The sequence below is a fragment of the Jeotgalibacillus sp. S-D1 genome, from assembly GCF_004358665.1.
Taxonomy (GTDB): domain Bacteria; phylum Bacillota; class Bacilli; order Bacillales; family Jeotgalibacillaceae; genus Jeotgalibacillus.
In genome coordinates this window covers 57,672-172,613 of sequence record NZ_SMZR01000006.1, presented here as the reverse complement: position 1 = coordinate 172,613, position 114,942 = coordinate 57,672, and the positions used below count along the sequence as shown (strand labels likewise).

The following is a 114,942-nucleotide window of genomic DNA, read 5'->3' as shown; positions in this document are numbered from 1 at the left end:
TGTTGGAGCTATGAAAGGTCCGCTGCATGGCGGTGCTCCAAGTGAGGTAACCAGCATGCTGAACGATATTGGAGCAAAAGAGCATGCAGAAAAATGGATAACAGCAAAGTTAAAAAACAATAAGAAGCTGATGGGGTTTGGCCACAGGGTTTATAAAACAACTGATCCCAGGTCAGAAGCACTGAAAGAAATGGCATTAACACTGTCCGGAGAAGACCCCTGGCTTGATTTAGCCTGCCATGTGGAGGCCGCTGCTCTAACTTTGCTGGGTCAGTTCAAGCCTGGGCGTAAGCTTTATACAAACGTTGAATTTTATGCTGCTGCCATTTTAAAAGCAGTTGAGATTCCACCAGAGCTGTTTACCCCCACGTTTACTGCCAGCAGAATGGTTGGCTGGACAGCAAATATAATGGAGCAATCCAATGACAACCGCATTTACCGTCCACAATCTTTATACACCGGGCACATTCCACCCCTATAAAAAGAGCCAGTTTCTGTTTAAACAGAAACTGGCCTTTTTTATTTGATTTATGATACCGGCTGTTTTTCCGATCTTCTTGCTAAACCAAAATAAGACAGCAAGGCAAGCGTACTGGTTGTAAACATGATGGCTCCCATTGGTACAGCCGTATATTCTCCTGCAATACCGACCAGCGGGGCTGTGATGGAACCAAGTAAAAACGGCAGCAGGCCAAGCAGTGCCGATGCGCTCCCTGCAATATGCCCTTGTGTTTCCATTGCCAAAGAAAAGCTGGAGGTAGAGACCATCCCGATTGACATAACAAAAAAGAATAACGGTATAGCTAAAGAAATAAACGGACCGTCCAACAGCACAGCGATCAGGAGTGCAGTGCTGACAACTCCTGCCTGCAGCAGGCCGATCATTAGAAATTGACGTTCCGGAATGCGGTGCGAAAGCCTCCCTACAATTTGGGTACCAAAAATCAAGCCAAATCCGTTTACGCCAAATAAGAGACTAAATTGCTGTGGAGATACCCCGTAAATGTTCTGATACACAAATGGCGTCCCTGAAACATAAGCAAACACTCCGGCTATCATTAATCCCTGGGCAAGCGCATAACCTGCAAATTGGCGGTTGGTCAGCAGAGATTTAAAGTTTTTCAGCGTTTGCAGGATATTGCTCGGAACCCTTTCACTTGGCGGCAAGGTTTCCTGAAGACGTAATGAAATGATGCCAAACAGCAGAATTCCAATAACTCCGAGAACAATAAAAACCCCATTCCAGTCGGTAAAGAGCAGCACTCCGCTGCCTGCAATCGGCGCTAATATAGGTGCAAGGTTGCTGACAAGCATTAACAGTGCAAAGAACTTTGTAAGCTCAGGACCGCTGTACACATCTCTTACAATCGCACGGGAAATAACGATTCCGGCGGCCGCGGCAAATCCCTGGAGAAAACGTGCGGCAATTAAAAACCCGATTGTCGATGATAAGGAAATTAAAAAAGATGCAAGCAAATAAGCTGCCAGACCAATTAGGAGCGGCTTTTTTCTGCCGTGCACATCACTCATCGGTCCCATGACCAGCTGGCCGAGACCCAGACCAAGCAAGCAGGCAGTTAAGCTGAGCTGAACAGATGACGCGCTGGTTTGAAGGTCTCCAGCAATGGATGGAAAGGCCGGAAGATACATATCAATGGTTAGTGGCCCCAGTGCACCCAGCGTTCCAAGTAACAGCGCGAATTGCAAACGCTTCTTTCCCGTATATGTATTCATTTATTTTAACGACCTTTCTTTTGAGTTTAGGGTTTTTGTTACATGGTTAATTTTAAAAAGGAGAAGGCCGACACCTTAGTGGCATCAGCCTGTTGCGTTTACATCGAACAAAGCTTTCTTTAAAACTTCCATTTTATTAACATTATGTAACTGCTTATCTAAACTATTATGCTCTTCACAAATACAAATTGCACGCTGGATGCTCAACAAATTTTTCCGCCTGCTGACTTCCCCGGAATTGTGATCATATTGCATCTGAACACTTAAAAACTTCCTCCACATTTCCATATATTGTTTGAGAGTATCCATGATATCTTATATAATTTAGCTATTCGAAACATTAGGAGGCAGATGTATGAAAACCGCGGAAGCTGTTTTTTCGTCCAATTTCAAAGTAGGAGCCTATCCTTTTTATGAAACCCTCCGCCAAAATGATCCTGTTTTTTCTATGGGTCAGCAGGCAGAGCAGAACTCTTGGATTATCACAAAATATGATCATGTAAAAGAGCTATTAAAAAAACCCTATTTTATCAAGGATCAAAGCAAACTGTTTACTCAGCCTTCAAATAATGAAGATCATGGAAAGATTATCGCAATATTTCGCAATATGATGCTGGATGTTGATCCGCCAGACCACACTCGTCTCAGAAAACTGGTTCAGCCTTATTTCAATCCGAAAACGATTAGAGAACTGGGTCCGAGAATTAATGAAATTGCTGAAGAGTTAATAAAAGAAATGAAAGAGAAGGACGGACCGGTGGATTTGATTGATGACTATGCGTTCCCCCTTCCTATTATTGTGATAAGCGAACTGCTGGGCGTACCTGCAGAAGACCGAAATAAATTCCGAAAATGGTCCAATACCATCTTAGAAGCTGCTGATGATATGGCGGCTGACTTCCATGAGGATGTTTCAGCTTTTATTGACTATTTATCTCAATTGTTTGAGAAGAGAAAAGCAAATCCCAAGGACGACTTTATCTCCAAACTTTTACTTGCTGAAGAGGAAGGAGATCAATTAAACAGGGATGAACTTTATTCCATGATTGTGCTTCTTATTATCGCAGGACATGAAACAACTGTTAACCTTATATCAAACACCATGTACGCTCTTTTTGAGCACCCGGAACAATTTAAAAAATTGAAAGCCGATTTATCTCTTGTGGAACCGGCAATTGAAGAAGGGCTTCGATTTTACAGCCCGGTTGACTTCTCAACTGCTCGTTGGGCGGAAGATGATACGGATTTTCATGGCAAAACAATCCGCCGCGGCGATTTAGTGCTGGCATCGTTAAGCTCTGCAAATCGTGATGAAGAAAAATTTAAAAATGCCGGCGAATTCGATATTACGAGAGAGCAAAATGCTCATGTGGCATTTGGGTTTGGCATTCATTTTTGTCTTGGTGCACCACTTGCCCGTCTGGAAGGAAAAATTGCTCTCGAAAAACTGCTGACTGCATTCCCTGAAATACGTCCAGCTCAGCAGCCGGGGAGTGAGCCGGACTGGAAGCATGTCTTTTTATTAAGAGGTCTGAAAACACTGGAAGTAAGCCTTTCTTAAATAGACAAACGATCCTGAACAAAGTAAAAATGCTCTCACGAATCTTTTCGTGAGAGCATTCTTATGTAGTTTGTTCCCACAGCGCCGCAGGTCTATGAGTTTTCATCATGAAAAATATTTAACTTTAAATCCTTTGATAGAAGGCGCAGCACTTCTCCTCCAGCCAGACTGTTACCTTTTTTATTAATGGCAGGTCCGATGATGCCGATCCCCATTTTACCGGGCACGGAACCCACAATGCTGCCGGAAACTCCGCTTTTTAAAGGAAATCCCACTTCAACAGCAAATGTTCCTGATTCATTATACATCCCTGATGTCAGCATAATGGCTTTTACTGTACGCACATGCTCGGCATGAATCAGCTGTTTCTTTTTGCCGATTATCCGGCCGTGGTTGGATAGGAAACAACCAATTTTAGCTAATGCTAAAGCATTTATTTCAATGGAGTTTACGCGATGATAAAGATCCAGTGCATCATCCGATTCCTGAGCGGATAAAACACCAGTGCTTTCCATAAAGTAGGCCAAGGCTTTATTTCTTGCTCCGTTTTTAATTTCCGCATCGTAGGTTTCCTCATTCATATAGATTTTGTCATTCTCTGTTATGGTTCGCAGAAAATCCAAAATACGGTTAAATTTTTCTTTAACTGAGCCGCCTTTAATTAAGCTGGCTGTCGCAATGGCGCCGGAATTAATAAAAGGATTGTAAGGACGGTGGCCTTCATAGCTTTCTAAATTGGAGATTGAATTAAAGAAATCATCTGTAGGTTCCATGCCTACTTTTTGGAATACGATATCTTTCCCAAAATCCTCCAATGCTATTAGCAAGATAATGACCTTGGAAATGCTCTGAATGGAAAAATTGTGTTCAGCTTCCCCTGCTGAATACGTTTTGCCATCAAGCGTGACGATCGTTACACCCAGATCGGTCAGATGGGACTGATCAAGTCCGGGAATATGGCCAATGACGCTTCCTTTTGATGCGAAAGGTCTGCACGCCTTAACTACTTCTTCAATATATTCATTTGATAATTCTGTCACAGAAGTTCCTCCTCTATCGATTCCTGGTACCTATTACAATCTTTACCCATTAAATAAGATTTCAGTGCAGCTTGATCGAGATAAGATTGAATACTTCATGACGAATGGAGTTATTGTTGTTTTTTATAGAGCTCAACACGTTCTTTTAGATGTATAAAGCTACTCGGTAAAATGGACTGCAACAGAATCCATAATAGGCTTATATCCAATTTCGATGTAAATTTTGTTTGAGGTCGGGTTATCCAGGTCTGTGTACAGACTGGTTGATCGAAAGCCCTGGTTGAGCATTTTCTGGGATAGAGCTGACACGCAGCTGGATGCAAAACCAAACCCGCGTTCTTCCTTTGGGGTAAAGACTAAAGTGACTGTACAATTGGTTTTCGTAGGTCTGGAGATATTGGCCATTGAAACAAGTTTCGCTTTTGATTCCCATCCGTGAAGGCAGCCCTTCTTAATTACAGCGGCAGCGATTTTCCCAGCTTCTTCCCTATCAATGGGCTGATCAATTTCTTCATGAAAAAGGTAGACCCACTCTTTTACGACTGACAGGTCCTCGTGCCGCAGGATTCGAAGCTTGCCGTCCGGGGCTGCAGCTTTTGTTACATGATCCAGTTTATAAATTCGCTGGTTCATCCCAATTGCGTATTTTTTTTGCAGATGATCGCTCATTGCATCCATAACAGCCAACCCACATTCTTTTTCACCCACAATACCCGGTATATTCAACTTCACCAGAAGGCTGCCAAGTATCTTATAATCCTGCGTCGTTAATCCTGCCGGCTTAGAAAAAATGACCTGAACAGGAATGGTTTGGAGCAGCACCATTGAAAGCTTGTCATTTTTAAGAACAGCCGCCATCAGCAGCGGTTTTTCTCCTCCATCTTCAAGAGAGTTCAAAATGCCTAATGATAAATTATTCTCTGTTTCATTTTGCTGCAAAAATGGAATAACGTCTATTTTAAATAATAAGAGGTCGTTATATTCTAGTACTTCAAGCAACTGCTTCACCCTTTTCCATTAAGTGTTTTGTTTCTGTCGTAAAAAAGAGAGCGTCTTTTCGTTCAGACACTCTCGTTTTTAATTTATAGCTCTGTTAAAATCGGCTGTTGATATTTGACCACCGTTGATTGGAGCTGAAGGTGTGAGACTCCTGCGGGATGTAGCGGGAGCGGAAAGCGAACGCCTTCAATGGAAATCAACAGCCACATTTAACAAAGCCTAATTTATAACCAGGCAGTATTACTCACCTTGTTCATCTAATTCCAGTATATAGCTGCCAAACCCATTGCCTGCCTCACCGGAATATTTAATGCGGTCATCTGCCGGGAGTGAGTCGACAGCATCCATCGAGGACTGGAACGTGACATTCACATTGCTCACAGATGCAAAACGCCAGTTTCCGTCTGCTGATGGATCGATCGTGCCAAGATCACGAATATAATCGATGATTGCCTGGCGGTTTTCATCTGGGTAAAGCTCAACAGCGGTGTTATTCTTCACACCAGGAAACGTTCCGCTTGCCCGGTAGTTGTTTGTAACAACAATAAATTCCTGGTTCAGATCGATTGGCTCATCTTGATATTCTAAGTTTTTAATACGGTTCCCATCAGCATTCTTCAGCTTTCCATCCTTATCATATTTTGCCGGTTCCGTTACATCAATTTCATACGTAACCCCATCAATGACATCATAGTTGTAGGTAGGAAAATCATTATTAATCAATGCCTGTCCATTACTGCCGCCTGGATTAATCTGATTAAATTGACCCGCTGACATTTCAAGCCATTCCTTCACGTCTGCTCCGGTGACTTTTACAGTTGCCACTGTGTTCGGGTATAAATACAAATCCGAGACATTTTTTATGGCAATTTCGCCTTGAGGAATATACGTGTAATAGCTTGCACCACTTCTTCCGCCCGCTTTAAATGGCGCTCCTGCAGAAAGAATTGGTGTATTCTCGTCCTCTGTGCCTGCCAGCTTGTTTTCGATATACCATTTTTGCGCATTCGTTACAATCTGGATTGAAGGATCGTCCTGCACCAATGCAAAGTAGCTGTGAATGTCAGAAGTAGTCGTTCCGACCGCCTGGCGGACATAATTCACCGTTCCGTCATGCGCTTCCTTTACAGCCGCCAATACTTCCGGATCCGGATCCGCAAGGCTTCCTTTATCCTTTGAGAAAATCGGCTTAAGACTGGTTGCTGAATCCTTTACCACCCAGTCTCCTTTTTTCTTGGATATCGTAAGATCCATTACCCCCAAATTATTGCCCCAGCTGCCAGGCATCACAACTGGTACGCCATTAATTGTTCCTTTCTCAGTGTTAACACCCGGGAGGTCTGAATAGGCCCCTGGAAAGTTGGCGTGGCTGTGTCCGGTGATGATGGCATCTATACCCTCGAGCTTAGTAAGATCGTATGTAGCATTTTCTTCTAATTTTGCATACTCTGTATCCCCAATACCTGAATGAGAAAGAACAATAATTAAATCAGCTCCGTCCCTCTTCATCTTCGGGATGTTCATTTTGACTGACTTTACAATATCCTTTGTTTTTACTTTCCCTTCAAGCTGCGCTTTATCCCATTGCGTAATTTGTGGCGTAACAACGCCTATGACCCCTATTTTCAGCGTCTTTTTTCTGCCTTTTTCATCTGTTACTTTTTTCTTGATAATCTGATAAGGTTTGAAATAATTTCGATCATTTAATGGGCTGAGGTCACCATCGTCCTTAACCACGTTAGCATTTACGTATGGGAAAGGCGCATCGTCCAGCACTTCCGCCAGGTAATCCAGCCCGTAGTTAAATTCATGGTTTCCGACTGTAGCTGCATCGTAGTCCAGCAATTCCATGGCCTGAAAAACCGGGTGTACCTCACCATCTTCAAGAATATCCACTCTTGCCTTATAATCGCCCAGCGGGTTTCCCTGAATCAAATCTCCGTTATCAAATAATAAAGTATTGTCCGCTTCTGACCGTGCTTCTTTAATTAAGGTTGCTGTTTTCGCCAATCCAAACTCATTTGTTTCGGCATCTTTATAATAATCGTAGTTGTATAAATGCGTGTGTATGTCAGACGTGCCAAGTATTCTGAGCTCCACATCATGCTTTCCTGCTTTTTTCTTTGATGGGGAATCTGCTGATGTTCCTGCTGCAGGTGTTGCCAGCACAGAAAACACCATCGTCCCGGCTAATACTTTTCTTCCCAGCCTTTGAAAACGTTTGTTCAAGCAAAACAGCTCCTCTATAATTTTATGAATAGGGTTACTATTCTAATTATAAAGAGATTTATTTTGATAGACATAATACATTAGTCCTGTATTTTCCTGTATTTACAAAATATTAACAAACAAAAAAAACAAGCCGGGACACTGATTCTTCAACAAAGGACCGCTTCATTTCCACTGCAGGCTCGCCTCGCCTGCTATTTCACACGGCAGTCCCGTATCTGTTCCAATGAACCTAAGCATTCTAATGGTTATTCACAACAAAAAGAATGTCCTCAATGGACATTCTTTTGTTGTGCAATGTTTTGTTTCGGTTCTTCCCAGTAGAGCCATGATGGAACTAATTATTTTCGTTTTCTTTGTCTTCTCCCCCGACACCGTCCCAAAAGTCATTATTTGCTTCTGTTCCACCATCGTCTGCTTCTATATACGATCCATCATTTCTGTTATCCAGAATTTCACGGTCGCGATCGGTTATGTTCGCACCGCCTTCATCTGTATGGTGAAGGTCCTCAACCTCTGTACTGTTATTTTCATGATTATCATTACATCCGGCAACAATCGATGCCGCTGCCACCAGAATCCCCATTTTCTTTAATGCTTCTTTTCTTCTCAATTGTATCCCTCCGTTTTTTTATCCTTATATCGGCTTTGTTTAAAGTGGATGTTGACTAGCCCACTCAAGCGGGTAAGTATTGTACTTTTCAACGCTTTACGCGGTGTACAAATACCAACAGCCGAGATTAACAGAACTTGTTTATTAAAAGTTTCCCCTCCCGGATGAATACTTATGTACGATGCTTGAAACCAGATAAATACATAAATTCATCTTTTTTGGGTCAATCTAAAACATACGATTGGGAGGTGAAAAAAATGGGATTTATTTTATATTTAATCGTCGGTGGTTTGATTGGCTGGCTCGCTGGGGTTATTCTCGGCAAAGACATTCCGGGAGGCATTCTTGGAAATATTATTGCGGGGATTATAGGCGCGTGGCTGGGTGATATGATTATGGGTGATTTGGGACCTGACATAGCGGATATCGCTATTATTCCAGCACTTATAGGAGCAATCATCCTTATACTAATTGTCAGCTTCATTTTAAAAGCAATGCGTAAAAATTAAACAGCCGCCATGACCTTTAACGGATCATGGCTTTTTTATATAATACACAAATATCTGCACAGCATACTTACCTGTTATTCAGGAAAAAATAAACCAAAGAGTCCAGGAGGTGAAGATCAGTGAGTTCAGAGAAAAAACAGAAAAAAGACGGCGGCACAAAACAAAACAGCAAACAAAAACCAAAAGGTAAAACATCCAGCTCAGCGAATGGACAAAATGGCTATCACTAAATTATAAATGCATTCAAAACATTAAAAAGAAAGAAGCGCATTTTACGCGCTTCTCTTTGCATTTCATATGAAAGGACACTTTTATTTGTCCTCCGGCATTCCGATCGAATCAAAATTATTTACCAGCCTATCAAGACTGGCTGATAACAGCTCACCGTCCATTGGTTTTCCGTGGCCCGTGGCGGCTGCCAAAGGACTTAACGCCTGAAGCTTGCGGATCGAATTAAGCGATGTACCGAAATCCATCGTTAAATACTTTGGCGGTCCGCTGATCTCAAGTTTCTGAACCGTGACCTGGTACAGTGATTCCTGCTTTACCGTTACAAAGGCATCTCCAGCCAGTAAAAAACGATCTTTTTCCCGGAAGAATGAAACGTGTCCCGGCGTGTGCCCTGGTGTATGTATCCATTTCCATTCGGGCAGATAAGGAACACTCCCATCCTCAGGCAAAGTGTGAACATGATTAGCTATGTTTATCGCTTCATTGGGAAATATCATTGGTGCCATTTTCGCAACGAGTCCGCTGTCAACAGAAGGATCGGGTTCAGGATAATCTGACTCTCCTGTTAAGTAGGGAAGTTCCAGCGAATGGGCGTAAACAGGCACACCCCATTCTTCTGCAAGCTCTTTCACCCCGCCTACATGATCGAAATGACCGTGTGTCAGCAAAATAGCGTCAGGTTTTGTGCCTTTTCCATATCTCTCCTCGGCCTCTTTCTTAATCTTTTCGGCTGATTTTGGCATACCTGCATCCACTAAAACCCAGGAGTTAGAAGCAGTATCAGTTGTAATAAAAAACAGGTTCACCACTTGGTTTGTATACATGCATACATGTGGGGCTACATCTTGCTCGTCCCCAGCTTTAACTGAAGTCACAGGAATTAATTTATCCTTCATAATCATCACCCGCTCCCTTATTTTTTACCACACGCTTATCTTTTACCTACTTACAATAAACATGCATTACCCCAGATTCACTTTTACCCTATGAAGAACTGAGTGCCACACTGACCTTTCCTTTATATATTTGTGCTTCCCGATCTCCCAAAACAGAAAACATTAGATGAAGCAAAATTTTGGAATCCTCTGCTTTATTGGTCTATACTCAAATCATTACATAATGAAAGAGGGGAATAATAAATATGGGTAAAATTGACGCATATATCGCTAGCTGGTTAAGCCACAGAGAATCATTAATCGAATTATTGGAAGTTGTTGACGATGATCATTTGAATTTCAAACCATGGGAAGGCGCCATGACTTTGTCAGAGCTGGTGCAGCATATTTCAAATTCTACAAGTATGTTTGTGCAGACAGTAAAAAATGGCGAGTTCACTTCTCCCGCAAAGGACAATAGGATTAATTCAATCACAGAATTGACCGATTATCTGCAGGCTGCGACTGAGCAGACAATATCTGACTTAAAGTCACTTACTCCCGCTCAATTAGAAAAGGAAGTAGAAATTTTTAATCGGACAATGCCCGGAATTGTTCTTCTGGAAAGCGGAAAAGATCACGAAATACACCATAAAGGACAGCTGTTTACATATGCGCGTTTAACGGGTGCAGAAAACCTGCCTTTCTTTGTAAAGCTATAAAAAAACCGTTCCGCTAATAAGCGGAACGGTTTTTTTCTTACTCTTCGATTACTCTTCCTCTTTCCCCTTCTTTTTCAGGTCTTGCTGCACCAGGGTAGTGAAGGGACTGGTCACGGTCAGATTCTACTTTGCCTTCGTTTTTCAGCTTTTTCTCTTGTCTGTCTTTACCCATCATTAATCACCTCTGTTCTTAAATTTTCCCGAAATACAAATTATATGCTTGGCAAGTGATGGGGCTAATAATTCTGAGGGAACCTCACAAACTAAGGATGCGTGAACGTATTACATGACCACGCAAAAAAAGCGCTGGAGGAGATCAATATGCGAAACAAAGCGAAAAACTTTCCTGCAACTTCTATGAAAGGTGAAGCCGGCAAAGGCCGTGCTAAAGCTAAATTCGCATCTAAAAGGGCTGACGGTTCAATTAACACCCATCCTCAAGAACGGATGGCAGCTTCCAGTCATCGAACAATTGGTGAGGATGAGTAAAAAAATCGGGCACCCTATCCAGGGTGCCCGGTATTTTTATAAATTTGATCGCTCTTCTTCAATTTCTCTTCGTGTGTCACCAATACTTTCTTGTCTTTGTGCATTTTTTTCTTTTAATTTCTCAACTTGAGCTGCGCTATCAGCATGTTCAATTGAAACTTCCGTATCGTGTGCATTTGCTAACGTATTATTCAGCATTTCTTCCATTTTTTTCATTTTAGCTCTGTGTTCACCTTTGTTTGGATTGCAGTGGTCGCTCATTGAAATTCCCCCAGTCAGTTTTTTTAGAACCTATCCGTTTATGGCGTCCGGATGCTTTCCTGTTTTATCCAGCATCTTGCCCTTATTTGTTTTCGTTGGATTTTTAGGCTGTGTCCCCAAATGATTCGGTACAAACGCTTTGCTGTTCTTTTTTGGATTACTCATAAGGCTCACCCCCTAAAAGTAATATGCCCCGATCGAAGTGGAAGATGGGTAGAAAATATTTCTGCTGCAATGATAAAAAGCCAAATCCGCGCCTGACAATAAGGCGCGAACTTGACTTAAATGAGGATATCCATCCAAATTTTTATTGCAGTAGCCAGGATGAGTACGGCTAAAATGATCTGCAGTATTTTGGTATTCACCTTTTTACCTGCCATTGCCCCAAGAGGTGAGGCAATCAAGCTTGCAATAATCATAATTAGTGCTGGAAAATAATCCACCTGCCCTGTTGTAAGTTTTCCCACCGTGGCACCAATTGAAGAAATAAATGTGATAGCCAAGGATGATGCAATCGTCATCCGAGTCGGAATTTTTAGTACGACAAGCATTATCGGAACTAATAAAAATGCACCCGCAGCACCGACAATTCCCGCAGCTGTCCCGACGATGAAAGCTAAAACTGCGGCAAGCGGTTTATTAAATGTGACCTGATCAAGCGGTATATCATCGATTCCCTTTTTAGGAATGAACATCATGATAGCAGCAATAACAGCCAATATACCATAAACGATATTAATGGCAGATTCCGGCATGAGCTTTGAACCATATCCTCCTGCAAAGCTGCCGACTAAAATACTGATCCCCATATAGATGATCAGGCTTTTATTCAGGTACCCGCCTTTTCTATATACCCAGACGCCGGCTATTGTTGCGAAAAAAACCTGCACTGCGCTTATGCCAGCCACTTCATGCGCGCTGAAAGCAGCCAAACCAAATAATGGCGGAATATAAAGCAGCATCGGATATTTTATAATCGATCCCCCAACGCCAAGCATTCCGGAAATATAAGAACCAATAAAACCAATAAAAAAGATAATCAAAATAAAATTAACATCCATCGCAAGCTCGCCTCCTCATAACAAAAGGGAACCTTTCTAAGGCTCCCTTTTTAATTAACCCTTTTTGACCCAGAATTTCAGCACATCATTTTCTTCCTTTGAGTCGATTAATTCATGACCACCGGAAGCTGACCATGCAGCCAGATCGCTTTTTGCTCCTTTATCTGTTGCATGTATTTCCAGAACTTCCCCGGAATTAAGTTCAGCCATTGCTTTTTTTGTTTTAACAATCGGCATAGGACAAGCAAGACCTTTCGCATCTAATACTTTTGTTACGTTCATCTGTAAAACCTCCTGTTAATTGATTATCGAATTGCACAGCGATTTGGACCTATCTCCATTTCACGCTGCTCTTCCGAATCTTTTTGGATCTTACCCATATTTAATTCCCTAATTTCCTGATATGCATTTGGCTGAGGGGGCAAATGGGCTGTAACCTTTTTGCGAAATTCCTCTTCATTGTCAATGTTTAATCCATGATTATGTTCAAAAAGGTCTCCAAGTGAAGCAGAAACACTTCCATCATTATTTAGTTCATCCATAATCATAAAATGAGCAGGTAGCACGATGAGTTCGCTCGACAGTGCTTTGTACCGGCTGTAGAGTGTTTCACGCAAATCTCCAACCCAATCCTCAGCAAGCCCGGCTAAATCCGGTCTGCCTATGGAATCAACAAACAAAATGTCACCCGAAAGCAAAAATGACTGATCTACAATAAAGGATGTGGACCCAATGGTATGCCCCGGCGAGTATAACGGCTGAATGGAAATTGTTGTGTTTCCAATGGATAAATTTTTGCCTTCTTCTAAAGGTTCATAAGAAAACGGGACATTTTCAGCATCTTTCGGAGGCAGCCAATACGTTCCACCGGTTGCCTGTGCAATTTTCAGTCCCCCGGAAATGTGATCTGCATGTAAGTGTGTATCAAGTACATGTTTAATTTTCACACCTAAAGCTGCGGCAAAATCAATATACACATCTGTCATTCGTGTTGCATCGATCAATGCAGCTTCATCTTGGGATACGACCATGTAAGATAAGCAGCCTTTCCCTATACGAACAAATTGATAAATTTCCCCGCCATCATTTAAATTGCCAACCTTAATCGGCTCCAAGTGCTCGCTCCATGCCTTCATCCCGCCCTGGAGGTAAGACACATCCTGCCCTTCTTCTGCCAGCATATCGGCAATCATGATGGATGATCCTTCCTTCGCACAAACAACGACTACGGGTACATCTGCGGGAAGCTTTTTAATTACCTCTTCCACTCCGTCAAGCAAATCAAAGTAAGGGATGTTAATTGATGTAACTTTTTCTCCTTCAATTTTCCAATCGGAATACGCATCTTCATTACGCACATCGAGTATAAACAGAGCTTCTTTTTCGATTATTTTTCTTGTTAGTTGTTTCGCTGTTAATGGTGTAACGGACATTCTTTTTACCCCCTACGGTATTTATTCACTTAAAAAAATTTCATTCTTATAAAGAATTAGTGGGTCCATCCCACTCACTCATGCCGGGAACAACGTTGATTACCTTGGTAAATCCTGCTGCTGTAAGTTTTCTGGCGGCTAAATCACTTCTGCTGCCGGTGCGGCACACTATATAGATTTCTTTTTCCTTATCTAAACTCTCCGCTTTACTATCCAACTCACCAAGCGGGACAGATAGGGATTCAGGAATATGATTAAATGCATATTCAGCCTTTTCACGCACATCCAGCACAAGTATTCCTTCTTTACCCAGCTTGTTTTTTAATTCTTCGTTTGATGCAACTGGCTCATGATTTTTTTCCAACGATTCATCGGTGCCTGCTTTACGCAGGTAATGCTTCAGCACTTCGCCTTCTTCAACCGTCCCCAGGTATTGATGGTTTGCGCTTTCTGCCCAGGCTTTTAAGTCCGCTGTTGAGCCCTTATCTGTTGCCTGAACTTCAAGCACTTGTCCCGGCTCCAGCCCATTCATAGCTTTTTTCGTTTTTACAATCGGCATTGGGCATGCTAACCCCTTAGCATCCAAACGTTCATTTGTTTCAATCATTTATAATTCCTCCTTATTACCTTTATTAAGAATGCTTACTCCACAGGTCCTTCCCACGCCATCATCCCGCCTGACATATTTACCACCTTGAAGCCGTGGTTCTCCAGCAGTTTTGTCGCCATGGCGCTTCTTCCTCCAGACCGGCAAACCATTGTGTACTCAGTAGATTTATCTAATTCGTGCATACGAAATTCCAGTAATCCTAAAGGGATATGAATCGCGTCAGGAATTTTACCCTCAGCTACTTCTTCAACTTCACGCACATCAATGATTTTGATGGAACGCTTTTCCCTGATGCAGGTCTCAACTTCACTTGGTGTACTTTGTTTCATCTTGCCTTGCCTCCCCTAGTGCCAGGCGTTCATGCCGCCCTTAACATTTGTAATAAGTGAATAGCCTTTTTTCTGAAGTACTCTTCCTGCTTTAGTGCTCCTCATACCGCTTTGACAAATGATAATGACCTCCTGATCTTTGGATAACTCATTTGACCTTTTATTTAATTCACTTAAAGGAATGTTTTTAAATCCTTTAATACTCCCAGCATTGAATTCCAGCGGCGTTCTGACATCAACCAATTGTGTATTTCCTTGTTTTAATTTTCCCTTTAATTGCTCAGTACTTATCTGGCTGATGCCTTTTGCAGATGCAAAGAATCGGAAAGCAAAAAGCAAGACCACGATAATCAGGACTGTATTTATTGCAATGTTTACATCCACCTTTTTTAAACTCTCCTTTAAATAAACAGATTTACATTTCCTTTTTCAGCATCACCCAGGTAGGCCGCTACCCCTGCGTAATCAAGGCCATGTACAAGCTCATCTTTTTGAAGGCCCAGCAAATCCATCGTCATGGTGCACGCTACAAGTTTCACTTCTTGTTCCTTAGCCATGTCAATCAACTCAGGCAATGTCATGGCATTATGCTTTTTTATCACATGTTTAATCATTTTTGGACCCATTCCTGCAAAATTCATCTTAGAAAGACCCATTTTATCTGCCCCACGCGGCATCATTTTGCCGAACATTGACTCAAGAAATCCTTTTTTCACAGGGACGAGCTCATCTTTTCTTAATGCATTCAATCCCCAAAACGTATGAAAGATCGTTACCTCATGATCGTAAGCCGCTGCACCGTTGGCAATAATATAGGCAGCCATAGCTTTATCATAGTCACCACTGAATAACACGATCGTTGTTTTCTTCTTTTGTTCAGTCATTTTTTGTTCCTCCTATTTTTACCCCTATGGGTATATTTTTAATTAAATTTTTTACCCCCACGGGTATAATTTAATGTAAATAAAAAGGCATATCGACCTTTTTATATTATCTGCTTTTTACAAGAAGATTTACGGCTTCCTGCACTAGTGCATCTGTATCTTCGCCGTCTTCATTTGCTTTGCGCACGCATTCGACCAGGTTTGAACTGACAATTACACCCATTGTGCGGTCAATCGCTGTTCTCGCTGCAGAAAGTTGAACAATGACATCTCTGCAGTCCTGCTCTTCTTCCATCATACGCAGAATTCCTTTCAATTGTCCTTCTATCCGTTTGACTCTATTTTTGACTTTATCATCGTAATTCATTGCATCTTCCTCCTCCAACTAGTTATGATTATATACCCCGGTAGGTATATTGTCAAATCAAAAATCAATCGTAACCAAACCATCTTTATCAGGATCGTTAGAACACGTTAGAAAATGAAACCCTTTCGGCATTATAGCAGCAGCCGAAAGGGTTTTTTTGGTCAGACAGATTTTGTTGTCGTTTGAAATTCGCTGCTTTTTTGCACTGTGGTGTTCGTATCCACACATGTATTATAGAATGAAAATACTTTGGATAATTGATCAACTACGCCGAGAGCAAGAAGCCCGTTTCCTTCAGCCGTTTTCGGATAGCCCAACGGAACCGTTCGCTTGATGAGCTGGCCATACAGCTCTGCTTCCGTCAGCTCGCGTTCAAATCTTTTTTGTGTAATATTTTTAATCAAAGCCATTGCGCCTGACACATGGGGAGTCGCCATGGATGTTCCTGAAAGAGTTGCATACTTTCCTTCAAGAAATGTTGAGTGAATATCAACACCCGGAGCGACGAGGTCAATTTCGTCATTGGTATTACTGAACGCAGCCAGTTCCCGATTAAAGTTTACGGCCCCAATTTGAATAACTTCCGGGTAAGCGCCCGGATAAGCAAATTCATCTGTTTCAGGACGGTTGTCTCCTTCATTACCAGCTGCACAGATAACTGCAATCCCTTCTGAAACAGCTCGTTTTACTGCATCATGAAGATCCTTAAGATCGTTGGGTCCGCCGAGAGACATCGACAATGCACATACTTTTTCTCCATTTGGTCCTGTCCAGTCAATTGCATAATGGATGGAGTCAACAATTCCTTTATAGCTGCCGCTGCCGCTGCCCGTCAAAACCTTTAAGATTAATAAACCTGCCTTTGGAGCAACCCCTGCAAGGCCGGTTTCAGATGCAGATGCTGCGATTGTCCCGGCTACATGGGTTCCATGCCCGTTATTGTCACTGAAATTTTCAGGAGCGCTTTTGTAATCACTGGTAAAATTACGTCCACCGACAATTCGGTCAGCCAGATCCGGATGATCAACCTGGCATCCAGTATCGATAACTGCAATGACTTGCCCTGCCCCCTGATCCGCTTCTTCCCATACCTCTGGAGCTTGAATCATTTTAATACCTTCGGGAATATTATCTTGCGACATCGTGAGAATATCACTCACTTGATAAGGAATTAAACGTATTTCATCCAATGGGAATTCCTCCTTGTATAGATATTTTCCAAACTCATAAGGCTAAAGACAAGAGGATTGGCATTTTTGCTGTGTTTACTTATATATTCTGCAAACAAGCAGGATTTTCCTGCTTCCATATACAAATTTTATTAAAAATGGGTGGTGTTTTTTCAACCATTCTCCGGATATATCTTCAATTTTATCTTGTTGCCTGAAGGATCCTCTGTAGTGAAGCCGTTATTGTCTTCTGATACTTCGCCGCCGAATAATTTTATCTGAGAGATAATCTCATTTCTTTTTTCCTCAGTTGGAAAAACGAGCGAGAACCAGCTCAGCCCTGCTGTATTTTTTTGTGGTTTTGGGGCTCCAACACCGTTCCACGTATTCAATCCAATATGATGATGATAATTCTCAACAGAAAGAAACAGCGCCTGATTGCCAAATCGGCTGACTACATCAAATCCGAGTCCTTTCACATAAAATTCCTCTGTTTTTTGCAGCTCAGATACATGGAGATGAATATGTCCCATTACTGTCTCTTCAGGAAGCCCGTTCCACTCGCCCTTTCGATCCTCAAGAAGAGCTTCAAAATCCAATGGATCCACTGCCATTAACACGTTTCCATTTTCCCAGCTCCATTTGCTGCTCGAACGATCGGTATATACTTCAATACCATTTCCATCCGGATCATTTAAATAAAGAGCTTCACTCACCAGGTGGTCAGAGGAGCCAAACCGTACTCCGTTATCAGCAAAATGCTTTACTAAAGCTGCCAGGTGGGCACGCTCCGGCAATAATAGAGCAAAATGATACAGCCCAGTGGTATTCTGTTCTTTCGGCTTAATTCCATCCGGCTGCTCAATTGTCAGCAGCGGCTTTTTTCCATCTGCAGTGAAACAAACACTTCTTTCTGTTTCAGCCAAAACATTAAAACCAAGAATCTCCTTATAAAATTTAGTCGACCTTTTTAGATCCTGTACACGAATGGCTGCTTCTCCAACAAATATTGCCTGCTCCCCATGAAATGTCATCGTTATCTCCTCCGAAATATCAGTTACTTTATGTAACCGATCATAATTTGGTTCTAAATATTTGTCAACTGAATAGCTTAGTTATAAGGAGATTCTTTTGCCCTTAGGAATCTCAACTATTTAATTTGAAGATAAAGGGTTTATTTAGACTTTTTTCGAGCATTTCTTTTTTATAAAAACAGGAAATAATACCCGTTTTGAAGGTTTTCTAGGAGGGTAAATAACAGTTAAAATCCACTTTAGGAGAAGATTATCATGATTGACTACACTTATTTTCAAACTCAACTAGAGAAAGATTATACTTCACAGGAAACGATTGCTGTAGATCAGCCGGTGATAAAGTGCATCACAATTGCTTCTGCTCAGTTAATTCACCAGCTTAGAGAATGCAAATATTGTTCAGACTATGAATCAAGAAAGATTCAGAGAGCGGTCAACGCCATTGAAAAAGAAATTCTGTCTAAAACCTCCTCCAGCAGAGTATTGGCCCATATGTTAGCACGCACACAGAAGATGATCGATGCAGTAAGAAAGACTCCTGAAATCTTGTTGGCGTACGCACGCTGGAAATCGCTAGTGGATGTTTCAATTAAAAGCTCGTTAAAATAGACGTTTTAATCAGAAGGCAGACTCGATTAGGAGTCTGTCTTTTTAATGTGATTTTGTTCCCACATAACTTTGGGAGTACTATAATTAATAATAAACAGGTGCCTTTAATTGATTTATAATCAACCCCTGTTTAATTTACATAATATGTATTTACAGAACTTTTAGAATTAGAAATCAATAGTTTAAAAGGAGAAGATTATGACAAAAATCGGAATTATTCGTCATGGTACTACGGAATGGAATAAGCTAGGCAGAGCACAGGGAAATTCAAATATCCCTCTTGACCAGGACGGAAGAGTCCAGGCTATGCGGCTGGGTGCTCGCATAAAAGATGAAAATTGGGATGTTATTTATACAAGCCCTCTGGCACGGGCACTTGAAACCGCTCAAATTATTCAAGATTCTGCCGCCCTGCCTGAACTTCATATGGATAACCGGCTGAAGGAAATTGGCGGTGGTAAAATTGAAGGCACAACTCATACGGAACGAATTGAAGCATGGGGTGAAAATTGGGCATCACTGGATTTGGGCATGGAACCAACTGCAGCAGTAATTGAACGAGGTGTTGCATTTTTTGAAGACATTGCCGTTAAACATCCCCGTGAGTCTGTCCTCGTCGTTAGCCACGGCTCATTTATTCGTCATTTATTAATCGAACTGCTGCCGGAATTTGACGGGCAAATTCAACTTTTAAACACCTCTTTATCTATTTTTACAATAGACCCTGTGTGGAAAGCGGAGTTCATTAACTGCGTCCTGCACCTTGAAGAAAAAAATTAATGCAGCAAAAAAACCTCCACTGGTATTCAGCAAGGTTTTTATATTTTTAAATAATATTTACGTTTTATTTAGAAAATAATTCGAGAAGACTCGCTTTCTTTCCGTTGTCTTCAGACAACCATCCAGCAGAACCATGACAATTGGCAGTCAAACTGACTTTATCATGGATAAGAAAGCAAATCGATCTTCTCGACTGTCACTACAAATCGTCAAAATAGCGTTTCATCCTGCGGGACTTCTCAAGCTATTCTACCGTTGTTTTACGTGGTCACCATAGATATTTACCCAGCACTTTTATGCTTAAAACCTTTTTGCAAAATAATTTTTTCTCATAAATCTTCTGGTAAAAAGCAGCCAAAAAGCCTGGCTAATCAGCCTGTACAAATCATAATGACATGTCCGTCCGGATCGATCACATTAAAAAACGAAAAGTCCTCAAAATGGACAGGTTCAGTTTGCAATGCATAGTTAAGATCATTTTTTACAAATTGATAAGCTGATTCTATGCAGTCCGTATGGAAGTTAAAAATGGGATAAGAATCAGGTATTATTCGTTTATTTCCATCCGGTCCGGCATCCAGTGTAAGACCTGTTGATCCTTCTATTTGTATGTTATAAACCGGAAGATGGATTTCATCTTTACTGTAATCCCTTCCAAGTAATTGATTGTACCAGCTGACTGAGGTTTTCAAATCCGTGACATGGATAAAAACAGTGTTCATTTTATTTTGAATGGGACTTGGCATTTTAAACACTCCCTTTAATTTCAGCTCTGTTAACTCTATTGCACCTGTTAACGTAAGGCTTAATTTAACCACTCTAAACTTATTATTCTACCAACTGGGTATTTAATCCTTTTTTAACAAGCAAAATCTTTATCAGCAAACTAATAGATTGTAAATTTTTAAAGTTCCCAATTTTAAAATTTCTCTTTATATGGTATAATATTCAATATATATCCACCCTTTAAACTGTTTACATTAGTAGATTTTTTTATTTTTTGTACAAACTACTTTTTACTAGGAGATGGAGCATGGTCATTGAAAATTTCTTTTTAGCGTTAGCGATTTATGGAAAACCAATGTCGTACAATACCCCCGAGCCCGATAAAGACGCAAAAATTTTTACGAGCGACGATATCATGGAGATTTTGAATGTTCATAGTTCCTTCCACTTTAATAAAGGGGATTCCAGCTTTTTTACTCAGCACGGTCCTACGTCTTATTCCTATTGGGCCCGCACGTTCTCTCTATCAGAGGAGGAAACAGAAGAACTGGATGATGATAATGATGAAGCTGTATCCACATTATTTAAAAAGCTGAAGGATTTTTTCGAGGACAATAATATTACAAAGGCCCAATTCGAAAAAATCAATCACGAGTTTGATCTGGAACGCAAATGCAATATTACATTATTTGTACCTCGTTATATTAATGGGACTATATTTGAAATAAAAACTGAAGATCTGCAATTTATGGCAAATCATAATCTGAATTTCAATTACCTGGAACTTACTGAGGACCAAATTGAGAAGTTAAAAAATGTTTATACAAAAACCACTTAATGACAGAGGAACCTGAACCTTGGGTTTCTCTTTTTTAGAATTCATTGAGCCTATAGAGTTGGAGGATACTATGTTCATTCATGCGATTGATAAGGAGATTACACTAAAGCTAATTGAACCCAAGGATGCTGGCGCCATTTATGAGCTTACTGACAAGTCCAGAGATTATTTGCGAGAATGGCTCCCATGGCTTGATGGAACAACGAAATTGGAAGATACAGAAGACTACATTAAGATGAGCTTATCAGCTTTTGCCAATAATAAAGGACTTACAACCGTCATTCAATACAACGAACATGTTGTTGGTATCGCAGGGTTCAATCAGATCAATTGGGCTAATAAAACAGCTTATATCGGCTATTGGCTGGGTCAGGATTACCAGGGAAAAGGAATTATGATAAAGGTGGCTAAAGCATTAACTGATTATGCGATTAACCATTTGCAGCTGAATAAAGTGGAAATCAGGGCAGCTGCCGAAAATAAAAAAAGCAGAGGAATACCAGAAAAATTGGGATTTGTTAATGAAGGCTGTATCCGGCAGGCCGAGTGGCTTTATGATCATTATGTCGATTCAGTGGTTTACGGGATGCTGGCTGACGAGTGGAGGAACCGTTAGTACCTGTTCACCGTTTCGTTCCTGCCCGGGAAAACGAGCGCGTTCACATAAATTTAACAGCCACGTTAAACAAATTCACAAAAAATTTGGCAGCAGGAAGTGGAAAGATGTTATCAATAACCCAGCTTAAGCAAATCGACAAGTTAAAAAAGTTATGTGAGGAAACTGATCAGATACAATTGAAATTAAATGAAGACTGGATGCAGATGGAGCATTCAGACGGTCTTAAAACCTATTATTCTTATCATGAGGACGAACTGATCGGTTTTCTAGGAGTATATGGATTTGGTTCGACCATTGAAGCTTGCGGCATGGTTCACCCCGCCCACCGACGCAAAGGTGTCTTTAGAGCTTTAACTGCACAGGCTTCACGTGAACTGCAGCAGCTAAACTATGAGAAGCTGCTGTTAAATACTCCTTCAGCTTCTTCTTCAGGCAAAAGCTTTTTAGCAACTCTTCCAAACCATTATTATTTTACCGAGTATCAGATGAAATGGAATTCCAATGCCCAATCTCCTACTAAAATGGCTACAATACGCCCTGCCCGCAAGGAGGACAAGGAACTGGAGATAACGTTGGATATGGAAGCATTCGGTTCAACCCGGGAGGATGCTGAGAAGCATTGGACACAGTTTAGCAGCGAACGCAGGCAATCTTTTTACATTATTGAGCACGAAGGAAAATCTGTTGGGAAAGTCCGCTTGCAGCGTATTGGCAACGAGTTATGGATTTATGGCTTTTCAATCCTTCCCTCCTTCCAGGGAAAAGGTATTGGAAAAAGCGCCCTTCAGCAGGTACTTGTAAATGAGTCAGTTTCTAAGCGGGCCATTCACTTAGAGGTTCAGGCAGATAATCAGCATGCCTTAGAACTGTATACATCATGCGGGTTTGAGGTCTACCATGCTCAGGATTATTATAAATATGATGCATGACATCAGATGCAGTTAAATTCCACAGAGCATACTGTAATCCTTAATGCTTTCAAAAACAAAAAGGAGAAATACGCCTAATTAACCGGCGTATTTCTCCTTTTTACCTATTACTTATTAGCTGTAGACCTTCTCCCGCGCTTTACTAACCGCCTCCACAAAGCCAAGGGCATTGGCAGTAATGCGCTCACTGATAGCTGCTGTTGCTTCTTCAAATGAAGGTACCAGCGTGCTTCCTGCCCCGATCCCAATTGCCCCTGCACGAATATAATCGCCAGCATTGTTCACATCAATTCCGCCGGTAGCCATCATCGGAATATGTGGAAGAGGACCTTTTATATTTTTAATATGGGACGGCCCTCCAGTATTTGCAGGGAACACTTTAATTACATCCGCTCCATGCTCATAGGCATGAAGAATTTCTGTTGGTGTAAAGGCTCCAGGTATACTAAGCATGCCATATCTCTTCGTCATTTTTATTGTTTCTGTATTAACAGTGGGGGAAAAGATAAATTGAGCACCGGACAGGATGGCCGCTCGTGCTGTTTCAGCATCAAGAACAGTTCCTGCACCAATAATCACATCTTCTCCTTGTAATTCTGTTGCCAGCTTTTCGATGATTGTCATCGCCCCCGGGGTTTCAACCGTGATCTCAAGCGTATTCACTCCGCCTTTTTTCAGCGCTCTTGCTATGGATAAAATGTTTTCAGGTTTTGAGCCGCGGATAACTGCCACAACTCCGCTTTCGGTCATTCTCTCGAATAAATTCACCCTTATCCCTCCCTGTCTGAGTTTTTCTGCAAAATTTTTGTTCCTGTTGTGGTACCGATAATTACGATATCAGCCATATCAATGAAAAGTCCTGTCTCTACAACTCCGGTAATTAGTTTTATTTTGTTATGCAGAGTTGCAGGGTCGTCCATAGATGTGAACTGACAATCCAGAACATAATTACCATTGTCTGAAACAAATGGTTTTCCATGATGGGTTCGAATTACAGCTGAGCACCCTAAAGAGGAAATATTGTGGATGGTCGCTTCAAAGCCAAATGGAACGACTTCAACAGGCAGAGGAAACCTGCCCAATGACTGCACTCGTTTTGCTTCATCCGCCACAATGATTAACCTGCGGGAGGCTGCAGCAACGATCTTTTCTCTGACAAGTGATCCGCCCCCGCCTTTCGTGAGACGGAACTTGGTATCAATTTCATCAGCACCGTCAATCGCAAGATCCAGCCTTTGAACTTGTGTGAAGCTGGTTAATGGGATACCACATTCTTTTGCCCAATTTTCAGTTCTCAGGGAAGTTGGAACGCCTTCAATCATTAACCCGTTTTGTACAAGTTCACCCAATTTCCTTATCGTCCAGTACATCGTTGAGCCCGACCCGAGACCAATAACCATTCCATCCTCTGCAAAACAGGCGGCTCTTTCTCCTGCTTTTTGTTTTTTTACATCTGCATCCGTCATCGTATTGGCTCCTTTATCAATAAAATTCAGGCTTTGCCAAGCAGATCAGCGCGCAGCGGAGTGAAAACATCCAGGATAGTGCATGCATCAATTACTTTTACACGATGTGGTTCATTAGAGGGAATATACTGAACATCCCCACTTTCCAGCACCTTCTTTTTTCCGCCTACTTCAAATTCCACTGAACCTTTCAGAATATAACTCAACTGTTCTTCAGCATGCTGATCAACCTCTGAATAAAAATTCTTTTCTAATGCAACTTCCACTAACATTAATGAACCATCAGCGTTTAAAATCGTTCGGTTTGACATGGTACCAAATCCTTTCCTTACTGATCTAGAATAAATCCGGACTAAATAATTTTGGAAGATACAAAACAATCTCCGGGAAGAACGTGACAAATAATAAGACAATCATAATGACCCCGATAAAGGGCAGCACAGAAACAAACGAACGTTCAACTGAGAGATCCCCGATCTTAGCGGCAAGAAGCAAGCATAAACCATACGGAGGAGTAATCAGCCCTATCGCAAGCGTTATGATTGTGATCAGACCAAGCAATAATGGACTGACATCAAATGCTGTGGCAACTGGTAAAATAACCGGGACAAACAAAATCATTGCCGGAATGGCATCCATAAAAGTCCCTATGAATAAAAAGAACAGAATGATGATTAATAGAAATACCCATTTGCTGCTTATATTGGCTGAGAAAAATTCCTGCACCCATGCAGCCAGCTGATAATAACTTAAAAGTTCACCCAATGCACTGGCAGCAGCTAATGCAAATAATGAAAGAGAACTGAGTGTTAAGGTATCTACTAAAATCTTTGGCAGGTCTTTAATTTTCAAAGTCTTATAGAAAAACATACAAACAAATACAGTGTAGAGGGAAGCAAATGCAGCTGCTTCAGTGGCTGTGAATAAGCCTGTTACAATTCCTCCAATTAAGATAACTGGAGTAAGCAGCGCAGGAAGTGATTCAAATAACAGCTTTGAAAACTTCTTTATGGAAGTCCGTTCGTATGTTGGATACCCTCTTTTAATGGAGTAGATATAAATTAACAGCATCATGCCAAGACCAACCAATACACCAGGAATAATCCCTGCAAGAAACAATGCGCCAACAGAAACATTGGTCAGACCGGCAAAAATGATCATCGGTATGCTCGGCGGAATAATGACTCCAATAGTGGAAGACGCTGCTGTAACACTAACGGCAGTTTCTGTGTCATAACCCTGCTTCTTCATATTCGGAATAAGGATTTTCCCTACACCTGCTGTGTCAGCCTGGGCCGCTCCTGAAACCCCGGCGAAAATCATGGAAACCAGTATATTCGCATGTGCTAATCCGCCGCGAATATGACCGACCATGGAGAGTGAAAAGTTAATCAGCTTTTGTGAGATTTGCCCATGATTCATCAAGTTGGCAGCAAGGATAAATAGGGGTACGGCAAGTAAAACAAATGAATCCAGTCCGTTTAACATTTTTACAGGAACGGTCACCTCAGGTACATATGGTATATTCACGATTCCCAGCAGTGCCACAATGACAATCACAAACGCAATCGGCACTCCAATGAGGATTAATGTAATAAAAAGTGCGATTAACAGAATTTCCATTATTCACTCCCCTCCCTTCCCGTTAATAATTTCAGGTCACTGACTGTATGGGCGAGAAGATAGATAACCATCGTACCTGCCATCACCGGCAGTGACAGCCATACATATCCCATTTTCAAACTCGGAAGAGAGACCCAATTGTAGTCCCAGAAGGTAGACATTGCAGTCAGGCTATAGCCGAATAACGCTATGCAAAACACCAGTAAAACCCCGTCCGTCACGAGTGCCAGAATATGCTTGGGTTTACCTTTCAGCTTTTTAGCCAGCAAATCGAAATTAAAATGATCCTTCCGATTGACCATGACAGCGGCTCCCATAAAGATTGCCCATATAAAACAGTAATTTGCGACCTCCTCGGTCCATATCACAGAAACGCCCAAGTACCGGCTGAATACTTGAATCAGGATGGCAACAAAAAAGATGCTTAAAAACAATACGCCAACGAATAATTGAATGTGTTCAAGTTTTTTAATCAACCTTTATTCACCTTCTTGTCTGGAAAGTATGGGAGAGAATTATTGCTTTTTTAAATTCTCTCTCCTTTTATTCATATAACTATCTCAGTTCATTAATTTTCTTTAAGAGCTCTTCTGCACCCATATCTTTGGCAGCTTTTTCATGTAATGGCTGAGCAATATCAATAAATGGCTGACGGTCGATTTCATTTATTTCTGCTCCGTCTTCCAGAGCAATTTCTTTGTATTCATCTTCCTGGGCGTATAGAGCTTCCCGCTCCGTTTGTGTTGATGCTTCAGCTGCATTTAAAAGAATTTCTTTTTGTTCATCCGTCATTTGATCAAATTTATTCCCATTTACCAGAAGCAGTCTTGTTGTGTAGTCATGGCCCGTTTCGGTTGTGTATTTCCCGTTTGGCGTTTGGTGATGGTTTTGCTGTACAAAGTAGGGATAAGAATTTTCGGATGAATCCACAACGTTTTGCTGAAGGGCTTGATACAGTTCACCCCACGCGACTGAGCTCGGAACCGCTCCAACTTGTTTCCAGTAGTCTGCCACTACACCGGATGTTTGTGTACGGATCGACATACCTTTTAAGTCGTCCATGGATTCCAGCGGCTTCTTGCCGTAATAATGTCTAACGCCCGCTGACCAGTACCCGATAATTTTAAAGTCATTATTTGATTTTTCATTGATGATTTGTGCCAGCTCATCTCCAACTTCACCATCCACTACGCTTTCCCAGTGCTCGTAGTCGTCAAATAAGTATGGCATGGCTAACAGATCAACTTCTTTAATTCCTGTTGCTGTCATAAATCCCGGGGAAACCAGGACTACATCAGCACCGCCCAATTTCAGCTTTTCAACAAGCTCAGATTCTTCGGTGCCAATTGTTCCTGCATGAACCTCCACTTCGATTGCTCCGTTTGACTCTTCTTCAGCTACTTCCTTAAACTTTAACAGCCCGTCCTGATATGGATTCTCAGGGGACGTTTGATTATGAGCAGCAACTATTTTGATTTTCTCGTCGCCGCCACCGGCTTCCTCGCTCCCACACCCAGCCAGAACCATGGAAAAAGCAGCGATCGATGCAACTGCAGATAATAATGTTTTTTTCATTTTTCATTCCTCCTTATATTGGCTAAATCGATTAATCATCTTTGTCTACTCCATATTGGCATGGCGTCTAGTCATGGCGCTGTAATCATCATCGCCGGTTTGAAGAGTTCCAATAATAATGGCATCCAGCACCAGGTGAACTGCCTGATCAAACTGGTTCCCGAGAGGCTGGATTGTTTCAGGCTCATCTTCTCGCCGGTATTTTGTTGCAGCAGGAATGACGAGTACTTCATCACTGATGTCTCCCAGTTTTGATTGTTTGTTTGTAGTGACCAGCAGTACTTTGGCACCCGATTCCCTGGCCTTGAAAGCGAATTGGACAATAGCGCCGGTTGAACCAGAGCCTGAAATTGCTACAAGCAGATCTCCTTTTGCAATGCTTGGTGTTATCGTTTCTCCAAGTACATATACTTGAAATCCTCCGTGCATTAATCGCATGGCAAATGCTTTTCCCATTAAGCCGGAACGTCCTTCACCCGTAATAAAAATTCGATTGGCTGCCGCAAGTTCCCGGCTTACCGCCTGCGCTTCAGCTTCTTTCACATTTTTTAACACAGAAGTCACTTCGCCCGAAACCGTTTCAATGATTGATTTCATAGGATTGAATCATTCCTTTCATTTTCTCTGCTGCTTTCCTGCTATCAGCCGACTTGGTGATAGCGCTTCCAATTATAAGGATATTAGGCGATTTTTTTAGCATAGCAGGCAATGATTCCAGATTGAGCCCACCGGCAACTGAAAGCTCTAATGAAGGGATTTCATTTACGAGGTCAAATAAATTCGTCCCCATCTCTCCGTCCTTCTGCATGTCTTTTCCATAGTGCAAGCTCACCAGATTGACTCCTAAACTTACAATCTCTTGAATACGCTGCTGATCAGTTACCCCTAACAAATCAATCATAATTCTTCCATTATGTTTCCGGGCAGCTTCAAGTGCATCGGAAATCGTCCGGTTTGCCGAAAAAGCCATCACGGTCGAAATATCAGCTCCCGCTTCAAAAGCCTGAGCTGCTTCATGCGATCCAGCATCACAGGTTTTCATGTCCGCTACCAGAATAGTATCCGGATACCTTTCTTTGATTTCCCTGATGATCGACATGCCGTATTCTTTTATCACACCCGTTCCGACTTCAATCCAATCCACCGATTCCCTTGTCTCGTCAATTAACTCAAAGCATTGCTCTCTTGTCAGTCGGTCCAGTGCAAGCTGCAGTTTCATGTAAACGCCCCTTTCTACCGCTCTATAAACTCTCTTTCTCCCATTTGGATCAATATATCCTCAAGATATGGCAGTCCTTCATTATCACCGGAGACGCTCACAACCATTGAGCCTATTGTGTTTGCAAAAAGAAGGATTTTATCAAGAGTCCAGCCCTGCAGTACTCCATAGATAAAACCCGCATCAAATCCGTCACCCGCTCCCACAGTATCAACTACTTTTCTCGGTTTGACTGAAGGTGCTGTAATTTTCTCTCCATTAAAGTAGCCAATCGAGCCTTCTTCCCCTTGCTTTATCGCCACATAAGTGATGTCCAGTTTCCTGCACTCAGCTATGATTGCATCCGGGTCCTTTGTTTCAAAGAGAATCTCAGCTTCGTCAATCCCCGTCAGCAAAATATCAACATCAGGCAGAAAGCTCTTCAAAGCTTTTTTTGCTTCCGGTTTACTCCAAAGCTTCAACCGAATATTGGGGTCAAAGGAAATAAGCATACCTTCCTGCTTTGCCAGTCCAATCGCCTGCTTTATAAGATCTACATTTTTTTCTTGATCAACTGCGGGGAAAACACCTGTCAGATGAAATAATTTTGCATCTGCAAATAGTGACTGGTTGATGTCGCTGCCAGTCAACGCCGTGGTGGGAGAATTGGAACGATAATAAAAAGTTCTCCCGCCCCCATCCTCTAAAATTTCTTTAAAATGGACGGATGTTGGATAGCCTTCCACCAGCTCGACATGGGACATATCAAGTCCTTCTCCTCTTGAGAAGTTATAAATATACCTGCCAAACTCGTCGTTTCCGAGCCTGCTTACCCACTTAGTTTTAAGGCCGAGCCTTGAGCATCCGATTGCAACATTCAATTCCGCTCCTCCTACCTTCCGCTCAAACGTATTGACGTATCTAAGCGGTCCCTTAGATTGCGGGTTAAATGAAACCATTGCATCTCCAATTGTAATAACATCCATCTCTTCACTCTCCTATCCTGTTTTCAACATGAATCTCTGTTTTTCAAGACCGGATTATGCCGATAAACATTTACCGGAATATCCTCTTTGGTTTGAATTTTTTCTATAATGATTTCGGCTGCTCTTTTCCCCATGTCAAACGTTGGCTGAGCGATGGTGGTAAGTGCCGGATTATAAACACTGGCGAAGGATACATCATCAATACCGATAATCGCGAGATCATCAGGCACTTTAATAGAATGTGCTTTGATATATTTCAACAGTTCCATGAGGATAAAATCATTGGAAGCGATCAGTGCTTCCGGAGGCTCGTCCAGTGCCATCATTTCCATTAACCCCTGCTGTATATCCTCAACCTCAAGGCTTTTAATGTACTCTTCCTTAACGGGAAGATTTTGCTCTGTCATTGCTTTTTTAAATCCATTAATACGCTCAATTCGCGGAGACACGCCAAGGCTCAACGAGGTTGTAATAATGCCAATCCGTTCATAGCCCTTTTCAATAAAGTGACCTACTGCCAAAGCTGATGCTTTTTGATTGTCCAGCTGAATGACAGGAACTTTTACTTCCTCTACTGTCCGGTCTAAAAAAACAAGCGGATAATTCGATTCGACTAATTGCTGATACAGCTCTACATTGCCCGCAGTGGGAAAAATAATCATTCCATCCACCTGCTTGGCAAGCAGCATTTCAATATATTTTTTTTCCTTAATTGGATCATCATCTGCGTTGCAGACAATGATATGAAAATTATATTCGTTACAATAATCTTCAATCGCTCTAATTACCTGAGTTGAAAACGCATGTAAAATATTTGCAACAATAACACCAATTGATGACGTTGATTTTTGTTTGAGACTGCGCGCTACCGCATTTGGCTGATAGCCCAGCACCCGGATTGATTGCTCTATCCGATCCTTTGTTTGTTCTCCCATAAAGTCAAAACGTTTATTTAAATATTGAGAGACCGTGCTTTTAGATACTTTAGCGTGAGCCGCAACATCGGTAATGGTTATTCTGGTTTTCATAGTTCATACTCCACATTAGTTATTTTGTTTGTACTAAATCGGTTTAGTAAATCGGTTTAGTGAAATTATAAATTAAATGAAAGCGTTTTACAACCCGTTTTTTAAAATATCAGATTTATTATTTTTCGTTGTGCAAGGACTCCCTTAAAAATGGACAAAAAAAAAGCCGAAACATCATAAACGATGTTTCGGCCGTTCCCCTCTATTACTGCATCATATTATTCGAATTGGGCGTTCCGGAAGCAGGTGAGTATGAATTCAACAGCTGCTGCATGTCCTGCTGGGACAGCTGCGGCACCTGATAATAATGATGTTTATTTTGATACAGAAACAGTTCATAGGCCATTTCAATCCAGTTTGGCACACTGTCAGCAACCACTCTTCGCAGAACAGGGTTGGTCATTTCAAGAGCGGTCATTGCTTTAAGCGAAGCTCCTGATTTTACCAGCCCAAGCATATAGCCTGAGATGCCCTGGTCATTAATTTCATTTGCCGACTGTACCGGTTTAACAGGGGGCATTGGAGTTAGCCCATAGACCGTGTCGTTCTCCATAGCCATGTTGTAGCTCACCATGGAATGAGACGGTTTTTTCCCTGTTGTAAATGTTTCAAGCGTTACATTGTATTCTTCCTTTAAAAATTCAAACTGGCGATCAAGAATACCTTTAAGCTGCTGGTCCTTTATTTGCTCCCGGAACATTGTGTATTGATCCAGGACACCTACAGCGAGTGAAAGAACTTCTCTTGCGTCAAATATTTCATGGCCTCCATGATTAAATTGCGGCGCCATATTCCCCGTTTGTGACAGATTTGGATTTGGCTGATCAGAATTGTTTTGCATGTATGTACCTCCTAAGTAGTCTGAAGGTAATATGTGCTTTTCATTGGCTCATTATTCAGTCTGAAAGGTTGTTTTCTGCCACGAAAAAGGGACCGGTTCAAATGATTACAGGCTGAACAAAATAATTAAGGTTAGGATGAAAAAACTAAAAAGAATGTTTTAAAGACAATCCTTCGTGAGAACATTCTTTCTATCTTTGCAGGATTATTTCCTTATACCCATTTAGCTTATTGGAACTTAGGTTCATTGCAGCGGAAGGTGGCGACTCCTGCGGGATGCAGCGGGAGAGGTGAGACACTGAAGGTGCGAAGCATCGAAGTGGCTCACCCCCGCCCCGCGGAAAGCGCCGCCTGCAGCGGAAATGAACCGGTCTTCTCTAGATTCTTCGTTAGGTCCCACGCTCTTTCTTATGTCATTAAATATTATTCAGCAGCATCCTTCTTAAACACTTCTGTTGCAAGCTTTGAAACATAGGTGCTTCCGCCTTTTTCTTCTACGCCTTCAATCATCATTGCGAGGATATAAGCGGGATCTTCTTCATTATAAGCAACAAAAAAGCCATTTTCTTTGCCGGATTCTTCTCCAGCCTGCTTCAGTTCTGCTGTCCCTGTTTTACCGGCGATGCGTACTTCAGGAATGTCAGCCGGTTTGGCAAATCCAACCGTTACTACCTCCCTGAGATCCTTGCGGAGCCGATTTGCATGTTCAGGGGAAAGAAGATCTTCCTTCCACACTTCCTGTTCCTCCTCTTCAAACAGAAGCGGCTTCATTATGACGCCATCATTGACGACGATCTCATACGTCGAGGCAAGGTGAAGAATATTTGTCAGCATCTCGCCTTGTCCGTAGGAAGTATCCGCAAGCTGTCCCTGCGAACTAATGGTGCCATCGTTTGAGATCTGGGAGGTCCTTACAGGATAGGAAAAAGGCATTTCCTCTGAATAACCGAGCTTTTTCAAGCCTTCAATTAATGTTTCTGCTCCCATATCCAGTGCAACCTGTGCAAAATAAATATTGTCAGAATAGACAAGTCCTTTATTCAAATCAATTGGGTTAGGTCCTTCGTGAACTCTTGTTACTTTAAAATCTCCCCAGTCTTCTTTTTGCCACTCCAGACCATTAATCGTCAGGCCTTCAGATGGATCAAGCGTGCCTGCTTCTAATCCAATTGCAGCTGTAAGCGTCTTTTGAGTTGAGCCCGGTGCGTAGGTCACAGCAAAGCGATTCAGCAACGGCTGATCCGGCTGATTTTCCATTTCAGCATAGCGTTCCCCGCTTACACCAAGTGAAAACTCTGCCGGATCAAATCCGGGAGAACTGGTTAGTACCAACGTTTCACCCGTCATTGGATCGACAGCGGCAGAGGTGCCCTGTTCTCCCTTCATTGCTGCATAGGTATTTTTTTGAAGTTCCGCATCAATCGTAAGGGTGACCGTTTCTCCATCCTGCGCCTCACTTTCCGCTACTGTGACCCTTTCATCTGTGCTTTTTTCAATAAAAATATGAGTGCCCGTTTTTGAACGGAGCCGGTCTTCCAGCAACTCTTCCAGCCCCCTCTTCCCAACTAAATCGGTCGAGGTATAGCCTTCCCCTTTTTCTTCTTCAAGCTGTTCAGCTGTAATGGATCCGATATAGCCCGTTAAGTGAGAGGCTGCTTCTCCATAAGGATATTCACGCATGTCCACTGATTGTGAATAAATACCTGGCAGTTCAGTAAGCTCGGTTACCGTTTCCTTCCTATTGCTTGCCATTTTTTTTAATGGAACAAATAAATCTTCCTCGACCCAGGATTGAGAAAGTTCATCTTCAATTTTTTCCACAGTCAACGAAAGCTTATCTGCGAGCTCCTGCTTAGCCTCTTCGGTCAATTCTCCAGGAACAACGCCTACTTGATATCCGGTCCCGTTGACAGCAAGCGGTTTTCCATTACGGTCCAAAATTTCTCCGCGTACTCCCTTTTCAGTTGAAATACGAACCGTATCGTCTGCCTCCAGGTCAGGAAGGATAAAGGACGGATCCCATTCGAGGAACCAGTTTTCTTCTTCTTCCTGCTCTTCATAAATAAGCTTTACTTCTTTTTCATAGGAAACAGGTCCGGCAAGGGTATCAAACGAGACATTGATTGGGATCTCTGCAGGCTCATTTTTTTTCCATTCCGTTTCTTCCGGCAGCTCCTGCACTGTGATATCCAGATTCTCTACTTCCAGATCTTCATAAATTTTTGCGGTTCGGCCTTCAACTGCTTCCTTATTAAAGGTATCTTTTGAACCAGCAGATATGTACCCCTCATACATTTTTTCGAAGTCCTGATCATTCCACATTGAAACATATTCATCCAGCCGCTCGTTTGGCGTAGTTTCATCCCTGCAGCCTGCAAGGAGAGCTGCTGTTAGTAAAACCAAAAAAAAGACTATTTTCTTGTTCATTCCAAGACCTCCCAGAAAATTCTACTACCTTTATGGTAACAAATTAATCCAATATTTGCTGTCAAATTTCCTTGGTCACATGACATGGAATGGAAAGGAATATTGTTTATGTAAGGACATATAATCAAAACAAGCCGTCTCACTTCCAGAAGATAAGTGGACGGCTTGCTTAATTATATAAAGGAGAAACTAAGCTTTGTTAATCTTACACCTGCGGTTCAAATGTTTTGCAATCTGTTTCCTCGCTATTAGAAGCCTTTTTCCCTTTATGACTTACTACGTATATCGAATCAGCAGCACACTTATTACCTTTTTCCCAGTAATTGCAGTTATTAACTTCGCATAATACATCTTGAGCCATTGTATCCACCTCCTAGTGATTATTGTTGGCATATTGAATGAGGATCATACTTTTTAGCCAAGAAAAAAAGCTGGATAATCAACACTTATCAGTATTTTTCGATTATTGGGATTAAAAAAATGGACACATATTTTTTCGGTGGCGGGGGTAATGAATAGAGAACTATTACTTTTGAGAGGAGTTTATTTATATGGGTATTATATTATTTCTAATTGTCGGCGGGTTAATCGGCTGGTTAGCTGGCGTAATTGTTGGTAAGGGTGTTCCTTTCGGCATTATTGGTAACATTGTCGCTGGTATTATCGGTGCATGGATCGGCGGCGAGCTGCTGCCTCAATTCGGTCCTGTATTAGGCGGGATTGCTATTTTCCCTGCACTTATTGGTTCAATCATTTTCATCGTTCTTTTAAGCCTGATTTTAAATGCAACACGAAAAAGATAATTAGATTGCCGTTAAAAAACCTTTCATCATTTACAGATGAAAGGCTTTTTTTTTATTATTTTCCCCTCAATAATTGCATTCGATCATTAAAAAGTGTGGGATATGATAAAAAACCAAGCATGACACTTGTTACAGCCGCTGTAGTCAGAAGCAAAAAGATGATAAGAAGCTGGAATTGAACGGCCTGGATAGGATCCGCTCCAGCTATGATCTGACCGCTCATCATTCCGGGCAATTGCACCAGTCCAACTGTTTTTTGGCTCTCAATTGTTGGAATCATGCTGGCTTTAATCGATTTGATCAGCTGTGAATGGATTGCCTGCTTCGGAGTCCCGCCAAGAGAAAGAATTAATTCCATCTCATCCTGATGATCATCCACTTCCGCGGTAAATCGATTTAAAAATAAAATCGCAAGCACCATTGAATTACCAATAATCATTCCGCTGATGGAAATAACATATTGAGCGGTTGGCGGCGTAATATTAAACCCAATTAGTATCCCTTGCGTCAAAACTTCAACAAATACTAAGGTCACACCCACTTTCCATGTTATCCCTTTAATTGCTGCTCCCTTTTTCTGTGCATTATGTGTTGCGACAACGATCATTAGAGTGACCATTAAAAATATATAAAACAGACTTTCTGAATCAAAAACAAATTTAAGAATATATCCAACGGCCAGAAGCTGAATAATGGACCTGACCGTTGCAATAATTGTGTCTTTTTCCAAACCTAATCGCAACGTTTTAGATAAAAGAATAGGAATAAGTACAAAGATAAGAGTGATGGATAGGGTTAGAAAACTCATTCCGTTTCTCCTTTCACAAATCGCCGCACCTGCTCATTTACTGGTGATTCCAGCAATTCACTTTCTCCTGTTTCAATTACTTTTCCCTTCATCATAACCCACGTATAGTTTCCGATTGTTAACGCCTGCTGTAAGTTATGTGTAATCCAAATAATTGTTGTTCCGTACTTTTGATTGATTTTCACAATGAGTTCTTCAATTTCTTTTAAAGACGTGACGTCCAGGGACGAGGTAATTTCATCCAGCAGCAAAATATCCGGCCGGTTGACCAGCGTTCTTGCAATTGATACCTTCTGCCTTTGCCCTCCCGATAGATCCTTCACCTTTTTGTTCAAAACATCTTCATTAAGACCGACATCATGCAATAAATTTATACCATCTTCTTCTGAAAGTTTCTCGCCTCTAATTTCCAGTGGCAATCCTAAATTATTCATGACTGTTCCAGCCACCATGGGTGCACTTTGCAGCGCCATTCCGACAGATTTTCTTAATTCCACAGGGGCAAACTCGTTGATGTTCTTACCTTGAATATAGATTTCACCTGCCTGAGGCGAAATGAGTCCATTACAAAGTTTAAGAAGTGTGGTTTTCCCTGCTCCGGATGGGCCGACAAGCGTCGTAATTCTTCCTTTTGGAAATGATCCCGTAATTTTACTTAAAATCGAAGCATCTTCAACCCCATAATCAACCTCATGAAAATGAATGGCGGGTTTATAACTTGTATTCATTTATTTCACATCCTTAATTCTGAAGCAGCTAAGTAGTAGCATGTGCTAATTTTACCTTTTATGCTTTATTTTTTGCGGAAGCTTTGTAACAAGTGATTTTTTATTTATAATAATTATTATTTAATAATTATAATACTTTAGTCTGTCATAAACAACTATTTCATTTGAGAATAATCCGCAATTACACCTAAAAGAGTCCGGTAGTAAAAATGATAAAAATATTGTTTAGTCCTACATCTTTCACGAAAATAAAAAACAGGAAATATTGGTAATCTTCAGAAAAGAGTCTTATTTATTATGGAGGAGGGAAATGTTTCGTCATCAGAAGGAGCTTCAGTTCGAAGCAAAGGTAGAACGTCCAGATCCGATGTTTGCACGACATCTTCAGGAGGTTCTGGGGACCAGTTTGGTGAAATGACGGTTATGTTGCAAAATCTTTTTCAGGGATTCAATTGTCACGGAGAAGAAAATATAAAGATCTCTTAATGGATAATGGAACCGAGGAAATCGGACATGTGGAGATTTTCTCCCTCATCTCCCAATTGCTTGACGACTCTTTTCCGGAGGATCAGTCAAAGGCAGCTGATAATCCAATTATAGGCCGAGTTAACCCGCAGCAGCTAATTGTAAGCGGCCTTGGGGAGTTTCCCACCAATTCATACGGTGTACCTTGGAGCGGAGCATATATGGTAGCAAGCGGTAATCTTTTGGTGTGGGCAACTGGTTCCGCTCAGGATGGTACAGGCGACTTTGAATTCGTTGCCCATCCAACAGCAAAAGGACAGGCACCAGATCCAAAAATCCCAGCCGTTGAAGTTCACACTGATTTAATCATGGCGCACTCATACAGTGCGTCTTTTTATATGTCTTTACCGTAATCCCTCCAGCCAATCAAGTGTTACAGCAGCCATCTCATCCTGCTGTTCGATACCTGAAATTGATGCAGCCTGGTCCCCTTTTTGTTCGCCATATAGTCCAAATTGAGCATGGTTTCCACCAATAATCTCATGCAATACTGCCTTATTTGACAGCAGCTGTCTTGTATCTTCAATGTCCTCAAGGGTGGACAACCCATCCTTTTCCGCATAAAGGGAAAGCATAGGCATCTCCGTTGCAGAAAAGTCCGAACCGCTGCTTGGATAAGAAGCAAGAAAAATAACACCCTCAATTTCCTGAAGATGATTATACGCATATGAAGCGGCGGCTACCCCTCCAAGAGAATGTCCTCCTATTACCCAATGCTCAATTGACGGGTGCGCTTCCCTTATTTCATCTGCTTTGCCACTTTCAAAAAGAGCAAAATTAAATAAAACTTCCGGTATGGCGACAAAATAACCTTCACTCATCAGCTTTTTCGCATAATAACCATAGGCCTCAGGCTCCACTTTAGCTCCCGGATACAGCACGATGCCTGTTCCATTTGGTTCATCCGGCACAAATGTTATAATGCCGTCCTCTTTATTAAAGTCATTTTTGTCTACATGCGCATGAAGCTCTTCTGACGGCTGATAGGTTTGCTCTGACCATATATAAAAACCTGCAAAGACCACTGCTATTAAACAAAGAAGACCCGCAATAATTCGTATGCTCCATTTTTTCATTTCAATTCTCCACCATCTAAAATTAGTCATTTACAGCTCTTATTATCAAAAAATGAGGATTTGCATTTAAATACTCAAAACCGGCAGGATCTGTTTTTTTCATTTGGGGTACTGGCTTAGGTTCAATTAATTCTTCTATAGTAAAAAAACGCGTTGTATCATTGATGATGTCCTGAAGCGATCTTCTGTAAAAAGATACATTAAACGTTTCACCCTGCTTGTACCAGGTGTCCTTTAGCAGCTTTTTCTCAAAATAATCCTGAACAGAATATCTCTTAAAGTCCATGAAGGGATGATGTACAGAAAATATAAGTTCTCCGCCTAGTTTCAATACCCGCTGAAATTCACTGAAAGGCGCATGCCAATCTTCAAGATAATGCATCGTTAGCGAACTGATAATCTAATCGAATGAATGGTCTTTAAAAGGAAGCGTTTGTGACAGATCGTGCTGAAAAATATCAGCCTGCCCTTTAAGACTTTTTTTTGCGGCATGTACCATTTTGTCACTCAGATCAATCCCCGTTGCCGAAGCTCCCCGCAAGGTCAGCTCTTCTGTGTACCAGCCAGCAGCACACCCAGCATCAAGTATTTGAACATCTGTTAAATCAACAGGCAGCAACCCCATTATGGCGGGCCGTTCATACAGGGAGTTATACGGACTTTTCAGGTCAACATCTTCTTCATACGCTTTTGATAGCTGGTCAAACGTTTTAGATGTTTTCTTTGACATTTCCACTCCTCCTTGCATGACTAGACACAAAATAAAAAAACATACGGCATCAATTCGGCAGTTAAACCCTCTATGATCCGGTTAAAAATTCAATACATAACTGAAGAACAGATTATCTTCTCGAATAAATTGATTTTTCTCATACAGCCTTTGTGCCTTCGTGTTTGAAGGAGCGGTTTGGAGACTCAGAGAAATGGCACCTGTTTCCTGGCATAAATCAATTGCCCTGTTCATTAATCCCTGAGCCACACCTTGACCCCGTACCTCTTCTGCAACATATAAATCGTTTAATATCCATGTCCTTTTCATTGAAATAGAAGAGAAAGAGGGATACAACTGCATAAAGCCAATATATGAATCATTATGTAGGGCTACAAAAATTACTGAATCCTGTTTTTTAAACCGCTCGATTAGGTATGCCGTGGCACCATCTATATCAGACTTTTGTTCATAAAATATGCGGTATAGATTAAAAAGATCAGATGCTCCCTCTAATTCCTTCATTCCTGCTTGAACTATTTTCATTATAACGTGTCACCTTTCCTTTAAGTATATTTCCAGTTAGCAGGACAGATCGTTTACTACCACATGTTCGGGAGTGAGCGGCAGTTTCGTCAAAGACGTCTTTAAAAATTCAGGATAAATGACCAGATTTTCAAGCTCATTAATGGCTACCCACTTATACACGAGTCTTTCTCCTTCAGCACCAAAAAACTCTCCTTTTTGAAAAGGGAAATCTTCGCTGCTCGAAGATATGCTGTAGTAGAACCCAATTTCATGGAAGTTATTTTGTGCGTATTTGAAAAAGTTTTCTGCAACCCATAAGAGTTTTGTTATTTTCACATCGCAGCCAAGCTCTTCCTGCATCTCCCTTACCAGACTCGTTTTCGAGTCTTCCATCACCTTTACTCGTCCTCCCGGCAGCGCCCAATAAGCATCGTTTGCCTGCCTGTGTAACAGCACATGATTCTTTTCAATCCACACCCCTGCAACTCTGTAGTTAAATACGGCATCAGGCACTTGAAATACAGCATCCATTGAACGTCCCCCCATCTTGAATGATCATATCTATTATAGATGTTTGCTGTGTAAGAAAACCAATGAAAAAGGTAAAAATTAGATAAAATAGCACTTTGTGAAATAGTGAGCAAATGTATTGTTTTTATAGAAGCAGCGTATTATACTTATCTCACATCGACATTGTGATGTTTTTCACAATATAAAAATCAGGAGGGCAACAATATGAAAATCGCAGTTATTGGAAGCACACACGCAGGTACTGCTGCTGTTACAAATATGGCTCAACTCTATCCGGAAGCGGATATTACTGTATATGAGCGAAACGATAACGTATCCTTTTTATCTTGCGGCCTGGCTCTATACGTCGGAGGTGTTGTAGAAGATCCTAAAGGACTATTCTACTCTTCTCCTGAAAAAATCGCTGCACTTGGTGTTGCAGTAAAAATGCAGCATGACGTAAAAAATATTGATACTGTCCGCAAACAGATTGAAGCTGTTAATCTTGTAACGGGAGAAGCTGTTATTGACAGCTACGATAAACTTGTTATCTCTACAGGCTCATGGCCGATTACACCGCCGATTGACGGAATTAATCTGGATAATGTTCTGCTGGCTAAGAACTACAACCAGGCAAATACGATTATTGAACGGGCAAAACAGGCAGAGCACGTCACAGTCGTTGGCGCAGGCTATATCGGGGTTGAAATGGTTGAAGCGTTTGAAAAAGCCGGAAAAAAAGTTACCCTCATCGACGGTGCGGATCGTATTTTAAATAAATATCTTGATAAGGAATTTACAGATCAAGTTGAAAGTACTTTTGTGGAGCGCGGCATTGAGCTTCGTCTTGGAGAAACCGTTTCACGATTTGAAGGGAAGGACCAGGTGGACGCAGTTGTAACCAGTAAAGGCCGCATCAAAACGGATCTGGTTATCATGTCAGTCGGTTTCCGTCCAAATACAGCCCTTCTTAAGGGAAAGGTGGATATGCTGGATAATGGCGCAATCAATGTGAATGAGTACATGCAAACGAGCGATCCGGATATTTTTGCTGCAGGTGACTGCTGTGCGGTGAAATACAATCCGACCGGGCAGCATGCCTACATCCCCCTTGCGACAAATGCAGTGAGAATGGGCACACTCGTTGCGAGAAATATACTGAAGCCTGTAATGAAGAATGTTGGTACTCAGGGAACATCCGGCCTCCACATTTACGATCTGAATATGGCATCCACAGGATTGACGGAAACGTCTGCCTCTTTTGCAGACATTCATGTGAAAAGTATCACAATAAATGAAAAACACCGTCCTGATTTTATGCCTACTTCAGAAAATGTCCAGCTGAAGGTAAGCTTTCTGCCGGACTCTCGTAAAATTATTGGTGCACAGGTCCTTTCCAAAGCGGATGTCACCCAGTCCATCAATACGCTGAGCGTCTGTATCCAGACCGGCATGACAATTGATGAGCTTGGCTTTGTCGATTTCTTCTTCCAGCCTCACTTTAATCAGCCCTGGAACTTCTTAAATAAAGCAGGGCTGGCAGCAGCAAATTAGTTTTCACTGCCTCTGCAGGCATTCATCCCTGCAGGGGTTTTTTCTGTAAAAGGTTATGCTGCGCCTTTGCCACTCTTCTCTTCAAAAATTACCTTTTCCACAGGATGCACCATCATTTTAATTAAGTATAAAACGGCGATCAGGCATAAAAAAGAAAGAGAAATAATCGTAAGCCGAAGGGATAGAAGATCTGCAATGATTCCCATACCAAGCACAAAGATGATCTGAAAAAAAGAGGTAATAACACCATACAGGCTTGTCACCCGGCCCATTAATTCAATCGGTACGTTTTGCTGGTACCAGGTGGTGTATCCGGTATTCGAAAAAGCATTAAAGAAACCGAGTACAACAAAACCTGCTGCAATCATAGCAAACGACTGGCTGAATGCATACAGAACGTAACCGGCAGAAACCAATAAAAACCCTCCGCCGAAAAGCTGTTTAACGGTTAGGTATTTTGCAAAAAAAGCTACTGTAAGTGCGCCTAAAAGAGCACCGGCACCAGTAATACTCAACAGAAGACTGTATTCTACTTCACTGAGCCCGATTACCTGCCTTGTAAACACAACCTCCTGCGCGTCCATTGCAAACGTCGAAATCAAGATCAGCAGGTTTAGCCCAAGCACCATGGTAAACAGCTTATGGTCTTTTCCGAAATCTGCAACGATTTTAAAATCCTGAATAATAGCGTGAAATGATAAAGATTGCAGACCGGATGTTTTCTTTTCGTCAACGTCCGGAAGCCATACCAGGATGAGCGCCGACAGCAAAAAAGAGGCGGCATTTATCCAAATAGCAATATTGACTGAACTCATCATAAACAAGACGCTGGCTATTGCGGGTCCGATGATAAAAGCACCGGATGACGTTAAAGAATAAAATGAATTAAACTGTTTTCTTTTATCTTCCGGTACCAGTACAGTGATGTAGGTTAATGATGCGGGAGCAAAAAATGATTTTGCCATGCTGATCAACCATAATAACAGGTAAATCCCCCATATAGAGGTCATCAACGGGATAAGGGCAACAAGGAGAAAACGAATAATATCTGTCCAGATCATCAGCCTCCGTTTATTTGCCCGATCAACCATACTTCCTGCCCAAAATCTTGTGAAAATGGCTGCGGCAGGTCCCACAATCCAAAGGCCTGCTACCGCAGCAGCAGAATTTGTCATCTCTAAAACCAGCAAGTTGATGGCAACCAAATAGATAAAGTCACCAACTGTTGACAGTCCCATGGCGGCTAATAGCATTGCGGGAAAACGCCAGCCTTTCCACCTCTGTTTTACTACCATATTATCTCCCTTCATCCCTCCATTTCTTATTCCATTCTTTCTTATAAAATCGAATTCCTGCTATTCTGCTGCAAAACGTATGGACATACTGTGAAAATAGCAATAGGCAGGTCGATTGCCATCAAAACTCAACATAAAACGGATGCATGGATTCGTCCAGGCAATGCTCAATTCTTCGCCTGAAATTCTTCCACGTCACCATTTGAAGCGCATCATTAATTGGAAAAAAACCAACCTCCAGACTTTCCGGCGAGGTTGTCAACTCCCCTCCTACAGCTTTACCCAGGAAGAGAGTATTGCATATTGAACCATTTACATTCTGATAAATACCGCAAAACCTCGTAATCTCAATATCCAATCCGCACTCTTCTTTGGTTTCCCTGATTGCAGCATCCCTTATTGACTCTCCTTCTTCCACCTGTCCTCCAGGCATTTCCCAGCCTCTGCGCGGCCCTTTAATCAACACGATCTCATTTTTATCATTTACGATTATGGCTGCTGCTGACACGATATGTTTTGGAGGATACATTCATCATCACCGTCCCTGCTATTTAATCAGTTTCTTAATTTCATCTTTTAACCCTGTCGGATATACCACAAACGAATCTCTCCATACATCCTCGAGATCAATCCATTTGGCTGTTGTTTCTTTTCCTTGTTCACTTACTATAAATAATTCTTTCTCATACAGCCGTTCATCTTTAAATGAGACAGCATATAGCTGAGTGATTTCATGACCTATTTGATCGTCTAATTTGAATATATTTTCTAAACAGGCCAAATATTGATCTATTTCAATATCAGCATTTATTTCTTCTTTAAACTCTCTAACCAATGCTTCACTGGACTTCTCTCCCAGTTCAATCGTACCGCCAATCGGACGGTAATTCGGTCCCGTACCCTGGGAATGCTTCCTGTTCTGTTCTTCTAAAAGGACATACCGGTCCCGCAAAACTATTCCTAATGTATTGGCGCGTGGTCTCATTTCTTTACCCCTTTTCCTACCTATTTGGTCATAAGTATCATCCTATAAAATGGTAGTTCCATAGTATTACCGCTGATACCTTTATTTTTTTAAATTTAACTACATAACATTGTAAAAAGCTGTCCTGACACAAAAAAGCACAGATGCATTACGCACCTGCGCTTTTTCTATTGGGCAACTAATCCACGGTAAAGCTTCGCTGCCTGCTGGATATCCTTGGTTCCATGTACAAGCACTCTTCCGTCCTTAAAGAAAACAAACCGGTGATCAGACTGATGCATGATCAGATAGTCGTTGCGCACGGTTCTGCCTTCTTTTTGTTCGAGCAGTTGCTGAAGCTGATCCAGGTTTCTGGTTTCCTTGTGAACAGGTCGAATCTGCACGGTATCGCGTCCGCAAAGGACGTCTGTCTGAATGGCAGACTCCTGGATATAGGGATAGGTCGGGTTTTCTCCACAGGAGGGGCAGTCGGTCCGTTTTAACTGATCGACCTGAATGGATTGATGCTGGTAATTCCATAAGTCAAAGCTGATCAGCTTCCTGCGAAGCGACTCTTTTCCATCCACTAATAATTTCAGTGCTTCTGCTGTCTGGTGGGCTGTTATCAAATGAACGATCGGACTGATCACACCGGCAGTATCGCAAGTTGGGCCTTGAAGCGGCGCAGACTGCAGCAGGCAGTGAAGACACGGTGTTTCACCTGGAATGATCGTATAACTCATGCCATAACTGCCGACGCATGCCCCGTATATCCAGGGTATTTTGTATTTGTGTGCAACATCATTGATCATTAAGCGGACTTCAAACTGATCGGTTCCGTCAAGGATCACGTCGACATCACGATTGACTAAGGCTGCAAGATCACTTCCTGTAACGTCCATCACATGCGCTTCCACTTCCACCTCATGATTGATCCGATGCAGTTTTTCTTTTGCTGCTATTGCTTTTGGCAAGTGATTGGCTGCGTCATTTTCTTCATACAGCAGCTGCCGGCCGAGATTGCTCCAGTCAACGTAATCCCTGTCAAGAATGGTCAGCTTGCCTATACCGGCGCGTGCCAGCATATCAGCGATCGAAGAACCAAGAGCCCCCATTCCCACGATCACAGCATGCTTACGCCGGATTTTTTTCTGACCTTCATGGCCAATGGGCAAAAATAACTCCTGCCTCGAGTAGCGGTCTCTCATGATTCAATCATTCCCGTAACCGGGCTGCTGGCAAAAGCGTGGCTTTTCTTTGAAATACGCCCAGCTTCAAATCCCAGTCGTCCTGCCTCAATCGCTTTTTTCATGGCAAGTGCCATTTTAACCGGCTCTCCGGCTCCTGAGACGGCTGTATTCAGAAGAACAGCATCAGCTCCAAGCTCCATTGCCAGTGCTGCGTCAGAAGGTGAACCGATTCCGGCATCCACAATGACAGGCACAGAAGACTGCTCAATGATCCACTGGAGATTTAAGGGATTCAGAATTCCCTGCCCGGAGCCGATAGGTGAAGCTCCCGGCATAATCGCGTGGCAGCCGATTTCTTCTAATCGTCTCGCTAATACCACATCATCAGAGGTATATGGCAAAACAATAAAACCTTCAGCCAGCAGCATTTCGCACGCGCGCAGTGTTTCAACGGGATCAGGTAAAAGGGTTTTCTGACAGCCGATTATTTCTACTTTCACCATGTCGCACAAACCACTCGCGCGGGCAAGCTTAGCTGTTTGTACTGCCTCTTCAGCAGTTGACGCTCCTGCCGTGTTTGGAAGCAGCGTATATCTTTTGCGGTCAAGCTGTTCCAAAAGATCAGGCTGGTTTTTATCAAAGATATCCATTTTACGAACTGAAAAGGTAAGAATGTCTGCCTCTGATACTTCAACCGCTTTTTTCTGCGTTTCAAAATCAGGATATTTTCCAGTACCAAGCAATAAGCGTGATTGAAAGGTTTGATTACCGATTTTTAACATCATGTCATCCTCCTCCTACAAATTGAACAAGCTGAAACTGATCTCCATCTTTTATTTCATGTGTTCTGTGGTCCGTGTGATCAATGACGGTTTTATTTAATTCAACCATTACGATTCGATCCGTCAATTCAAAGTGTCCGAGCAAATCCTGAACCACTTTCACATCATTAGGAACGATAATAGCGTCGCCGTTTACTGTAATCTTCAATTGAATTCACTCCCTGCAAATGATTGATTCCGGTTCAATCGAAAGGCCGTACGCCATGCTTCATGAACCTCTGTTCCTTCAATAAGATCCGCCATAAAAGTGCCGGTTGCCTGAGATAACAGAATGCCATTTCGATAATGACCTGTCGCAATCCAAAGATTAGAGTAGCGGGGATGCACGTCCATATAGGGCAGCGCGTCGATTGTTTGAGGGCGAATGCCAGCCCATGCTTTCTCCCAATGCGCATCTTGTAAAGCCGGCACCAGCTCAATTGCCCGCTCCATTAAATAAGCGATTCCTTTTGCAGTTACTTTTTCGTTGAACGTGTGGGCAGTTTCTGTTGCCCCCACAAGAAGACGTCCCGCTTTTTTTGGAACAATGTAGCAGCCTTCTGTGAATATGGTGGACTGAAGCAGCGGCTGATTCATGGTGACAGAGAAGCATTCCCCTTTCACCGGATAAGCCTCAAGTGAAACTCCAGCTTCCTTTAACAATCTGGCACTCCATGCCCCTCCGGCTACTACAACGTGATCACAATAGATGGGACCGGTATTTGTCATGACACCGGTTAATTTTCCGTTTTCCACAAGAAAAGACTCAATCTGTGTATACTCCAAAAGTTTTGCACCCAAGTTACTAGCTCCATGTGTATAAGCTGTGGATAACATCGGGGCATTTATATGACCATCTTTCGGTATCCACATCCCTCCTGTGTGAACTGTGGAAAGAGCAGGCTCATAGCTTGCTATCTCTTCAGCTTCTACCCACGAAACCTGCTCCTGCTCCGGCAGCAATGACAAATGCTTTTTTAATTGTTTAGCCTCTTCTTCGCTGCGGGAAAGCTTGATCATTCCTTTTTGCACCAATTCAATGTCAATGCCAGTTTGTTCCTTCAGCTCCTTATGAAGAAGCGGAAATTGGTTTTTGCTGGATTGAGCAAACGAATAGAGCGAAGATGCCGGATCAATTTCTGCCTGTGCACCAAGCATGCCTGCTGCAGCACTTGAAGCTTTCTTACCAGCTTGTCCCTGGTCAGCAAGTACGACACGTGCGCCCCTTTTTGTCAGTTCATAGGCAATGGAACTGCCGATCACACCAGCTCCAACGATTAAGACATCTGGCGTAGTCATGTGAGCTCCTCCTCTTTGTAAGCTTGAATCGCAGCTTGCGGGTCTGCAGCCCCCATGACTCCAGATAAAACGGCCACCCCAGCCGCACCAGCCTGTTGAATCAGAGGAACGTGATGAGGTTTTATCCCGCCGATCGCTATCACCGGGATGGGACAATGGTTGACGACCTGCTCCAATGCTGATATTCCTTTTGGTTCCAGGCCCGGTTTGGAGCCAGTTTGAAAAACATGTCCAAAGAATACATAATCCGCGCCTCCATCAGCTGCCTCCCTTGCTTCATCCACCGAATGCACAGATACACCTGTGCGGATGTCCGGCCACGTCTTTTTTACGTCCTGTATTGGAAGACTGTGATAGGCCAGCTGGACTGCAAGACCGCGTGCAAGGGCTACATCAATGCGGTCATTGATGACGAGTTTTGAAGCTGGCACCCCTCGATGGAGTAATTCATCCACATACAAAAGCAGGTCACGGGCAGCAGCTGTTTTTTCCCGTATGTGGAAATTATCCACAACTTTATGCACAGCACTTGCGGTTTCAACCCAATTTGAATCGGTTTGTCCACATGTGGATAACAAATGATACTGAAAACTGCCCATTTCACCCCTCCTCCTTTACCGCGTATGAAGAGCCGGATTCTCCACCGGCCATGATTCCAGTGAATAAGCCATTTCCCAAAATGCATATTCATATTGGCTGCTGATTAAAAAGTGCTGCGTCCAGCGAGCCAAATCTTCCTCGGATGCTTTTTCTGCCAGTTCATCAAGTCGTGCAATTTGTTCCTCTACAAGCGAACGGAACCAATCACCGCCGTAAGTTTCGATCCACTGCTGATAAATCGGCTCTTTGGGAGAACAGGCTTTTAACCGTTCACCAATTTCGTAATAAAGCCAGTAGCAAGGCAGAAGACCCGCAATAATGTCGCCCAGGCTTCCCTGTCCGGCACGGTACATATGGGAAGCATATGCGTAAGCAGTCGGCGCCGGTTCAAAATTGGCTTTATCTTCATCTGTAATGCCTAAAATGGCAGAAAATCCTTCATGGAGAGACAGCTCCGCTTCAAATGTTCCCTGAGCATGAATGGCTAGACGATTTGTAGTAAATAGATCGGTTGCTTTCACAGCCCCTAAAGCCTGCACCTTTGCAAAATGGGTTAAGTAATAGGCGTCCTGCATGACATAAAAACGAAAGCGGTCAAGTGACAGCGTGCCATCACCAATTCCTTTAACAAAGGGATGGTCGAAGCTCGCCTCCCAAATATGATCTGCTTTTTTACGGATTTCTTCTGTAAATGACATTTGTAGATCTCCCTTCAGGTAGCTGATTAAACGCAAAAAACCACTTCCTCATCGTTGAGAAAGTGGCGGCTATTCGTCGTTATGAATATTCGGTCTGAAAGCCTCCACTTCCCTACGCTAGTACAAACTAGATCAGGTTCAAAGGGTCCGGAATACTTCCGTCTCAGCCAAAAAAGGCTCCCCCAGCAGAATGACGATATGAAATTGGTGGTTACTTGCCCCTATCGTACCACGTTCCAGTAACATGTCAAATAAAGAACATTTTTCTAATTTTTCTCAAGGTAGATTTTATATTGCTCCTGAGCCGGATGTCGACACAAGAAATTTATTTACATTTTTAACAATTATTATAAATAAATTGGTATTATTAAGCTGTAGGAAGTGATCATCATTAACGTCGTGTTTAACCAAATGAGGAAAAATTGTTTGTTTTACAAATAAACGACCATTTGCATGTTCAATTATTTTCGAAAGGCAAGAAACTTGAGAAGATGTTCGCAACTAGGATAGATAGTTGAAGTTTTATTAAACAATTGTTTTTCTCAAGGTACTCATAAGAAAAGGGTGATGACTTTGGTAAATTTTTTTGGCAAATCAAAAGATAAAAAACAAATGCAAGAAGACCAAATACAAGAAAATCAATTTGATAACATTGTTTTATCTACCCTACCTACTTGCAATAGACCTTTTGAAGTAATTGGTTTAGTAGCGTCCCGCACTGCCGAGTCTGATTTTGGACTAAGAATTTTTACCGAGGATATTCGAAGGTTTGCCCATAACTTAAACGCAGATGCAGTGATTGGCATCACTTTTCAAACAGGCGGGTTAAGTGACTCCTTTTTCACGAGAGACTATGATGCTTCTGCCTTTTTTGTCAATACTGATAACGAACATCGATACAGTAGAGTAGTTAGTACTATGATTGGCACTGCAATTCGGTACATCGATTAAATACTTATATGCATTTCAAAGATCAAAACTAAATCGGTAACACGATTATGATATTCGTTGTATTATGAATACTCATTTCCATTTTTACGACCAGCTAATTAAACACTTAGGTTCATTGGAGCGGAAGGCGGCGACTCCTGCGGGATGTAGCGGGAAAGGTGAGACACTGAAGATGCGGAGCATCAAAGGGGCTCACCCCCGCCCCGCGGAAAGCGCCGCCTGAAGCGCAAATGAACCGGTCTATATAAAGAACAAGTCACTGCTCTCTCTTAAATAAAGTTATTGAAAGAGACGGATTAATAACAGTCTCCTTTACCGGAGAAAAACCATTCTTTTGATAAAAATGTACAGCAGGTTTATTTTTTGTGCCGGTTGAAACGATGATGCTTTTCATATCCTTTTGATCCTCGATTACAAAATCAAGCAGCTTCTGGGCAATCCCCTTTCTAAAATGATTTGGATGTACAATTAGCCGATGGATATCGATTTCTTCTTTTTCCGTTTTAAATGAAATCGCGCCGCACAGCTCCTGATCGATAAAATAACCGAAGAACGTTTCTTCACAATGCATCAACGACTCTACCGTGTCACGCAGAGGCGGCAAATCCTCATAACCAATAATTTCTGCTTCTACCTGATAGGCCGGCAGTTGAAGACGAAGCAACTCTTCAGCTGTTTTATAATCGGCAGCATTCATTCTTTTGATCATAACGAGCCTCCATTAATTTATATCCCCTAAATAAACCGCACTCTTTATCCCTTTGCTATAATCAATCACTTTTTTCCGGATCGACTGAGGATAAAGTCTGTATGAAAACAGTGTCGATAAAGGCAGCCACTCCACACCCAATTGTCCCTCATCCGGAATGCTTCCTTGTTTTAACAGGGGATGTTCAGTTATCAGTTTACAACTAAACATATATTCGATTTGATGCACCCGGGAATCAAATGCTTTATGCTCATGGTTCTTTCCTATATATTCGCGAATGAACAGCAGCTCCCCTGCTTCAACTTCCTCTCCCGTTTCTTCCATGCATTCTCTTATTACCGCCTCAGTAAGCGTTTCGCCATGCTCCTGCCCGCCCCCTGGTAAAATATAATAATAACCTTCGTCATCTTTCTTTTGTATGACCAGCAGCTTTTCATTTTTAAGTATAATGGCCTTTGCTGAATTTCGAATCTGCATTTGGCATCCCCTTTTCTATTAAAACAAAAAATAAATCAGAACTCCGCATCACACAAAGTTCTGACTTTTTCAAGCTAACCGCTTTAGTTTTTGCCCCAGCCCAAATTTCCTTTTTCGAGTTTTCCGCTTACTTCATATACAGCAAATGATTCAGCAGGCATCAACACGTTCAATTTTCCTTTTGCCGCTTTAATTTCCTTCTTATCCAGTGCGTTTGTCAGCTTTACGCCATGCAGTAAATGCTGCCCGTATATCTTGTTTATAGAAAGGTTGCTTTCCTTGCCTTTATTAATGACGACGAGGAACTTTTTATTTTTATCCGTACGCTCGTACACCATGACATCATTTGTGACGACAATCTCACTAAATTCACCTGTGCGAAGCGCTTTTTCTTTGTTTCTTAATTTGATTATATCCTGATAAAAAGTCTTCAGTTCAAGATTCTGGTCTTTTTCCTCCCATGGCATCATTTCACGGAAATAACGATCCTTCCAATCACTCACTTCATTATGATCCTTACTTTGTGAAAGCCCAACCTCTGTCCCGTAATAAATCGCAGGAGTGCCAGGGAGGGTGAATTGTGTTCCGGCGGCAAGTTTCAATTTATCCACATCTCCGCCAGCCTCGAATAAAAACCTTGGTTTATCATGGTTGTCCAAAAAGGAAACCATCGCATATTCTTCTGGGTAGGTTGAAAGATTATCCTTAATTGTGCTGCTTAGCTCTTTCATTGAGTTACCTTTGGCAAAAACATTTACCATCGTATCCGACAGGCCAAAATCAAGTGCACCGTCTAATTTCCCTGCATAGGAATTGATTTTTTCACGAGTATCCCAGACTTCACCGAAAATGAAGGCATCCGGATTCAACTCCTTTACAGCATGACGGAAATCCACCCAATAACTGTAGCTTGGCCCTTTGGCGTAATCCAGCCTGAAGCCGTCAAAATCCAGCTCACTTAACCAGTAAGGAACGACATCGTTTAAAATATAGTCTCTTGTCTCTTTATTGTCATTATTCAATTCAGGCAGTTCATCAATGCCATAAAAAGTATTGTATTTCGACGGCCATTCTGTAAACGTGTACCAGTTATAATAGGGACTGCCTTCCCCTTTTGCTTTTGCATCCTCAAAGAATGGATGACTGCTTGAGGTATGGTTCGGAACGAAATCATACACAACCTTCAATTCTTTTTCATGCGCTTCCTCGATCAGCTCTTTCATGACTTGTTTATCGCCAAACCGATGGTCGATTTCCTTAAAGTCGGTCGGGTGATAGCCATGGGAATAAGGGCCTTCGAACACTGGCGAGATCCATATCGTATCAACACCGAGCTCTTTAATGTAGGAGATTTTTTCTTTAACACCTGCAAGATCTCCGCCCATCCAGCCTTTTAACCGCTCATCATAGGGCAGCTCCGGATCAACCGGTTCATTATTCAGCGGGTTTCCATCACGAAATCTGTCCACAAACACATGGTAGATCGAGGCATCTTTAGCCCATTGAGGAGAGGTAAACTTATCAACATAATAAGCAAATTCCGTTGCCTTCTCTGCACTGAAACTGTTGGTATCAGCAAACTGGGAGCCTTCTCCTGCCTCATCCCAAACGTCAATTTTATATTTTACAGGCGTTTTTTTGTCTTGTTTTGGAATCACACCTGAAAGCACAGAAGTGGTTAATCCACTATCATTTTGTTTTGCTGATTGGACTGTCAAGGGGACAACAGAGCCGTTTTCCACTTCTCCACGCTTGCCTTTAGGAGAGGTGCCGTCTGTTGTAAAATAAATTGCTCCCGCATTAATAGGACCATAATGATCAACGGTTACGGTGCCTGTCACATGATCTTTTTCAGTTGGCAAAAATGGTGTGTGGTTAAAATCATGGGTTACTTTTTCAGCAACAGGAACAGCTTCCCATCCTGTAACGGTGTCTTCAATCAGGGTACCTTCTTTTGAGAACACTGCACTGCGTTTTTCTGTATTGGATTCTTTATACTGTGCTGCTCCGAGCCCGTATTGATACGTAAATTCATCACCGGGATTACCTTCAATTTCAATTGTCCATTCGCGGTCTTTTTCTGACTTTTCAAGAGGAGTCAATTCGTAGTTAAAGCCGTTCAAACTGGTAGCAAGGGTTGGAACTGCCCATGTGGGAGTTGATTCAGGAACAGTTACATTTAATGTAACGCTTCCATCATAGCCATCTGATGATTGAACATCAATTCTGCGATGATCCTGCGGATAAAAAGTGAAAATATAGTTTCCATTCCGGTCTGGAGTGAAAACCAGATTATCTCCTCCCATCCATTCCCCGTCATAAACGTATTTAAATTCAATTTTTTTCCCGCCTGTCAACGGAATCGGGCTGCTTTGCCAGGCCTGTTTTTCCGGATTGTAGGTCAATGGATTATTATTCGACCCCCAATCAAGAGGTGCTTCACTTCCCCGGATGACCACAGAATCATACGGTCCATTTTCAGCCTGAGCTGTAGCGGATAAAAAAGGTGCAGCAATGAAACTGAAAAGCAGGGTAAAAACCAAAAATACAGCTGACATACGTTTCATAAGCTATCAATCTCCCTTATATAAAAATAGTGCAATCGTTTGCATTTTGGGATAAAAGAATGTTGGAGATTCTAAGGATGACTGCCAAAATTAACCTCTGCACAAAATAAACGATACCATAATAATAAAATATTGAAAGCGTTTTCAATTAAAATGGGTAATCAGTCCTTTTTGTTCAGTAGATAGTTAGTAAAGAAAGAAGTGACGGACCCTTCTTTCTTTACCCAGTTATTCTCTCCGCACTGCTTCAAAGGTATATGCCTGATCTTGTCTGGCCGGCTCTTCCATATAGGTGTAGTCTGCCGAACACGTAATAGAATGAAATCCTGCCTTTTCCAGCATCAGCTTAAATTCCTCAACTCCATACCACCGGATCAAGAACTTCTGAAGCTCGGTTTCAACTAATTTTCCCGCACTCCATTTTTCATATTTTAAGTAGGACAGGGTATATTGGTTAAGCCAATCCAGCTGGGCAGATTTGTTTTCCAGCGTAATCCCATCACCATCAGGCAGCGGAAAAGCTGTGGTCGATAGTGTCCCCGCCTTAAAATGACAGGGCAAAAACAAATCAATCAGAATTCGCCCTCCAGGATTAAGATGCTCATAAAAGCAATCCAATGCGCTTACTGCTTCCTCTCTTTGTTCCAGCAAACCAAAAGTTCCCGCTGGCAGGATAATGGCATCATACTTTGACGGCAGGGAAAAATACTGGAGTACCCCTTCATAAAGATCGGGATTCAGTCCGCGCTTTTCACACTGCTGTCTGCAAAAATCCAGCATGTCCTTTGAGTAATCAATTCCATCGATTAAAAAGCCTTCCTCAAGTAAGGGGATAAGCATTCGTCCAGTTCCTGCTCCCGCCTCAAGAATTCGTCCCCGGCACCCCTTCAGTCTTTCTTTATAGTATTCTATATCCCCATCGATCGAGTGGCCTACAGGCTTTGTATGCTGATAAACCTCAGTACTCAGTTTTCCGTAATTACTGAACATATAACTCTCCTTCACACCTGAGATTATGTTTTAAACAAATTCCCTTCCAAAGCTTTTATATATCGCTCGGCAGACCTTTGAACCGCTTGTTGAGCGTCCTCTTTCACTACCCGGTGAAAGGCATTATACAAGCGTTCAAATGACAGCTCACTTGTTTTTGATGCAATGCGGCTGACAATGCCAGCAGGCAATGGAATGAGATTTGGATAGCTGTACATAAAGCTCACCCACTCGCGGTCAGCCACTACCTGAATAACATCGCCGGTAAGCAGAATTCCCTTATTATTAAAGCCGCTCTTCCAGTGCAGAACTGCTCCGCCTTTAAAGTGCCCTCCAAGACGATAGAGAGATAGACTGTCAGTCAGATGCAGCACTTCCCCCGACCAGTAAATGATCTTTTCACTCGGTCTTGTCACCCATTCCTTATCATCTTCGTGGATGTAAATGGGGGCATTAAACTCCTCTGCCCATTCTGCCTGAGCAGAGTAATAATGGGGATGAGACAGTGCAATGGCATTAATTCCGCCTAATTGATTTACCTCTGCGATTGTTTCTTTATCTAAATAAGAAATACAATCCCACAGCAAATTAAATTCCTTATCCTGCACCAGGTAAGCAGTTTGCCCAATACCAAAGGCCGGAGCAGTGGTGATGCTGTATAAGGACTCTTCCTCAAAAAGAATTTCATTGCGGTACGTACCGCTCTCCCTCATCTCCGCCAAAGTGGTCCAGGATTGGCCTTTTGGACTCACGTATTGTCTTTCTTCTTCACAAATTAAACAATGTGCAGGAGGCTTCTCACTTGCTGAATATTGAACCCCGCATGTACTGCATATATATGAATTCATTGCACACTTCCTTTTCTGTCTATTGTTTCCATCTACTTAATAATATGAGCTATTCTGAATTGTCTTACAAGTAAAAGAGAACATGATGATCAAACAAACGTTTAATAGAGATATTGTGTTAGATTATCTTACAATTACTAATCAATTTAGACTAAATTTCATAACAATAATTGATTAAATCGACTGATTTATTAGAATAATTTAATAAATGTTAGGTTTCATAACATCATTTTCCATTTTCTATGTTATTATAGTGAGGAACCATCATTACTTTTTATTGAGGGGGCATTGAACCTTGACTTCAATTAAAGATAAAAAGGTGATTACAATCGGAATTGTCCATGAAATGACAGGGTTATCCGAACGTAAAATCCGTTATTATGAAGAACGTGGACTAGTTTTCCCCGACCGCACTCCCCGCGGTACAAGAAAGTATTCTTTCTCCGATATTGAACTCTTAATGGAGATCGCCAACAAAAGAGAAGAAGGCGTACAGACCTATGAAATTAAACAGGATTTAAACAATAAGAAGAAAAAGGAAGAATACAGGGACGAGATGATTCGCGGACAATTAAATGCTCAATTTAATATTAGAAAATAATAAACTGCCTTTCCCCTTAATCAGGAATCATTTAAGATTTACATATGATATACTATTAACATAATTTTTCCATATCGTTAATGAACAGGAGGATGATTGTTGAAAACAAAATTAATCCTTGTCATGGGGGCCTCTGTCATCTTTTTTGCGATGAGTGCATTTTTCAGCTGGTACGAAGGGAGCTCACTTATCGAGGACTCCATGCAATGGAACGAAAATGCAGTTATTTCGCAATCTATACACGGCGCTATTGTTTCACCCGACCAAATTACCGAAATGGATTTTTTCATTCACTCAATTAAAACAGGTTCAGTTTTCCCTGTTGGAATGGTTTTATTTTTCTTTACATTTTTGTTTGGTCTATTGCTATATATCCACAAAAAGGCGGTTACCTTTTCAGGCATTGCTCTATCAGCCGGAACTTTGATTGCTTCTAGTTTTCTTACCCCTTTGGAACCGGGGACTAAAACCTTTATGTGGAGCGTCATCTTATTATCCGTTTTGTTCGCCTCAACATTTTCTTATCTTGCATACAGGCAAAATAAAGAAAACATTGCATAAAAAAATCAGCTCCTTTAGGGCTGATTTTTTTTATTTTCATGAAAAGCAACTGAACTTTCATCCGCCAGCGGCATTCACCAGTTAAGAATTCTTTGTGCTTGCTCTGTCACTGAATCGATTAACTGTGCCGCAGTTTGTTCTTTCGCAAGCATCGGACTCTGTCCTGACCAAAGCGACATGCAGTCAGGGTTTCCCTGCGAGGATGAAGCGCTGCGAATCGCTTTTGTCAGCGTATTTTGAACAGGAAATACAGGTACATCCAATTGGCTGTGTTTCATTTCTTCTATAAAACGATTGTGGACTCCCCTCGCCCATTTACCCGAGAATGCACGCGTCATGACAATTTCATCCTCCCGTGCTTCAAGTACAGCTTTTTTATGAACAGAAGAAGCCCCGCTTTCTGAGCAGGTTAAAAATGCCGTTCCCATCATAACACCCTTCGCTCCAAGACAACGGGCAGCCATAAGGGCCCGCCCATCCATAATTCCACCAGCTGCAATAACAGGAATCTCAATGCTGTCAACAGCCTGAGGGATAAGAGACATCAAACCAATCATACTTTCTTTGGCATCTGGCAGAAAAGCACCTCTGTGGCCTCCGGCTTCACATCCCTGCACCACAACCATGTCCATTCCCGACCTCTCGGCTTCTATCGCTTCACGGACGGTAGCAGCAGTACCAATCAGCACAACACCATGCGCTTTTAAACGTTTAATGACCTCCCCGGAAGGAAGCCCGAACGTAAACGAGCAAACACCGATCTTTTCTTCCAGTACAATATCAATTAATTGGGCAAATGTCTCAGCCTCTTGCTCGCAGTCAGGGATGTTTATTTCCTGTTCCTCAAGTTTCAATTGGGTGCGAAAAGGCTTCAATAGCTCTTGAGCATGTTGAATATCTTCCTGAGTTGAAGAAAAAGGCGACGGGACAAAAAGATTTATACCAAACAGGTTAGAGGTCCGTTTTTTTATATCTCTAATCTGATCCCGCAAACCGGATGGACTCATATAACCAGCCCCAATCATTCCGAGCGCCCCTTTGTTTGAAACAGCTGCGACCAATTCGGAAGTGGTTACACCCCCTGCCATCGGAGCCTGGATAATTGGATATTCCAGCCCAAGGCGATCCGTTAATTCATTTCTCATTTTCTTTTCCCCTCACCATCCACTTAGTCTTGTTATTACGTTACTTTTACTCCCGGAAGATGCTGATTTTTTTCAAGTAAACCCCTGTACAAAATCAGTAATACTGAAGACAGCAAAAGCAGCCCTGCAGAAAGGAAAAAGATAAACCTTGCGCCATGCAAATCGGTTAAATAGCCGAAAAGCAGCGTTGATACGCCGAAGGACGCAAAATAAGCTGCTTCCTGCGCCGAGTATACTTTAGGCAGGAGCGCTTCTCTAACATTGGTTTGAATCAGCGTTTGCTGTGCGATTCCTTTAAGCTGACTTGCAAACCCGAACACTGCGGACAGAAATAAAGCAATAAAGGCATTGTCTAAAAAGCCAAATACAAGTGTAACGAGAGCAAGAACGACGGCCCCTGCACTAATGATCCGTTTTATATGAGATTCCAGCAACTGGGCGTATTTTAACCCAAGAATACCTCCAATGAGGAGTCCTGCAAAAAAGCTGGCGTTAATATACCCCCACCACGCTTCCCCTGCATGCAAAACCTCCGCTACGTAGACATACATAATGGCAGCGATCCAGACAACGTTTGCTGAGCTTTCAATTACCTCAGTTACACTGATCAGCAAAAGATAGGGCGTCGTCCAAATTGTCTTCCACCCTTCCTTGAATCCCTTAAATTGATTTTCTTCCTCTCCTGTACTCGAATTTTTTCTTTTTGTTTTTTCAGTCCGAACAATCATCAGCATGAATAGTGTTGACAGGATATATAAAATAAAAGTGATCCATACCACCCAGGTTGCACCTATGATCGAAACCAAGACAGCTCCCAGCGGCCACATGCCCAGCTGTACAGTTTGGTCAATTACCGCAATAAAGCTATTCGCTTTCACCAGCTCGTTTTTTTCAACTAATCTTGGAAGCAGCGCATTTCTTGCAGGACTTGCCCAGCCATCCAGAAAAGCAATTGCTATAACAAAGATAAAAAGAATAGAAACGGTGTCTTCCCGCATGTAAAAGTGTAAAAAAATAGACAGCACAAATAAAACTGCGGTTTTGCCCAATTGTGAGACGGCCAGCAGCTTCTCCAATTGAAAACGATCCAGCAGGAGTGGAGCAATCAGTGCACTCAAAAACCTCGCTGCCATACTGAAAAATGGCAGCATTGCCATATACACGGCGGAACCGGTTATGATATATAAAACAGAAATCAATCCTGCGATATATAAAATATCCCCCGCGTTTGCAGCCGTCTGGCCGGTCCATAAAAAACGAAACGATGTTTTCCCCATATAAAACGCTCCTTTTCATTATTCAGTTGTATGGTTTTAAAGGGGGTTCTACATCGGACCGGCTCTCCTTTTTACTAAATTGATGCTCTCATTCTATCATATTTATGATAATTATGATTTATTACTTATTAGAGCTTCAGGTAATTTGAGATTATTGAGGAGGATCGATCAATGAGCAAAAAAGATTTATACGAGGAATTCCTTAGAGTTGCTGGAACGTTTAATCAGGAGCTGGGTATTACCCCTGTACTATACGGCTCTTTAGGCCTTCAAAGAGTAACCGGCCTGGATTTTTCACCACAGGACATTGATCTTTTAGTCCCGGTGGTCTATTTAGAAGAGAAATGGGAAGAACTGCTTCGAATTATGGAGAAGCTGGGTTACAAAATGACTGATTTGCATGAGCATGAGTTTCGAAAAGAGAAAATAAAAATCGGCATTGCCTATATGGAGGATTTGCTTCCTTTTGCAGGAGTGAATTTCAACCTGCTGGCATTCACGGAGGACTCCGGAGCCCACTATTACACCCTTACAGTCTCTGACTATATCAATGTTTATAGCCAGTCATGGAAGGATGGGTACAGGAGGACAAAAAATAGCGGTAAGGACGAGAAAAAGCTGAAGATACTTCATTCGCTGCTTAATGAAGAATAATAGAAAAAGATAGTACATAAAGGTTAGAATTGGATGTATATTTCCTTTTATAACCACTTATTAATCCTTTATTTGAGAATTTTCAAAAAACCTTTGACACCAAGGGCTAAACCGTTATAGTATTTAAACCTAGTAATCCAATTGCATATGGAAGTTATCAAGAGTGACCGAGGGACAGGCCCTGTGACGTCCGGCAACCCCCAGTAAATGGGAAGGTGCCAATTCCTACAGAATGTTTTCATTCTGAAAGATAAACCAGAATCCATTTTCGGTGCCTCTTTCTTAATGAAGGAGGCACTTTTTTTGGACATAAAGAAGGCTATAAAAAGCTTCTTAAAGGGGACCGGTTAATTTCCGCTGCAGGCGGAGGCTTTCCGCGGGGCGTGCTGTGAGCCTCCTCGAGCTTGCAGCTCTGCGGGGTCTCACCTGTCACGCTGCATCCCGCTGGAGTCCCCGCCTTCCGCTCCAATTAACCTAAGCTTTACAATTTACGATACAACCTGAAAAATAGTTGAGCACAAAAAACACCCTTACGAATTAGCAACAAGCGGATCTGCTTCACTTATCGCATCTTAGAGCTAAGTGGCTGCAATTGAAAAAGGAGTGAAAAGGAGACTGCCATGATTGAAATTAAGGATTTATCAAAAGTGTACAAAACAAATAAAGGGACCGTTTCCGGCGTGGATCAGGTAACGCTTTCCATCAAGGAAGGTGAGGTCTTCGGCATCGTCGGGTACTCCGGAGCAGGAAAAAGCTCACTCATCCGTTGTTTGAATTTACTTGAGCAGCCGACAAGCGGACAAATAGAAATAAACGGCACTGACCTTACAAAACTTAAGGGCAGGGAGCTCCGGAAAGCCCGGCTCAAGATCGGCATGATCTTTCAGCACTTTTACCTGATCAGCCAAAGGACGGTGGGGGAAAATATCGCTTTCGCCCTAAAGGCTGCCAATACACCGAACAACAAAATTACGGGACGGGTGAATGAGTTGCTGGAGATGGTTTCCTTAAGTGACAAGAAGGATGTCTATCCCGCTCAGCTAAGCGGTGGGCAAAAGCAGCGTGTGGGAATTGCCCGGGCGCTTGCCAATGATCCTTCTGTACTGCTTTGTGATGAAGCCACCTCAGCGCTTGACCCCAACACAACGCTGGCTATCTTACGTTTATTGAAAAAAATCAACCGCGAATTAAACATAACGATCGTCCTGATCACCCATGAAATGAATGTGGTGAAGGAAATTTGCGATCGCATGGCCGTCATGCAGTCCGGCAGGGTTGTAGAAGAAGGCGATGTGTATGATATCTTCTCAGCTCCAAAAACGGAACTGACGAAAGAATTCATCAGCTCCGTCGTTTCATTTGATGTACCCGACTCGATTTTAAAAGCCTGTACCGGCCGACTTATCAAAGTGCTTTTTAGAGGAGATGTGGCTGGCGAGGGTGTTATTACAGATACAATTCAGCAATTTAACGTGAAGGGCAACTTTTTGCACGGATCGATTGAATACATTCAGGATCGTCCCCTCGGGCTGTTTTTGATGGAACTAAAAGGACAGCAGGAGGATATTAATCAAGCCATTTCCTATATGGAAAAAAGAGGCGCACAGGTGGAGGTGACAACTAATGGGATTTGATTTTGCTCATATGATGACACTCGGTCCGGAAATACTTCTGGCGTTCGGCCAGACCCTTTACATGATTGCTATCTCTCTCACTGTAGCAATATTCATCGGGCTGCCGCTCGGCATTTTACTATTCGTTACAGATAAAGGCCTGTTTCTTGAAAACCGAATCATAAAATCAACATTTGGTTTTGTTGTGAATATGGTTCGCTCGATTCCATTTATTATTTTATTAGTGGCGCTTATTCCTTTAACAAAAATTTTAGCAGGCTCAACAATCGGTCCTGCAGCAGCCAGTGTTTCTTTATCGGTTGCGGCCATTCCTTTTTTCGCCCGGATTGTTGAGACCTCCCTGCGCGAAATCGATAAAGGAGTTATAGAGGCAGCTGTTGCAGTAGGTGCCACCCCATGGATGATCATAATTGATGTTCTCCTTCCGGAAGCAAAAGCAAGCATCGTGCAGGGTGTTACCCTCACAATTATCAGCCTTGTCGCCTATTCAGCAATGGCTGGAGTAGTTGGCGGCGGTGGTATCGGAGACTTAGCCATTCGCTTTGGCTATTACCGCTACGATAATACGATCATGATCGTGACTGTGGTCATTTTAATCGTTCTCGTTCAGCTCATTCAGCAGCTCGGCGACTGGACATCTAAAGCAATCGATAAACGATAAAAAAGGAGAGAAAGAAATGAAAAAAAGACTTTTTGGAATTCTTTTATTGGTTATTACCATACTTGCAGCATGCGGAGGAAATGAAGATTCATCTGGCGGCGACGACAAGTCAATCAAACTGGGAGCTACAGCCGGTCCATACAGCGATATGCTAAAGCAGGCAATTGTACCGGGACTGGAGGAGAAAGGCTACAAGGTGGAAATCGTTGAATTCAGTGATTACATCCAGCCTAATAATGCGTTAAATGAAAGTAATATCGATGCCAACCTTTTTCAGCACACCATCTATTTAGAAAATTTCTCTGAAGAAAACAATATGGAGCTGACAGGACTCATACAGGTTCCAACCGCTCCAATGGGCATTTACTCGAATAAATATAGCACTCTCGAGGAAGTTGAGGACGGTGCAACTATTGCGATTCCGAATGATCCTGTGAATGCCGCGCGTACATTCCTAATTTTACAGGATCACGGCTTAATCGAGCTTGACCCCGACGCCCCTGAATTAACCGCCTCTGAGCGCGATATTCAAACAAATTCAAAGAACCTTAAGTTTCAGCCGATTGAAGCAGGCGGGCTTCCCCGAGCAGTTGAAAGCTCTGATTTAGCTGCTGTACCCGGAAACTTTGCATTAGCAGCCAATATGAATCTTTTAGATGCGTTAGAGCTTGAAAATATGCCTGATGAATATCGTAACGTCGTGGCAGTTAAAACCGAAAATGAAGATTCCCAGCTGGCAAAAGATATCGTGGAAATTGTAGAGTCTCATGAATTTGAAGAAACGATTGATGCTGACTTTGAAGGATTTGGAAAACCGGGATGGATGGAAAGCCGTTAAGATAAAACTTTCCCGATTGGAATAAAGAATGCTCTCACGACTGATTTTTCGTGAGAGCATTTTTCTATTTAGAATCACTGTCTTTTTTGTTCGCTTAACAAGCAGCCAGATCGTCACCTGCAGCTGAAAAAAAAACGGTCTCCCGGCAAGGAAAACCGGCGCGGATCATTTTATCGTCACCTTGCGTTTTTCAGCAAGGAATAAACATATGTATCATGCGGCTCGCCGTTTTGGTACATATATTCTTTTAATACTCCCTCTTGTTCAAACCCCATCTTCATCAGCAGGTTCACAGACGCTTTGTTTTCTTTAAAGACGATCGCACCAATACGATTTAAATCAAGCTCTTGGAACCCAAAAGACAGAGCCTTGGATATCGCTTCAGAAGCATACCCTTTCCTCCAATAGTCCGGATGAATTTCATAGCCTATTTCAGCCCGTTTGTGCAGCTGGCGCATATTATGAAAACCAACAGTCCCAATAATACCCTTGGCATCCTGCACTTCAATCCCCCATCGTATCCCCCGGTTCTCCTCAAAGTTTTTTGAATATATTTCTGTAATTTCTTTTGCTTCATTTAGATTTTTTAATGTATCGCGCCCGTAGTATTTCATCACCTCCTCGTTTGATAAATAGGAGTAGATCCCTTCAGCATCCTCTGCATTGATTTCTCTCAGCAGCAATCTTTGAGTTGTTAATTCCGGAAACACAGCGTTTCACTTCCTTATCATTGTGATATTTTCTATCTTTTTACTTTAACATGAATTGGAAAATTCAGATGACAAAAAAACAAACCAGCCCAGGCTAGTTTGTCTTCAGGGTTTTTACCGTATTGTATTGCGGTGACAGGCTGTTTTGTGATCGCTGAATTTTTACCTGCGGGGCTCGGGGAATGAATGATAAATGCAATTTTATAATCGATAAAGCTTGAGAAGTGTTCGATATAATGCAAAACAAGTACGATAAAATGGATATCAGGATCAGGATGATTGATAAAAAGGAAAAGATGATCGATATCTTAGAAAAGTTGTATGATAAATCCACTAAAGTGATCGATATATTGAAAATGATAAGTGATATCTCAAGAAAGAGGAACGGTCCTTTCCGCTGCGGACAAAGACTTTTAGTGGGACATACGGCTGAGCTCCCCTCTCCGCTGCAATTAACTTAATCATTAAAAAAGATACCCTCTCGAATGAAGGTATCCTATCATCGTTTATATCATCTCCATAGACTTTGAAAGTAAACAACAGAAAAAGCCGCAGCTTTATATGTTTTAAGAACTCGGAATGAGTGACCTCACTAACAGCCTCCGGATCGTTATTCTTTTTCTTCCTCTTCCATCCTTTTCATTTCCTGATGGGTCTGAGGGAAGCCATTGGCCTGCCATTCTGATTTAAAGACGGAATCCAGCTTGGTCAATCCCTCTTCTTCTTCCACCTTATCAGCATCGACACTCTCTTCCTGATCTACATCTGCGCTGTTTCTCATATCTGTATCTTCCAAAAATTCAGGCTCATCGGATGAACCACTTCTGATTTTCTTATAACCCGCGACCGCAGCAATAGTTCCTGCTGACACAATTGATCCTGTTATAATTTTTTTCGTTAATTTATTCATAGCGGTTCCTCCCAATTATTTTCAGATTTCTTCACTCTACTTCAATACCCGTTTTACTGAAAAATAAGAAATAATCGGAAAAATAATTAGTTTTACCTGCAACAAAAGTCCTTTTAACTCTTCCCTAAAGAAAATCCGGCAAATAAAAGACCTCCATACGGTTCCAAGCTTTTTTTCGTCATCCTCACAATGTATTCCTTTTGATCAAATGTATAGTACTGGTCAAATGCATAAACAAATTCATCAGCGATTTTACGATCAAACTTTTTTAACGCTCTGACCATCCATTTCGAGTCACCTATCCACTGCAGGTTGGTTCTCAAGATAAATTCACTGACTAAGCTTGCCAGTGTACCCGCAATAAATAACGCCTCAGATCTGTTTTTACTTCCAGTAAAATCGTCTAAAGCATCGGTGATAAAATAACGTTTTAACCGCACTGTTTCCTCCGTCCATTTAGCTGGGCCATTTTCCAGCAACACAATTGCTTCTTCTTTAATTCCTGCAACCGCCCCTTCATCTCTAATCACAATCCCTTCTGCAACCATCTGCGGCATTGAAGGTGTGGCCCTTTTGCAATCACTGGCAAAATACTTTTTGTAGGAATGAAGATTGTGTACAAAGAGCTCGATCGGCCAGCCAAACTCCATTAATGACTCCCGATATGAAGAAGCGATGGTCGGATCAAAAACAACAATATCAAGGTCGGACGTACTCGTTTCCTCTCCTCTCACAACACTGCCTGCCAATAGAGCCCCCTTACACTTCGGAAATTTCTTTTCTATAAATTTCTTAGCCGCTTCTATCGGCTGCTCTCGATCAATGTTCAATTTTCTCACCTCTCAAAAGATTCAACTGCACTTAATGAAGATTGTACTCCAGGATTATGAGAGCGCTTAAATCTTTTTTCTTTACAAGTATATACGATTACAAAAGGTGATTTGGGGTAAAGTGGAAGAAATACGAGATACATACTGAAAATGTTGAAAGAAGAAATTCGAAGCCAGACAGGGGGAATTTAAATGGTAACGAGAGATCAGTCGAACTATTCCGCACGTAATTTGTGGTCAGGATTTTTATTTGGTCTTGGTTTAGTTGCTTTTATTGATGAAACGATCTTTCATCAGCTGCTGCATTGGCACCATTTCTATGATAAATCGACGACTGATATTGGCCTGGTTTCCGATGGGCTGTTTCACGCCTTTAGCTGGTTAGCGACAATCGGCGGTTTATTTATGTTTGCCGATTTAAGAAGAAGAAATGGCTTATGGCTGACCCGATGGTGGGGAGGCGTGTTGACAGGCGCCGGGATCTTCCAGCTTTATGATGGGACGATTCAGCATAAGGTAATGGGGATTCATCAAATACGTTATGTAGACAATGTCATCGTGTACGACATCGTTTGGAATGTCACAGCCCTTATAATGATTATTGCCGGCTCCATCCTGCTGTTCCGAACAAAAAGAAAACGATAACAAGAAGGGCGGGCTTTTTATGCATCATCATCATACTCATCAAGCAGCAGAGGGAATCCTTTCTCAGATCATATTAGGGGTTCCTTTTCTGCTGGTTATGGCGCTTTACTGTGCAGCTGTTTTACTGTCTAACCGTCGCTATAAACCTTGGCCTCTTTACCGGACTGGACTGTTTGCTGCGGGTGCTCTTTGCGCTGCAGCAGCCGTTGCCGGTCCATTAGCAGAAAGAGCCCATATGGATTTCACAGCCCATATGATGGGTCACTTACTTCTTGGGATGCTCGCTCCCCTGCTTATGGTGTTAGCAGCGCCCGTCACCCTTATCTTGCGAACACTCCCTGTAACTTACGCGAGGCGGCTGTCACGATTACTCAAAACAAAACCCGCCTCGCTGCTGACCGATCCTGTTTTTGCTTCCGTGCTCAACATAGGCGGGCTTTGGCTTTTATACACGACTGACTTGTATCAAATGATGCACCAATCTCTTATTCTTCATGTAGTGATTCACTTGCATGTATTTATAGCAGGATACCTTTTTACAGCATCAATGATATACATTGATCCCACCCCGCACCGAACAAGCTATGTTTATAGGACCGTAGTGCTTGTCATAGCATTAGCCGGTCATGGCATTCTGTCTAAATACATATACGCAAATCCGCCTGCTGGCACTCCTGCATCCCAGGCGGAAAGCGGCAGCGTGCTAATGTTTTATGGAGGCGACTTGATCGATGCTGTCATTATCACCATTTTGTGCTATCAATGGTATAAAGCAGCCAGACCTCGAACATTTGCCGTTGAAGGATAAAAGAAATTAAAACCTAGTTGACATATCGGATTTAGAATATTAGTATTTTAATAGAATATTTTTCTGAATTTTAAATTTTTTAATCATATCGTTGCGAGGAGAGAGATAGCTTGGCATATAGTTTCGTATCCCATTTATATTGTCCCAAATGTCAAAACACCTATTCAGCAGATGAGAAAGCAAATGTATGTGCGTGCGGGTCCCCTCTTTTAGTCAGCTACGACTACGCGGGCATCAAGGCCCAGCTAACCAAGGAAACTTTGGTGAAACGAAAGCCGGATCTTTGGCGCTATCATGAGCTACTACCGGTTAAGAACAAGGAGAATGTCACTTCTTTTGGGGAAGGGATGACTCCTCTGATTGAAATGAAAAATCTTTCTGAAGAATATGGGATTAAAACAGTCTGGATGAAAGATGAGGGGTTGATCCACACAGGTTCATTTAAAGCCAGAGGATCAGCCGTAGGCGTATCGAAAGCCAAAGAGCTGAACATCAAAGAAATTGCCATGCCGACTAATGGAAATGCCGGAGCAGCCTGGGCTCTTTATGCAGTAAAAGCCGGAATAAAAAGCCATATCGTTATGCCCCTGGACGCCCCTCTAATTACCCGAAAAGAAGTTTATATTTCCGGAGCCAATTTATACCTTGTAGACGGGGTCATCAGTGATGCCGGCAAAATTGTTGCACGCTCTGTGAAGGAAAATGGATGGTTTGATGTCTCTACTTTAAAAGAACCTTACCGGATTGAAGGCAAGAAAACGATGGGGCTTGAAATAGCAGAGCAGCTCGATTGGGAGCTGCCCGATGTCATCGTCTACCCTACTGGCGGCGGAGTGGGGTTAATTGGTATTTATAAAGCTATTAAAGAGCTTATGGAATTGGGCTGGGTTAAAAAAGATAAATTCCCGCGACTTGTGGCTGTACAGGCAGAGGGCTGCGCCCCTATTGTCAAGGCATTTAACGAAGGGAAAAGGGAATCCGAATTCTGGCAGGATTCAAAAACGTCCGCTTTTGGCATTAATGTGCCAAAGGCTTTGGGTGATTTTCTGGTGTTGGAAGCAATCTACGAAACAAGCGGCTGTGCGATTGCAGTTGATGATGACACGATCTTATCCGAACAGCAGCTAATTGCACAAAAAGAAGGCGCCTTTATTTGTCCTGAAGGCGCGGCCACCTTTGCAGCGATTCGCAAGCTTCGGGAAAGCGGCTGGATTAAGAGTCATGAATCAGTTATTGGCTTAAATACTGGGATGGGAATCAAATACCCTGAAACGGTAGAAGCGGACGCGCCTCTGGTTGGAAAAGAGGAAGCCATCTATTAATGGTAAAAAGACTTCGGGCCATCCGGAGTCTTTTTCTTCGTCATCTAAAACATGATGAAAATTAAAAAAAGAGGTATGATAAGGATAGAACAAAATCACGAAGACAGGAGATCCTACATGACCCAAAAGCAAAATAGCATAAAACCTTTTATCTCCCTCATCCTATCCACTAAGATCCCTAAACTCGCTTTGTCAGTCGGTCTGATTGGCAGCATCATTACTACCCTTGTCGGTTTGACTATTCCATTGCTTACGAGAGAACTGGTAGATGGTTTTTCAGTAGATTCATTGAGCATCTGGCTGATTGTGCTTATCGGCGTTGTATTTATCGTTCAAGCCGTGTTGGACGGCGTTTCTACTTACCTGCTGGCTTATACCGGACAGCGGGTTGTTGCAAAAATGCGTGAAATGATGTGGCACAAACTCCTTCGCCTCCCAGTAAGTTATTTTGATCAAAAGGCGAGCGGCGAGTCCGTCAGCCGGGTTGTCAATGATACCGGTATTGTAAAGGATTTAATCTCACAGCATTTCCCCCAATTCATCACCGGCATTATTACCATTATTGGAGCAGTTATTATCCTGCTTGTCATGGACTGGAAAATGACATTGCTAATGTTGATTTCGGTACCGGTCACTGTTGGGATAATGGTGCCGCTTGGAAATAAGATGTCTAAAATTTCACGCGGATTGCAGGATGAAACGGCGGTCTTTACCGGGCAAATCCAGCAGACATTAAGTGAAATTCGGTTAATGAAGGCCTCAAATGCGGAAACAGCAGAAGGCAGTAAAGGAAAGGCTGGCATTCACACGCTGTTTACTTACGGCTTAAAGGAAATGCGCATCTTTGCCCTAATCGGTCCGCTTATCTACCTGGTGATGATGGCAGTCATTGTGGTGATCATTGGATACGGCGGAATTCGTGTAGCGGAGGGTTCCATGACGACCGGATCACTTGTCGCCTTTCTCTTATACCTGTTTCAAATCGTCTTTCCAATCACGTCATTCGCTATGTTTTTCACCCAACTGCAAAAAGCAAAAGGGGCAACCGAGCGAATTATCGACATAATCGAACTGCCTCTGGAGGATGGGCAGGAAGGTATGCAAATGGATATAACGGACCTGCCTGTTCGGGTGGAAAATGTATCGTTTGCCTATCAGGAAGATGAGCCCATCCTGAAGAACGTATCCTTTGAAGCTCAGCCCGGCGATATGATTGCTTTTGCAGGACCAAGCGGAGGCGGAAAAACAACGATGTTCGGGCTGCTTGAACGTTTTTACGAACCGACAGACGGCAGAATCTTTATTGGCAATACACCGATAACGGCTCTTTCCATGAATTCCTGGCGCAGTCAGATTGGCTATGTATCACAGGACAGTTCAATGATGACAGGAACCATCCGTGAAAACTTATGCTATGGACTGGAAGCGCCAGAAGACATTACGGATGAACAATTATGGCAGGTAGCTGAAATGGCTTATGCAGCTCCTTTTATTAAAGAGTTTCCCAAAGGATTGGACACAGAAGTGGGAGAACGCGGCGTGAAGCTATCCGGCGGGCAAAGGCAGCGAATCGCAATCGCACGGGCATTTCTGCGTGATCCGAAGATTTTGATGATGGATGAAGCAACTGCAAGCCTGGACAGCCAGTCTGAAGGCATCGTTCAAGAAGCACTCATCCGCCTTATGGAAGGCCGCACCACATTTATCATTGCTCACAGACTTTCCACCATCGTTGATTCCGATAAAATTATCTTTATCGAAAACGGTGAAATTACCGGCGTCGGCACGCATCGGGAATTAGTAGAGAGCCATGGTTTATACCGGGAATTTGCCGAGCAGCAATTAACCTGATACATGACAAAGAGAGCAGCAGATAGATGAATCTGCTGCTCTCTTTTGTTCGTTAAATCATTAAAATCTCTCGTATATCCTCTTCTGTTAAAGAAGAGGAAGACTTTTTATCACTTTCAATCAGTTCTTCAATAAGATGTCTTTTTTTATCCTGGAGTTCATTCATTTTTTCCTCAATAGTTCCGCGTGCGATCAGCTTAATAACCTGTACGGCATTTTTCTGGCCCATTCGATGTGCCCGGTCAGCTGCCTGCTCCTCTACAGCGGGATTCCACCAGGTATCGTACAGGATGACTGTATCAGCGCCAGTCAGGTTAAGCCCAGTCCCTCCTGCCTTTAAGGAAATCAAAAATAATTCCCGCTCTCCCCCGTTAAACCGATTGCAAATTTCCAGTCGTTCTTCTGCAGGGGTTTGGCCGTCTAAATAGAAAAAAGGATGGCCTTGAACCGTTAGTTCCTTCCCGATTAAACCAAGCATTTTGGTAAATTGGGAAAAAATCAATACTCTTCTTCCTGACGTCCTTGACTCTTCCAGAATCTGAAGAAGCTGCTCAAATTTAGCGGATCTCCCTTTATATCCTTCAACAAAAAGCTCAGGGTGACAGCAAATTTGCCTTAAACGCGTCAGTCCTGCTAAAATCTTTATTCGATTCTTTCGAAGGGTATCCTTGTCCAGGTGCTTTAATGTATCATGGCGAAGCTTTGCCAAATAAGCTGCATAGAGCTTTTTCTGATCGGGCAGCAATTCGAGTGATTCAATCGATTCCAGTTTTTCCGGAATCTCCGCAAGTACGTCCTCTTTCATACGCCGCAGCAGAAATGGGCGCACACGTCTTGCAATCGTTTTTCTTGAGAGATGGCTGTATTCCTTCAAGCCCTGAAACAGTTCGGGGAAAACTACGTGAAAAATGGACCATAGCTCTTCAATTGAATTTTCAATTGGTGTACCAGTCAGCGCAAAACGATGGACCGCCTCTAATTTTTTTACCGCCCTCGCTGTTTGGGTAACCGGATTTTTAAAGGCCTGTGCTTCATCAAAAATAACAGTATGGAATGACTGTGCTTCATACCACTTGATATCTCTCCGAAGCAGCGGATAGGAAGTAATGATGACATCGATCGCAGACAAATCTTTTTGGAGATCGCTTCTCTCAGACGCACTTCCGTCCAGCACAACTGCCTCAATTTCGGGTGCAAAATGAATGCATTCACGAAGCCAGTTATACATGACAGATGACGGACAGACGATGAGGGCAGTCTGCTTATTCTGACGGATATTCGTCAGCTCGGACAATAGGAATGTGATGCTTTGCAGTGTTTTTCCAAGCCCCATATCATCTGCTAAAATGCCTCCAAATCCATTGCTTGCCAGCATCTTCATCCATTTAAAGCCATCTTTTTGATAGTCCCTCAGCACATCTTCCAAGGATTCAGGCACTTCAAATTGCAATTGGGAGGGATGCTGAAGCTGGTCTAAAAACTGGCGAAATGATTCTTCCAGCTTAAAGGCATCTCGATCATCTACAGAATCCAGCAGACGGAGACCCTGTACGACCGGCACCTCAAATCCCTGTTCAAGATTTTCAGGCTGAACGGGCACGGCATTTAAAAATCGTTTTATTTCCTGTATTTCTCTTGTCTCCAATGAAAAAAGAGACCCGTTCCGCAGACGATAATATTTTCTTTTCTCTTCTATCGCAGCCAATAGCTGACGGATCTGACTTTCAGGAACCCCATCCATTTCAAATTTAAATTCCAGCCAATTTGTTCGTTCTTTTTTTATCTTCACACTGATTTTAGGACCGTTATTTTCCCTGAAGATCCTGTTTCTAATTGCTGTAGTTGCATAAATCTGCACCAGAGGCTGAAGCTTTGGAACAATATGATATAAGAAATTATATTCCAGCTCTTCATTGTGTAAATAAAAGCCGCTGTCTGTCTTGGTAAACGAACTGTCATCCATGAGCTGCATGATTTCCGCTTCTTTTTCTTTTTCTCTCACATGAATCGAATTAGCCATAAACTTCGAGTCATCCAAAGGATTAATGATGCTGTCTCCATAACAAAATTCAAGACTGGCAAGCAAACGGCTTTTCACCCTGTCCAAATACAGTTTGGCCAATAAAGGTGCTTTCTTAAATCTGTCATCGCCATACCCCGGCAGCTGGACCTGTCCGAGTTTTTTTAAACCAGGCACAACTTTATCAAGAAACAGTTCGACTTGATCAGGAGCAATTGGGATTTGATTGGTTTTTGAAGCATGCAGCATCTGACTCAGCTCATGCAGCCGGCTGCTGTCCTCTTTTTTCAGCTCGATCCATTTCCCTTCCACTAACACACCATGATAGACAGGCAGCTGGAGAATTTGCTGCAAACCATTGATCTGAAGCTTGCTGCCTGTCTCGGAATTCGTCATAACAAATTGCAATGGGAGAAGTTCGTCAGACAGTTGGAGACCCCCGTATGATTTCCTGCGGTACTCGAGCGTTACCGAAGGCGCCTCGATAAACAGCTGCTTTAAGGATTCCCAAGATGACGGCGGAATCAGCAGCAGATTAGGACTGACCGTATAATCAGACAGACTTGGGGCAGCATCCAGATATACCTTTTCATCATGCGTCACTTGAATCAGCTGTTGAATCACATCGTCCGATTCCCGGTCAAAACAATGCATACGGGGATCATAGGTGAACGAAGGACTAAGCAAATAGGGTGTCGCTTTCTTTACATGTGTCAAAAACGTTCTGATATCAAGCACACTCGCTTCTTCAATTGTCATCTCCAGCCCAATCAGGTTCGTTTCTTTCCCGATTGTCATTGGTACCAGAATAAAGGCAGCATCAATTTTTTCTCTGTTTTCAAAATGGAGCTGGTGTCCGCTTCCTTTATTTTTCCTGTTATCAAATAAAGTCATAAATCCATCTGTCAGTTCATTGTCAGATGAAGAAGCTGAATAACCTTCCTTTTTGTATGGCAGGCCTGTCCCCTTTCTACGGAGCTGCTGTTCCATTATCAAAATCAGCACGGACGCAATATGCTGACAGTCCTTATCATATGAAGCAAGCTTTGGACAGCTGCACGCACCACTGAACCCCTGGTTTACTTCACGTTTAATCGTTACATAAAACGCTTCTTTTCCTGAAACAACCGCTTCACAAATATCGTCCGTCTGTTGAGTAACCTTCACTTTATCCGCTCGATAAAAAGCGTCTCCCCGATTAAAAGAAGCCGTACCGCATTTTTCTTTAATTGATTTTTTGGTCACTTTTATATCCAAATGCCAGACTCCTTTCTAAAGAGACACTTCAATGCGTTCATTTTTTATTTATTATACATTATTTTAGTGTGGAGGCGGATTGATGTCTGGGCTCGACCTGGTCCGGGTCCGAATCGAAGGCTGAAGCGGAGCGTTCCGCTTGTTTTGTGCCCGAATCGCAGCCTGGAAGACTTCAATCCGCGGGTCAGGATGAAACTCCCCCTTACTCCGCAACCCATGAGCCCATTCATCACCGATGCTTAGAAATCAAATCAATCCGATTTGTCCATATCCACCCCGAATAATCTTCGGGTAAACGATTTATATCCTCCACAGAGTCAAATCCTTCCGACCATTTCCCGCTGCCAGCCACTACAATTACTCTGGTATTCTCTTTATCCATGCGCTGTATAAATTTCCCCGGCCACCCCCACATGTAGGAAACAAATTTTTCAGGAATATGCAGCTGCGTGTTTTCGCAGGAAGATGGCATATGGCCTGTCCAGCCGACAGCTAGATAGGGAAGTAAGCAGTCTTTCATGACAGCCAGTGACATAACCCGAATCTCAGGAATAATTGATTTTAGTTCACTTATGGGTTCGTCTCCTCCATAAACCGCGATCCTGCTTAACTCATTTTCATACCTTGAAGCTAAAAACTCGGCTAATTGCTTTCCTTCCCACTTTTCGTTGCTCTTAATATGTACTAAAAATTGTTCGTCCGGAAAATGTTCGAGCACCTCTTCCAGTGACGGCATTAAGCCAATTCCTTTTCCTCTAAATGGAAAGGTTTCTCCGTTATCTGCTGTATAGCCATAGCCAATATCCATTTTCCTTAGTTCGTCCATCGTATATTCAACCGGTTCTCCGACCGCATCGGTGCGGCAATCAAGCGTCCAGTCATGAAACACAGCGAACTGGCCATCTTTTGTCGGACGAATATCGAATTCGACCATATCAGCTCCTGCTTCAAATGCTGCTTCCATCGAGGGGATAGTATTTTCTAAATAAGTGTGATCAGGTTCAAAGATACGCTCAGCTGTACATGTATCACCTTCGATTCCATCCATGCTAAACGTCTGTCCAACTCCTCGATGAGCAAGAAGGAATGGGCTATTATTGGTCTCAACCAGGAGAGATGTGTTATTTACAAAAATAAAAAGGATAAATATAAGTAATATGAGCACTGGTGTCTTCCATTTTTTCCGCTTCATATAAGCCTCCTTTTATTAATTTCCGTCTCTTCTCTAAGAAAACTATCATAGGCCGGGCTGCACTGTCTGAAGCTTTTAACACTCCAGACAGTTTTGTTTTATTTCTCCTTGGATGACTCGATGATTGGCATTTGGCCATAATATTCGGGGACATTTCCCTGCAGAAATAAATCTCCCAGTTTTATTGAGTTGCTTACTTCAATATTCTTTTCCAGGGACGGGATAATGACTTTCATACTGACGTCGATTTCCAGAAAAATTTCCAGAAAAGTATTGTTAATACCACTTTCATTCATAGTTGTTTTTATCGTGGTAGACACGTTTCCAACTGTTTCAAATTGAATCGGTATTTTCGGTCCCAGACTTGATAAAAGTAAATTATCTGTTGTCACACCTAAAGGCATATAATAGATAATATCCTCTTTTTCATTGCTTTTCGGTTTTTTACTATCCTCCTTTTTATCTTCTGCGCTTGCATAGCCATTCTCCAGAAATGCCTGGATCCTTTCCCCCGCTTCAGAATCCAGCTGATTATAAATCTTGGGATTAAAACTGTACCCCATGCCTGACTCGGACTCATGAAGAATAATTAATTCGTCCATGTCGATCGATTGGCTCATCTCCTCTGAGACCGCTTCATTGATTGCCTGGATTGCAATATTGTGAGTCTTTGTTTCTGCAATACTCATAATGCTTGGCTCGATTTTTTTATCAATGAGCCAGATACTGAATAATGTGGACAGTACAAACAAAATAAATGAAAGAAAAAAACTTTTTTTTAGGGACATGGCTCTTTTTTGACGGAACTTCATTACTGATTTCACATCCACTTTTACCTATTTCCCATACTATATGTAAGGAAATTCAAGCAGGTGCCTAGATGATTTGGCATAAGCGGCTTACAAAAGCATATATATATGATTGATTGTTTTTTTAGGCAAACATAATATTGAGGTGAGAAAATGAGGCGATTACTTTATTTTGTTGTGTTAATCCTGCTCATTATTCCCGGCACCTTATTATATGAGGCACTGACTTCAGCACAAAAAGCAGAGGAATCCTCTTATCTGACGAAAGAATATGAAATTTCCCTGGAAAATCCGATTGCCCAATCAAAAGAACCGATAGCTGTTTCATTTGTTCAAGCTGCAAGCGGGCAGGTAGAGACCGGAACACTGGTTACGATTACAGGCGAAGTCGATCTGATCCTCACTAAAGGCGATAAAACGGAATTTGGCCTTTCAGTTAATGAAGAGCATGGATATGGGGTGTATGTCATTCAGGACGACTCAGGATTCACTCCTCAAGAAGGAGATCGCGTAAAAGTCAAAGGTGTCTACCGGGGAGATTATGAACATGCGCCTCTCCCGCTGGTATTGGCGTCTAAAATAGAAGTGATTGAGTAATTTGGAAAAAATAAAATGCCTCTAAAACAAGTGTATGCAGTTGTTTTAGGGGGTTTTTATGTTGATTTTAAAATTAAATCCCTAATCTATGACATTAAATATCTTCTATCTTCCTTATTTGGTTTATACTAACTATACAATATGTAACAACTTTTACAGAATTAATACTATTACATATTAAGGGGCGAAAAATGTGAACGGTGATGCGATCCTTCCTGAAGGAATTTCTCCTCTTTATGCTTTGAACAGCATTGGAGAAACCATTTTAATTGCTTATGCCAGCTACACAATTGTATGGATGAATGCACAGGCAAAAGAGCTGCTTTCAGTTGTAGCACCATTATACGGCCTAAAAAACAGTGATGAACTAATTGGTTTAAATATGAATCATTTCCATCGCCGGCCCGAATACCAGGAGAAATTGATGGGCGGACTGAGTGAGATGCATCGATCGAGGATTACGATTCGCGATCGATTTGTTGCTGACATTGTCATCACTCCAATTAGGCAGGAGCAAGGTCCGATAGATGGTTATGTGGTCATGCTGATGGATGTAACAACAAAAGCTGAGGAAGAAGATAAAAAGGAAAAGTTCATTAATGCATTATCTACCCCGGTTCTGCGGGTATGGAGCAATGCAATTGCACTTCCTTTGATTGGTGAGTTTGATATAGAGCGTTTTGATCAGCTGATCATGAATATTTTAGTAAAATGCTCTTCTGAACAGGTGGAATATGTTTTGCTGAACTTAAGTGAAGTTTATATCGGTGAAAGCAACTTAACAGGGCTTTTCCAAAAGCTGATTGACTGTATTAGCCTAATCGGCTCACAGTGCATACTAGTGGGAATTCCTCCCTCTTTGGCTACGTCCCTCACCGGTCTGGACCGGGACATCCTAACCTTTAGCACCACCTATGATGGTCTCCAGTATATTATACAAAATGAGAAATGAGTGATGGCGCGGACTCCTTTTAAAGTGGCCGCGCCATTATTCTTCCCATTCATGCCGGTGCTTTCGTATAAAGTTAATATCATGAACATAGTGCTCAATATGCCCTTCAGCCTTCATTTTTTGGAAGGCTGCCACTCCCTCATTCGCATGACTCTCTATCGTTTTACATAAATCTTCTAAACGGAAAAGCACCATGTCCAGGCAATCTTTGGAACCCTGTATTCCATATGCCTCAAAAAATAGATTTATTCGCTCTTTTATGCGTTTTGCATCACTTGACGATTGATAGAAACACTTTTCACCTGTTTCTACTAAATAAAAACGGCTCAGCGGTACACAAGTATAAAGAGTATAAGCAATATCCCACAATACCGGTCCCGGGCCAGCAACATCAAAATCAATGAGGCCAACTGGGATGCCATCGGCAAAAATCATATTATACACAGCAAAGTCATTATGGCAGATCACTTCTGCCTGATCGGACGTTTGAACAACGGGCTTCCAGTACTCCCCGACTTCGAAATCCTTCACGGCATCATGATATCTCCGCTGCATCTTGGCAATTTTCTCTAGTGCTTCACTTGACCACATATAGTCTTTCAGCGGATAATTGCCCGCTTCCCCTTCAATGAACGATAGGATTTCTCTTCCCTGCTCATCAATTCCCAGAAACCGGGGTGTAAATTCAATATTTTTTGCCTCCAGATGCTTTAACAGTGCATGAACCCGACGGCTGTTTTCTGTCATTTCCCGTCTGACTGTATTGCCCAAACGATACACCTTTGACACATTGCCTCCAGTAAGAAGCTCTTCCTTTGAGTGATCAGACATGTAAACCCTCCTATCCTGCTCTTCTAGTAACTTTGCACATCTGCTATTTTTACGATCAGGTCAAACTATATCTTTAACAAATGGTTCTGTTTACACCGCGCTGTTATCGTTAATGTTTCCATTTTAGTATACAGGGAGACAGCTGACTGGGATAGCTGTAAAATGATGATCACTAAACGGGATGCGTATTCACTCTCGGTGACATCCGCTATAATAAATGTAACCAACCGTTATTCATGTAGGAGGATACAATGGATATTTTTGATATCGCTAAGCTTGCAGGAGTATCTCGGAAAACAGTCCAGCGAGTATTAAATAAATCACCTCAAGTAAGACCAGAAACGCGTGACCGCATACTTAAAATTATAGAGGAACATCAGTATCATCCAAATGTTTCTGCAAGAAGGCTCGTGAAGAAAAAAACTCAGACAATCGGTCTTTTTATTATTCAAGATACCACCAAACACCGTATTTATTCTGATGATCTCTTTTACAGTGTGGTAATTGGCAGTATGATCAGCGCCTGTTCTGATAGAGGATACAATGTATTGGTAACAATGGCTGATCATAAAGATTCTGCTGCTGTTATGAAACTGTACCGGGAAAAAAGCATTGATGCCGGAATGATCATCAGCTGGACAAATGTTCAACGCATTGTGGATCAAATTGTCTCAGCCGGATACATAGTTGGATTGTTCGATCAAAACAACTTGAGCAGCCCCCCTCCTTCCATTCCGATTCCATTTTTACAAAACGAACAAGGGGGAAAAGATGCCGCAAACTATCTGATTCAGCTCGGCCATAAAGAAATTGCTGTTATTACTGGAGATAAAGATAACCACGCCTCAATTGAACGATTGAACGGCTATAAGATTGCGTTAAAAGAAGCGGATATACCGGTTCACCCTGACTTTATTTTCAACGGCAGCTTTACTGAAAAAAGCGGCAGTGATGCTGTCGTACAATGGTCTCAAAAAGAAAAATTCCCCTCGGCAATAATCTGTTTTAATGATGTCATTGCTTTAGGGGTAATTAAAGCGATGCGGGCTGCAGGTCTTTCAGTACCAGACGATGTCTCAGTCATTGGATTTGATAATGTTCTCTTAACCGAATACACCGCCCCGCCGCTAACGACGATGCATGTCCCGAGAGTTGAAATGGCAGCATCTTTGGTTGAACAGCTCATTTGTCAAATTGAAGAAAAGCCCTTTGACAAATCAAGCATCTTTAAAGCATCTCTTATCGAACGGGAATCCTGTAAACCGCCAAAATAACTCTCCAGGCATCCCAATCACTGGTTAATTGAGTGCTTTTTTGTACCCTGGATCATAAATGTAAAAAAAGCCACGATGTGGATTATCCTACATCGCGGCTTTTTTTGTGGATCATTTCATTTCTAAACGGCGCAGCCACGCTGTTAACCCTACAGCACCCGCTACCATAATCGCTCCAATCCAGGGGGTGTGAATCAGACCCATACCATCCACAATCAACCCGCCAACAAAGGAACCAATGGCGATGCCAACGTTGAACGCAGCAATATTTAGAGCAGATGCCACATTAACAGCGGATGGCACATACTTTTCAGCTAAATTGACGACCAGGATCTGCAGGCCTGGAACATTCATAAAAGCAAATAACCCCATTAGGAAAATAGCAATTAATCCAGCTGTTTTAAATGGAGCAGCAAATGTTAATAGCACCAGTACCACAGCCTGCAGGACAAACATCCAAAACAGCGCTTTTAATGGATTCTTGTTGGTTGCCTTTCCGCCAATAATATTGCCAATTGCCACAGCAATCCCATAAACAAGCAGGATAATACTAACCCACTTCGCACTGAATCCAGTGATGTTTTCCAGCAAAGGAGTCAGATAAGTGAAGGCAACAAATGTACCGCCATACCCCAGTGCAGTTATTGAAAAAGCCAGCAATAACTTTCCGTTGCTGAGAATCTTCAGCTGCTCACTGAATTTTGATGGCGGTGCTTCCTTTAATTTTTTGGGAACAAGGATGGCACTGGCGATCATTCCGATAATCCCTAGAGCTGCCACTCCCCAAAATGTGGCTCTCCAGCCAAAGGCTTGTCCAATAAACGTTCCAAGAGGCACTCCTGTAACAGTTGCCACTGTCAACCCGGTAAACATAAACGCAATTGCGCTGGATCGTTTATGGGCAGGCACTAAATCTGCCGCTATCGTTGAACCGATCGAAAAAAAGATTCCATGTGAAAAAGCCGTGATGAATCGTGCTGTTAATAGCAATGAATAGCTTGTTGATAATGCGGCAACAGCATTTCCAATAATAAAAACGACCATTAAAGACATCAACAACGACTTTCTGCTCACTCTGCTCGTTAAAGCGGTTAGGACTGGTGCTCCAAAAGCCACTCCCATGGCGTATCCTGAAATTAAAAGTCCGGCAAGCGTAATCGAGATGCTTAAATTATCTGCTATGGTAGACAATAATCCTACAGGTACAAATTCGGTGGTTCCTATAGCAAAAGCACTGATGGCCAGCGCTAAAAGGGCAGGTAATCCTCCCTTTGCCTGCGTCTGGTTCGTTGTATATGCATGAGAATTCATAAAAAAATTCCTCCTTTTTCGTGTAAATAGAGAATTCGAAATACACGCCGGCGCCTGGCGATGCTTTCTGGATTTTATTATGATGGGTATAGAACACGAAGGGAAGTACGCACTTTAAAGTGCTATAGGTACCTTAAAGTTCCCTTCACATAACCAAACAATAAAATGGAATAATTTAATAGGATCAAAAAAGCACGTATAGCCCATAAAGTACTTTAACAGCTTCTTAATCCGTGGTATGATCATGAAATAGAAAAGGAAATCATCATCCTAAGTTATTCTATTTTAGAGAGGAAGTTAAAGAATGGCTTATAATATACCGGTAGAAGCAACGCTTGATGTAATTGGGGGAAAATGGAAGGTCGTTATTCTCTGCCACCTCGATAAAGGCGAGAAACGTACAAGTGAACTGAAACGGCTGATGCCGGCGATCACACAGAAAATGCTTACTCAGCAGCTGCGCGAGCTGGAAGCAGATGGTGTGGTTAACCGTTTAGTGTATGATCAGGTACCGCCGAAGGTTGTTTATTCCCTGTCGGACTACGGCTGGTCCCTGAAACCTATTCTGGACACGATGTGCAGCTGGGGAGAACAGCATATAGAATCCACAAGTCAGGAAGTTGCACAATAATTTTACGGAGTAATTAAAAAGGAAAATGGCTCTGCAAAAGCAGAACCATTTTCCTTTTTTGTTCATTTTAGCTGAAGGTGCTCAACGACAAGCGAGCGGTGTTGTTTAAAATTCCACTTTATCTTGATTCGCTACAACGAGCAAAGTCTTTCCTTTATCCAGCTCTTCTTCCAGCTCATCTGCTTTTTCAGATTCAAACCCCATCTCTTCCATTTTAGAGCGAAGCTTGTCCCCCTTGCTGCGAAAAACATTCTTCAACGCAGTGCCAACACCTGTTTCACTTACGCCAATCTTATTTGCATCAGTTGATTTTCTATTTCTGCGCACATGATCATTATCATGGGAAAGCACGTAAATATCATCATCACGAACTCCGTCTTTTCTAAGTTTACCAATCGTTTCTTCTAACGTTTCATCGTTGTGGAACACTTTGAATTTAGGTTTCATTTGGTTTTCCTCCTCTGTAGATAAAGAGATCACCTGCTGTATATTGCCAGTGTCTCAATTGGAATGATTTAATGAATGCATAATTTACATATACCCAAATCGGTAAACATCAACCCTTTTTAGATTTAATAATGGACTGTCATGCTCCTCCAATTCCTCTTTAGCTGCTTCTTGTCCGCATACAGCATTTCGATTAAGCAAATTAAAAATGCGGGTGGGACAAAAGAAGGCTCTCGTAAAATTTTTCGTGAGAGCCTTCTTTTATGGTTTTGTCCCATTCTCATGCAACTAACAGAATTCCATAACCGTTTATTTTATTTTTTCCCTGCGGTTTTATTTAATCCGATTGCCGTTCCTTCCCTTGAAGAATCAGCTGCACCTATATAGCTTCCATCTCTCAGGATTCTTATTGCTTGTACATTGCCAATTTCTCCTGGACTGGACTGCCATTCATGTCCCCATTTCTTCATGGTTTTCCGCACATTAGCCGGTATGCCCTTTTCCCATCTGATCTGAGGATAGGTGGGGCTGTAGATTCTCGGTTCCTCAATAGCTGCCTTCAAATGCATGTCGTAATCAATGACATTGACAATCGTTTGAAATACAGAAGTAATAATGGTTGGTCCGCCTGGTGAGCCGACCGTCATGAAAGGCTTGCCATCTTCAAATATCATGGTCGGGGTCATGCTGCTCATTGGCCGCTTATTTGCCTCCACCTGATTGGGTCCGCCCGGAACTGCGTCAAAGTCCGTTAATTCATTATTCAGCATGAACCCGTATCCCGGCACCATAATGCCAGTGCCAAATACCTGTTCTATGGTGGTTGTATAGGAAACAAGATTCCCCCATTTATCTGCAACAGTGAAGTGAGTAGTTTCTCCGATTTCCCGGTCATCCGGCTGCTGGGCGGCTCCGATCGGCTGGCCTTCCTGATACGCCCATGGATTGCCGGGTTTTACATTGTTGTTTGCCTCGCCGAATTTTATCATTGATCTTCTATTCGCTAGATAATCCTCATTCAACATTCCCTCCATTGGCACATCAACAAACTGAGTATCACCAATATATGTATTTCGATCAGCATAGGCAAGGTGCATTGCTTCTGCCATAAGATGATACTTTTGAGGAGATCTCACACGATATTGATCTAGATTAAATCCTTCAAGCATCTTCAGCATTTGCAGAACCGTCAGTCCCCCTGAACTTGGCGGAGGCATGGTAGCAATGTCATAGCCGCGGTATGTTCCTGTTACCGGCTCATCAAATGACAATTCATAATTTTTAAGATCCTGGCGTGTCATGCCGCCGCCAAAATCCCGTACTGTCTTTGCAAGCGCCTGTCCAATTTCACCGCCATAAAATGAATCCAGACCATTTTTTCTTATTTCTTTAAATGTTTTAGCAAGATCTTTTTGTACTAAAATCTCTCCTTCTTTTAATGGCTCTCCTTTTGGCATAAACACCTTTCCGGCAGCGCTTTTTGTTAACTTCTCCTCATTATCCGCAATAGCATCTGCCAGTACGCTATTCACCTCTACCCCTTTTTGAGCTAGCTTAATAGATGGATTAATCAGCTGATTAAAAGGTCTGGTTCCCCATTCATCGTAGGCAGCCATCAAACCTTTCAGTGTACCTGGAACTCCAACAGCGTCCCCGCTAATATGGCGCTCCGCAAAAGGGATCACATTGCCTTCTTCATCAAGAAATAATTCAGGTGTGGCGCTTGCCGGAGCACGTTCCCTGCTGTCTATAATCGAAATGTCGTCTTTATTTGCATCATATACCATCATAAAGCCGCCTCCACCGATTCCCGACATCATCGGTTCAGCTACGTTCAGTGCAAGCTGGATGGCAATCGCTGCATCAACCGCATTTCCGCCATTTCTAAGTACCTCGGCTCCGATTTCAGAAGCTTCGGGATGAGCTGTTGCCACCATCCCTTCTGCTCCATAAGCTACCTGCTCATTTGAATGCGAGGGCAATGGGTTTTTCGCCGCTGCACCTGATGGAAAAATAACTGTGGATAAGAGGAGAATCATGACAAACCACGACATAAAACGTATAAGTTTAGTATTCAATATTTTTCCTCCTTTCAATATAATTACTATTTTACGGAAAATTCTGACTATATCATATAGCCAATATCACCTAATTTATTGAAATAGATTATGCTCTTCTGTTTAGCAGCTCGTTCTTTGTATGGGTTGAAGGACCTGGATTTGCAGTTAAGGATGCAAAATTTATTAGTAAAAGATGACTCAAAACTAGTAAACTTAAAAAATAATGAGGCTTGGATATAATAGAGAAATTGACTACTTCTATCACGAAAGGCCGGTTCATTTCCGCTGCAGGCGGCGCTTTCCGCGGGGCGGGGGTGAGCCACTTTGATGCTGCGCCTCTTCAGTGTCTCACCTTTCCCGCTGCATCCCGCAGGAGTCGCCGCCCTCCGCTCCAATGAACCTAGGCGTTAAAATGTTTCGGGTAATCCAAAAAAAGAATTCTGCAAATCAAAAAGAATGTCCTCAAATCTGGACATTCTTTTTGTTATTCAATGAGTCGCTTTTCCTTATTTCTTAAAACGTAGCAGGATAACTGCTGCTGTCACGCTGCACTCCCAGTTCTGAACTTGTTCTAATACAGGTCCACTACTCCAATATAAATATTCCATCAGCAATTGGCCGTTCGCCAGCGCTGTCGGATGGGTCATTGACGAGGGCATCATTTATCACCATTGTTGTAGAGCCGCCACCATCAAGATTCATTCCATCTACAGCGCCAAGAGACTTAAGTAATTCTGCGCTTTCGAGGAAACTTAGGCCTATACTTCCATCCGGATTACGCCCATCCACCGTAACAAATAATAGGTTTCCATTTTCTTTAATTCCGACCAGTGTTCTGGGATGGCGATAAAGGGCAAATCGGTAATAAAAGTCTGAACTCCAGTTAAATCCCTCTTTATCAGCTGTAATAGCAATCCTTCCATCCTTTAATAGACGGGGTGCCCCATTAATAATGGATTGACCTTCGTCCAGATTCATTTGCGATCCATCCGCATAAACTTCAGTCGTAACGGAAAGCTTTTCATCAATAACAGCATGATGACTAAGCCATTCAGCTCCCTTTCCAGTTGCAGAAAGGATACTTCCACCTTCAGGTATTTCGTTGCCCCGCTCCGTCCGGATTTCCACTACTATATCCGATTCATCCAGGATAACTTCAACCCCCTGTCCTTCTGGAGTAGCAGCGCCAAAAACATCGTTAAATAGGATCAATTCATCATCATCCGTACACGTTACATCATGTCTTGGATTATTTGTCGGATGATCATCCACGCCCCCACAGCTTCGAATCACTCCAGGCATGCGATTAATACCGTCTATTACACTTGATTCGCCGCTGGCAGCTTCTACTGTTAAAGAGGTTTTTGTTTTGGCAATGTCCCCTTCGATGCCGTTCAGAATGAGGCTTGTCCGTTCGCCTACTGCTTCACTCAGGAGCATTCCGTCCTTAACTGATATTCCTGCAGGATCGCCAGGAATACCATCCCTCTCACCTACAACAAAATAACCTCCGTTAATTGCGGCCAATGCCTGCTTCCCTTTGGACATGTCCGTCAATTTTTCTTTGCCTTTAATTTGATTATTCGCCAGTCCGTAATTGAGGTCCCCTTTAAATTGTTGAGCATCCGTTTCAATGATATTTATTTCCAAAGGTCCCTTTGAATTCGCAGTGCCGTCATAGCCGGTATATGAGATTCTGGCATCCTCATATCCGTTGTTTTTTAAATCGTCCAGCAAGGGTCTGGCTGCTGCTTCATCTTTGAAATTTCCTGTCTGAACAACATATCCGATTTCCCTTGCACGTATATCAGTCGCTCCGGGGCGATTTTTTACCGTATGTATCGATGATCTGTAGCCATCCTTTTGCAGCTCTTTACGAATGTTTTTTGCTTCTTCCATGGATTCATAAAAACCGGCATCCACCGTAAAAAATGATTTTTTATCATTGAGTCTGCTGATTATCTTCGTATGCCAAACACCTTCGGTTAACGGAGTGACTGTACGATATTCAGGTGTATTTTTTATACCTAACGGAAGCTCAGCCTGCGTTTGGGTTGTATTTGTTTCTGCTGTAACCAGCTCAGCATTTCTTGTCTCAAATGCCATGACGACAAATAAAATAATGCAGCATAAAAAAACGTTTCTTGCGATTGATTGGTTCATCCTCATTCCCCCTTTTTCTTCTATTTTATATCTACCTTGTTAATAAAAGGTTAAAACCGTATATGGCCATTGTTAAACATTTCTTTTTGTATTTACGATTGCCCCAATTCCCCGGTGCTGTTATTAAATTTAAATCGTTTAAAAAGGGGTACATAATTTAATAAAAAAGAATGCCTTCACATGAAGGCATTCTTTTTTTGTTCTGAATTATTTTCTTTTTTCATTACTCCATAACCATTTGAGCGCTTAGGTTCATTGAAGCGGAAATGAACCGGTCTTGCTTTGTAGACACAGACCAGGTCTTCCTTGTCCCAGCCTCTCAAAAAGTTATTTATTCTTTCCTAGCCTTTTCTTCCTTCGCCACGCTTGTGAGATCTTCATTCTTCTCTTCTGATGAGGGGTTCTCATCAGCTGCTGCGGCTGCAGCTTCCTTATCAGTTGAAACCACCGTATGGGTGTTCCCGCGGTTTACAACATCGGACAACAGCTTGGACACATCGATTCCAACCAGCTCTTTTAATGGCTCCTGGAGACCAACCATTGTTTGGGTAATACTTTTTCCGTATGCCGATACACCGTTTCCATCACCTGTATCGATAATTTTTACTGACTCAATATTGGATAAAGGCTTGGCAATTTTTTCGGCATAAACCGGCAGCATTTCAATCAATTTCTCAGCCAGTATAACCTCACCATGCTGGGCTATAGCCTCTGTTAAGAGGCGTCTTGATTCTGCCTCTGCCTTTCCTCGTTCAAGAATGACCTGTGCCTCAGCAAGCCCTTCCTCTCTTTTGATCCGTGCTTTTGCTTCACCGTCTATCTCAGATTTACGCGCATCAGCTTCTGCCTGACGGGTAACTGAATAATAATCAGCGTCCGATTTTGCTTTGCGGATTTTGTTTTCTTCTTCTTCAATTTCTACCTGGCGTGAGCGTTCAAATTGCTGAATTCGCAATTCTTCTTCTTTTCGTTTACCAATCAGCCCAAGCTCTTCTTCCTGCACCTGCTTATCAAGCTTTGCTTTTTCGAGTGTATAGGATTGCTCTGATTTTGCACGGGCTCTCTCTGTTTCTTCTTTTATGGCCGCATCTTTCAAGTCCTTTATTTTTTGTGCTGCCGCAATTTCAGTTTGGCGCTTATATTCTTCTTCTTTTGCTTCTTTATCCGAGTTCGCTCGCTGAATACGTGTTTCTTTTTCACTGTTGGCTTCTGCAATTTCAGCAAGCTTTCGTACTTCTGCGATTCGCGGACGCCCCAGGTTTTCCAGGTAGCCGTTCTCGCTGTCTGAATCCCGCAGGTCCGTTAGACCCAATGAGGTAATTCTGAATCCCATGTCATCGAGCTGCTTCTGCGCAACATCCGTTACCTGGGCGTTAAATGATTCACGGTCTTCATTGATTTGTTCTACTGTCATTTTCGAAAGGATTGCCCGTAAATTCGCACTTAAAACCTCTGAAATTTCTTCTTCAAGCTCATCTGACTTTTTCCCAAGAAATTGTTCCGCATAATTGGCAATTCCTTTAAGGGTATCTGCAACTTTTACCATCGCTACAGCATCTGCGACAATCGGCACCCCGCCATTCGTATAAACACGGGGAGTCGTCAGCTTTAATTGAAAGGACGTCAGCTCAACAGGTGTGGCTGTCTGGTGCATACGCAGCAAATGGCCGCCACCCCGTATAATCTTCATCGACCGGCCTTCCGTATCGGTAAATATATTGGTTTCTTTTTCTGGATCACCAAGCTTTGGGCCAGTAATAATCAAGGCCTGATTGGACCGAGCCGTTCTGTAGCGAATCTTGTAATAAATGAAAACTGCTATTCCTACCACCGCTAAAACGATTAAAATAGGAATAACGATAGAAATGGCTTGTAACATTTCCATTATGTATCTTCCTCCTTTAATTTATCTATTCCCACACAAAATGCATGAAAATATTATTTTATCCTTCAATACTTATACGATTGACCACTGAAAAAGTTCCCTTTATTGGAAGCATTTTTTATATAGGCTTCCAAAGGCATCCACCCGAATCCTTTATGGTTGGGTCTTGCCTGGGAATGCATAGACGGATATTTATCCGGTCCTCCGGTCTTTTTACAAAAATTCTTTTCTATAGCCTTGCACGCCTGGCAAGGGTAATAGGCTACCGGATTTAACTTGCCGCCAAAACAAAAAGAGTATCTGTTTTTCCCCAGACACTCTTTTTGTTTCAACCTATTAAGTATTTTCCTTATTGACTAATCTCGCCGCAAATCATTCGATCCCCTGCATCCCCGGATGGCTGAGATTCATAATCATCAGTACCTTCATGAATCACAAGAGCAGTACCATCTGAATCCAACAGTGAATTTTCTTTTCCCGTTTCCAGTGTTACGCCTTCAGCCGTAATTTCTTCCTGAACGAGTCCGTCTTCACCTACTGTCAGATTAGGCAGATCTCCTGCATGAGGTCCTTCCTCATGATCCGCTCCATGACTTGCATCTGTTGGATTAAAATGACCACCGGCTGATTCAAAGTCCGGCGCTTCACATTGACCATTTTCATGTATATGAAATCCAAACTCGCCTGATGGAAGATCTGAAGCATCAAGATTAATTACAACCCCGGCATCCGTTTCTTCAAGCTCGGCAGTTCCCACACTTTGTTCATTCTGATTCATAAGCTCGACCGTTACGTTCTCTGGCATTTCACCTTCTGTATTATCCTCTTGTCCCGCTGGCGCTTCATCGCTTGGCTCCTCTGTTCCGGTATCATCACCATTTCCACAGGCAGCAAGGATCAGAAACACCGTTAAAACCAAAATTAAATAAAACCATTTTTTCATCGTCATCTCTCCCTCTTTTGAGTAATCCCCTATTATTCTCACAAGTCAGGTATTACCTAATTTCCCCAAAAGAGGTTAAATAAACATTTCTTTATATGACTGCATGCCGCTTTTTCATCCGGTATTAGGAACATCTTCACCGTTTACAGAAAGATTATTCTTTTCTTTTTCATCTATTATTATTCCTGTTACCTGATAGGCCGATTGACAGATTAACAGCATACCCGGCAGGAAAAATAGCAGGAAAATTCCATTTTTCGATCTGGTAAAATCAATAAAATAACCTACATAAGGGATCGTCAGCCCTTTATATTCGGCGACGATGTTTTTCGGCAGGAGGAGGGAGGTGTCGGGTCCGTCATTGTTGTCCCCCTTTGTTCGATACATTATATTATCATTTTTTTTTATTACTTCAACGATTCGATGCGTCACCAGCTGATGACTGTTCATCATATAGGTAACAACGTCTTTTTCCTTGTATTTTAAGGGATCGCCGCCGGTTTTAACGGCAATGATTGACCCTGTCTGTATTCCCGGCTCCATTGAACCAGAGAGCACTGTTTTAACCTGGTAGCCGAACAACACCGGCTGATCTCCAGTCATTTTTGAAAAAGCTACAAAGATAATCATAATTCCTATTAACAGATAAAATACGAATGACACAGCATTAGTAATGAAAAGTAAAATGTTATTGTTCTTCATTTTCTTCACCTGCATCCGCTTTTTCCTCCGTATCCTTCGTAACAGCCTGTTCTTTTTTCTCCTTTACATCAGCCTTCGCTTCATCTTCGTTCTTTGTTTCTTCCATTACTTCAGTGGTTTCCTTTTCTTCCTCTTCAGCTGTTTCTTCATTCACTTCTTCATTTTCCCTTTCTATTTCCTCACTTATTTCTTCTGTTATTTCCACGTCTGCTTCTTCACTTATGTCATCATCGGTTTCCTCTATTTTTTCCTCAGGAGCAGCATCTTCCTTTGCATCCTCCTTTTCTTTTTCTTTTTCTTTTTCTTTTTCTTTTTCTTTTTCTTCTTTATTTTCAGCGCTCTCCTCTGCAGTCATGTCAATTTCCTCTTCCTCTATTTCTTCTTCGGCCCAGTACCCGGCTTGGATGGTGCCTGTGTCGGTTGATGTCGTAGTATGATAAGCGCCTGTGCTTGAGCTTATGTAGGAGAGGGCCATTAACAGCGTATAAATAATACCTAAGCTGTAAGCTGCTAAGTAAAACCCGCTATTTTTTTTCTTCTTTATTTGTTTAATGATCAACACCCCACAATATCTTTTTATCACAAATCTATTAATTTCTGAGCGCACACAAATATAGAACTATTTATGCAGGCTCAAAATTCAATATATTTACGAATATGACAGGAAGGTGAGTTCCCCCACCTTACCTGCTAAACTTTCAATTATTCGACATGCTCTCCTTCACCCTGGTTCCCTACAAATTCCCACGTAAGTGTCAACGAATCACCCTGGAATTGATTTTGATCTTCGCCGTTATCAACAAATTCAAATTGAACATACATTTCATCATCTGTACCGGCATCTAAACCGCTGCCTTCTCCAAAGTAATCATCAATTTTCTTTTCCACTGCGTCTGGTGCCATGTTTTTAAGATCATATAGAGTAGTGGAGAAAATGATATCGTTGTATTCAGCCCGTCCTGTTTTATCCGCGTTTTCTAAAAAGTTGACCCGGATATGTTTACCAAAATCATCTGTATTATCACCATTTGCATCAACTACTTCATAAGAAGAATTTAAAATTACTTCGGGTATATCCAGTGAACCATTGTTTTCAAGATAAAATACACGGCTCATCCAGTCACCAGGCTTCATATTATCCACCTGAATAATCGTTTCGGGGTTTACCGCTAAATCTAATGTACCTGCTGCAAACGTGCCATTCGCTTCTGCTGAATCGGAAAAATAAGCGTATGTACCTCCAGCCAGTAATGAAATGCCTAATGCTGCCGGAGCAAGTCCTTTTACAATTTTCTTTTTAATACCCAATGTAATTCCTCCTCTTTTTATACAATAGTTCTTTATTAAGATTTAATTGTTCTTATTTAAGAACCTAAAGATAATTATAATGCAAGTTTAATAGAATTAAAAATATATTTTTCATTATTCTATATTTTCTGCTCTCTTCTATTATTCTTCTAACTTCGCTTCATTATTGTAACGATTTAATTAAAGCCTTATTAAGGGAAAGAGCAGGGATGCAGGAGAAATTCCACATCCCTGCTCTTCTAATTATCTGTTTCCACCAGGAATATCAGGTCTGCCTGGTATAGGTCTTACAGGCCGGTCTTTATCACCAGGAGCCCAGCTATTGATAAATAGCTTACCCTCGGCGATTTGACTGGCTTTGTTGCCAAAATCATCATTCGCCATTACTTCGATCGCTACTCCATCTGCAATGACAGAAGAGGTAGCTGTCCAGTATGCTTCGTATTTACCAGGTGCTACTTCATTTAGTGGAAGCTCCGTTACATTACTTGTGCCTGAAAGATTCGTCAGAGGCATACGTAATATAAAGCTTGCGTCCAGCCCTTCTTCACTTTCAAAGGAGATCTTTACAGATTCTCCAGCTTTTAAGTGAACATCTTCTGAAGGCTTAAGATTCTCAATGGCAATATCGCCAAACTTCGCTTCAACGGTCACTTTTTCAGACGATGAGTTGCCAGCGAGGTCAGTGGCAACAACCTCAAACTCATTTTGTCCATTTTCCAACAGTAAACGTTTCGAGAATGAACCGTCTGTTACAGTTACATTCTGACCATTAATCGTAACCTTATCCAGATGCTCCTCTTCGACTGTTCCTGTAATCGTGATCGATTCTTTGTTAGTTTTAAGTCCATCTTTCGGACTTGTAATGTCTATAACAGGTGCTGTCAGGTCCACTGTAATGGTTACAGGTTCAGACTCGTCTGTCATACCAGCCTCTGTCGAAACTCTTGCAGTCAGAACGTTTTCACCTTCTGACAGGTCTACAGAAACTTCATATTGCCCTTCTTCGGAAGCCTTTGTCGTGCCAGCCTCTTCGCCATCGTTGTACACAATGACATCCGTATTTGGCGCTGCGCTTCCTTTTACATTTACAGAGGTTTCATTTGTAAATGATCCATCTGCAGGTGATGTAATGGATGGCGCCGTTACTTCATAATCAACCAACGCACGGATCATGTAGTTTCCTTCTTCTTCAGGAACTTGTGACCATGCGCCCGCTACATACTGCCAGCTGCGGCCGGCGTTTGGTCCATCCTCATCTGTACCTAAACCAGGAGTATCAGGATTAGCTTTAGATTGAATGTAAACCATGTAGAAGTCGCCATCTACAACCACACCAGCATTACTTAAATCTACCTGTGTCCATGTACCATCACGTTTTGCGGTGGCATCAATCGGTCCTGCTAGTTTTTTGCCAGGTGCTCCGTCAGCTCCGCTTGCATCATAGATCGCTACCTGGAACTCTGTACCGCCTGGAACCGGCCATTCAGTATCCCAGAATCGGAATAAACCGCCTGTTACAAGCGCTGAATTTTGACCTTCTTCAAGAGACATTTTTACAGCCCAGCCATTTCCAGCATCATAGAATGCTCTCGCATTTTCCGCTGTTCCATCGTCATAGCCAATTTCGCCAGGATAGCCGATGAATGGACGCAGTTCAAAGTTTTGTTCCACGTCACCTTCTAACGTTACCGTTACTTCTTCACCATAATAATTAGGTGCTGTCACTTTTAACGTATAGGTTCCTTCATAACCAGTAATGGAATAGTTTCCGTTTTCATCTGTTTCCACAGGTGTTACGGCTGCATCCTCCATCAGATAAACTGTTGCGTCACTAACCGGCGCACCAGTCGCTTTATTTACTACTGTTCCTGTTACTGTCCCAGTAGGAAGCTCTTCCAGCATAAAGTTTGCTTCAGTATTCTCGTCCTCCACAACGGTTATTCCTTGTGATTGTGGAGCATATCCATATGCCTCAGCCGTCAGCGTGAACTCACCAGTGGCGTGAGTCATATTGAATCCGCCAGTTGCCGGATTCGTATTGACTGAACGGTTTGTTTCTTCTACTGTCACTTTTGCACTCATCGGTAAACCGGCAGGTGCAGAAGCTTCTGCTGCTTTTGCCGTTTTCTTTTCAGCAGCCATTTCATTCTTTTTATCGGTTACCTTTTGTGCATTAAACTTCGGTGCACGCTCTTTTTTGGTTTCACCAGTGTCTTTTACTGATTTCGCTTTAGCAACAGTAGATAATGCCTCAGCAGAAATCTTAACGTCATCGATATACCAGCCAGGTCTACCGATCAGGAAGTCTGTTTCTAAATCAAATGCTAGTTTTACTGTTTTTCCGGCATAGGAAGACAGGTCATACTGTCCATCAACCCATTCGCCGCTCAGACCTGTAAAAGTATCAAGCAATTCCCAGCTGTTTCCTCCATCTGCCGTGATGAATACATAGCCGAAGTCCCAGCCATTTTCAATGTTGTACCATTGTTTAAACTGAAGATAAGCATTTCCATCTTCAGGAATTGCAAATGGCGGTGTTTCTAGCGATTCGTATAAATCGTTGGCATAGTCACCTGCTAAATTCGTACCCATTACTTTTTCACCGGAAAATGCACTTTCCGGACCGGATGAAGGAGTTCCCCACTCCCATGCTTGTGCTGGTCCAATTATTCCCCAGCCGTTAATATCCGTTTCAAAGTCTTGCTCGTATCCGACTGTTGGAGGAGCATTAACAGTCACTGAATAGTTGTCGCTTACTGTTTCATTATTTCCAAAGTCCACCGCTTTCCAGCGATAAACCATAGTACCTTCCACTACATGCTCGCCCGGGATCACGGCACGGAAGGTTCCGTTCTTGTGGTCGCCGCCAGTGGATACAGCAGCTGCTTCTTCCCATGTATCGTCTGCTTTTTGGTACTCAACTGTTACACCTGTTACACTCACATCATCTGTAATAGCTGCATCCAAAGTTAACGGAATTCCAGCGAATACTTCTGAAGGACCCTCGTGTTCAATAACAGGAGCTGTTGTATCTTCGCCATCTTTCGTTACCTGCCCGCTAATCGTTCCAAGCCCGGAAATAACGGCTGATACAGCGTCGAACACATTAATAATCCCGTCTCCAAAGCCATTGTTTGGTGCAGTTGGATATTGCGCATTGGTTCTTGGTGTTGCTGTTTCCATCAATAAATCTTCCACATCATCGATGCTTAGATTTGTATTTGACTGAAGGACTAAGGCAGCTGCACCCGCAACATGCGGTGCTGCCATTGATGTACCATTGTAATTTGCATAGCCTCCGCCCGGAACAGAAGAACGAATTGAAACCCCTGGCGCTGACACGTCTGGCTTCTGTGTTCCGTATGGTGAAGGACCCTGCAGCGAGAATGATCCTAAATTTTGATTTACATCTGTTGCTCCTACAGCGAATGATTCAGGATAGTTTCCTGGTGCTGCAACAGAGCCCGGACCGCCTGGGTTTGAAGCGGTAACATTACCTGCAGCGAATACCGGTACGATCTCAGCCGCTCTCCAAGCCTGAACCATGCTGCGATACCACTCGTCAAGACCTGGACCGCCGCCCCATGAGTTGTTGACGATATCCGGTGCCATAGAAGGATTCGGATTTCCTTCTTCATCGGTAGGGGCTAAAATCCATTCCCCCGCCATTAATAAATGGACATCCTGACCGCCACTAGGGCCAAATGCATTTGCTGAAATCCATTTTGCTCCTGGCGCTACACCGATTTGGTTTGCACCATTAGGTTCTGCTCCAGTCATGGTTCCTGTTACGTGGGTACCATGTCCGTCTGGATCAGCAGGAGTTGGGGAGCCATTCACCGGGTCAAACCAGTTATATACATGGCTTACCTCTCCATTGCTGTTTCCGCGGTATTGATTTTTAATAGCAGGGTGATCCCATTGAGCCCCTGTATCAATCGAAGCAACAACGATTCCTGCTCCATCAATCCCCATATCCCATGCGGCAGGTGCGCCAATTTGGTCAACACCCCACTCAATCGATTGAGTAGTATTGCTCTTCTCTGCCACTTGAGTTTCGATTAAAGCACGTGTTTCATTAAAATCAATACTCGCTACTTCCGGAAGCATAGCGATTTTCTCCATTACATCCTTCGTTGCTGTAACAGCAAGTCCATTTACAATGTAGAAGGAGTGGATGTCTTTTGCTTTTCCGCCTTTTTCTTGCTTTTCCAGTAAATTTATTACATTCGTTTGCGAGAGTTTAGCTGTGGATCTTAATTCATTAACGATTTTCGATCTCTTCGCTAACTCCGCCTTTGAAGAAGTCATCTTTGATTTCGCAGCAGCTTTATCTGCGTTTTTTGCAACACTTGCCGTATCAACCTGTTCCTTCATTCTTACAAGGAACGTTACCATTTCTTCTTCCTTAAATGAGGCAGTTACTTTTTTGTCAACTTTACTTTCTACCACTTCTTTTGTGCTGCCTAAATAAGAGGTTGACGCCTTTTTAGGTTGTGCTGCTGCGTTGTACGACATACTCGGCAGTATTAAGAGCATACACATAAACATTGCTGCTACCCTAGTAAACTTTCTTTTCATTTTCCTGTTCATTTTCATCCTCCCAATTTTTGTAGTTTGAATGAATAAATTGTCCCCCCTTTTTTAAACGTAATCCCTATTATCCAAGCCATTCTGGTGAAAGCAGCGACAAAATGCAGACTTACACTCATACAAGGGTGTCAGAAGATTAGAGCAAACGAATCACTTATGTAGGAAAATAGGTATATCTATACTCTATTAATAAATTAGGAAAGATGTTGTCGAAAAAAGACTAAATTTTCTATTTTTTTAAAAATGGTAGATAAGTTTAGGGTTGCGAAAATTAATGTAGCCCTTTATAACTATCAAATTGTCGATTTCTATTAATTATTAATGAATCCAGAGAAGAAATTTATTTGTTTGCAAATTTTTGCTTACGATTATACATTTGCAAATTTTGTCTATTTAATGATTCAATATGTCGTTTTATAGAAACCACTCCATTAAGAGCAGTGAAAATCTTTTAAAACAGATGTTATCCACCACTGCACGACATACAGATTATAAATGAGTTATCCCATACTGACCGAATATCAGAACTAAAATGAACGGGGATGTCCCCTGTATGCAGGCGGACATCCCCGTTCATTCTAAGCTTGCTTTCTCCTCAAATAATTTAAGTCTCTTCTTTGAGCCTTCGGTCTTTGGTTTGCCAAATATACTCCTAAAAATATAATGACCAGCCCTGCAACTAAATTTTGGGACACGGCTTCACCGAGCAATACATGACCCCACATCAGGGCTGTAAGAGGAACGAGGTATGTCACGGTAACAGCAAACTCCGCTCCTCCCTTTTTAATCAGATAATAAAGGAGCAAGTGAGCGATTCCTGATCCTAAACAACCCAGCCCGATCAACGAAACAATAAAGATAGGATCGATGGAATTCTTTAAAGTACTGAAAAAGGCTGGTTCAGTTAAGATAACCCCTACCCCGCCTACTATAGCTCCCACAAATAAAGATAGGGTGGTCAGAACAATAACATTCACATTTTGAAGATGCCTTTTCGAGAACTGAGAAGAAAACCCATAACACGCTGCTGCCATGATCATCGTGCCAATTCCGATAAAATGGCCGGAAAACAGCTCATGTACATTAAAATTCATTAAAATAAGAATACCGATAAAGCCAAGGCCAATTCCTCCCCACTGTTTTTTATTTAACAGCACAGAAAAAAAGATAAAGCCCATTAAGCCGGTTAAAATCGGTGTAGAGGCATTTAATACCGCGGCTGTATTGCTCGTAATTTCCGTTTGGCTGAGGGCGATCAGTCCCCAGGGAAGCCCTGCATTAAAGATTCCGACAGTACTAATCGCCTTCCAAGGAAGCGGTCCCGCACTCTTCATTTTCTTTATTTGGAGAATGAAGAGCGGAAGTAAGATTACTGCACCAGCCAGGCAGCGCAAAAGAACAGTCCCCCAAACACCTGCAGAAACAATCAATTCTTCTATAAAAACAAAAGAAAGCCCCCAAATTAAGCTTAATAGTATAAGCACACCGTATAATTGCATCATCATTCCTCCTTTACTTATTGGCATGTTTCTCTGCTATTAATTGTAAACTATCGGATATGAGAGCTGCTATACGAAATGAAGACTATCTATTATTTCTGAACTCTGGTAAATTGCCCCCTGTTGATAAGAGCTGAAGGTGTGGGACCGCAAGCCCCGAGTAAATCAGCGGTCATGCTTAACAAAGTCTATTTGTTAAACAGCATCAGCCAAATAAAATCATGCAGTTTATCAAGAGAAGTTATATTACGGTTACATTCCTCACTGTCCTTACAGATGTAATTTCCTCTTTTTACAAAGGTCCCCTGCACCGACCCCTTCATTTCCGTCATAAACATTCCTACATCTTCCTGCTTATGGCACAGTGCACAATATCCTTTTTTATTTGAAGGTTTAAATGAACCTTGCAAACCGGTCAGGCGATTATTAAAGTAAGCCAGGATGTATTTCTTTTGTGTTCCTGGATCGTCCCAGCCCAGATAGGAAATCTCTTTCCACTTTACATTTTCCATCAAAGGCGTTTTTAGCTTTTTAACTTTGGGAAACAGTTTTTTTATAGACTGTTCTTTTACTGGTTTAAAAGAAACGAGATAGGGTTTTATTTGTGATAGAAATCTTTCTGCCTGCTCTTTATTTTTTACTTTAAGAATTGGCTCCAACACCTCTGTTTGCTCCACCGTCAAATCAGTAAAAAGCTTATACACTTTTTCGGCCGAATGCGAGTTAAGTGCATCCAGCACACCATTATCCTGAACGGATGCATGGCCATTGACCAGCAGCTGCGTTTGTTCCTGTATAAAATTGTACTGGTCATTTCTTATAAAAGGGTTCATTTTGATCACTCTCCTCTATATAGGGAACCCAAATCTTTGCTGCTTTAAATTTTACATAAATCAGGCATCTCAATAAATGCAGAAAACGATTAGTAAACAATTTCGGCATAAAAAAAGCCCTGATCCCGATGGTCAGAGCTTTTTGCTTTATTTAGAGTAAACAATCTTTTTAATCGTCTCAATGGAAAGACAATAGTCCATTCCTAACTGTTCAATTGTATTACCGTCAGTAAATTCGTTTCGAATCGAAGAATTTCTGTCATCAATCCATTTTCTTGTTCCTGAACACTCTCCCCACTTTTTGCGGACAGCTTCAGCTTTAGGGATATAGAGTGTTTCACCTTGAACATATTTTTGAATTTCTGCTACCAATTCCTCCGGTAAAACAGCATTCGCTTTTACATAAGCCATTTCCGCCAGCTCCTTATTTATATTTAAAAGAAATAAGGGCAAAGCCAATGGATTAGAAAAACGTACCCGGGCGATGTTACGTTAATTTCTGCCCATACAAAGTATCGCCTTTCCAATAACAGGCTTTGCATGGGACGTTGCGGAATCTGGCATGAATTTTCTTACTGCCATCTTCATCACCTCCTTATATATTGATAAATTCCGGATATACCCATTGTAGTTCAAGGCAGTGCATCAGGCTAATTTATTTTTTACATCAAATGATTCACCAATCCAACAAACCATACCTCGTCCTTCTCCTTAAATGTTTCATCATTCGTTAAAAGTGGAAAGCATGTGTTAATTAGACTGTATGAGAGGATGCTTGCTATGAAGACGATTGATGAGTATTTTCAAAAGACGTATGAAGAATCGCGCGATGTGTTTCGGAGGAATTTTGACAAAGTTAAGCTTCATTGGCCAAACGCTGAGCTGATCACTCATTCCATTGGCAAGGAAGAAGATAATACGATTGATATGATTTATGCTGAAGGCACTGTTACCAATGAACGTGTGCTGTTTATGACAACAGGAGAGCACGGAATTGAAGGGTTTGCAGGCGCTGCCATGCTGAACGTCTTTACCACAGAGCTTGCGGATCTCCTCGATGAAAAGCGGACCGGCATTTGTTTAATTCATGCACTTAACCCCTGGGGAATGAGGAATTTCAGGCGCGTAACAGAAAACAATGTAGACTTAAACCGCAATTACCTGCTCAAGCCTTCAAGCGTTCCGGAGGATATTAACAAAGAATACGAGAAATTGCTTAAACTGTTCCTCCCGGACGGAAAAATTAAAAGCCTTCTGACAGAAGAGTCTGAGATTCGCAATCATATGTCCCGCGGAGTGGTTTCTGAGGGCTATAACGGGCTAATGGAAGCGAAAGGAATGGGTCAGTTTGAGTTTCCTCAAGGTGTCTATTTTGGCGGCAAGGAAAAAGAACAGTCTGCGCACTTCTTAACATCTATACAGCGCAAGCTCCTCTCCACATTTGACCGGGTCATTCATATGGACTGGCATACCGGGCTTGGGCCAACCAATGAAGTCACTATGGTCATGAGTGAAAATGACGGCCGCAGTGAAAAAGAACTGAAGAAGGAATATGGCTTGAAAAATGTACAGATCTATAGCCCTGAAAAAGTAAAAGGTGATTCTACGAACCATTTTTATGAAGTAAAGAAGCTGGAATTTCCAGAGACCAGACTGTTTTCAGCCCTGTTTGAATTCGGTACATATGGGACAAGCATGTCCGCAACAATCAGGGAGTTTTTAACGATGACACTGGAAAACCGGCTATATTTTGAAGGCGCTGAGCAGGAAGCAGACCGTCAGAAAATTCTTAGTGAATTTCAGGAAATGTTTTATCCGGATGACCATGACTGGCGTTTTGCAGTACTGACGGAAGGCCGCAAAGCAATAAAAGGGGTATTTGAAAGCGAAGGGCTTTATACCATTAAAGGGTGAAGGTAAGGTAAGTTGGAAGTGCAATGCTTGAAATAAAAAAGAGTGCACCTCACGAACAAAATTAATTCGTGAAGTGCACTCTTTTTGTACAGAATTATTTTCAATTTTAATTACACCGTAAAATAGGAAAGTATAGGTTAATTGGAGCGGAAGGCGGGGACTCCTGCGGGATGCAGCGTGACAGGTGAGACACCGAAGAGCTTTAGCTCAAGGTGGCTCACCGCACGCCCCGCGGAAAGCCTCCGCCTGCAGCGGAAATTAACCGGCCCCTTTTGAGAGACTTTACAGTGATCTCATTATGTGCGGCCTCTTCTTATCTTATGAATTCGCCCACATCAACAGGCTTGCACAGCCCAATACTTCTTCAGGCTTGCCAATTTGATTAATGACGCCCTTTTCAATAAAAACGACACGGTCAGCAATGGCTTGGGCATCCGCCTGGTCATGCGTTACAAAAATTGATGTAATACCGGTCTTTTTCAAGATCCCTCTTAGCTCATCCCGGATTTTTATCTGAAGATTAGCATCCAGATTACTAAAAGGTTCATCAAAAACCAACAGTGACGGTGCAGGGGCAAGGGCCCTGGCCAAAGCTACACGCTGTTGCTGGCCGCCGCTTAGTTCATACGGATATCGATCTCTGTATTCCTCCATATTAATCAGCTCAAGCATTTCTTCCATTCTGCGTTGTTTATCACGACGATTCATTTTCTTTAAGCCGAATTTAATATTTTTCTCCACTGTCATATGCGGAAAAAGTGCATAGTCCTGAAATACCATGCCTACCCCTCTTTTTTCCGGGGGAGTAAAATGATGTCCATTGCAAATTAACTCATTATTGATTCTGATTGAACCATTCATTGGGGTTTCCAGTCCGGAAAGCAGGCGCAGGATGGTACTTTTCCCACTGCCGCTTTCACCGAGAATGGTGATAATCTCTCCCTGTTCAATGGTTAATGAAAAATCCTTTAGTACAGGTGCTGAGCTATTTTTGTACTGATATTGTAAGTTTTCAATTTGAACGAACATCATTTTGGCTCCTTCTCTAATAGTTTCTGTGAAGCAAAGATAAAGATGCCGCTGACCAAAATAATGAGAATGGAAGCGAGGGCTGCTTCATGCACCCTTTCATCATTGGCATATTTGTACGCCTGTGTGGCAAGCGTTGCAAAATTAAATGGCTGTAAAAAGAGTGTTAATGGAAGCTCTTTTAACACATCAATAAATACGAGAATAAACCCTCCAAACATAGCAGTTCTCATCATAGGAAGATCAACTTTGAAAAAGGTTGTGATCGTAGAAAACCCTAATGTCCGCGATGCTTCTGTAAATGTGTTTCCCATTTTTTCATAACCAGCATCGATGGCATTATAACCGATTGCCAGAAAACGGATGATATACGCGGATACCAGCATCACCAGACTCGTCCGCAGGATAATGACCGGATCCATCTGAAGCGAGTTATACAGATCAGACAGATAGCCATCCAGTGCAACAAATATCGTGATAATCGATATCGCAATAGCCGCTCCCGGTATTGAATACCCAAGTGTTGTAACGCGCGCAATCATCGTTGTGAGAAAACCTTTATGGAGCCTGGAATAATTGCCTATAATTAATGCGATCACCACAATAATAAAAGAAGTGATGGCAGCAATTAGAACTGATTGATAGATCAGCTGAATAAATTCTGCTGTAAAAACTGATTCAAACGTTAAAAATGCCCAATACAATAGCTGGATAAAGGGAATCAAAAAAGCAATGCTGAAAACAGAGAAGCAAAATCCGAAAATCAGCCATGCCTTTACGCCTTTTACTTTCTTTGGCTGTATCGGGCGGATTTTTGTAGTAGAAGAGCTGAATCGTTTTCTACCGCGGCTTACTTTTTCCAGAATAAGAATAAAAATAACTAAAAACATAAGAGCCCCTGCAAGCTTAAGAGCTGAATCCAGGTCTTTCATGCCATACCAGGTTCTGAAGATTGCTGTACTGAAGGTCTGAATCCCAAAATAATTCACAACTCCATAGTCATTCAGAACCTCCAGGACAACGAGCGTAACACTCCCAAAAATGGCTGCTCTTGAGATAGGCAGAATAACACGAAAAAAGGTTTCGAATGAATTACTGCCCAGCAGGCGCGTGTTTTCAATCAGTGAGGAAGACTGGTTTTGCAAAAATGTTTTTGTGATGGTATAGACATAAGGAAATAAAAAGATAGAAAAAATAAATATGGCGCCCTGGTTATTCATGATCGAAAAGTATTCCTGATTCACTTCGAGCTCAAAGTTATTTCTTAAAATACTCTGGATGACGCCTGTATAATTTAATAATCCGTGATAAGCATAAGCGCCAATATATGGCGGGATTGCGAGCGGCAGGATTAACCCCCATTTAAAAAATCGTCTGAAGGGAAATTCAAACATTGTCACAAACCACGCCAGACTAACCCCGATAACGGTCGTTATGAGAGCGGTAAAACTAATTAAAATAACCGTATTTGTTATATAGTCCTTTAATAGATACTCTTTAATATGCTGCCAATTTTCATTGGACTCTGTAAAAAGGTTCAAGGCAATTAAGAGATTAGGAATAATAATAATAGCGATAAAAATAATGCTGAGAATGGCCCATATATTCAGTTTAGATCTTATTTTTTGAAATACTTTCCCCACGGTACACACCCTCATATAGCATCCTTGCTATTTTCGTTTCAATGAAAGCAATTGATTATCATTATCACTGAAACCTATGTAACCGTACCACATTTCTGCGGTACGGTCTATAAGTGCTTTATTTCCAGCCGGCCTGATCAAACAAGCGAATGGCTTCCTGCTGGTTTTCTCCCAGAACAGACAGGTTAATATCCTGCTCCTTGAACTCTCCCCATGACTCAAGTAAACCTGTAACTTCAACATTCGGGTTTACCGGATATTCATAGTTGGCAGAAGCAAATTGCTCCTGTGATTTTTCATTCGAAAGAAACTCCATTAATTTCTGTGCATTCTCTGCGTTTTTTGCGCTCTTTGTCATCGATATGCCACTGATGTTTACATGCGTTCCGGTTGTTTCCTGATTAGGGAAAAATACGCCCAGTGATTCAGCTACTTTCACTTCCTCCGGGTCTTCGGAATTCAGCATCCCGCCAATGTAATACGTATTCATAACCGCAACATCTGCTTGTCCCGCTGCCACAGCTTTTGCCTGGTCGCGGTCTCCGCCCTGAGGTTCGATTGCCATATTGTTTGTAATCCCCCCAGCCCATGATGCAGCTTCTTCTGAACCATTTAGTTCAATAAATGAAGCGAGCAATGAAATATTATACATATTGCTTGAAGATCGAATGGCAATGCGGTCTTCCCATTCCGGTTCAGTTAACGCTTCATAAGTAGACAGCTCCGACGGATCTACCCGCTCTTTATCGTAAACAATTACACGTGCACGTTTCGTTAATCCAAACCATTCATTATCCACATCGCGGAATTTTTCCGGAATATTTCCATTCAGCACATCGCTTTCAACCGGCTGCAAAAGGCCGCTTTCACTCGCTGCATGAAGGTTGCCGGCATCAGCGGTAATAAATAAATCAGCTTCTGTGCTTTCCCCTTCCTGGTTCAAGCGTTCAATAAGCTCATCCCCGCTTCCTTCCACCACGTTTACTTTAATTCCTGTTTCCTCCGTAAAGGTATCATAAAGTGCCTGGTCTGTTTCGTAATGTCTGCTTGTGTAAAGATTTACTTCTCCAGACTCACCATCTTCACCCGATGCGTTTGAGTCCTCTGAAGAATCTTCTGTATTGCTATTTCCGCAGGCTGCAAGAAAAGCAGACAGCGAAAGGATAAGAATTGCAAATAAAGAAAGCTTTAAAAATTTGCTCATTTTTATGTAATCCTCCTATGTTTATAATACGTGTGCGATTAGTAATCGAGAATGATTATCAAAATCACACCCATTAAAAAGTATATCCTCAGTGAGAATGCGTGTCAATAAGTGTTCAGGCTGTTTTCAAAATAAAGAATTGTTCTCGTTTTTCAAAATATCCTGCCTAACTCCTGTTAATGGACAGCGTTTTCAATTTAATCGTGTACAGGTATAATGTGACGTAGTTCAAAAACCAGTGTCGGCATTTTTGCTGTGCCTTACTATATAAACCGAAATTTATGAAGAGGTTAGAAGGTGAAGACATGAAAAAAAGGCAGATTTCTCTAAGGGCTATTATCATCATGCTGGTAATGGCCGTAGTGGCAGTATCCTTAGCAACAACCGATGTGCTGATCAGCAGGACCATCAGCGAGGACACCAGAGAAGAGCAGGAAGAAAAAGGATTAACACTGGCAAGGCTGGTGGCGCAGCAAGAAGAGGTTCAGAATGGACTGTTAGCCAATGATCCGTCGCTCATTCAGCCCTATGCAGAGCGCGTGCGGAAAACGTCAGGCTTGCTTTTTGTCGTAGTGATGGACATGGAAGGAATTCGTCTTTCTCACCCTGACCCATCATTGATCGGCGAATCTTTTGAAGGAAATGATGAAACAAAAGCACTTGCAGGTGAAGAATACAGCTCCACATCACAAGGTACACTCTCTCCCTCTCTGCGAACTTTCACCCCGGTGTACGATGAAGCAGGAGAACAAATTGGTGTAGTAGCAGTGGGAGATTCCCTGACTGCGATTGAACAGCTAATTGCAGAAAGCCACTGGATTATCCTGTCAAGCTCCGTGCTCGGCATCGCAATCGGCGTAGCAGGAGCTTTTCTAATCGCCTGGTACATTCGGCGGATCCTGCATGGACAGGAACCCGCAGCCATTGCTAAAACGTTTGAGGAGCGCAACCGGATGCTCCAATCCGTTAGGGAAGGAATTATTGCGGTGGATCAGGAAGGAATTATTACACTCGTTAACGATTCAGGACGGCGGTTATTTGCAGAAGCCGGACTCCCAAAGCAGCCTGTTGGCATGAGGGCAGAGGAATTCCTGCCTGGCACAGGCCTCACCCGCATCCTGGCAACGGGTGAAGCAGAACGGGATGAAGAGCTCCACGTTAATCATTTAACATTTCTGATTAACCGTATGCCGCTGACTGTGGAAAAGGAAATTGTCGGCGCTATTTCCACCTTCCGCGATAAAACTGAGGTCAACGCGCTTGCTGAGCAGCTGACTGGAGTCAAGCTGTACAGTGAAGCGCTCAGAGCGCAGTCCCATGAAATGAAAAACAAGCTGCACGTGATACTCGGCCTGCTGCGGACGGAATCCTATCGGGATCTGAAAACATATATTTATCAGTTAACGGAGCATCAATTTGATCAGACGGAACGCTTAACACAAAATATTAAGGACCCCGTCATGGTCGGTTTTTTGATTGGAAAACTGAGCTATGCAAGGGAAAAACAGGTGTCCATCTCAATCACCTGTCCCGATATCATTCCCCCTCCGTCACAAGACGAAATGAAGCACCATTTCATTACAGTGCTCGGCAATTTAATTGATAATGCACTCGACGCAGCAGAAGAAAGCCGTAAAAAAAACGTATCGGTTAAGCTTACTATGGAAAACGAAACTCTTCACATTGAAGTGGCGGATTCAGGTCCGGGGATCCCAAAACAGCTGCTGGGAAAAATATTTGAAAAGGCGTTTTCTACAAAAGGAGATGACCGCGGCTACGGCCTCTACCTCGTTCGAACGGTGGTCCAGGAACTCGGCGGAACCATGACCGTCGATTCGTTTGCCAACAGCGGAACAACCTTTCATATTGAAATTAAGTACGAAGCAAAGGAGACAGACAGCCATGATTAACGTACTGGTTATTGAAGACGATCCGATGGTATCAAAATTAAATCAATCGTACGTCCAGGAAGTGGAAGGATTCCGTTTGACAGGAGCCGCCTTTACGTTCGCTGAAGCAGTGGCATTTCTGGAAGAAAAGAAAGTAGATTTAATTCTGCTGGATATTTATATTGGAGGAAAAAATGGACTCGAGCTCTTAAAGAAGCTCCGTGCCGAACAGAAATGGAATGGGGATGTGATTTTAATTACTGCAGCCTCCGATGTACAGTCCGTTCAGACCGCTATGCGGCACGGGGCCGTTGACTACATCATGAAGCCGTTTGATTTTCCTCGATTTCAGCAGGCCCTCCTCTCCTACAAAGAAAAGCATGTGCTGTTCGAGGAGCATGAGACCCTCGATCAGCAGAAGCTGGATGAGAGCTGGTTCAGCTATCAGGAACAAGCGAAGACCGAGCTTCCAAAAGGACTTTCTACCAATACGCTGCGGCTTATCGTCGAAACCATTCAGGCACTGCCGGATGCTGCCTTCTCTACAGACCAGGTGGCTGAAAAAAGCTGCATTTCCACAGTCTCTGTTCGAAAATATTTAAGATTCCTTTCAGAAACAGGCGTTCTTGGGGAACGGCTGACATACGGTTCTGTAGGACGTCCGCTTCATCTGTACGTGATGAGGAAAGAAAATCTATTGTTGATTGACCATCTGCTTTAAAAGCGCTAAAAAGTTAAATAGGTTTTATGTGTAAGTTATTGTAAAAAAGCAGCCTGCGCTGCTTTTTTTATTTACAAAACTATTTTTTAAGTTTCTAAACCTAGGCTGTTTCTATCTTATCTTCTATCATTGAAAACAACTTAATTGAAAGCGTTTTCTAAGAGGAGGAAATTTCATGGTTGTTATGCAAAACCCAAGCAAAGCAGTTGAACTGCATGAAAGATTAAAGGGCAAGATAAGTATAGAAAGCAAGATTGATATTCAAACGGAACAGGATTTAAGTCTGGTGTACACACCGGGGGTTGCTGATGTATGCCTGGAGATCGCCGATCATCCTGAACGGGTAAATACACTTACGTCCCGAGGCGAAATGATTGCCGTTGTGACGGATGGGACTGCTGTTCTTGGTCTTGGCGACATCGGACCAAAGGCCGCGATGCCTGTTATGGAAGGAAAGTGTATCCTGTTTAAGAAATTCGCTGATTTGAATGCGTTTCCAATCTGTTTAGACGAAAAGGATCCAGAAGCACTTATTCATATCATTAAAGCGCTGGCCCCTTCTTTCGCCGGCATCAATCTTGAGGATATTTCTGCTCCCCGCTGTTTTGAAATTGAGCGCCGCCTGAAAGAAGAGCTTGATATTCCTGTTTTTCACGATGATCAGCATGGAACAGCCATTGTCGTTCTCGCTGCACTGTACAACGCACTTCGCCTGACAAGCCGAACGATTAAGAATACAAAAATTGTGATTAACGGCGCAGGAGCTGCCGGCATCTCCATTGCCAGACTTCTGCTTGAAGCAGGCTTTCAGCATATTACACTCGTTAGTCTGGAGGGCGTTGTCTGCAAAGGGCTGCCATGGCTGAATGAGGCCCAAAAAGATATTGCCGCTTATACAAACCGCAGTTTAAAACAAGGAACACTTGATGATGTTATTAATGGGACAGATGTGTTTATTGGAGTATCCGGACCTAATGCCCTTCGTCCCCTGCAAGTAAAACGCATGGCACCACGGGCCATCGTATTTGGGCTTGCGAACCCTGTTCCTGAAATATACCCGGGTGATGCGAAAAAAGCCGGAGCAGAAGTAGTTGCCACTGGACGCTCCGACTTTCCAAACCAGGTGAACAATCTGCTTGCTTTTCCGGGTATTTTCCGAGGAGCCCTTCAAGCAAAAGCGAACGATATTACAGTGCCCATGAAGCTCGCTGCTGCAAGAGCGATTGCAAATTTAATTACAGAAGATGAGCTTCACCCCGATTATATTATTCCTGGCTCACTAAATAAGCAGGTAGCATTTGCGGTAGCTGATGCGGTAGAACAGACTGCTAAGAAAGGAGATGGCATCCATGCAGACAGCTAAACCGCTTCCGCAACAATCAAAGCTGAAACCGGCACCGCCTCTTGGGACGGAAAAGCGCCGTGTTAGCATCTTCAATATTCCCATTCAATGGTTTGCGCTGATCGCCGTTTTAACGATTGCAGCCATTTATACCGACACCCTTCCAAGCGGAATGATCGGCAGTCTGCTCGTTATGATTGTCATCGGGGAAGCGCTCGGCTGGCTGGGAGACCGGACGCCGATTGTGAAAAGCTATCTTGGCGGAGGAGCGATTGTTGCCATATTCGGATCAGCTTATCTTGTATACAGCGGTCTATTGCCTGAAGGCGTCACAACTTCAGTGGAAAGTTTTATGACAACAGGCGGTTTTCTTGATTTTTATATTGCCGCACTGATTACAGGCAGTATTCTTGGCATGAATTCAAAAGTGCTCGTTCGTGTCGGTGTGCGCTATTTTGCTCCGATCTTTGGTGCGATACTTGGAGCTGTTCTGCTGGCGGCAGGCATTGGAGCAATGATTGGATTTACACTTGAAGAAGCCATACTCGTTATTACCCTGCCAATAATGGGCGGCGGCATGGGGGCTGGGGCTGTTCCAATGGCACAGATTTACTCTGAAGTTCTTGGTCAGCCGGCGAGCTACTATATTTCAATTCTTGTTCCCGCTCTTGCTTTAGGAAATGTATTTGCGATCATTATTGCCGGGCTTTTAAATAAACTCGGTGAAAAAGTTCCTTCTTTATCCGGCAACGGGAAACTGATTGACGGCTTTGAAGAAGAAAAACCATCGAATAAATTTGACCTGCAAAAGCTCGCTGTAGGTCTTTTAGCAGCACTGCTATTCTTTACACTTGGCCATCTACTTGGTGCAGTCCTGCCGATTCATCCGTATGCAATCATGATCATCCTGGTGGCTGCTGCAAAAATCCTGAACCTGCTGCCTGCTGCTATTGTTGAAGGTGCCAGCCAGTGGTATCAATTTGTCGCCAAAGCCTTCACACTCGCCCTGCTATTTGGAATCGGTGTGGCCTATACAGACCTGGGTGCGGTGCTTGGTGCACTGTCACTGCAATATGTAGTCATTGTACTTGCGGTTGTTCTGGGAGCTGTCATTGGGGCTGCCATTATTGGACGCCTTGTGGGCTTCTATCCAATCGAATCCGGAATCACGGCTGGGCTTTGTATGGCCAATATGGGCGGAACCGGCGATGTAGCCGTTCTCTCAGCTGCTAAACGCATGCAGCTCATGCCTTTTGCTCAAATCGCTTCCAGACTGGGCGGAGCCATTATCCTGCTGCTGGCTGGATTACTGATGTCCTTGTTTTAAGCTGGATTGATAGAAAGAAGCGCAGTATTTTCACTGTGCTTCTTTTTTTGTTGATCTTATTAATTTGATTACTCTCGCGTTTAACCCTCTAAAACTTCTTTCCTTTTCCAAATAAGATTATAATGTAGATCAAGCTTGCGAAAATAGGTAAAATCATAGATTTTTATTAGAGGAAATTAGCGCAGAAAGCAGGGATTTACATGTCATTAATTAAGGATGTCTATTCAATTGATTGGATAAATAGGCTCGGTGAACGACTGGGGGATGCAGAATCATTCCAAAAAAACGTATTATCTTCCCAATGGGAACAGCTGTCTTTTAAACAAAGAGTACGTCATATTGCAGTCTCAATGCATCCCTTCCTGTCTCAAGATTTTTATCAGGCAGCAGACTGGCTCGAAGAACATGCAAAAGATTTCGGAGGACTTCCAGGAATTGTTTTTCCCGATTACGTTGAGGTGTATGGACAGGGCCATTGGGATCGTTCATTAAGCGCGCTTAAGAACCTGACAAGTGCCTCGACCTCTGAATTCGCCATTCGCTCATTTTTACTAAAAGATCAGAAAAGCTGCCTGCATACAATGAACCTGTGGGCGGAAAATAACAATGAGCATATAAGACGTCTGGCTTCTGAAGGCGCTCGTCCCAGACTACCTTGGGGACAGGCAATTCCGTCCCTGGTAAAAGATCCAAGTCCCGCTTTTCCAATTCTTTTAAAACTTCTTCGCGACGACTCACTTTATGTTCGAAAAAGTGTAGCAAACCATTTAAATGATGTGTCAAAAACACACCCTGATCTTCTGCTCGAACTCATTCAGGAACAAAAAGGGCAGCATCCTCACACCGACTGGATCCTGCGGCATGCGAGCAGAACATTATTAAAAAAGGGACACCCCGAAGCCCTTGGGCTCTTTGGCTTCGAACAGACAGAGACCGTACATATACATGATTTTCACACTTCTGAGCTTGTGGAGTTTGGAGGGGAATTAATATTTTCGTTTACTTTGGTGACAGAGGAACGTCAAAAGCTGCGGATTGATTTTGCCATTGATTATGTCAAAAAGCGTGGAATTCGAAACAGAAAGGTTTTTAAGCTGAGTGAAGGAGAAATTCCTGCAGGTGAAAGAAGGTACACAAAAACTTTATCGTTTAAAGACCTGACGACAAGAGTCCATTATCCAGGAGTTCATACACTTACATTGCTGGTAAATGGGATTGAAGCAGCATCAGCAGACTTTGAGCTGCAGGAAAAACTCGAGGGTTGATTTGGACGCAGGAATGAATGGGTGGGAGCTGAAGAATTATTGATATTCCGAGATGGTCATCTCTCAACATGCCTCCATCAACGCCTCTCCCCTATTCATCTTTTAAAAAAGTATTAGTTGTTACAGCCGTTTTCTTTGGGTTTTCCGATTTCTTTTACAATTGTATTGGCAAAGCCATCATGAGGGAGAACCGAACCGTCATCTCCTTCAAATCCTTTGCGGTCTTTTAAATAATCAAATGTACTTTTTGTGTCTCTGTACGCCATTCGTTTCAGAATCTGGTTACAGGTCAACTCTGTTCCATCTCCATTCTCAAGTGACAAGCCCATCACTCGATTTCCGATGGTCTGTCCGCTTTGGCGCAGCTGTATGTATTCCAGGCTCCACATCACTGCAGTCGGTGTAATGACAGCATGGACAAATTCACTTTTCACCTTCCTGCGCAGCAGCAGTTCCACTCCAGCTGTTACGATCGTTGAAACCGCAAGATCTATAAAATAGGCTTTGGTTCTCTTTTTCGTTATGGCATTCATTTTTTATCCTCCTTGAGAAATCAATGTCCTGAGGTACTTTACATTTTTCATTTTACTATAAAGATGAATGGAAGACATAGTGGTTAAAAGGCAAATGACGAAAACAACCCCATCTGATCTCAAGACAGATGAGGTTGTTTTCTTTAAACGATCTTTTTCAAATCCGCCAATTTTTCAATGACCCGATCATATTCCTCCACGTCCCCGAATCCATAACTCGCGTAGATAAACGGAATGCCGGCATGACGCGCAGCGTTGCAGTCACCTTGAGTATCACCTACATAAACAGGATCTTCGAGTTGATTTCTCCGGATAATCAGATTGATATTTTCTCCTTTTGAAAGACCTGTTCTGCCGGGATTTTCAAAATCGGAGAAATAGTGATCAAGTTTGTGATAGTGATAGAACGCTTCAATATATCCATCCTGGCAGTTGCTTACGATGAACAGACGATACTTATCTGCCAATACTTTTAACGTTTCTTCCAGCTCGGGATACAGCTGTCCTCCATGCTTTGCTACATATGGGTTCTCAACTGCTATGCATTGGTCCATCATTTTCCTTTGTTCACTCTCGTTTAGATCTGTAAAAAGCACAGCGGCAATCTCGTGCATTTGAAGACCCATCGTTTTCGTAAGATCATCTTTTGTCAGCACTTTATCGTATTGCTGCTCCTTAAGCGCCTGATTCCAGGAAGTCAGAACCGTTTCCCTTGGATCCCACAAGGTGCCATCTAAATCAAAAATAATACTGTCCATTGATCATTCTCCTTTATGCAATCTGATGTATTTATTCTTTACCCTATTTAGGAGCAGAAAAGCATTGAGAAATAGAGCGTATCATTTATTCAAGATTAGAATAGGTAAATATATGAGATGCGGTTAACCGCAATGTAATGAGTGGAACAAAAGAATGTTCTCACGAAAGTTTTGTCGTGAGAACATCCTTGTATGTTATTCTTATACCGTTTCTATACAGATTGTACCGACTCTTGTACGGGCTTGCTTCCGCCTACTACCTGAAATTCTTTGCCTATGGATGACTCTTCCTTCAGGGCAGCGATGATGACACTTGCCACATCTTCTCGCGGAATCTCCCCTCGCTCTACGTTCTCGGCAGCAGCGACTTTTCCGGTTGCCGGGTCGTTTGTCAGTGCACCGGGATGAATGATGGTGTAATCGAGATCAGTTCCCCGCAGCCACACATCTGCATAATGTTTTGCCGCAACATATGGTGAGAAGGAGGAAGGAGCAGATTGAATCGCTTCTCGTGTTGTATCAAATGAACTGATCATCACATATCGTTTGACACCCGCTTTTTTCGCCGCTTCAATCGTTTTAACCGCTCCGTCAAGATCAATCAATATCGTTTTATCACTGCCTGTTTTCGGTCCTGATCCTGCCGTAAATACGATTGCGTCCACTCCATCTGCCGCTTTGGCAATCGCATCAGCATCGTCTTTTTCCAAATCCGCTAGCACAGTTTCTGCACCAAGATCTTCAAAGTAAGATGCCTGCTCCTGTTTACGGATCATCGCTTTTGCTTCAAGTTCATCGGTTTTCTGAATTTGTGATACAAGATGCTTCCCTACTTGACCGTTTGCTCCGATTACCAATACTTTCATTTTCTGCACCCTTTCATACTTATTTTACATGTATGATATACCCCTAAGATAGCTGTTGTCTAAGAATTCGGGTTACTCGATGCGTCGGGTACCGGCTTACTTTATTGTTAGGCCAGCTCAGTGGTCATAGCGGTAGTCCGCTGTACGTTCGGATCTCTGCCCGAGCTGCGAAAGTCCTATGGCACATGCTAAACCAAGCGCCAAAAAGGCGAATACCATGCCGATTACCCCGCCCCATCCGTACATCGCCCAAAAAATTCCTCCAAGTGTGCCGCCAATGCTTGACCCTATGTAATAAAGGAATAAATAAAGTGAGGACGCCTGAGATTTATTTTGAGTGGCGCGGTAGCCAACCCAACTGGTTGCTACGGTCTGAGTGGCAAAGAAGCCGAATGAAAATATCAGCATGGCTAGTACCTTGCTTACTAAATGCACCTCAAGGGAAAGAAGTGTGCCGACAACTAAGATTGCTAGACTTACACCAAGCATTTTTTGCCGTCCATGACGCTCCACAAGCCTGCCCGCCCATACCGAGCTGTACATACCGATAATCATGACAATAAACAGCCAGCTGACAACGCTTTGACTTAATGAGTAAGGCCCTTGAAGCAGGGCATACCCCATATAATTAAAGATTGCAACATTGCTTCCCATTATAATGAACCCTATTCCAAATAAATAAAGCATCCCGGGATCTTTCAGGTGGGCAATTAACGACAGGCCAAGCTTCCCCAAATGCATACTTTTCGGATGAAAATTTCGTGATGCTGGAAGACTTGCCAGAAAGATCATCGTTGAAGCAAAGCCCAACACCCCAATCGCTCCAACTGCGGTCTGCCAGTTGAAAAGATCTGCTATAACACCAGAAAAAACCCGTCCGAACACCCCGCCGATCGCATTTCCGCAAATATATAAGCCCATTGCCGACCCCAAGCTTCCCGGTTCTATTTCTTCTCCTAAATAGGCCATTGCGATTGATGGAAGCCCTGCGAGCGCAACACCAATTAATGCACGACACAATAGCAAAACCTCAAAGGTCGGACTGAATGCAGTCAAAATGCACAGCAAAGAAGCTGCGAACATTGATATCACCATGACCGGCCTCCTTCCCCAGACTTCAGACAATGATCCGAAAAAAAGAAGGCTGATCGCAAGTGTGATCGTGGTGATGGAAATGGATAAGCTTGATGTAGCGGGTGAGACACCAAATTCCTGTGAAAAAACAGGCAATAGTGGCTGTGTGCTGTACAAAATAGCAAATGTATTAAAACCAGCTGCAAAAAAAGCAAGGCTGGTCTTGCGAAAGATTGGTGTTCCTTTCTGAATAAAACTCATCCTCCCACTCCCTACCATGTTCCCGCTGTTATAGATTTTATGGTAGCACCCGCTATCAATAATGTATAATTCATAATTATCATATTTTTAATGCATCTATGTAATGAATTGGAGGTAATCTGGATGGAATGGCATCAATTTGAGTACTTTAAAACACTTGCCCGCATTCAGCATGTAACAAAAGCATCACAGATTCTCTCCATTTCCCAGCCGGCTCTCAGCCGCTCTATTGCACGTTTTGAAGAGGAGATTGGCGTTCCGCTGTTTGAGCGTGAGGGCCGTTCGATTCGCTTAAACCATTATGGAGAAATCATGGTAAAGAGGGTTGAGTCCATGATGAAGGAATTTGAAGCAGGTAAGCAGGAAATTCAAGATCTTCTGATGCCTGATCAGGGGGTAGTGTCGCTTGGTTTTTTACATACACTCAGCACGAATCTTGTCCCCGATCTGATCGCTTCTTTTCGTAACCGCTATCCAAAGGTTCACTTTCAATTGGGACAGGGACCATCCCATACGATCCTTCATCAGCTTCAGTCTGGAGAATACGACCTCTGCCTTACGATGAAGATGGATGCCCCTGTTGAATGGAAACCGCTTTGGAGTGAAGAACTTTTTGCCATTTTGCCTAAAGACCACAGGCTGGCAGCCCAAAAAAACATTACACTGGAAGAAATAGCTGAAGAATCTTTTATTCATTTAAAAAAGGGATATTCCCTTCGTCTGACAGTGGAAAGACTATTTGAAAACGCCGGAATCAGCCCGAAGATTATGTTCGAGGGTGATGAAGCGGATACTGTCGCTGGTCTGGTCGCAGCTGGTCTTGGCGTATCCATTTTGCCAAGTCAGCGGGGCATCGATCAAAGCAAAATCTCGCAGATTAAAATTGAAGGGATTGAAAGCAGAAGAACCCTTGGCCTCGCGTGGATGAGCGAGCGATATCTATCGCCTGCAACTCAGGAGTTTCGAAGATTTGTGGAAGAATATTTTAATTAGCAGTTGTGACTCCTGCTTAAATGCAGCTCACCCCCGCCACACGTAAATCAACAGCCATATCCAACAAAGCGTGATTGTAATAGAGAAAACACTTTTTCCTTCTCCTCCTCAATTAACAAATTTAATAATAGTAAATAGTGGGATAACCGCGATATAATTACCATTATTTATGATAAAATACAATTAATATAATAGTTTGATTACTTGATGGAAACGGAGATGACGGCAATGTCTAAGCAAACAGCAGGGATTTTATTGACCTTAGTGGGCGCACTATCGATGATTATAAATATCTCTTTTTTTAGAAATGCTGAATTTTATGATGTAATACGCGGAGGGTCCTTTGTTCTATTTATGGCAGGGATGTTGATGATTCCAAGTTTTGCGAAATCCAAAGGTAGTAATTCCATGAATGAATAATGATGATGTCTATGGACAAATATATGGATAAGGCCCTTTAACTTGTCCTTTTGAAAAGTTCAGTAATCGATCATATTTCTTGAGATTTTGCTCTTTACTATACTAACCTATATAGAGTAAAGTATAAGACGGTTCAAACCCATCAGGTTATTCCTGCAAAATAAATTGATAGGTGGAAAAAAATAATGAATTATCGAGTTTTATTGTATTATCATTACACAACGATTGAAGATCCCGCTGCTTTTTCTGAAGAGCATTTAGCTTTCTGTAAAGAGCTTGGTCTGAAAGGCCGTATATTAGTTGCGAATGAAGGCATCAACGGAACCTGCTCGGGAACCATTGAGCAAACTGAGGCATATATGGAAGTGATGAAAAACAACCCTTTATTTGAAGGAATTGTTTTCAAAATTGATGAGGCAGCAGAGCATACCTTTAAAAAAATGCATGTCCGCCCTCGACCTGAGCTCGTTCACTTAAGCCTGGAAGACGATATTAACCCAAATGAATTAACAGGGAACTATCTGTCTCCAAAAGAATTTTACGAAGAAATGCAGCGTGAGGACACAATTGTCCTGGACGCTCGTAACACATATGAATATGACGTAGGTCATTTCCGGGGGGCAATTCGCCCCGATGTGGAAACGTTCCGCGATTTGCCAAACTGGGTAAGAGATAACCGTGAATTACTGGATGGAAAACGAGTATTAACTTACTGCACAGGCGGCATTCGCTGCGAAAAATTCTCGGGCTGGTTAGTGCGCGAAGGATTCGAAGATGTCGGCCAGCTGCATGGCGGCATTGCCACATACGGAAAAGATCCGGAAGTCAAAGGACAGCTGTGGGACGGTCAAATGTATGTATTTGACGAGCGTCTGACTGTACCGATCAATCAGGTCGAGCATGTTGTTGTCGGAAAAGATCACTTTGACGGCACCCCTTGCGAACGGTACATCAATTGTGCCAACCCGGAATGCAACAAACAAATTATTACCTCTGAAGCAAACGAAGCCAAACATCTTGGCGGCTGTACCATCGAATGTACAAAACATGAGCGCAATCGCTATATTGTCCGCCATGAGCTTTCTGAAGAAGAAGTAACGAGCCGTATTGAAGCGTTGGAGAATGAGCTTGCTGCTAAATAATCGTTAACCTAAGCATTTATTTGCATATACTGAAAAAGCCTTCACTAGTTAATCCAGTGAAGGCTTTTTTTAGTTTAATGTGGCTGGTGAGCGATTAGAATGCGCCAGACCCTCCGCCTCCTCCACCAACTCCCCCTCCACTTGAAGCAGCAGATCCCGTTGAGGATGTTGCCGAGACGGTTTCATTCGCAGAGTGAAAGCTTGCTCCTGCAGTTACAGAATACAAGGCAATCATGTTTACATCTACAGGAGCAGCCATTGCAGCTGAAGAATTGTAGCCATTTGCATGTTTCATTTCAAATGCATTAACAAAGCGATCATTTTTATCCTTCATTTTTTTATCATTTGTACCGAGTCCAT

Annotated in this window: 119 protein-coding genes, 2 pseudogenes and 2 riboswitches (2 of these 123 running past the window's edge); of the genes and pseudogenes, 38 read left to right on the top strand and 83 right to left on the bottom strand. The window is 42.4% G+C overall.

The genetic code is table 11. The features are described from left to right. Positions 1-481 carry the 3' end of a citrate synthase/methylcitrate synthase gene (locus E2R51_RS16540; protein ID WP_133378192.1) on the top strand. It extends 620 nt beyond the left edge of the window, so 481 of the gene's 1,101 nt are visible here — the last part of the coding sequence; the start codon falls outside the window, past its left edge; it ends in the stop codon at positions 479-481. 47 nt (positions 482-528) lie between these two features. Here E2R51_RS16540 and E2R51_RS16535 read toward each other — a convergent pair whose 3' ends face one another. Continuing rightward, on the bottom strand, positions 529-1,734 hold the full coding sequence (locus E2R51_RS16535) for a Bcr/CflA family multidrug efflux MFS transporter (RefSeq protein WP_133378191.1): 1,206 nt from the start codon (positions 1,732-1,734) through the stop codon (positions 529-531). A gap of 355 nt (positions 1,735-2,089) precedes the next feature. Here E2R51_RS16535 and E2R51_RS16530 point away from each other — a divergent pair, with 355 nt between their 5' ends. Continuing rightward, a complete protein-coding gene (locus tag E2R51_RS16530) occupies positions 2,090-3,295 on the top strand; it encodes a cytochrome P450 family protein (RefSeq protein ID WP_133378190.1) in 1,206 nt (401 codons plus the stop codon). A 92-nt stretch (positions 3,296-3,387) separates the two neighbouring features. Here the strand turns inward: E2R51_RS16530 and glsA are convergent, their stop codons facing one another. From glsA to E2R51_RS16510, 4 genes are all read right to left on the bottom strand, one after another. Continuing rightward, entirely contained in the window at positions 3,388-4,335 is a 948-nt protein-coding gene (gene glsA / locus E2R51_RS16525) for a glutaminase A (RefSeq protein WP_133378189.1), read from the bottom strand. Between the two features lie 159 nt (positions 4,336-4,494). Next, entirely contained in the window at positions 4,495-5,334 is an 840-nt protein-coding gene (locus E2R51_RS16520) for a GNAT family N-acetyltransferase (RefSeq protein ID WP_133378188.1), read from the bottom strand. Between the two features lie 240 nt (positions 5,335-5,574). Then, positions 5,575-7,515 (bottom strand): bifunctional 2',3'-cyclic-nucleotide 2'-phosphodiesterase/3'-nucleotidase, encoded by a 1,941-nt coding sequence (locus E2R51_RS16515; protein ID WP_133378246.1) that lies wholly within the window; start codon positions 7,513-7,515, stop codon positions 5,575-5,577. Between the two features lie 385 nt (positions 7,516-7,900). Continuing rightward, positions 7,901-8,176: a hypothetical protein gene (locus E2R51_RS16510; protein ID WP_133378187.1), complete on the bottom strand. Its 276-nt coding sequence runs from the start codon at positions 8,174-8,176 to the stop codon at positions 7,901-7,903. Positions 8,177-8,433: 257 nt separating this feature from the next. On the opposite strand from E2R51_RS16510, the gene E2R51_RS16505 reads away from it, so the two are divergent. Beyond that, a complete protein-coding gene (locus E2R51_RS16505; protein ID WP_133378186.1) occupies positions 8,434-8,685 on the top strand; it encodes a GlsB/YeaQ/YmgE family stress response membrane protein in 252 nt (83 codons plus the stop codon). A gap of 311 nt (positions 8,686-8,996) precedes the next feature. Here the strand turns inward: E2R51_RS16505 and E2R51_RS16500 are convergent, their stop codons facing one another. Then, positions 8,997-9,812, bottom strand: coding sequence for an MBL fold metallo-hydrolase (locus E2R51_RS16500; RefSeq protein WP_240733118.1), 816 nt, complete (start codon positions 9,810-9,812; stop codon positions 8,997-8,999). A gap of 245 nt (positions 9,813-10,057) precedes the next feature. On the opposite strand from E2R51_RS16500, the gene E2R51_RS16495 reads away from it, so the two are divergent. Then, positions 10,058-10,513: a DinB family protein gene (locus E2R51_RS16495; RefSeq protein ID WP_133378184.1), complete on the top strand. Its 456-nt coding sequence runs from the start codon at positions 10,058-10,060 to the stop codon at positions 10,511-10,513. Between the two features lie 37 nt (positions 10,514-10,550). Here the strand turns inward: E2R51_RS16495 and E2R51_RS16490 are convergent, their stop codons facing one another. Further along, entirely contained in the window at positions 10,551-10,685 is a 135-nt protein-coding gene (locus E2R51_RS16490) for a YpzI family protein (RefSeq protein WP_133378245.1), read from the bottom strand. A gap of 149 nt (positions 10,686-10,834) precedes the next feature. On the opposite strand from E2R51_RS16490, the gene sspK reads away from it, so the two are divergent. After that, positions 10,835-11,002 carry a small, acid-soluble spore protein K gene (gene sspK, locus E2R51_RS16485; RefSeq protein WP_133378244.1) on the top strand — a complete coding sequence of 56 codons (168 nt, stop codon included), beginning with the start codon at positions 10,835-10,837 and terminating at the stop codon, positions 11,000-11,002. A 36-nt stretch (positions 11,003-11,038) separates the two neighbouring features. Here the strand turns inward: sspK and E2R51_RS16480 are convergent, their stop codons facing one another. The 12 genes from E2R51_RS16480 to E2R51_RS16425 form a co-directional block, all read right to left on the bottom strand. Then, positions 11,039-11,263 carry a hypothetical protein gene (locus tag E2R51_RS16480; protein WP_133378183.1) on the bottom strand — a complete coding sequence of 75 codons (225 nt, stop codon included), beginning with the start codon at positions 11,261-11,263 and terminating at the stop codon, positions 11,039-11,041. A gap of 30 nt (positions 11,264-11,293) precedes the next feature. Next, positions 11,294-11,428, bottom strand: coding sequence for a small acid-soluble spore protein N (gene sspN, locus E2R51_RS16475; RefSeq protein WP_133378182.1), 135 nt, complete (start codon positions 11,426-11,428; stop codon positions 11,294-11,296). 116 nt (positions 11,429-11,544) lie between these two features. Further along, positions 11,545-12,324 carry a sulfite exporter TauE/SafE family protein gene (locus E2R51_RS16470; RefSeq protein WP_133378181.1) on the bottom strand — a complete coding sequence of 260 codons (780 nt, stop codon included), beginning with the start codon at positions 12,322-12,324 and terminating at the stop codon, positions 11,545-11,547. A gap of 54 nt (positions 12,325-12,378) precedes the next feature. Continuing rightward, on the bottom strand, positions 12,379-12,606 hold the full coding sequence (locus E2R51_RS16465; protein WP_133378180.1) for a sulfurtransferase TusA family protein: 228 nt from the start codon (positions 12,604-12,606) through the stop codon (positions 12,379-12,381). Positions 12,607-12,629: 23 nt separating this feature from the next. Next, positions 12,630-13,757: an MBL fold metallo-hydrolase gene (locus E2R51_RS16460; RefSeq protein WP_133378179.1), complete on the bottom strand. Its 1,128-nt coding sequence runs from the start codon at positions 13,755-13,757 to the stop codon at positions 12,630-12,632. 46 nt (positions 13,758-13,803) lie between these two features. After that, positions 13,804-14,364: a sulfurtransferase TusA family protein gene (locus E2R51_RS16455; RefSeq protein WP_133378178.1), complete on the bottom strand. Its 561-nt coding sequence runs from the start codon at positions 14,362-14,364 to the stop codon at positions 13,804-13,806. Positions 14,365-14,399: 35 nt separating this feature from the next. Continuing rightward, positions 14,400-14,696, bottom strand: coding sequence for a rhodanese-like domain-containing protein (locus tag E2R51_RS16450; protein WP_133378177.1), 297 nt, complete (start codon positions 14,694-14,696; stop codon positions 14,400-14,402). Positions 14,697-14,711: 15 nt separating this feature from the next. Beyond that, positions 14,712-15,080 carry a rhodanese-like domain-containing protein gene (locus tag E2R51_RS16445; RefSeq protein WP_240733117.1) on the bottom strand — a complete coding sequence of 123 codons (369 nt, stop codon included), beginning with the start codon at positions 15,078-15,080 and terminating at the stop codon, positions 14,712-14,714. A 17-nt stretch (positions 15,081-15,097) separates the two neighbouring features. Next, positions 15,098-15,580, bottom strand: coding sequence for a DsrE/DsrF/DrsH-like family protein (locus E2R51_RS16440; RefSeq protein ID WP_133378176.1), 483 nt, complete (start codon positions 15,578-15,580; stop codon positions 15,098-15,100). Positions 15,581-15,686: 106 nt separating this feature from the next. After that, a complete protein-coding gene (locus tag E2R51_RS16435; RefSeq protein ID WP_133378175.1) occupies positions 15,687-15,947 on the bottom strand; it encodes a metal-sensitive transcriptional regulator in 261 nt (86 codons plus the stop codon). Positions 15,948-16,108: 161 nt separating this feature from the next. After that, on the bottom strand, positions 16,109-17,137 hold the full coding sequence (locus E2R51_RS16430; RefSeq protein WP_304999974.1) for a S8 family peptidase: 1,029 nt from the start codon (positions 17,135-17,137) through the stop codon (positions 16,109-16,111). 152 nt (positions 17,138-17,289) lie between these two features. After that, positions 17,290-18,150, bottom strand: a complete 861-nt coding sequence (locus tag E2R51_RS16425; RefSeq protein WP_133378174.1) for a VOC family protein — start codon at positions 18,148-18,150, stop codon at positions 17,290-17,292. A gap of 255 nt (positions 18,151-18,405) precedes the next feature. Here E2R51_RS16425 and E2R51_RS16420 point away from each other — a divergent pair, with 255 nt between their 5' ends. Together E2R51_RS16420 and E2R51_RS16415 are read left to right on the top strand one after the other, a co-directional pair. Beyond that, a complete protein-coding gene (locus E2R51_RS16420) occupies positions 18,406-18,759 on the top strand; it encodes a hypothetical protein (RefSeq protein WP_133378173.1) in 354 nt (117 codons plus the stop codon). A 198-nt stretch (positions 18,760-18,957) separates the two neighbouring features. Next, positions 18,958-19,539 (top strand): histidine phosphatase family protein, encoded by a 582-nt coding sequence (locus E2R51_RS16415; protein ID WP_133378172.1) that lies wholly within the window; start codon positions 18,958-18,960, stop codon positions 19,537-19,539. 371 nt (positions 19,540-19,910) lie between these two features. On the opposite strand, the gene E2R51_RS16410 is transcribed toward E2R51_RS16415, so the two are convergent. Continuing rightward, on the bottom strand, positions 19,911-20,285 hold the full coding sequence (locus E2R51_RS16410) for a VOC family protein (protein ID WP_133378171.1): 375 nt from the start codon (positions 20,283-20,285) through the stop codon (positions 19,911-19,913). A gap of 287 nt (positions 20,286-20,572) precedes the next feature. Between E2R51_RS16410 and E2R51_RS16405 the strand changes: the two genes are divergently transcribed. The 3 genes from E2R51_RS16405 (at position 20,573) to E2R51_RS16395 (ending at position 22,651) form a co-directional block, all read left to right on the top strand. Then, a complete protein-coding gene (locus tag E2R51_RS16405) occupies positions 20,573-21,103 on the top strand; it encodes a hypothetical protein (protein ID WP_133378170.1) in 531 nt (176 codons plus the stop codon). 70 nt (positions 21,104-21,173) lie between these two features. Continuing rightward, a complete protein-coding gene (locus tag E2R51_RS16400) occupies positions 21,174-21,719 on the top strand; it encodes a GNAT family N-acetyltransferase (protein WP_133378169.1) in 546 nt (181 codons plus the stop codon). A 107-nt stretch (positions 21,720-21,826) separates the two neighbouring features. After that, positions 21,827-22,651 (top strand): GNAT family N-acetyltransferase, encoded by an 825-nt coding sequence (locus tag E2R51_RS16395; protein ID WP_133378168.1) that lies wholly within the window; start codon positions 21,827-21,829, stop codon positions 22,649-22,651. Positions 22,652-22,765: 114 nt separating this feature from the next. On the opposite strand, the gene E2R51_RS16390 is transcribed toward E2R51_RS16395, so the two are convergent. From E2R51_RS16390 to E2R51_RS16330, 13 genes are all read right to left on the bottom strand, one after another. Then, positions 22,766-23,419: a bifunctional 4-hydroxy-2-oxoglutarate aldolase/2-dehydro-3-deoxy-phosphogluconate aldolase gene (locus E2R51_RS16390; RefSeq protein WP_240733116.1), complete on the bottom strand. Its 654-nt coding sequence runs from the start codon at positions 23,417-23,419 to the stop codon at positions 22,766-22,768. Between the two features lie 2 nt (positions 23,420-23,421). Next, the gene (rpiA, locus tag E2R51_RS16385) at positions 23,422-24,117 is read right to left on the bottom strand and encodes a ribose-5-phosphate isomerase RpiA (protein ID WP_133378167.1); all 696 of its coding nucleotides are present in this window, start codon (positions 24,115-24,117) and stop codon (positions 23,422-23,424) included. A 26-nt stretch (positions 24,118-24,143) separates the two neighbouring features. Beyond that, the gene (locus E2R51_RS16380) at positions 24,144-24,428 is read right to left on the bottom strand and encodes a cupin domain-containing protein (RefSeq protein WP_133378166.1); all 285 of its coding nucleotides are present in this window, start codon (positions 24,426-24,428) and stop codon (positions 24,144-24,146) included. Positions 24,429-24,453: 25 nt separating this feature from the next. After that, positions 24,454-25,740, bottom strand: coding sequence for a TRAP transporter large permease (locus E2R51_RS16375; protein WP_133378165.1), 1,287 nt, complete (start codon positions 25,738-25,740; stop codon positions 24,454-24,456). After that, positions 25,740-26,216 carry a TRAP transporter small permease gene (locus E2R51_RS16370; RefSeq protein ID WP_133378164.1) on the bottom strand — a complete coding sequence of 159 codons (477 nt, stop codon included), beginning with the start codon at positions 26,214-26,216 and terminating at the stop codon, positions 25,740-25,742. Before E2R51_RS16370 ends, E2R51_RS16375 begins: the two co-directional genes overlap by 1 nt. A 79-nt stretch (positions 26,217-26,295) precedes the next feature. After that, the gene (locus tag E2R51_RS16365) at positions 26,296-27,315 is read right to left on the bottom strand and encodes a TRAP transporter substrate-binding protein (protein WP_133378163.1); all 1,020 of its coding nucleotides are present in this window, start codon (positions 27,313-27,315) and stop codon (positions 26,296-26,298) included. Positions 27,316-27,360: 45 nt separating this feature from the next. Then, positions 27,361-27,912, bottom strand: coding sequence for a 6-phospho-3-hexuloisomerase (gene hxlB, locus E2R51_RS16360; RefSeq protein WP_133378162.1), 552 nt, complete (start codon positions 27,910-27,912; stop codon positions 27,361-27,363). Continuing rightward, positions 27,896-28,534, bottom strand: coding sequence for a 3-hexulose-6-phosphate synthase (gene hxlA, locus E2R51_RS16355; RefSeq protein WP_133378161.1), 639 nt, complete (start codon positions 28,532-28,534; stop codon positions 27,896-27,898). Before hxlA ends, hxlB begins: the two co-directional genes overlap by 17 nt. A 14-nt stretch (positions 28,535-28,548) precedes the next feature. Next, positions 28,549-29,499: a sugar kinase gene (locus tag E2R51_RS16350; protein WP_133378160.1), complete on the bottom strand. Its 951-nt coding sequence runs from the start codon at positions 29,497-29,499 to the stop codon at positions 28,549-28,551. 23 nt (positions 29,500-29,522) lie between these two features. After that, on the bottom strand, positions 29,523-30,527 hold the full coding sequence (locus E2R51_RS16345; protein WP_133378159.1) for a substrate-binding domain-containing protein: 1,005 nt from the start codon (positions 30,525-30,527) through the stop codon (positions 29,523-29,525). A 205-nt stretch (positions 30,528-30,732) separates the two neighbouring features. Further along, positions 30,733-31,368, bottom strand: a complete 636-nt coding sequence (locus E2R51_RS16340) for a spore coat protein (protein WP_133378158.1) — start codon at positions 31,366-31,368, stop codon at positions 30,733-30,735. A 422-nt stretch (positions 31,369-31,790) separates the two neighbouring features. Then, on the bottom strand, positions 31,791-33,794 hold the full coding sequence (locus tag E2R51_RS16335) for a penicillin-binding transpeptidase domain-containing protein (RefSeq protein ID WP_133378157.1): 2,004 nt from the start codon (positions 33,792-33,794) through the stop codon (positions 31,791-31,793). A 205-nt stretch (positions 33,795-33,999) separates the two neighbouring features. Further along, the gene (locus E2R51_RS16330; RefSeq protein ID WP_133378156.1) at positions 34,000-34,155 is read right to left on the bottom strand and encodes a DUF1540 domain-containing protein; all 156 of its coding nucleotides are present in this window, start codon (positions 34,153-34,155) and stop codon (positions 34,000-34,002) included. Between the two features lie 190 nt (positions 34,156-34,345). On the opposite strand from E2R51_RS16330, the gene E2R51_RS16325 reads away from it, so the two are divergent. Continuing rightward, a complete protein-coding gene (locus E2R51_RS16325) occupies positions 34,346-34,597 on the top strand; it encodes a GlsB/YeaQ/YmgE family stress response membrane protein (RefSeq protein WP_133378155.1) in 252 nt (83 codons plus the stop codon). A gap of 55 nt (positions 34,598-34,652) precedes the next feature. On the opposite strand, the gene E2R51_RS16320 is transcribed toward E2R51_RS16325, so the two are convergent. Both E2R51_RS16320 and E2R51_RS16315 read right to left on the bottom strand, forming a co-directional pair. After that, positions 34,653-35,405: an ABC transporter permease gene (locus E2R51_RS16320; protein ID WP_133378154.1), complete on the bottom strand. Its 753-nt coding sequence runs from the start codon at positions 35,403-35,405 to the stop codon at positions 34,653-34,655. Then, a complete protein-coding gene (locus E2R51_RS16315) occupies positions 35,402-36,133 on the bottom strand; it encodes an ABC transporter ATP-binding protein (RefSeq protein WP_133378153.1) in 732 nt (243 codons plus the stop codon). The genes E2R51_RS16320 and E2R51_RS16315 overlap by 4 nt, the downstream gene beginning before the upstream one ends. A gap of 310 nt (positions 36,134-36,443) precedes the next feature. Here E2R51_RS16315 and E2R51_RS16310 point away from each other — a divergent pair. After that, a pseudogene (locus E2R51_RS16310) lies at positions 36,444-37,011 on the top strand (manganese catalase family protein). Here the strand turns inward: E2R51_RS16310 and E2R51_RS16305 are convergent. The 4 genes and pseudogenes from E2R51_RS16305 to E2R51_RS16290 all read right to left on the bottom strand — a co-directional run bounded on the left by E2R51_RS16305 (position 37,003) and on the right by E2R51_RS16290 (position 39,502). Continuing rightward, on the bottom strand, positions 37,003-37,764 hold the full coding sequence (locus tag E2R51_RS16305; protein WP_240733115.1) for an alpha/beta hydrolase: 762 nt from the start codon (positions 37,762-37,764) through the stop codon (positions 37,003-37,005). The pseudogene E2R51_RS16310 and the gene E2R51_RS16305 sit on opposite strands and share 9 nt — an antisense overlap. Beyond that, a pseudogene (locus E2R51_RS16300) lies at positions 37,757-38,464 on the bottom strand (class I SAM-dependent methyltransferase). Before E2R51_RS16300 ends, E2R51_RS16305 begins: the two are co-directional and overlap by 8 nt. 81 nt (positions 38,465-38,545) lie before the next feature. Next, complete coding sequence (locus E2R51_RS16295) at positions 38,546-38,989, bottom strand: GNAT family N-acetyltransferase (protein WP_133378152.1); 444 nt, start codon at positions 38,987-38,989, stop codon at positions 38,546-38,548. A gap of 36 nt (positions 38,990-39,025) precedes the next feature. After that, positions 39,026-39,502: an NUDIX hydrolase gene (locus tag E2R51_RS16290; protein WP_133378151.1), complete on the bottom strand. Its 477-nt coding sequence runs from the start codon at positions 39,500-39,502 to the stop codon at positions 39,026-39,028. Between the two features lie 204 nt (positions 39,503-39,706). On the opposite strand from E2R51_RS16290, the gene E2R51_RS16285 reads away from it, so the two are divergent. Then, positions 39,707-41,035 carry an FAD-dependent oxidoreductase gene (locus E2R51_RS16285; RefSeq protein ID WP_133378150.1) on the top strand — a complete coding sequence of 443 codons (1,329 nt, stop codon included), beginning with the start codon at positions 39,707-39,709 and terminating at the stop codon, positions 41,033-41,035. Between the two features lie 53 nt (positions 41,036-41,088). Here E2R51_RS16285 and E2R51_RS16280 read toward each other — a convergent pair whose 3' ends face one another. The 9 genes from E2R51_RS16280 to tenA all read right to left on the bottom strand — a co-directional run bounded on the left by E2R51_RS16280 (position 41,089) and on the right by tenA (position 47,902). Then, positions 41,089-42,345: an MFS transporter gene (locus tag E2R51_RS16280; protein ID WP_240733114.1), complete on the bottom strand. Its 1,257-nt coding sequence runs from the start codon at positions 42,343-42,345 to the stop codon at positions 41,089-41,091. Between the two features lie 106 nt (positions 42,346-42,451). Next, complete coding sequence (locus tag E2R51_RS16275; protein ID WP_133378149.1) at positions 42,452-42,859, bottom strand: NUDIX hydrolase; 408 nt, start codon at positions 42,857-42,859, stop codon at positions 42,452-42,454. Positions 42,860-42,877: 18 nt separating this feature from the next. Then, on the bottom strand, positions 42,878-43,315 hold the full coding sequence (locus E2R51_RS16270; protein WP_133378148.1) for an NUDIX hydrolase: 438 nt from the start codon (positions 43,313-43,315) through the stop codon (positions 42,878-42,880). A 167-nt stretch (positions 43,316-43,482) separates the two neighbouring features. After that, positions 43,483-44,502 (bottom strand): ThiF family adenylyltransferase, encoded by a 1,020-nt coding sequence (locus E2R51_RS16265; protein ID WP_133378147.1) that lies wholly within the window; start codon positions 44,500-44,502, stop codon positions 43,483-43,485. Further along, entirely contained in the window at positions 44,499-45,266 is a 768-nt protein-coding gene (locus E2R51_RS16260) for a thiazole synthase (protein WP_133378238.1), read from the bottom strand. Before E2R51_RS16260 ends, E2R51_RS16265 begins: the two co-directional genes overlap by 4 nt. Positions 45,267-45,270: 4 nt before the next feature. Then, the gene (gene thiS / locus E2R51_RS16255) at positions 45,271-45,474 is read right to left on the bottom strand and encodes a sulfur carrier protein ThiS (protein ID WP_133378146.1); all 204 of its coding nucleotides are present in this window, start codon (positions 45,472-45,474) and stop codon (positions 45,271-45,273) included. Then, entirely contained in the window at positions 45,471-46,604 is a 1,134-nt protein-coding gene (gene thiO, locus E2R51_RS16250) for a glycine oxidase ThiO (RefSeq protein ID WP_133378145.1), read from the bottom strand. The genes thiS and thiO overlap by 4 nt, the downstream gene beginning before the upstream one ends. Beyond that, complete coding sequence (locus E2R51_RS16245; protein WP_133378144.1) at positions 46,601-47,203, bottom strand: thiamine phosphate synthase; 603 nt, start codon at positions 47,201-47,203, stop codon at positions 46,601-46,603. Before E2R51_RS16245 ends, thiO begins: the two co-directional genes overlap by 4 nt. 15 nt (positions 47,204-47,218) lie before the next feature. Then, the gene (gene tenA / locus E2R51_RS16240) at positions 47,219-47,902 is read right to left on the bottom strand and encodes a thiaminase II (RefSeq protein WP_133378143.1); all 684 of its coding nucleotides are present in this window, start codon (positions 47,900-47,902) and stop codon (positions 47,219-47,221) included. A 92-nt stretch (positions 47,903-47,994) separates the two neighbouring features. Beyond that, positions 47,995-48,096: riboswitch (TPP riboswitch) on the bottom strand. Between the two features lie 379 nt (positions 48,097-48,475). Here tenA and E2R51_RS16235 point away from each other — a divergent pair. Next, positions 48,476-48,853, top strand: a complete 378-nt coding sequence (locus E2R51_RS16235; protein ID WP_133378142.1) for a hypothetical protein — start codon at positions 48,476-48,478, stop codon at positions 48,851-48,853. A gap of 256 nt (positions 48,854-49,109) precedes the next feature. Here the strand turns inward: E2R51_RS16235 and E2R51_RS16230 are convergent, their stop codons facing one another. The 5 genes from E2R51_RS16230 to E2R51_RS16210 all read right to left on the bottom strand — a co-directional run bounded on the left by E2R51_RS16230 (position 49,110) and on the right by E2R51_RS16210 (position 54,444). Then, positions 49,110-49,562 (bottom strand): GNAT family N-acetyltransferase, encoded by a 453-nt coding sequence (locus E2R51_RS16230; protein WP_133378141.1) that lies wholly within the window; start codon positions 49,560-49,562, stop codon positions 49,110-49,112. Between the two features lie 12 nt (positions 49,563-49,574). Continuing rightward, the gene (locus E2R51_RS16225) at positions 49,575-50,039 is read right to left on the bottom strand and encodes an NUDIX domain-containing protein (protein WP_133378140.1); all 465 of its coding nucleotides are present in this window, start codon (positions 50,037-50,039) and stop codon (positions 49,575-49,577) included. 83 nt (positions 50,040-50,122) lie between these two features. After that, on the bottom strand, positions 50,123-52,606 hold the full coding sequence (locus tag E2R51_RS16220) for a glycoside hydrolase family 13 protein (protein WP_133378139.1): 2,484 nt from the start codon (positions 52,604-52,606) through the stop codon (positions 50,123-50,125). Positions 52,607-52,834: 228 nt separating this feature from the next. Continuing rightward, positions 52,835-53,596, bottom strand: a complete 762-nt coding sequence (locus tag E2R51_RS16215; RefSeq protein ID WP_133378138.1) for a class I SAM-dependent methyltransferase — start codon at positions 53,594-53,596, stop codon at positions 52,835-52,837. 23 nt (positions 53,597-53,619) lie between these two features. After that, entirely contained in the window at positions 53,620-54,444 is an 825-nt protein-coding gene (locus E2R51_RS16210) for an MBL fold metallo-hydrolase (RefSeq protein ID WP_133378137.1), read from the bottom strand. A gap of 295 nt (positions 54,445-54,739) precedes the next feature. Between E2R51_RS16210 and E2R51_RS16205 the strand changes: the two genes are divergently transcribed. Together E2R51_RS16205 and E2R51_RS16200 are read left to right on the top strand one after the other, a co-directional pair. Then, positions 54,740-55,045, top strand: a complete 306-nt coding sequence (locus E2R51_RS16205) for a MerR family transcriptional regulator (RefSeq protein WP_133378136.1) — start codon at positions 54,740-54,742, stop codon at positions 55,043-55,045. 99 nt (positions 55,046-55,144) lie between these two features. Continuing rightward, a complete protein-coding gene (locus E2R51_RS16200; RefSeq protein WP_133378135.1) occupies positions 55,145-55,606 on the top strand; it encodes a DUF4306 domain-containing protein in 462 nt (153 codons plus the stop codon). Between the two features lie 74 nt (positions 55,607-55,680). On the opposite strand, the gene E2R51_RS16195 is transcribed toward E2R51_RS16200, so the two are convergent. Beyond that, positions 55,681-56,751: an NAD(P)H-dependent flavin oxidoreductase gene (locus E2R51_RS16195; RefSeq protein WP_133378134.1), complete on the bottom strand. Its 1,071-nt coding sequence runs from the start codon at positions 56,749-56,751 to the stop codon at positions 55,681-55,683. Between the two features lie 35 nt (positions 56,752-56,786). Next, entirely contained in the window at positions 56,787-58,028 is a 1,242-nt protein-coding gene (locus tag E2R51_RS16190; RefSeq protein ID WP_133378133.1) for an MFS transporter, read from the bottom strand. A 171-nt stretch (positions 58,029-58,199) separates the two neighbouring features. On the opposite strand from E2R51_RS16190, the gene E2R51_RS16185 reads away from it, so the two are divergent. The 4 genes from E2R51_RS16185 to E2R51_RS16170 all read left to right on the top strand — a co-directional run bounded on the left by E2R51_RS16185 (position 58,200) and on the right by E2R51_RS16170 (position 61,815). Next, complete coding sequence (locus tag E2R51_RS16185; RefSeq protein ID WP_133378132.1) at positions 58,200-58,682, top strand: hypothetical protein; 483 nt, start codon at positions 58,200-58,202, stop codon at positions 58,680-58,682. Positions 58,683-58,833: 151 nt separating this feature from the next. Then, positions 58,834-58,939: riboswitch (SAM riboswitch) on the top strand. Positions 58,940-59,302: 363 nt separating this feature from the next. Beyond that, positions 59,303-60,316: a methionine ABC transporter ATP-binding protein gene (locus E2R51_RS16180; protein ID WP_133378131.1), complete on the top strand. Its 1,014-nt coding sequence runs from the start codon at positions 59,303-59,305 to the stop codon at positions 60,314-60,316. Beyond that, a complete protein-coding gene (locus E2R51_RS16175; RefSeq protein WP_133378130.1) occupies positions 60,306-60,977 on the top strand; it encodes a methionine ABC transporter permease in 672 nt (223 codons plus the stop codon). The genes E2R51_RS16180 and E2R51_RS16175 overlap by 11 nt, the downstream gene beginning before the upstream one ends. A gap of 16 nt (positions 60,978-60,993) precedes the next feature. Then, positions 60,994-61,815, top strand: a complete 822-nt coding sequence (locus E2R51_RS16170; RefSeq protein ID WP_133378129.1) for a MetQ/NlpA family ABC transporter substrate-binding protein — start codon at positions 60,994-60,996, stop codon at positions 61,813-61,815. Between the two features lie 176 nt (positions 61,816-61,991). Here the strand turns inward: E2R51_RS16170 and E2R51_RS16165 are convergent, their stop codons facing one another. Beyond that, entirely contained in the window at positions 61,992-62,525 is a 534-nt protein-coding gene (locus tag E2R51_RS16165) for a GNAT family N-acetyltransferase (protein WP_133378128.1), read from the bottom strand. 236 nt (positions 62,526-62,761) lie between these two features. On the opposite strand from E2R51_RS16165, the gene E2R51_RS16160 reads away from it, so the two are divergent. Continuing rightward, complete coding sequence (locus E2R51_RS16160) at positions 62,762-62,986, top strand: hypothetical protein (protein WP_133378127.1); 225 nt, start codon at positions 62,762-62,764, stop codon at positions 62,984-62,986. A gap of 149 nt (positions 62,987-63,135) precedes the next feature. Here E2R51_RS16160 and E2R51_RS16155 read toward each other — a convergent pair whose 3' ends face one another. After that, positions 63,136-63,435, bottom strand: a complete 300-nt coding sequence (locus E2R51_RS16155; RefSeq protein WP_133378126.1) for a hypothetical protein — start codon at positions 63,433-63,435, stop codon at positions 63,136-63,138. Between the two features lie 113 nt (positions 63,436-63,548). After that, positions 63,549-64,259 (bottom strand): nucleotidyltransferase domain-containing protein, encoded by a 711-nt coding sequence (locus tag E2R51_RS16150; protein WP_483299955.1) that lies wholly within the window; start codon positions 64,257-64,259, stop codon positions 63,549-63,551. 198 nt (positions 64,260-64,457) lie between these two features. Here E2R51_RS16150 and E2R51_RS16145 point away from each other — a divergent pair, with 198 nt between their 5' ends. The 4 genes from E2R51_RS16145 (at position 64,458) to E2R51_RS16130 (ending at position 68,891) form a co-directional block, all read left to right on the top strand. Then, a complete protein-coding gene (locus tag E2R51_RS16145) occupies positions 64,458-64,910 on the top strand; it encodes a DUF2243 domain-containing protein (RefSeq protein WP_133378124.1) in 453 nt (150 codons plus the stop codon). 19 nt (positions 64,911-64,929) lie between these two features. Continuing rightward, positions 64,930-65,718 (top strand): cytochrome c oxidase assembly protein, encoded by a 789-nt coding sequence (locus E2R51_RS16140; protein ID WP_133378123.1) that lies wholly within the window; start codon positions 64,930-64,932, stop codon positions 65,716-65,718. A 110-nt stretch (positions 65,719-65,828) separates the two neighbouring features. Further along, the gene (locus E2R51_RS16135; protein WP_133378122.1) at positions 65,829-67,040 is read left to right on the top strand and encodes a threonine synthase; all 1,212 of its coding nucleotides are present in this window, start codon (positions 65,829-65,831) and stop codon (positions 67,038-67,040) included. A gap of 117 nt (positions 67,041-67,157) precedes the next feature. Beyond that, positions 67,158-68,891, top strand: coding sequence for an ABC transporter ATP-binding protein (locus E2R51_RS16130; protein ID WP_133378121.1), 1,734 nt, complete (start codon positions 67,158-67,160; stop codon positions 68,889-68,891). Between the two features lie 52 nt (positions 68,892-68,943). Here E2R51_RS16130 and E2R51_RS16125 read toward each other — a convergent pair whose 3' ends face one another. The 3 genes from E2R51_RS16125 to yunB form a co-directional block, all read right to left on the bottom strand. After that, positions 68,944-72,168, bottom strand: coding sequence for a DEAD/DEAH box helicase (locus tag E2R51_RS16125; RefSeq protein ID WP_133378120.1), 3,225 nt, complete (start codon positions 72,166-72,168; stop codon positions 68,944-68,946). A gap of 229 nt (positions 72,169-72,397) precedes the next feature. Further along, the gene (locus tag E2R51_RS16120; RefSeq protein ID WP_133378119.1) at positions 72,398-73,360 is read right to left on the bottom strand and encodes a glycerophosphodiester phosphodiesterase family protein; all 963 of its coding nucleotides are present in this window, start codon (positions 73,358-73,360) and stop codon (positions 72,398-72,400) included. Positions 73,361-73,458: 98 nt separating this feature from the next. Continuing rightward, positions 73,459-74,190, bottom strand: a complete 732-nt coding sequence (gene yunB / locus E2R51_RS16115; protein ID WP_133378118.1) for a sporulation protein YunB — start codon at positions 74,188-74,190, stop codon at positions 73,459-73,461. Between the two features lie 132 nt (positions 74,191-74,322). On the opposite strand from yunB, the gene E2R51_RS16110 reads away from it, so the two are divergent. Both E2R51_RS16110 and E2R51_RS16105 read left to right on the top strand, forming a co-directional pair. Further along, a complete protein-coding gene (locus tag E2R51_RS16110; RefSeq protein ID WP_133378117.1) occupies positions 74,323-74,766 on the top strand; it encodes a hypothetical protein in 444 nt (147 codons plus the stop codon). Positions 74,767-74,959: 193 nt separating this feature from the next. Continuing rightward, complete coding sequence (locus E2R51_RS16105; RefSeq protein WP_133378116.1) at positions 74,960-75,718, top strand: STAS domain-containing protein; 759 nt, start codon at positions 74,960-74,962, stop codon at positions 75,716-75,718. A gap of 36 nt (positions 75,719-75,754) precedes the next feature. On the opposite strand, the gene E2R51_RS16100 is transcribed toward E2R51_RS16105, so the two are convergent. After that, complete coding sequence (locus tag E2R51_RS16100) at positions 75,755-76,549, bottom strand: phosphotransferase (RefSeq protein WP_133378115.1); 795 nt, start codon at positions 76,547-76,549, stop codon at positions 75,755-75,757. A gap of 251 nt (positions 76,550-76,800) precedes the next feature. On the opposite strand from E2R51_RS16100, the gene E2R51_RS16095 reads away from it, so the two are divergent. Beyond that, positions 76,801-77,823, top strand: coding sequence for a LacI family DNA-binding transcriptional regulator (locus E2R51_RS16095; protein WP_133378114.1), 1,023 nt, complete (start codon positions 76,801-76,803; stop codon positions 77,821-77,823). A 111-nt stretch (positions 77,824-77,934) separates the two neighbouring features. Here the strand turns inward: E2R51_RS16095 and E2R51_RS16090 are convergent, their stop codons facing one another. Further along, positions 77,935-79,134 (bottom strand): MFS transporter, encoded by a 1,200-nt coding sequence (locus E2R51_RS16090; RefSeq protein ID WP_133378113.1) that lies wholly within the window; start codon positions 79,132-79,134, stop codon positions 77,935-77,937. A 304-nt stretch (positions 79,135-79,438) separates the two neighbouring features. On the opposite strand from E2R51_RS16090, the gene E2R51_RS16085 reads away from it, so the two are divergent. Continuing rightward, entirely contained in the window at positions 79,439-79,765 is a 327-nt protein-coding gene (locus E2R51_RS16085; protein WP_133378112.1) for a winged helix-turn-helix transcriptional regulator, read from the top strand. A gap of 105 nt (positions 79,766-79,870) precedes the next feature. On the opposite strand, the gene E2R51_RS16080 is transcribed toward E2R51_RS16085, so the two are convergent. The 12 genes from E2R51_RS16080 to E2R51_RS16025 all read right to left on the bottom strand — a co-directional run bounded on the left by E2R51_RS16080 (position 79,871) and on the right by E2R51_RS16025 (position 96,621). Then, a complete protein-coding gene (locus E2R51_RS16080) occupies positions 79,871-80,212 on the bottom strand; it encodes a YflT domain-containing protein (protein WP_133378111.1) in 342 nt (113 codons plus the stop codon). A 314-nt stretch (positions 80,213-80,526) separates the two neighbouring features. Then, positions 80,527-82,266 carry a gamma-glutamyltransferase gene (ggt, locus tag E2R51_RS16075; RefSeq protein WP_133378237.1) on the bottom strand — a complete coding sequence of 580 codons (1,740 nt, stop codon included), beginning with the start codon at positions 82,264-82,266 and terminating at the stop codon, positions 80,527-80,529. Positions 82,267-82,857: 591 nt separating this feature from the next. Next, entirely contained in the window at positions 82,858-84,435 is a 1,578-nt protein-coding gene (locus E2R51_RS16070) for a phosphodiester glycosidase family protein (RefSeq protein ID WP_165967251.1), read from the bottom strand. A 331-nt stretch (positions 84,436-84,766) separates the two neighbouring features. After that, complete coding sequence (locus E2R51_RS16065; protein ID WP_133378109.1) at positions 84,767-86,320, bottom strand: flotillin family protein; 1,554 nt, start codon at positions 86,318-86,320, stop codon at positions 84,767-84,769. Between the two features lie 349 nt (positions 86,321-86,669). Then, positions 86,670-87,263 (bottom strand): superoxide dismutase family protein, encoded by a 594-nt coding sequence (locus tag E2R51_RS16060; RefSeq protein WP_133378108.1) that lies wholly within the window; start codon positions 87,261-87,263, stop codon positions 86,670-86,672. A gap of 114 nt (positions 87,264-87,377) precedes the next feature. After that, positions 87,378-87,965: a signal peptidase I SipW gene (gene sipW, locus E2R51_RS16055; protein WP_165967250.1), complete on the bottom strand. Its 588-nt coding sequence runs from the start codon at positions 87,963-87,965 to the stop codon at positions 87,378-87,380. Further along, positions 87,952-88,527, bottom strand: a complete 576-nt coding sequence (locus E2R51_RS16050; protein WP_133378106.1) for a hypothetical protein — start codon at positions 88,525-88,527, stop codon at positions 87,952-87,954. Before E2R51_RS16050 ends, sipW begins: the two co-directional genes overlap by 14 nt. 140 nt (positions 88,528-88,667) lie before the next feature. Continuing rightward, the gene (locus E2R51_RS16045; protein WP_133378105.1) at positions 88,668-89,273 is read right to left on the bottom strand and encodes a TasA family protein; all 606 of its coding nucleotides are present in this window, start codon (positions 89,271-89,273) and stop codon (positions 88,668-88,670) included. Between the two features lie 243 nt (positions 89,274-89,516). Then, positions 89,517-93,869 (bottom strand): S8 family peptidase, encoded by a 4,353-nt coding sequence (locus E2R51_RS16040; protein WP_133378104.1) that lies wholly within the window; start codon positions 93,867-93,869, stop codon positions 89,517-89,519. Between the two features lie 578 nt (positions 93,870-94,447). Further along, positions 94,448-95,368 (bottom strand): DMT family transporter, encoded by a 921-nt coding sequence (locus E2R51_RS16035; protein WP_133378236.1) that lies wholly within the window; start codon positions 95,366-95,368, stop codon positions 94,448-94,450. Between the two features lie 188 nt (positions 95,369-95,556). Beyond that, a complete protein-coding gene (locus E2R51_RS16030; RefSeq protein WP_133378103.1) occupies positions 95,557-96,201 on the bottom strand; it encodes a FusB/FusC family EF-G-binding protein in 645 nt (214 codons plus the stop codon). 147 nt (positions 96,202-96,348) lie between these two features. Then, positions 96,349-96,621, bottom strand: a complete 273-nt coding sequence (locus E2R51_RS16025; RefSeq protein ID WP_368773687.1) for a CD3324 family protein — start codon at positions 96,619-96,621, stop codon at positions 96,349-96,351. A gap of 360 nt (positions 96,622-96,981) precedes the next feature. Here E2R51_RS16025 and E2R51_RS16020 point away from each other — a divergent pair, with 360 nt between their 5' ends. Next, positions 96,982-98,115, top strand: coding sequence for a M14 family metallopeptidase (locus E2R51_RS16020; protein WP_133378101.1), 1,134 nt, complete (start codon positions 96,982-96,984; stop codon positions 98,113-98,115). A 318-nt stretch (positions 98,116-98,433) separates the two neighbouring features. Here E2R51_RS16020 and E2R51_RS16015 read toward each other — a convergent pair whose 3' ends face one another. The 3 genes from E2R51_RS16015 to E2R51_RS16005 all read right to left on the bottom strand — a co-directional run bounded on the left by E2R51_RS16015 (position 98,434) and on the right by E2R51_RS16005 (position 101,991). Further along, positions 98,434-99,144, bottom strand: coding sequence for an ABC transporter ATP-binding protein (locus E2R51_RS16015; protein WP_133378235.1), 711 nt, complete (start codon positions 99,142-99,144; stop codon positions 98,434-98,436). Next, complete coding sequence (locus E2R51_RS16010; RefSeq protein WP_133378100.1) at positions 99,144-100,802, bottom strand: ABC transporter permease; 1,659 nt, start codon at positions 100,800-100,802, stop codon at positions 99,144-99,146. The genes E2R51_RS16015 and E2R51_RS16010 overlap by 1 nt, the downstream gene beginning before the upstream one ends. A 103-nt stretch (positions 100,803-100,905) precedes the next feature. Continuing rightward, complete coding sequence (locus E2R51_RS16005; RefSeq protein ID WP_133378099.1) at positions 100,906-101,991, bottom strand: Fe(3+) ABC transporter substrate-binding protein; 1,086 nt, start codon at positions 101,989-101,991, stop codon at positions 100,906-100,908. Positions 101,992-102,296: 305 nt separating this feature from the next. Between E2R51_RS16005 and dcuS the strand changes: the two genes are divergently transcribed. The 5 genes from dcuS (at position 102,297) to E2R51_RS15980 (ending at position 108,535) form a co-directional block, all read left to right on the top strand. Next, entirely contained in the window at positions 102,297-103,901 is a 1,605-nt protein-coding gene (gene dcuS / locus E2R51_RS16000) for a DcuS/MalK family sensor histidine kinase (RefSeq protein WP_133378098.1), read from the top strand. Next, entirely contained in the window at positions 103,894-104,601 is a 708-nt protein-coding gene (locus tag E2R51_RS15995; RefSeq protein ID WP_133378097.1) for a response regulator, read from the top strand. The genes dcuS and E2R51_RS15995 overlap by 8 nt, the downstream gene beginning before the upstream one ends. Before the next feature lie 175 nt (positions 104,602-104,776). Continuing rightward, complete coding sequence (locus tag E2R51_RS15990; RefSeq protein WP_205703344.1) at positions 104,777-105,964, top strand: NAD(P)-dependent malic enzyme; 1,188 nt, start codon at positions 104,777-104,779, stop codon at positions 105,962-105,964. Further along, a complete protein-coding gene (locus E2R51_RS15985; protein WP_133378096.1) occupies positions 105,951-107,270 on the top strand; it encodes a 2-hydroxycarboxylate transporter family protein in 1,320 nt (439 codons plus the stop codon). Before E2R51_RS15990 ends, E2R51_RS15985 begins: the two co-directional genes overlap by 14 nt. A 200-nt stretch (positions 107,271-107,470) precedes the next feature. Continuing rightward, positions 107,471-108,535, top strand: a complete 1,065-nt coding sequence (locus E2R51_RS15980; RefSeq protein ID WP_133378095.1) for a DNA alkylation repair protein — start codon at positions 107,471-107,473, stop codon at positions 108,533-108,535. Positions 108,536-108,648: 113 nt separating this feature from the next. Here E2R51_RS15980 and E2R51_RS15975 read toward each other — a convergent pair whose 3' ends face one another. The 4 genes from E2R51_RS15975 to E2R51_RS15960 all read right to left on the bottom strand — a co-directional run bounded on the left by E2R51_RS15975 (position 108,649) and on the right by E2R51_RS15960 (position 112,027). Further along, on the bottom strand, positions 108,649-109,068 hold the full coding sequence (locus E2R51_RS15975) for an RDD family protein (RefSeq protein WP_133378094.1): 420 nt from the start codon (positions 109,066-109,068) through the stop codon (positions 108,649-108,651). A 143-nt stretch (positions 109,069-109,211) separates the two neighbouring features. Then, positions 109,212-109,826, bottom strand: a complete 615-nt coding sequence (locus tag E2R51_RS15970; RefSeq protein WP_133378093.1) for an HAD family hydrolase — start codon at positions 109,824-109,826, stop codon at positions 109,212-109,214. A 212-nt stretch (positions 109,827-110,038) separates the two neighbouring features. Continuing rightward, positions 110,039-110,692 (bottom strand): SDR family oxidoreductase, encoded by a 654-nt coding sequence (locus E2R51_RS15965; protein ID WP_133378092.1) that lies wholly within the window; start codon positions 110,690-110,692, stop codon positions 110,039-110,041. Positions 110,693-110,809: 117 nt separating this feature from the next. Next, positions 110,810-112,027: an MFS transporter gene (locus E2R51_RS15960; RefSeq protein ID WP_133378091.1), complete on the bottom strand. Its 1,218-nt coding sequence runs from the start codon at positions 112,025-112,027 to the stop codon at positions 110,810-110,812. A gap of 123 nt (positions 112,028-112,150) precedes the next feature. Between E2R51_RS15960 and E2R51_RS15955 the strand changes: the two genes are divergently transcribed. From E2R51_RS15955 to trhO, 3 genes are all read left to right on the top strand, one after another. Further along, complete coding sequence (locus tag E2R51_RS15955) at positions 112,151-113,020, top strand: LysR family transcriptional regulator (protein ID WP_133378090.1); 870 nt, start codon at positions 112,151-112,153, stop codon at positions 113,018-113,020. Between the two features lie 228 nt (positions 113,021-113,248). Continuing rightward, positions 113,249-113,440, top strand: a complete 192-nt coding sequence (locus E2R51_RS15950; protein WP_133378089.1) for a hypothetical protein — start codon at positions 113,249-113,251, stop codon at positions 113,438-113,440. Between the two features lie 185 nt (positions 113,441-113,625). Continuing rightward, positions 113,626-114,582, top strand: a complete 957-nt coding sequence (gene trhO / locus E2R51_RS15945) for an oxygen-dependent tRNA uridine(34) hydroxylase TrhO (RefSeq protein WP_133378088.1) — start codon at positions 113,626-113,628, stop codon at positions 114,580-114,582. Positions 114,583-114,676: 94 nt separating this feature from the next. Here the strand turns inward: trhO and E2R51_RS15940 are convergent, their stop codons facing one another. Continuing rightward, positions 114,677-114,942: the end of a DUF2207 domain-containing protein gene (locus E2R51_RS15940; protein ID WP_165967249.1), read on the bottom strand. The gene runs 1,435 nt beyond the window's last position; 266 of the gene's 1,701 nt are visible here — the last part of the coding sequence; its start codon lies off the right edge, out of view — the gene reads right to left on this strand; it ends in the stop codon at positions 114,677-114,679.

What these genes read in the sequence shown, in the direction of transcription:
- E2R51_RS16515 (WP_133378246.1), bottom strand. Translation starts at nt 7,515, where the DNA reads ATGGTGTTTTCTGTGCTGGCAACACCTGCAGCAGGAACATCAGCAGAT.
- E2R51_RS16320 (WP_133378154.1), bottom strand. Translation starts at nt 35,405, where the DNA reads ATGAGTTTTCTAACCCTATCCATCACTCTTATCTTTGTACTTATTCCT.
- E2R51_RS16065 (WP_133378109.1), bottom strand. Translation starts at nt 86,320, where the DNA reads ATGGAAATGTTACAAGCCATTTCTATCGTTATTCCTATTTTAATCGTT.
- dcuS (WP_133378098.1), top strand. Translation starts at nt 102,297, where the DNA reads ATGAAAAAAAGGCAGATTTCTCTAAGGGCTATTATCATCATGCTGGTA.
- E2R51_RS16210 (WP_133378137.1), bottom strand. Translation starts at nt 54,444, where the DNA reads ATGAATTCATATATATGCAGTACATGCGGGGTTCAATATTCAGCAAGT.
- E2R51_RS16330 (WP_133378156.1), bottom strand. Translation starts at nt 34,155, where the DNA reads ATGGCTCAAGATGTATTATGCGAAGTTAATAACTGCAATTACTGGGAA.
- E2R51_RS16470 (WP_133378181.1), bottom strand. Translation starts at nt 12,324, where the DNA reads ATGGATGTTAATTTTATTTTGATTATCTTTTTTATTGGTTTTATTGGT.
- E2R51_RS16140 (WP_133378123.1), top strand. Translation starts at nt 64,930, where the DNA reads ATGCATCATCATCATACTCATCAAGCAGCAGAGGGAATCCTTTCTCAG.
- E2R51_RS15965 (WP_133378092.1), bottom strand. Translation starts at nt 110,692, where the DNA reads ATGAAAGTATTGGTAATCGGAGCAAACGGTCAAGTAGGGAAGCATCTT.
- E2R51_RS16500 (WP_240733118.1), bottom strand. Translation starts at nt 9,812, where the DNA reads ATGAAGGATAAATTAATTCCTGTGACTTCAGTTAAAGCTGGGGACGAG.
- E2R51_RS16465 (WP_133378180.1), bottom strand. Translation starts at nt 12,606, where the DNA reads ATGAACGTAACAAAAGTATTAGATGCGAAAGGTCTTGCTTGTCCTATG.
- E2R51_RS16455 (WP_133378178.1), bottom strand. Translation starts at nt 14,364, where the DNA reads ATGATTGAAACAAATGAACGTTTGGATGCTAAGGGGTTAGCATGCCCA.
- tenA (WP_133378143.1), bottom strand. Translation starts at nt 47,902, where the DNA reads ATGTCATTTACAGAAGAAATCCGTAAAAAAGCAGATCATATTTGGGAG.
- E2R51_RS16420 (WP_133378173.1), top strand. Translation starts at nt 18,406, where the DNA reads ATGATTGACTACACTTATTTTCAAACTCAACTAGAGAAAGATTATACT.
- E2R51_RS15955 (WP_133378090.1), top strand. Translation starts at nt 112,151, where the DNA reads ATGGAATGGCATCAATTTGAGTACTTTAAAACACTTGCCCGCATTCAG.
- hxlB (WP_133378162.1), bottom strand. Translation starts at nt 27,912, where the DNA reads ATGAAATCAATCATTGAAACGGTTTCGGGCGAAGTGACTTCTGTGTTA.
- E2R51_RS16010 (WP_133378100.1), bottom strand. Translation starts at nt 100,802, where the DNA reads ATGAGGGTGTGTACCGTGGGGAAAGTATTTCAAAAAATAAGATCTAAA.
- E2R51_RS16340 (WP_133378158.1), bottom strand. Translation starts at nt 31,368, where the DNA reads ATGCAAAACAATTCTGATCAGCCAAATCCAAATCTGTCACAAACGGGG.
- E2R51_RS15985 (WP_133378096.1), top strand. Translation starts at nt 105,951, where the DNA reads ATGCAGACAGCTAAACCGCTTCCGCAACAATCAAAGCTGAAACCGGCA.
- E2R51_RS16220 (WP_133378139.1), bottom strand. Translation starts at nt 52,606, where the DNA reads ATGAAACGTATGTCAGCTGTATTTTTGGTTTTTACCCTGCTTTTCAGT.
- E2R51_RS15990 (WP_205703344.1), top strand. Translation starts at nt 104,777, where the DNA reads ATGGTTGTTATGCAAAACCCAAGCAAAGCAGTTGAACTGCATGAAAGA.
- rpiA (WP_133378167.1), bottom strand. Translation starts at nt 24,117, where the DNA reads ATGACGGATGCAGATGTAAAAAAACAAAAAGCAGGAGAAAGAGCCGCC.
- E2R51_RS16225 (WP_133378140.1), bottom strand. Translation starts at nt 50,039, where the DNA reads ATGCAGATTCGAAATTCAGCAAAGGCCATTATACTTAAAAATGAAAAG.
- E2R51_RS16415 (WP_133378172.1), top strand. Translation starts at nt 18,958, where the DNA reads ATGACAAAAATCGGAATTATTCGTCATGGTACTACGGAATGGAATAAG.
- E2R51_RS16120 (WP_133378119.1), bottom strand. Translation starts at nt 73,360, where the DNA reads ATGAAGCGGAAAAAATGGAAGACACCAGTGCTCATATTACTTATATTT.
- E2R51_RS16270 (WP_133378148.1), bottom strand. Translation starts at nt 43,315, where the DNA reads ATGAGACCACGCGCCAATACATTAGGAATAGTTTTGCGGGACCGGTAT.
- thiO (WP_133378145.1), bottom strand. Translation starts at nt 46,604, where the DNA reads ATGACTACGCCAGATGTCTTAATCGTTGGAGCTGGTGTGATCGGCAGT.
- E2R51_RS16020 (WP_133378101.1), top strand. Translation starts at nt 96,982, where the DNA reads ATGAAGACGATTGATGAGTATTTTCAAAAGACGTATGAAGAATCGCGC.
- E2R51_RS16535 (WP_133378191.1), bottom strand. Translation starts at nt 1,734, where the DNA reads ATGAATACATATACGGGAAAGAAGCGTTTGCAATTCGCGCTGTTACTT.
- sipW (WP_165967250.1), bottom strand. Translation starts at nt 87,965, where the DNA reads ATGAAGAACAATAACATTTTACTTTTCATTACTAATGCTGTGTCATTC.
- E2R51_RS16230 (WP_133378141.1), bottom strand. Translation starts at nt 49,562, where the DNA reads ATGATCAAAAGAATGAATGCTGCCGATTATAAAACAGCTGAAGAGTTG.
- E2R51_RS16435 (WP_133378175.1), bottom strand. Translation starts at nt 15,947, where the DNA reads ATGAATTACGATGATAAAGTCAAAAATAGAGTCAAACGGATAGAAGGA.
- trhO (WP_133378088.1), top strand. Translation starts at nt 113,626, where the DNA reads ATGAATTATCGAGTTTTATTGTATTATCATTACACAACGATTGAAGAT.
- E2R51_RS16175 (WP_133378130.1), top strand. Translation starts at nt 60,306, where the DNA reads ATGGGATTTGATTTTGCTCATATGATGACACTCGGTCCGGAAATACTT.
- E2R51_RS16145 (WP_133378124.1), top strand. Translation starts at nt 64,458, where the DNA reads ATGGTAACGAGAGATCAGTCGAACTATTCCGCACGTAATTTGTGGTCA.
- E2R51_RS16110 (WP_133378117.1), top strand. Translation starts at nt 74,323, where the DNA reads ATGAGGCGATTACTTTATTTTGTTGTGTTAATCCTGCTCATTATTCCC.
- E2R51_RS16185 (WP_133378132.1), top strand. Translation starts at nt 58,200, where the DNA reads ATGAGCAAAAAAGATTTATACGAGGAATTCCTTAGAGTTGCTGGAACG.
- E2R51_RS16265 (WP_133378147.1), bottom strand. Translation starts at nt 44,502, where the DNA reads ATGAGAGACCGCTACTCGAGGCAGGAGTTATTTTTGCCCATTGGCCAT.
- E2R51_RS16005 (WP_133378099.1), bottom strand. Translation starts at nt 101,991, where the DNA reads ATGAGCAAATTTTTAAAGCTTTCTTTATTTGCAATTCTTATCCTTTCG.
- E2R51_RS16095 (WP_133378114.1), top strand. Translation starts at nt 76,801, where the DNA reads ATGGATATTTTTGATATCGCTAAGCTTGCAGGAGTATCTCGGAAAACA.
- E2R51_RS16030 (WP_133378103.1), bottom strand. Translation starts at nt 96,201, where the DNA reads ATGAACCCTTTTATAAGAAATGACCAGTACAATTTTATACAGGAACAA.
- E2R51_RS16495 (WP_133378184.1), top strand. Translation starts at nt 10,058, where the DNA reads ATGGGTAAAATTGACGCATATATCGCTAGCTGGTTAAGCCACAGAGAA.
- E2R51_RS16245 (WP_133378144.1), bottom strand. Translation starts at nt 47,203, where the DNA reads ATGGGCAGTTTTCAGTATCATTTGTTATCCACATGTGGACAAACCGAT.
- E2R51_RS16275 (WP_133378149.1), bottom strand. Translation starts at nt 42,859, where the DNA reads ATGTATCCTCCAAAACATATCGTGTCAGCAGCAGCCATAATCGTAAAT.
- E2R51_RS16400 (WP_133378169.1), top strand. Translation starts at nt 21,174, where the DNA reads ATGTTCATTCATGCGATTGATAAGGAGATTACACTAAAGCTAATTGAA.
- E2R51_RS16345 (WP_133378159.1), bottom strand. Translation starts at nt 30,527, where the DNA reads ATGAAAACCAGAATAACCATTACCGATGTTGCGGCTCACGCTAAAGTA.
- E2R51_RS16085 (WP_133378112.1), top strand. Translation starts at nt 79,439, where the DNA reads ATGGCTTATAATATACCGGTAGAAGCAACGCTTGATGTAATTGGGGGA.
- E2R51_RS16425 (WP_133378174.1), bottom strand. Translation starts at nt 18,150, where the DNA reads ATGACATTTCATGGGGAGCAGGCAATATTTGTTGGAGAAGCAGCCATT.
- E2R51_RS16490 (WP_133378245.1), bottom strand. Translation starts at nt 10,685, where the DNA reads ATGGGTAAAGACAGACAAGAGAAAAAGCTGAAAAACGAAGGCAAAGTA.
- E2R51_RS16080 (WP_133378111.1), bottom strand. Translation starts at nt 80,212, where the DNA reads ATGAAACCTAAATTCAAAGTGTTCCACAACGATGAAACGTTAGAAGAA.
- E2R51_RS16530 (WP_133378190.1), top strand. Translation starts at nt 2,090, where the DNA reads ATGAAAACCGCGGAAGCTGTTTTTTCGTCCAATTTCAAAGTAGGAGCC.
- E2R51_RS15980 (WP_133378095.1), top strand. Translation starts at nt 107,471, where the DNA reads ATGTCATTAATTAAGGATGTCTATTCAATTGATTGGATAAATAGGCTC.
- E2R51_RS16130 (WP_133378121.1), top strand. Translation starts at nt 67,158, where the DNA reads ATGACCCAAAAGCAAAATAGCATAAAACCTTTTATCTCCCTCATCCTA.
- E2R51_RS16060 (WP_133378108.1), bottom strand. Translation starts at nt 87,263, where the DNA reads ATGAAAAAATGGTTTTATTTAATTTTGGTTTTAACGGTGTTTCTGATC.
- hxlA (WP_133378161.1), bottom strand. Translation starts at nt 28,534, where the DNA reads ATGAAACTGCAGCTTGCACTGGACCGACTGACAAGAGAGCAATGCTTT.
- E2R51_RS15975 (WP_133378094.1), bottom strand. Translation starts at nt 109,068, where the DNA reads ATGAATGCCATAACGAAAAAGAGAACCAAAGCCTATTTTATAGATCTT.
- E2R51_RS16395 (WP_133378168.1), top strand. Translation starts at nt 21,827, where the DNA reads ATGTTATCAATAACCCAGCTTAAGCAAATCGACAAGTTAAAAAAGTTA.
- E2R51_RS16170 (WP_133378129.1), top strand. Translation starts at nt 60,994, where the DNA reads ATGAAAAAAAGACTTTTTGGAATTCTTTTATTGGTTATTACCATACTT.
- E2R51_RS16035 (WP_133378236.1), bottom strand. Translation starts at nt 95,368, where the DNA reads ATGCAATTATACGGTGTGCTTATACTATTAAGCTTAATTTGGGGGCTT.
- E2R51_RS16155 (WP_133378126.1), bottom strand. Translation starts at nt 63,435, where the DNA reads ATGAATAAATTAACGAAAAAAATTATAACAGGATCAATTGTGTCAGCA.
- ggt (WP_133378237.1), bottom strand. Translation starts at nt 82,266, where the DNA reads ATGTCGTGGTTTGTCATGATTCTCCTCTTATCCACAGTTATTTTTCCA.
- sspK (WP_133378244.1), top strand. Translation starts at nt 10,835, where the DNA reads ATGCGAAACAAAGCGAAAAACTTTCCTGCAACTTCTATGAAAGGTGAA.
- E2R51_RS16195 (WP_133378134.1), bottom strand. Translation starts at nt 56,751, where the DNA reads ATGAGAAATGAATTAACGGATCGCCTTGGGCTGGAATATCCAATTATC.
- E2R51_RS16440 (WP_133378176.1), bottom strand. Translation starts at nt 15,580, where the DNA reads ATGACTGAACAAAAGAAGAAAACAACGATCGTGTTATTCAGTGGTGAC.
- E2R51_RS16100 (WP_133378115.1), bottom strand. Translation starts at nt 76,549, where the DNA reads ATGTCTGATCACTCAAAGGAAGAGCTTCTTACTGGAGGCAATGTGTCA.
- E2R51_RS16285 (WP_133378150.1), top strand. Translation starts at nt 39,707, where the DNA reads ATGAAAATCGCAGTTATTGGAAGCACACACGCAGGTACTGCTGCTGTT.
- E2R51_RS16460 (WP_133378179.1), bottom strand. Translation starts at nt 13,757, where the DNA reads ATGTCCGTTACACCATTAACAGCGAAACAACTAACAAGAAAAATAATC.
- E2R51_RS16450 (WP_133378177.1), bottom strand. Translation starts at nt 14,696, where the DNA reads ATGAAACAAAGTACACCAAGTGAAGTTGAGACCTGCATCAGGGAAAAG.
- E2R51_RS16505 (WP_133378186.1), top strand. Translation starts at nt 8,434, where the DNA reads ATGGGATTTATTTTATATTTAATCGTCGGTGGTTTGATTGGCTGGCTC.
- sspN (WP_133378182.1), bottom strand. Translation starts at nt 11,428, where the DNA reads ATGAGTAATCCAAAAAAGAACAGCAAAGCGTTTGTACCGAATCATTTG.
- E2R51_RS16315 (WP_133378153.1), bottom strand. Translation starts at nt 36,133, where the DNA reads ATGAATACAAGTTATAAACCCGCCATTCATTTTCATGAGGTTGATTAT.
- E2R51_RS15960 (WP_133378091.1), bottom strand. Translation starts at nt 112,027, where the DNA reads ATGAGTTTTATTCAGAAAGGAACACCAATCTTTCGCAAGACCAGCCTT.
- E2R51_RS16365 (WP_133378163.1), bottom strand. Translation starts at nt 27,315, where the DNA reads ATGAAAAAAACATTATTATCTGCAGTTGCATCGATCGCTGCTTTTTCC.
- E2R51_RS16280 (WP_240733114.1), bottom strand. Translation starts at nt 42,345, where the DNA reads ATGAAGGGAGATAATATGGTAGTAAAACAGAGGTGGAAAGGCTGGCGT.
- E2R51_RS16410 (WP_133378171.1), bottom strand. Translation starts at nt 20,285, where the DNA reads ATGCCAAGTCCCATTCAAAATAAAATGAACACTGTTTTTATCCATGTC.
- E2R51_RS16325 (WP_133378155.1), top strand. Translation starts at nt 34,346, where the DNA reads ATGGGTATTATATTATTTCTAATTGTCGGCGGGTTAATCGGCTGGTTA.
- E2R51_RS15970 (WP_133378093.1), bottom strand. Translation starts at nt 109,826, where the DNA reads ATGGACAGTATTATTTTTGATTTAGATGGCACCTTGTGGGATCCAAGG.
- E2R51_RS16405 (WP_133378170.1), top strand. Translation starts at nt 20,573, where the DNA reads ATGGTCATTGAAAATTTCTTTTTAGCGTTAGCGATTTATGGAAAACCA.
- E2R51_RS16090 (WP_133378113.1), bottom strand. Translation starts at nt 79,134, where the DNA reads ATGAATTCTCATGCATATACAACGAACCAGACGCAGGCAAAGGGAGGA.
- E2R51_RS15995 (WP_133378097.1), top strand. Translation starts at nt 103,894, where the DNA reads ATGATTAACGTACTGGTTATTGAAGACGATCCGATGGTATCAAAATTA.
- E2R51_RS16335 (WP_133378157.1), bottom strand. Translation starts at nt 33,794, where the DNA reads ATGAACAAGAAAATAGTCTTTTTTTTGGTTTTACTAACAGCAGCTCTC.
- E2R51_RS16375 (WP_133378165.1), bottom strand. Translation starts at nt 25,740, where the DNA reads ATGGAAATTCTGTTAATCGCACTTTTTATTACATTAATCCTCATTGGA.
- E2R51_RS16260 (WP_133378238.1), bottom strand. Translation starts at nt 45,266, where the DNA reads ATGTTAAAAATCGGTAATCAAACCTTTCAATCACGCTTATTGCTTGGT.
- E2R51_RS16070 (WP_165967251.1), bottom strand. Translation starts at nt 84,435, where the DNA reads ATGAACCAATCAATCGCAAGAAACGTTTTTTTATGCTGCATTATTTTA.
- E2R51_RS16290 (WP_133378151.1), bottom strand. Translation starts at nt 39,502, where the DNA reads ATGGATGCTGTATTTCAAGTGCCTGATGCCGTATTTAACTACAGAGTT.
- E2R51_RS16305 (WP_240733115.1), bottom strand. Translation starts at nt 37,764, where the DNA reads ATGACTAATTTTAGATGGTGGAGAATTGAAATGAAAAAATGGAGCATA.
- E2R51_RS16160 (WP_133378127.1), top strand. Translation starts at nt 62,762, where the DNA reads ATGCAAAACAAGTACGATAAAATGGATATCAGGATCAGGATGATTGAT.
- E2R51_RS15950 (WP_133378089.1), top strand. Translation starts at nt 113,249, where the DNA reads ATGTCTAAGCAAACAGCAGGGATTTTATTGACCTTAGTGGGCGCACTA.
- E2R51_RS16380 (WP_133378166.1), bottom strand. Translation starts at nt 24,428, where the DNA reads ATGTCAAACCGAACGATTTTAAACGCTGATGGTTCATTAATGTTAGTG.
- E2R51_RS16480 (WP_133378183.1), bottom strand. Translation starts at nt 11,263, where the DNA reads ATGAGCGACCACTGCAATCCAAACAAAGGTGAACACAGAGCTAAAATG.
- E2R51_RS16350 (WP_133378160.1), bottom strand. Translation starts at nt 29,499, where the DNA reads ATGGATGTTATTACAATTGGAGATGCAATGGTTTCATTTAACCCGCAA.
- E2R51_RS16015 (WP_133378235.1), bottom strand. Translation starts at nt 99,144, where the DNA reads ATGTTCGTTCAAATTGAAAACTTACAATATCAGTACAAAAATAGCTCA.
- E2R51_RS16215 (WP_133378138.1), bottom strand. Translation starts at nt 53,596, where the DNA reads ATGTTCAGTAATTACGGAAAACTGAGTACTGAGGTTTATCAGCATACA.
- E2R51_RS16190 (WP_133378133.1), bottom strand. Translation starts at nt 58,028, where the DNA reads ATGGGGAAAACATCGTTTCGTTTTTTATGGACCGGCCAGACGGCTGCA.
- E2R51_RS16295 (WP_133378152.1), bottom strand. Translation starts at nt 38,989, where the DNA reads ATGAAAATAGTTCAAGCAGGAATGAAGGAATTAGAGGGAGCATCTGAT.
- E2R51_RS16180 (WP_133378131.1), top strand. Translation starts at nt 59,303, where the DNA reads ATGATTGAAATTAAGGATTTATCAAAAGTGTACAAAACAAATAAAGGG.
- E2R51_RS16040 (WP_133378104.1), bottom strand. Translation starts at nt 93,869, where the DNA reads ATGAACAGGAAAATGAAAAGAAAGTTTACTAGGGTAGCAGCAATGTTT.